Annotated in this window: 83 protein-coding genes, 2 pseudogenes and 1 riboswitch (1 of these 86 only partly in view); of the genes and pseudogenes, 47 read left to right on the top strand and 38 right to left on the bottom strand. The window is 73.3% G+C overall.

What is annotated here, in order from left to right:
- The 6 genes from E4198_RS06460 to E4198_RS06435 all read right to left on the bottom strand — a co-directional run.
- Window positions 1-6703, bottom strand: the 5' portion of a protein-coding gene (locus E4198_RS06460; protein WP_168711383.1) for a type I polyketide synthase. Its footprint begins 1469 nt before the window's first position; the window shows 6703 of its 8172 coding nt (coding positions 1-6703); its start codon is at window positions 6701-6703; its stop codon lies beyond the left edge, outside the window.
- A gap of 91 nt (window positions 6704-6794) precedes the next feature.
- Window positions 6795-7622, bottom strand: coding sequence for a carbohydrate ABC transporter permease (locus tag E4198_RS06455; protein WP_210732906.1), 828 nt, complete (start codon window positions 7620-7622; stop codon window positions 6795-6797).
- A gap of 168 nt (window positions 7623-7790) precedes the next feature.
- Window positions 7791-8600, bottom strand: a complete 810-nt coding sequence (locus E4198_RS06450; RefSeq protein ID WP_136185217.1) for a sugar ABC transporter permease — start codon at window positions 8598-8600, stop codon at window positions 7791-7793.
- Window positions 8601-8722: 122 nt separating this feature from the next.
- A complete protein-coding gene (locus tag E4198_RS06445; RefSeq protein WP_136185216.1) occupies window positions 8723-10081 on the bottom strand; it encodes an extracellular solute-binding protein in 1359 nt (452 codons plus the stop codon).
- Window positions 10082-10181: 100 nt separating this feature from the next.
- A complete protein-coding gene (locus E4198_RS06440) occupies window positions 10182-10925 on the bottom strand; it encodes a response regulator (RefSeq protein WP_247597574.1) in 744 nt (247 codons plus the stop codon).
- Complete coding sequence (locus E4198_RS06435; protein ID WP_136182324.1) at window positions 10922-12841, bottom strand: sensor histidine kinase; 1920 nt, start codon at window positions 12839-12841, stop codon at window positions 10922-10924. Before E4198_RS06435 ends, E4198_RS06440 begins: the two co-directional genes overlap by 4 nt.
- Window positions 12842-13155: 314 nt before the next feature.
- On the opposite strand from E4198_RS06435, the gene E4198_RS06430 reads away from it, so the two are divergent.
- The 3 genes from E4198_RS06430 (at window position 13156) to E4198_RS06420 (ending at window position 15907) form a co-directional block, all read left to right on the top strand.
- The gene (locus E4198_RS06430) at window positions 13156-14490 is read left to right on the top strand and encodes a cation:dicarboxylase symporter family transporter (RefSeq protein ID WP_247597869.1); all 1335 of its coding nucleotides are present in this window, start codon (window positions 13156-13158) and stop codon (window positions 14488-14490) included.
- Window positions 14491-14602: 112 nt separating this feature from the next.
- Window positions 14603-15226 carry a GyrI-like domain-containing protein gene (locus E4198_RS06425; RefSeq protein ID WP_136182322.1) on the top strand — a complete coding sequence of 208 codons (624 nt, stop codon included), beginning with the start codon at window positions 14603-14605 and terminating at the stop codon, window positions 15224-15226.
- A 66-nt stretch (window positions 15227-15292) separates the two neighbouring features.
- A complete protein-coding gene (locus E4198_RS06420) occupies window positions 15293-15907 on the top strand; it encodes a DinB family protein (RefSeq protein ID WP_136182321.1) in 615 nt (204 codons plus the stop codon).
- Window positions 15908-15949: 42 nt separating this feature from the next.
- Here E4198_RS06420 and glgB read toward each other — a convergent pair whose 3' ends face one another.
- The 4 genes from glgB to E4198_RS06400 form a co-directional block, all read right to left on the bottom strand.
- Window positions 15950-18148, bottom strand: a complete 2199-nt coding sequence (gene glgB, locus E4198_RS06415) for a 1,4-alpha-glucan branching enzyme (protein WP_247597868.1) — start codon at window positions 18146-18148, stop codon at window positions 15950-15952.
- 685 nt (window positions 18149-18833) lie between these two features.
- Window positions 18834-20339, bottom strand: coding sequence for a maltokinase (locus E4198_RS25325; RefSeq protein WP_168711382.1), 1506 nt, complete (start codon window positions 20337-20339; stop codon window positions 18834-18836).
- Between the two features lie 168 nt (window positions 20340-20507).
- Window positions 20508-22304, bottom strand: a complete 1797-nt coding sequence (gene treS, locus E4198_RS06405) for a maltose alpha-D-glucosyltransferase (RefSeq protein WP_168711381.1) — start codon at window positions 22302-22304, stop codon at window positions 20508-20510.
- Window positions 22301-24355 carry an alpha-1,4-glucan--maltose-1-phosphate maltosyltransferase gene (locus E4198_RS06400; protein ID WP_136182319.1) on the bottom strand — a complete coding sequence of 685 codons (2055 nt, stop codon included), beginning with the start codon at window positions 24353-24355 and terminating at the stop codon, window positions 22301-22303. The genes treS and E4198_RS06400 overlap by 4 nt, the downstream gene beginning before the upstream one ends.
- Window positions 24356-24906: 551 nt before the next feature.
- Here E4198_RS06400 and E4198_RS06395 point away from each other — a divergent pair.
- Both E4198_RS06395 and glgP read left to right on the top strand, forming a co-directional pair.
- On the top strand, window positions 24907-26430 hold the full coding sequence (locus E4198_RS06395) for an alkaline phosphatase D family protein (protein ID WP_210732785.1): 1524 nt from the start codon (window positions 24907-24909) through the stop codon (window positions 26428-26430).
- A gap of 104 nt (window positions 26431-26534) precedes the next feature.
- On the top strand, window positions 26535-29111 hold the full coding sequence (gene glgP, locus E4198_RS06390; RefSeq protein WP_136182317.1) for an alpha-glucan family phosphorylase: 2577 nt from the start codon (window positions 26535-26537) through the stop codon (window positions 29109-29111).
- 16 nt (window positions 29112-29127) lie between these two features.
- Here glgP and E4198_RS06385 read toward each other — a convergent pair whose 3' ends face one another.
- Window positions 29128-30138, bottom strand: coding sequence for a LysR family transcriptional regulator (locus E4198_RS06385; protein ID WP_168711380.1), 1011 nt, complete (start codon window positions 30136-30138; stop codon window positions 29128-29130).
- Window positions 30139-30369: 231 nt separating this feature from the next.
- On the opposite strand from E4198_RS06385, the gene E4198_RS06380 reads away from it, so the two are divergent.
- From E4198_RS06380 to E4198_RS06365, 4 genes are all read left to right on the top strand, one after another.
- The gene (locus E4198_RS06380; protein WP_168711379.1) at window positions 30370-31386 is read left to right on the top strand and encodes an isocyanide synthase family protein; all 1017 of its coding nucleotides are present in this window, start codon (window positions 30370-30372) and stop codon (window positions 31384-31386) included.
- Between the two features lie 78 nt (window positions 31387-31464).
- Complete coding sequence (locus tag E4198_RS06375) at window positions 31465-32319, top strand: TauD/TfdA family dioxygenase (protein WP_136182314.1); 855 nt, start codon at window positions 31465-31467, stop codon at window positions 32317-32319.
- A 16-nt stretch (window positions 32320-32335) separates the two neighbouring features.
- Entirely contained in the window at window positions 32336-34312 is a 1977-nt protein-coding gene (locus tag E4198_RS06370) for a glycosyltransferase family 39 protein (RefSeq protein ID WP_136182313.1), read from the top strand.
- Entirely contained in the window at window positions 34309-35646 is a 1338-nt protein-coding gene (locus E4198_RS06365; protein ID WP_136182312.1) for a glycosyltransferase 87 family protein, read from the top strand. Before E4198_RS06370 ends, E4198_RS06365 begins: the two co-directional genes overlap by 4 nt.
- On the opposite strand, the gene E4198_RS06360 is transcribed toward E4198_RS06365, so the two are convergent.
- From E4198_RS06360 to glgX, 4 genes are all read right to left on the bottom strand, one after another.
- On the bottom strand, window positions 35643-37541 hold the full coding sequence (locus E4198_RS06360; RefSeq protein ID WP_136185213.1) for a M4 family metallopeptidase: 1899 nt from the start codon (window positions 37539-37541) through the stop codon (window positions 35643-35645). The two genes, E4198_RS06365 and E4198_RS06360, sit on opposite strands and share 4 nt — an antisense overlap.
- A gap of 572 nt (window positions 37542-38113) precedes the next feature.
- Window positions 38114-39961, bottom strand: a complete 1848-nt coding sequence (locus E4198_RS06355; RefSeq protein WP_136185212.1) for an ABC transporter ATP-binding protein — start codon at window positions 39959-39961, stop codon at window positions 38114-38116.
- Between the two features lie 41 nt (window positions 39962-40002).
- A complete protein-coding gene (locus E4198_RS06350; protein ID WP_136182311.1) occupies window positions 40003-41991 on the bottom strand; it encodes an ABC transporter ATP-binding protein in 1989 nt (662 codons plus the stop codon).
- 73 nt (window positions 41992-42064) lie between these two features.
- On the bottom strand, window positions 42065-44275 hold the full coding sequence (gene glgX / locus E4198_RS06345; protein WP_247597573.1) for a glycogen debranching protein GlgX: 2211 nt from the start codon (window positions 44273-44275) through the stop codon (window positions 42065-42067).
- 306 nt (window positions 44276-44581) lie between these two features.
- Between glgX and E4198_RS06340 the strand changes: the two genes are divergently transcribed.
- The 3 genes from E4198_RS06340 (at window position 44582) to E4198_RS06330 (ending at window position 47504) form a co-directional block, all read left to right on the top strand.
- On the top strand, window positions 44582-45853 hold the full coding sequence (locus tag E4198_RS06340) for an Ig-like domain-containing protein (protein WP_136182309.1): 1272 nt from the start codon (window positions 44582-44584) through the stop codon (window positions 45851-45853).
- Between the two features lie 101 nt (window positions 45854-45954).
- Entirely contained in the window at window positions 45955-46722 is a 768-nt protein-coding gene (locus tag E4198_RS06335; RefSeq protein WP_027765952.1) for an enoyl-CoA hydratase-related protein, read from the top strand.
- Between the two features lie 266 nt (window positions 46723-46988).
- Entirely contained in the window at window positions 46989-47504 is a 516-nt protein-coding gene (locus tag E4198_RS06330) for an ATP-binding protein (RefSeq protein WP_247597867.1), read from the top strand.
- Between the two features lie 28 nt (window positions 47505-47532).
- Here E4198_RS06330 and E4198_RS06325 read toward each other — a convergent pair whose 3' ends face one another.
- The 4 genes from E4198_RS06325 to E4198_RS06305 all read right to left on the bottom strand — a co-directional run bounded on the left by E4198_RS06325 (window position 47533) and on the right by E4198_RS06305 (window position 51165).
- Window positions 47533-48285 carry a VWA domain-containing protein gene (locus E4198_RS06325; RefSeq protein WP_136182308.1) on the bottom strand — a complete coding sequence of 251 codons (753 nt, stop codon included), beginning with the start codon at window positions 48283-48285 and terminating at the stop codon, window positions 47533-47535.
- Window positions 48286-48463: 178 nt separating this feature from the next.
- Window positions 48464-49483, bottom strand: coding sequence for a DoxX family protein (locus E4198_RS06320; RefSeq protein WP_136182307.1), 1020 nt, complete (start codon window positions 49481-49483; stop codon window positions 48464-48466).
- Window positions 49484-50170: 687 nt separating this feature from the next.
- Window positions 50171-50359, bottom strand: coding sequence for a DUF397 domain-containing protein (locus E4198_RS06310; RefSeq protein WP_136182305.1), 189 nt, complete (start codon window positions 50357-50359; stop codon window positions 50171-50173).
- The gene (locus E4198_RS06305) at window positions 50356-51165 is read right to left on the bottom strand and encodes a helix-turn-helix transcriptional regulator (protein ID WP_210732784.1); all 810 of its coding nucleotides are present in this window, start codon (window positions 51163-51165) and stop codon (window positions 50356-50358) included. The genes E4198_RS06310 and E4198_RS06305 overlap by 4 nt, the downstream gene beginning before the upstream one ends.
- A 95-nt stretch (window positions 51166-51260) precedes the next feature.
- Between E4198_RS06305 and E4198_RS06300 the strand changes: the two genes are divergently transcribed.
- Window positions 51261-51710, top strand: coding sequence for an ATP-binding protein (locus E4198_RS06300; protein ID WP_247597571.1), 450 nt, complete (start codon window positions 51261-51263; stop codon window positions 51708-51710).
- 110 nt (window positions 51711-51820) lie between these two features.
- Here the strand turns inward: E4198_RS06300 and E4198_RS06295 are convergent, their stop codons facing one another.
- A complete protein-coding gene (locus E4198_RS06295) occupies window positions 51821-52192 on the bottom strand; it encodes a hypothetical protein (protein WP_136182303.1) in 372 nt (123 codons plus the stop codon).
- Window positions 52135-53271 (bottom strand): helix-turn-helix transcriptional regulator, encoded by a 1137-nt coding sequence (locus E4198_RS06290; protein WP_136185210.1) that lies wholly within the window; start codon window positions 53269-53271, stop codon window positions 52135-52137. Before E4198_RS06290 ends, E4198_RS06295 begins: the two co-directional genes overlap by 58 nt.
- A 348-nt stretch (window positions 53272-53619) precedes the next feature.
- Here E4198_RS06290 and E4198_RS06285 point away from each other — a divergent pair, with 348 nt between their 5' ends.
- From E4198_RS06285 to E4198_RS06225, 13 genes are all read left to right on the top strand, one after another.
- The gene (locus E4198_RS06285) at window positions 53620-54474 is read left to right on the top strand and encodes an SAM-dependent methyltransferase (RefSeq protein WP_136182302.1); all 855 of its coding nucleotides are present in this window, start codon (window positions 53620-53622) and stop codon (window positions 54472-54474) included.
- Window positions 54475-54571: 97 nt separating this feature from the next.
- A complete protein-coding gene (locus E4198_RS06280) occupies window positions 54572-55858 on the top strand; it encodes a cation:proton antiporter (protein WP_136182301.1) in 1287 nt (428 codons plus the stop codon).
- A 170-nt stretch (window positions 55859-56028) separates the two neighbouring features.
- Window positions 56029-56463, top strand: coding sequence for a hypothetical protein (locus E4198_RS06275; protein WP_136182300.1), 435 nt, complete (start codon window positions 56029-56031; stop codon window positions 56461-56463).
- A 424-nt stretch (window positions 56464-56887) separates the two neighbouring features.
- Entirely contained in the window at window positions 56888-57709 is an 822-nt protein-coding gene (locus E4198_RS06270; RefSeq protein WP_136182299.1) for a SigB/SigF/SigG family RNA polymerase sigma factor, read from the top strand.
- A 90-nt stretch (window positions 57710-57799) separates the two neighbouring features.
- Window positions 57800-58027 (top strand): DUF5133 domain-containing protein, encoded by a 228-nt coding sequence (locus E4198_RS06265; RefSeq protein ID WP_136182298.1) that lies wholly within the window; start codon window positions 57800-57802, stop codon window positions 58025-58027.
- Window positions 58028-58125: 98 nt separating this feature from the next.
- The gene (locus E4198_RS06260) at window positions 58126-58659 is read left to right on the top strand and encodes an STAS domain-containing protein (RefSeq protein ID WP_136182297.1); all 534 of its coding nucleotides are present in this window, start codon (window positions 58126-58128) and stop codon (window positions 58657-58659) included.
- Entirely contained in the window at window positions 58647-59087 is a 441-nt protein-coding gene (locus E4198_RS06255) for an ATP-binding protein (protein WP_136182296.1), read from the top strand. The genes E4198_RS06260 and E4198_RS06255 overlap by 13 nt, the downstream gene beginning before the upstream one ends.
- Before the next feature lie 65 nt (window positions 59088-59152).
- Window positions 59153-59413 carry a ribbon-helix-helix protein, CopG family gene (locus tag E4198_RS06250; RefSeq protein WP_136182295.1) on the top strand — a complete coding sequence of 87 codons (261 nt, stop codon included), beginning with the start codon at window positions 59153-59155 and terminating at the stop codon, window positions 59411-59413.
- Window positions 59410-59844, top strand: coding sequence for a PIN domain-containing protein (locus E4198_RS06245; protein ID WP_136182294.1), 435 nt, complete (start codon window positions 59410-59412; stop codon window positions 59842-59844). Before E4198_RS06250 ends, E4198_RS06245 begins: the two co-directional genes overlap by 4 nt.
- Before the next feature lie 97 nt (window positions 59845-59941).
- Window positions 59942-60733 carry a GNAT family N-acetyltransferase gene (locus E4198_RS06240; protein WP_136182293.1) on the top strand — a complete coding sequence of 264 codons (792 nt, stop codon included), beginning with the start codon at window positions 59942-59944 and terminating at the stop codon, window positions 60731-60733.
- Window positions 60734-60736: 3 nt separating this feature from the next.
- The gene (locus E4198_RS06235) at window positions 60737-61519 is read left to right on the top strand and encodes a DUF2785 domain-containing protein (RefSeq protein WP_136182292.1); all 783 of its coding nucleotides are present in this window, start codon (window positions 60737-60739) and stop codon (window positions 61517-61519) included.
- Window positions 61520-61586: 67 nt separating this feature from the next.
- Window positions 61587-61778 (top strand): DUF6381 family protein, encoded by a 192-nt coding sequence (locus E4198_RS06230; RefSeq protein WP_027765936.1) that lies wholly within the window; start codon window positions 61587-61589, stop codon window positions 61776-61778.
- Window positions 61779-61816: 38 nt separating this feature from the next.
- Complete coding sequence (locus E4198_RS06225) at window positions 61817-62584, top strand: NAD(P)H-binding protein (RefSeq protein WP_136182291.1); 768 nt, start codon at window positions 61817-61819, stop codon at window positions 62582-62584.
- 64 nt (window positions 62585-62648) lie between these two features.
- On the opposite strand, the gene E4198_RS06220 is transcribed toward E4198_RS06225, so the two are convergent.
- Window positions 62649-63560 carry a S41 family peptidase gene (locus E4198_RS06220; protein ID WP_136182290.1) on the bottom strand — a complete coding sequence of 304 codons (912 nt, stop codon included), beginning with the start codon at window positions 63558-63560 and terminating at the stop codon, window positions 62649-62651.
- Between the two features lie 94 nt (window positions 63561-63654).
- Between E4198_RS06220 and E4198_RS06215 the strand changes: the two genes are divergently transcribed.
- Window positions 63655-64083: a pyridoxamine 5'-phosphate oxidase family protein gene (locus E4198_RS06215; protein ID WP_136182289.1), complete on the top strand. Its 429-nt coding sequence runs from the start codon at window positions 63655-63657 to the stop codon at window positions 64081-64083.
- Window positions 64084-64158: 75 nt separating this feature from the next.
- Here the strand turns inward: E4198_RS06215 and E4198_RS06210 are convergent, their stop codons facing one another.
- Entirely contained in the window at window positions 64159-64986 is an 828-nt protein-coding gene (locus E4198_RS06210) for a MerR family transcriptional regulator (RefSeq protein ID WP_136182288.1), read from the bottom strand.
- 240 nt (window positions 64987-65226) lie between these two features.
- Between E4198_RS06210 and E4198_RS06205 the strand changes: the two genes are divergently transcribed.
- On the top strand, window positions 65227-66843 hold the full coding sequence (locus E4198_RS06205; protein ID WP_136182287.1) for a PHB depolymerase family esterase: 1617 nt from the start codon (window positions 65227-65229) through the stop codon (window positions 66841-66843).
- Between the two features lie 96 nt (window positions 66844-66939).
- Here the strand turns inward: E4198_RS06205 and E4198_RS06200 are convergent.
- Together E4198_RS06200 and E4198_RS25320 are read right to left on the bottom strand one after the other, a co-directional pair.
- Window positions 66940-67128: pseudogene (locus E4198_RS06200) on the bottom strand (helix-turn-helix transcriptional regulator); the annotation flags it as partial.
- Window positions 67126-67561: pseudogene (locus tag E4198_RS25320) on the bottom strand (histidine kinase); the annotation flags it as partial. The pseudogenes E4198_RS25320 and E4198_RS06200, both read right to left, overlap by 3 nt.
- A gap of 54 nt (window positions 67562-67615) precedes the next feature.
- On the opposite strand from E4198_RS25320, the gene E4198_RS06195 reads away from it, so the two are divergent.
- Window positions 67616-67828 (top strand): hypothetical protein, encoded by a 213-nt coding sequence (locus E4198_RS06195; RefSeq protein WP_136182286.1) that lies wholly within the window; start codon window positions 67616-67618, stop codon window positions 67826-67828.
- A 4-nt stretch (window positions 67829-67832) separates the two neighbouring features.
- On the opposite strand, the gene E4198_RS06190 is transcribed toward E4198_RS06195, so the two are convergent.
- Together E4198_RS06190 and E4198_RS06185 are read right to left on the bottom strand one after the other, a co-directional pair.
- The gene (locus E4198_RS06190; RefSeq protein WP_136182285.1) at window positions 67833-69116 is read right to left on the bottom strand and encodes an MFS transporter; all 1284 of its coding nucleotides are present in this window, start codon (window positions 69114-69116) and stop codon (window positions 67833-67835) included.
- Between the two features lie 356 nt (window positions 69117-69472).
- On the bottom strand, window positions 69473-70954 hold the full coding sequence (locus E4198_RS06185; protein WP_136182284.1) for a hypothetical protein: 1482 nt from the start codon (window positions 70952-70954) through the stop codon (window positions 69473-69475).
- A gap of 359 nt (window positions 70955-71313) precedes the next feature.
- Here E4198_RS06185 and E4198_RS06180 point away from each other — a divergent pair, with 359 nt between their 5' ends.
- Window positions 71314-71757 (top strand): SsgA family sporulation/cell division regulator, encoded by a 444-nt coding sequence (locus E4198_RS06180; protein ID WP_136182283.1) that lies wholly within the window; start codon window positions 71314-71316, stop codon window positions 71755-71757.
- 150 nt (window positions 71758-71907) lie between these two features.
- Entirely contained in the window at window positions 71908-72777 is an 870-nt protein-coding gene (locus tag E4198_RS06175; protein ID WP_136182282.1) for a class I SAM-dependent methyltransferase, read from the top strand.
- Here the strand turns inward: E4198_RS06175 and E4198_RS06170 are convergent.
- The gene (locus E4198_RS06170; RefSeq protein WP_136182281.1) at window positions 72768-73415 is read right to left on the bottom strand and encodes a PAS and ANTAR domain-containing protein; all 648 of its coding nucleotides are present in this window, start codon (window positions 73413-73415) and stop codon (window positions 72768-72770) included. The genes E4198_RS06175 and E4198_RS06170 overlap by 10 nt on opposite strands.
- 328 nt (window positions 73416-73743) lie before the next feature.
- Here E4198_RS06170 and E4198_RS06165 point away from each other — a divergent pair, with 328 nt between their 5' ends.
- From E4198_RS06165 to E4198_RS06155, 3 genes are all read left to right on the top strand, one after another.
- Window positions 73744-75336, top strand: coding sequence for a DHA2 family efflux MFS transporter permease subunit (locus E4198_RS06165; RefSeq protein WP_247597570.1), 1593 nt, complete (start codon window positions 73744-73746; stop codon window positions 75334-75336).
- 164 nt (window positions 75337-75500) lie between these two features.
- Window positions 75501-76301, top strand: coding sequence for an SAM-dependent methyltransferase (locus E4198_RS06160; protein ID WP_136182280.1), 801 nt, complete (start codon window positions 75501-75503; stop codon window positions 76299-76301).
- Between the two features lie 254 nt (window positions 76302-76555).
- On the top strand, window positions 76556-77581 hold the full coding sequence (locus E4198_RS06155; protein ID WP_136182279.1) for a LacI family DNA-binding transcriptional regulator: 1026 nt from the start codon (window positions 76556-76558) through the stop codon (window positions 77579-77581).
- Between the two features lie 31 nt (window positions 77582-77612).
- Here E4198_RS06155 and E4198_RS06150 read toward each other — a convergent pair whose 3' ends face one another.
- Together E4198_RS06150 and E4198_RS06145 are read right to left on the bottom strand one after the other, a co-directional pair.
- Window positions 77613-78116 (bottom strand): hypothetical protein, encoded by a 504-nt coding sequence (locus E4198_RS06150; protein ID WP_136182278.1) that lies wholly within the window; start codon window positions 78114-78116, stop codon window positions 77613-77615.
- Window positions 78117-78172: 56 nt separating this feature from the next.
- Window positions 78173-79084, bottom strand: coding sequence for a hypothetical protein (locus E4198_RS06145; protein ID WP_136182277.1), 912 nt, complete (start codon window positions 79082-79084; stop codon window positions 78173-78175).
- 158 nt (window positions 79085-79242) lie between these two features.
- On the opposite strand from E4198_RS06145, the gene E4198_RS06140 reads away from it, so the two are divergent.
- Together E4198_RS06140 and E4198_RS06135 are read left to right on the top strand one after the other, a co-directional pair.
- Complete coding sequence (locus E4198_RS06140) at window positions 79243-80079, top strand: helix-turn-helix domain-containing protein (RefSeq protein ID WP_136182276.1); 837 nt, start codon at window positions 79243-79245, stop codon at window positions 80077-80079.
- Between the two features lie 101 nt (window positions 80080-80180).
- Window positions 80181-81227: a PhlD gene (locus E4198_RS06135; RefSeq protein ID WP_136182275.1), complete on the top strand. Its 1047-nt coding sequence runs from the start codon at window positions 80181-80183 to the stop codon at window positions 81225-81227.
- Window positions 81228-81305: 78 nt separating this feature from the next.
- Here the strand turns inward: E4198_RS06135 and E4198_RS25675 are convergent, their stop codons facing one another.
- The 5 genes from E4198_RS25675 to gcvT all read right to left on the bottom strand — a co-directional run bounded on the left by E4198_RS25675 (window position 81306) and on the right by gcvT (window position 85932).
- Window positions 81306-81437 (bottom strand): hypothetical protein, encoded by a 132-nt coding sequence (locus E4198_RS25675; RefSeq protein ID WP_281727964.1) that lies wholly within the window; start codon window positions 81435-81437, stop codon window positions 81306-81308.
- A gap of 91 nt (window positions 81438-81528) precedes the next feature.
- On the bottom strand, window positions 81529-82911 hold the full coding sequence (locus E4198_RS06130; protein WP_136182274.1) for an L-serine ammonia-lyase: 1383 nt from the start codon (window positions 82909-82911) through the stop codon (window positions 81529-81531).
- 74 nt (window positions 82912-82985) lie between these two features.
- Entirely contained in the window at window positions 82986-84260 is a 1275-nt protein-coding gene (gene glyA / locus E4198_RS06125; protein WP_027765919.1) for a serine hydroxymethyltransferase, read from the bottom strand.
- 61 nt (window positions 84261-84321) lie between these two features.
- Window positions 84322-84702, bottom strand: a complete 381-nt coding sequence (gene gcvH / locus E4198_RS06120; RefSeq protein ID WP_027765918.1) for a glycine cleavage system protein GcvH — start codon at window positions 84700-84702, stop codon at window positions 84322-84324.
- An 87-nt stretch (window positions 84703-84789) separates the two neighbouring features.
- Window positions 84790-85932: a glycine cleavage system aminomethyltransferase GcvT gene (gene gcvT / locus E4198_RS06115; RefSeq protein ID WP_136182273.1), complete on the bottom strand. Its 1143-nt coding sequence runs from the start codon at window positions 85930-85932 to the stop codon at window positions 84790-84792.
- Window positions 85933-86076: 144 nt separating this feature from the next.
- A riboswitch (glycine riboswitch) is annotated at window positions 86077-86188 on the bottom strand.
- A 384-nt stretch (window positions 86189-86572) separates the two neighbouring features.
- Here gcvT and E4198_RS06110 point away from each other — a divergent pair.
- Window positions 86573-87160 carry an AAA family ATPase gene (locus E4198_RS06110; RefSeq protein ID WP_247597866.1) on the top strand — a complete coding sequence of 196 codons (588 nt, stop codon included), beginning with the start codon at window positions 86573-86575 and terminating at the stop codon, window positions 87158-87160.
- Window positions 87161-87293: 133 nt separating this feature from the next.
- Here E4198_RS06110 and E4198_RS06105 read toward each other — a convergent pair whose 3' ends face one another.
- Window positions 87294-87983, bottom strand: coding sequence for a hypothetical protein (locus tag E4198_RS06105; RefSeq protein WP_136182271.1), 690 nt, complete (start codon window positions 87981-87983; stop codon window positions 87294-87296).
- Window positions 87984-88187: 204 nt separating this feature from the next.
- Here E4198_RS06105 and E4198_RS06100 point away from each other — a divergent pair, with 204 nt between their 5' ends.
- The 10 genes from E4198_RS06100 (at window position 88188) to E4198_RS06055 (ending at window position 113291) form a co-directional block, all read left to right on the top strand.
- Complete coding sequence (locus E4198_RS06100; RefSeq protein WP_136182270.1) at window positions 88188-88979, top strand: enhanced serine sensitivity protein SseB; 792 nt, start codon at window positions 88188-88190, stop codon at window positions 88977-88979.
- A gap of 56 nt (window positions 88980-89035) precedes the next feature.
- Window positions 89036-89857, top strand: a complete 822-nt coding sequence (locus E4198_RS06095) for an enhanced serine sensitivity protein SseB C-terminal domain-containing protein (RefSeq protein ID WP_136182269.1) — start codon at window positions 89036-89038, stop codon at window positions 89855-89857.
- Between the two features lie 279 nt (window positions 89858-90136).
- Complete coding sequence (locus E4198_RS06090; protein ID WP_136182268.1) at window positions 90137-91138, top strand: ABC transporter permease; 1002 nt, start codon at window positions 90137-90139, stop codon at window positions 91136-91138.
- A gap of 55 nt (window positions 91139-91193) precedes the next feature.
- Window positions 91194-92963: an ABC transporter substrate-binding protein gene (locus E4198_RS06085; RefSeq protein ID WP_168711378.1), complete on the top strand. Its 1770-nt coding sequence runs from the start codon at window positions 91194-91196 to the stop codon at window positions 92961-92963.
- Between the two features lie 110 nt (window positions 92964-93073).
- Complete coding sequence (locus E4198_RS06080; protein ID WP_136182266.1) at window positions 93074-94072, top strand: ABC transporter permease; 999 nt, start codon at window positions 93074-93076, stop codon at window positions 94070-94072.
- Window positions 94069-95175 (top strand): ABC transporter ATP-binding protein, encoded by a 1107-nt coding sequence (locus tag E4198_RS06075; RefSeq protein ID WP_136182265.1) that lies wholly within the window; start codon window positions 94069-94071, stop codon window positions 95173-95175. Before E4198_RS06080 ends, E4198_RS06075 begins: the two co-directional genes overlap by 4 nt.
- A gap of 14 nt (window positions 95176-95189) precedes the next feature.
- A complete protein-coding gene (locus tag E4198_RS06070; protein ID WP_136182264.1) occupies window positions 95190-96419 on the top strand; it encodes a dipeptide ABC transporter ATP-binding protein in 1230 nt (409 codons plus the stop codon).
- A complete protein-coding gene (locus E4198_RS06065; RefSeq protein WP_136182263.1) occupies window positions 96416-98032 on the top strand; it encodes an MFS transporter in 1617 nt (538 codons plus the stop codon). Before E4198_RS06070 ends, E4198_RS06065 begins: the two co-directional genes overlap by 4 nt.
- On the top strand, window positions 98014-111759 hold the full coding sequence (locus tag E4198_RS06060) for a non-ribosomal peptide synthetase/type I polyketide synthase (RefSeq protein WP_136182262.1): 13746 nt from the start codon (window positions 98014-98016) through the stop codon (window positions 111757-111759). The genes E4198_RS06065 and E4198_RS06060 overlap by 19 nt, the downstream gene beginning before the upstream one ends.
- Complete coding sequence (locus E4198_RS06055; protein WP_136182261.1) at window positions 111756-113291, top strand: condensation domain-containing protein; 1536 nt, start codon at window positions 111756-111758, stop codon at window positions 113289-113291. The genes E4198_RS06060 and E4198_RS06055 overlap by 4 nt, the downstream gene beginning before the upstream one ends.
- 22 nt (window positions 113292-113313) lie before the next feature.
- On the opposite strand, the gene E4198_RS06050 is transcribed toward E4198_RS06055, so the two are convergent.
- Both E4198_RS06050 and mnmA read right to left on the bottom strand, forming a co-directional pair.
- Window positions 113314-114129, bottom strand: coding sequence for a thioesterase family protein (locus E4198_RS06050; protein WP_136182260.1), 816 nt, complete (start codon window positions 114127-114129; stop codon window positions 113314-113316).
- 23 nt (window positions 114130-114152) lie between these two features.
- The gene (gene mnmA / locus E4198_RS06045) at window positions 114153-115340 is read right to left on the bottom strand and encodes a tRNA 2-thiouridine(34) synthase MnmA (RefSeq protein ID WP_281727963.1); all 1188 of its coding nucleotides are present in this window, start codon (window positions 115338-115340) and stop codon (window positions 114153-114155) included.
- Window positions 115341-115343: the final 3 nt, after the last annotated feature.

The following is a 115343-nucleotide window of genomic DNA, read 5'->3' as shown; positions in this document are numbered from 1 at the left end:
CCGGCATGGTCGCGCCGAGCCGTTCGCGTACGGCGGCCACCACCCGGACGGCCTGGAGCGAGTGGCCGCCCAGGGCGAAGAAGTCGTCGTCCGTCCCGGCGTCCTGGCTGCCGGTCACCTCCTGCCAGACGGCGAGCAGGGTGGCCTCGGTGGCGTTCCGCGGGGCCCGGTAGGCGGGTGGCGCGTCCGGCATCGTTTCGGCGGCGGGCACCGGGGGGACGGACTCCACGGCGGGGGATTCCACGACCGGGGGCGTCCTCGTCCCGGTGCCCCGCAGGGGACCGGTGAGGGGCGCGGGCCCGTCGGGTGCGGCGAGGAAGGTCTCCAGCAGGCGCGTGTACGCGTCGGCGTAGCCGCGCACCGTGGCGGCGTCGAAGAGGTCGGTGCGGTACTCGACGGTGACGTGGTACCGCTCGCCCTCCTGCAGCACGTCCATGGCCAGGTCGCACTTGACGTGCCGCCGTCCGGGCGTGCCCAGCGAGACCTCCAGCCCTGCCAGCGCGGGCGGTTCGGGGGCCTGGTCGAGGTTGAACAGCGTGGCGTGCAACTGTCGCCGCGGGCCCTCGGTTCCCTGGGGCAGCCGGGAGGCGATCGCCGCGAACGAGCAGTCGCCGTGCGCGAACGCCTCGGCCAGATGGCGCTGCATCGCGACGGTGACGTCCCGGACCGACGCGTCCGGTGCGGGGCGGCTGCGGAGGGGCAGCACGCTGCTGCAGTTGCCCACCACGCGGTCGGCGCCGGGCTCGTCGCGCTGGGCCACCGGCACGCCGATCACCACATCGTCGGCGCCAGTGAGCCGGTGGAGCAGCCCGGCGTACGCGCTGAGCAGCAGCGTGAACGGAGTGCACCCGAGCCGGGAGCCGGCGGAGGCGATCCGGCGGGAGAGGCCGTCCTCCAGGGTGACGGTCACCGACGCGCCCTCCGACGAGGAGCGGGCGGGCCGGGGCCGGTCGGTCGGCAGCCGGAGCGCGGGCGCGGGGTCGGCGTGCGTGTCCAGCCAGAAGCGTTCGTGGGCCCGCAGGCGCTCACCGCTGCGGCGTTCGTGCTCGCGCTGGACCAGTTCCCGGAACTGGCGGGCCGGCGGCAGCGGTTCGGTGTCCGTGCCGACGGCGGCGGAGTACAGCCGGCCGATCTCCTCCAGCACCACGCGGAAGGCCCAGCCGTCCACCACGGTGTGGTGTGCGGTCAGGTGCAGGCGGTGGTGGGTGTCGTCGAGCCGTTCCACCGCGGCGCGGACCAGTGGTCCGGCTTCCAGGTCGAAGACCTCGTCCGCCCAGGCGGCCGCGTCCGCCCAGCCCGCAGCGTCCGTACCGGACGCGCCGAACCGCACCAGCGGCACGTCGAACGCGTCGACGGACAGGACCCGTTGACGTCCCTCGTCCGGGCTGAACACGGTCCGCAGGCCCTCGTGGCGGGCGACCACTGCCTGCACGGCCTCACGGAGCGCCGAAAGGTCCAGCCTCCCCCGGAGGTCGAGCCGGACGCTTTCGTTGTAGGCCCGCGAGGCGTCCTCGCCCGTCTGGGCCAGCAGCCACAGTTCGTGCTGCGCGTCGCCCGGCGGCAAGCTCGCGGGCGGGTGGATGGTGCGCGCGCCGGGGAAGAAGCCGGCCTCGGTCATCTCGTCGGCGGTCTCCGCGAGTGCCGCGACGAGAGTGGCCACGTCCTCGTCAGTGTGCGCGGTGGAGAGGAAGCAGTTGCGGCCCTCCCAGACGTAGATCCCCTTCTCCGCGAGGGCGGTGTGGAATACCTCCACCGTCTCCGACAGCGCCGTCTCCCGCAGGAAGCGGAACCGGAAGAGAGAGCCGAAGGCGGTCAGCCGGACGGGTACGTCGGCCGCTTCGAAGAGGCCGTTGACCGCGGACGCCAGGGCCGCCACCTTCCCGCTGACGGACTCCTGCAGGGCCGGCCCCCGGCGCTTCAGCTCGCGCAGCACGGCCCGGCCCGCCGCGAGCGCCAGCGGGTGCTTGCAGAAGGTCCCGCTGAAGAAGGTCCGGACGCTCTGCCGGTAGGGCGCGTCGCCGAAGGTCCAGGCGCCGCCGTCGATGGGGTCGAGGTACTTCGCCCGGCCGGCGACGGCACCGATCGGCATGCCGCCGCCCATCACCTTCCCGTAGACGGCGAGGTCCGCCCGCACCCCGAACAGCGCCTGCGCGCCGCCCGGGTGCATGCGGAAGCCGGTGATCACCTCGTCGAAGATCAGCGGCACGTCCGCCTGCCGGGTCAGCTCCCGCAGCTCGCGCAGGAACTCCCCGGGCTGGATGTCCGGCCGCCGGCTCTGCACCGGTTCGACGAGTACGGCGGCGAGCTCGCCCGCGTGGTCGCGCAGCGCCTGTAGGGAGGCCGGGTCGTCGTAGGGGAGAACGAGGGCGTTGGCCGCGACCTCCTCGGGGATGCCCGGCGCGAGCGGCACGGCGTGGGCGGAGGAGCCGTCGGGGTTCTGCACGGCCAGGATCGGGTCTGCCGAACCGTGGTAGGCGCCCGCGAACAGCGCGACCCTGGACCGGCCGGTCACCGCGCGTGCCAGCCGGACCGCGACCATCACGGCCTCCGAACCGGTGTTGCAGAAGACGGTCCGCTCCTGGCTGGTCAGTTCGCAGACGAGTTCCGCCGTCTCGGCGGCGAGGTCGTTGTGCGGGCCGAGATGCATGCCCCGCGCCAGCTGGTCGGTGAGCGCCTGCTCGATGAAGGGTTCGCGGTGCCCGAAGAAGTTGACCCCGAAGCCCATGGTGAGGTCGAGGTACGCGTTGCCGTCGGCGTCCCACACCCGGGAGCCCTCGGAGCGGGTGACGACCAGCGGGTACCGCGCCTCTCTCAGGTTGAGGTGCGGCTGCGGCGCGTGGCGTACGTCGGCGTGGTACACGCGCTCCCGCACGGCCTGCGCCTTGGACTCGGCGGTCCGCGCGCAGTACCGCTCCACCAGGGCGGCGACGTAGGCGCGGCGGCTCCCCTCCTCCCCGTCCCGTCCCTCGGCCCGGACGGAGCCGGACGCGGCGGCCGTGCCGGACGCCGGAGCCTGCCGGAACGGCACGAAGGTGTCCGGCGCCGCGCGGGGGAGGGGGGCGGCCACCGGGGCCTCGTGCGGGTGTTCCGTGCGCAGGCCCGCCTCCGCCGGGGCGGTGGCCGGTGACGCAGCGGCCGCCGGGGGCAGTGGACGCCCGGAGCCCCGCAGCAGTGCGTACGCCTGGTCCATCACGCGGGCGTGCACGGAGAGGAAGTGCTCGACGGCGTCGCCGCCCGGCGCCCCGTGCCCCGCGGTCTCCCCGGCGGGCGTGCCCGGTGCGGCGACACGCGTCGCCGGCTCCGGCGGCTCCGCCCCGGCCGGGTCCGCGGTGGCGGCGGCCAGGGGTGCCTGCGCCTCGACGTATTCCGCGAGCAGCCGCGGGGTGTTCAGCTCGTCGAAGAGCTTGGCGACCGGCAGGCGTACGCCGAAGGTCCGCTGCACCGCCTGCAGGGTGTGCATCAGGGTCAGCGAGTCGGCGCCCAGTTCGAGGAAGGACGCGTCCGGATCGGCCGCCTCCGGGTTCTCCAGCAGCCGCCCGACGGTCTCGGTGAGCAGCGACAGCACCCGGCCCTGCGCCGGAGATTCGTTGGGCCGGTGTGCCACGGGGAGGGGTCCTTCCGTTCGGGGACGAGAGGGAGGGCCGGCAGGCCGGAGGCCGGCGGCCGGGAGCGCCGGGGCTTGCGGCGCTGCAGAGGGGAGCCAGTGCGGGGAGCGCTTGAACGGGTAGGTGGGCAGCCCCGCGACACGCCGCGGCGGCCTTCCCGCGGCGGCCCCCTCCCGGTCGACCGGATGCCCCGCGACGTACAGTCCGGCGACGGCGTCGGCGAGCACCGCCTGGTCGTCGGCGCCCTCCCGCAGCGAGCACAGCCACAGCGCGCCCGGCACCGTGCGACGCCCCGCCGTGCCCAACGTGCGGCCCGGGCCCGCCTCCAGGAAGGTGGTGCAGCCCTCGGCGGCCAGGGCGCGCAGACCGTCGGCGAAGCGCACGGGCTCTTCCAGATGGCGTGCCCAGTGGTCGGCGTCCGGGCGCAGCGACCCGTCGAAGAGGCGACCGTCGGTGTCGCTGACGAAGGGGATACGGGGCGCCGCGAACTCGACGGTGCGCGCGACGTCGAGGAAGGCGGCACGGGCCGGGGCCATCAGCGGGGAGTGGAAGGCGTACTCCGACGGCAGGTCCCGGGTGACCACGTCGCGGGCGGCGAACGCGCGCCGGGCGGCGTCCACTCCCGCCGCCGTGCCGGAGACCACGACGTTGCTCTCGCCGTTGACGCAGGCGATGACGCTCTTCGATGGGTCAGTCCCGTCCAGGTTCAGACCGGCCAGTACTTCCCGCACGGTCGCCTCGGCCGCCAGCACGACCAGCATCCGGCCCTCGTCGCACCGCTCTTCGATGAGCCGGCCGCGTTCGGCGGCCAGCCGCAGGCCGTCCTCGGGGCCGAAGACGCCCGCCACGCACGCCGCGGCGAGTGAGCCGGCGCTGTGACCCAGCACGTACGCCGGTTCCACGCCCCGGGAGCGCCACAGTGCGGCGAGCGCGTACCCGACGGCGAAGAGGACGGGCTGCGTGTAGCGGGTCCGTGCGAGCAGGTCCGCGTCGGCGGAATCCACTGGGAGCAGCGAGGTGACGGTGCGTCCGAGGTGCGCCGCGGCGATCTCGTCGCACTCCTCCAGGGCGCGGCGGAAGGCGGGAGAGGTCTCGAGGAGCCGCCGCCCCATCCCGGGGTACTGGGTGCCCTGGCCGCCGAACAGGAAGGCCACGCCACCCGCCGGGGTGCCGCCCGGGGCAACGGGGGCGATCGGGGCGAGGGTCTGTCCGCTGTGCGTGCCCGTGGCACGGCCCGTGGCCAGCCACTGCTCCGCGCGGGTCGCGGCTTCCTCCGCGTCCCCGGCGGCGACCGCGAAGCGGTGCGCGAAGTGGGTGCGGCCGCTGCCCGCTGTGTGGCAGACGTCGTCCCACGCCGGGCCCGCCGGGTCCCGGAGCACCCGCGCGTACCGGTCGACCAGGGTGTGCAGCGCCTCCGGAGTGCGGGCGCTCAGCGTCAGCACGTCCGTCCGCCGCGTGCCGGTCGCGTCGCCGCCCGCCTCGCCGCCCGGTCCGGCGGCAGGGTCGTCGGCCTCCGGCGCCTCCGTGACGACGACGTGGGCGTTGGTGCCGCCGAAGCCGAACGAACTGACGCCCGCCGCACGCGGCGTGGCTGCTTCCGGCCAGGGCGTCGCGACGGTCGGGATGCGCAGGACGCCGTCGGTGTCGATGCGCGGGTTGGGTGTCTTCAGGTGCAGGTGCGGCGGGATCACGCCGTGCCGCAGCGCCAGCACGGTCTTGATCAGTCCGGCCATTCCGGCGGCGGACTCGGCGTGGCCGATGTTCGTCTTGACCGAGCCCGTCAGCAGCGGGTCGTCCGGTCGGCGGCCTTCTGTGAGCACGGCGCTGAGGGCGCGGGTCTCCACCGGGTCCCCGAGCGGGGTACCGGTCCCGTGCGCCTCCACGTAGCCGATGCGGGCGGGCTGGATTCCCGCGTCCCGCAGCGCGTCCCGGATCACGCGACGCTGCGCCTCGCCGCTGGGCGCCGTCAGGCCGTTGCTGCGGCCGTCCTGGTTCACGGCGGTCCCGCGGATCACCGCCAGCACCGGGTCGCCGTCCCGGAGCGCGTCGGTCAGGCGCTTGAGGACGACGACGCCGCACCCCTCGGCCCGCACGTAGCCGTCGGCGGCGGCGTCGAACGTCTTGCACCGTCCGTCTCCGGCCATCATCCCGGCCCTCGTGAAGATCTCTGTGGTGTCGGGGGTCAGGATCAGGTTGACGCCGCCGGCGACCGCCGTGTCGCACTCGCCGGAACGCAGGCTCCGGCACGCCAGGTGCACGGCCACCAGGGAGGAGGAGCAGGCGGTGTCGACGGCCATGCTCGGTCCGCCGAGGTCGAGGAGGTACGAGAGCCGGTTGGCCGCCATGGTGAGGGACTGGCCGCTGCCGCTGTACGGGCCGAGTGCGGCGCCCGTGCCGCCCTGAAGGCGCCCGTAGTCGCTGGCGCTGATGCCGACGAACACGCCGGTCGTGCTGCCGGCGAGCGAGCGCGGGGGGATGCCGGCGTCCTCCAGCGCCTCCCAGGCGGTCTCCAGCAGCAGACGCTGCTGGGGATCGACGTAGGCGGCCTCGCGGCCGGACAGCGAGAAGAACTCCGCGTCGAATCCCGCCACGTCGTCGAGCAGCCCCAGCGGGCCGTGGTCGCCGAGCAGTTCACGCCGGGTGCCCGGGGCCGACACCAGGTCGTTCCCCGCGATCAGGTGCCGCCACAGGGCGGCCGGCCCGTCGGAGCCGGGGAAGCGGCACCCCATCCCGATCACCGCCACGGCGCCGGCCTCGTGCCGGGACGTGGCCTTCTCCACAGCCGGGAGGTCGGTTCTCAGCCTGGGCGGCGGGTGAGGAGCGGTGGCATCGGACGGCCCGCCCGCAAGGTGGGTGCCGAGCGCCTGCGGGGTGGGGTGTTCCCACATCAGGGCGGGGGAAAGGTCCTGCGAGAGGTGGGTCTGCAGGTCGCCGATCAGGGCGACGGCGTCCCGCGAGGAGAGGCCGCAGTCGGCGAACGGGGTGGTGGGGTCCACCGATTCCTCGGGGAGCCCGGCCCGTTCGGCGACGCTCCGGGCGATCCAGCCCACCAGGGTGGACGGATCCTCTGCCCACGCGCCCGGCACAGTGGTGCTCACCGGCATGCACTCCCCCTCCAGCCGCCCCCCGGCGACGTTGCGGGAAGTAAACCGGCGCCCCGCTAGGGGAACGACCAGACGCTGGCGCGATTCAGCCCTTGACAGCGCCGCCCAGGGTGAATCCGCCGCCCAGGCGGCGGGAGATCAGCACGTACAGCAGGATGACCGGCGTCGAGTACAGCACGGAGAAGGCGGCGAGCTGCCCGAACGCGACCGCGCCGTAGTTGCCGAAGAAGGTGAAGAGTGTGACCGACGCGGGCAGTTTCGCCGGGTCGACGAGCAGCATGAAGGGGACGAAGAAGTTGCCCCACATCATGATGAACGAGTAGACGGTCACGACGCCGAGCCCGGGGCCCATCAGCGGCAGGATGACGCGCAGCAGGGACTGCCGCCAGCTCGCGCCGTCCGTCCACGCCGCCTCCTCCAGCACCACCGGCACGCCGTCCATGAAGTTCTTCATCAGGAAGACGGCGAAGGGCAGTTGGGAGGTGGCGAGGAACATCGCGGTGCCGTAGCGGGTGTCGATCAGGTCGATCTGGACGAAGAGGCCGTAGACCGGGACCATCACCGCCGTGATCGGCAGGCAGGTGCTGAAAAGGATGGTCAGCAGGTACGGCCGGCTGAAGCGGGACCGGAAACGGGACAGCGGGTAGGCGGCCAGCGCCGCGCACACCATGGTGATCAGGGTGGCGCCGCCGCAGATCAGCAGACTGTTGAGCATCGGCTGGAAGGTGATCTCCTCGGTGAGCACCGCGGCGAAGTTGTCCAGCGTGGGGTCCCCGGGCGCCGCGACGCGCAGCGTCGCCTCCGTGTCCAGGGAGGCGAAGGCCAGCCACAGCAGCGGCACCACGAAGGCGGCGGCGACCACGAGCAGGCCGAGGTCGGCGGCGAGCCGCTGCCGGCGGCGCCGGCTGAGCAGCGCCGAGGGCCGCAGGGACAGGCCGGGCCGGAGCCGGGTGCGCAGGTCGCGGTCCAGGTGCGGGCGCGGCAGGTCCAGCGAGTCGGGCGTCGGCTTCGGCGCGGCGTGGGTGGTGGAGGCGGAGTCGGCGCCGGGCGGCACCTCCCGGGGCACGGTGGGCGGCACCGGCTACACCTCCTCGCGCAGCAGGCGCAGGTAGACGACGGAGAACAGGGCGCCCACGAGGAGCAGCAGCAGGGCGACGGCCGTGCCGTAGCCTATGAGCGCCTTGTTGAACGCGGTGTCGTACATGAACACCGGCAGGGTGGTGCTGCGCTGCCCGGGGCCGCCGCGGGTCATCGCCCAGATCAGGCCGAAGACGGACAGCGTCTGGAGGGTGTTGAGCATCAGGTTGGTGCCGATGGAGCGGCGGATCATCGGCAGCGTGATGTGCCACATCCGCTGCCATCCGCTCGCGCCGTCCACCTCCGCCGACTCGGTCACCTCGTTCGGCACGTCGGACAGCGCCGCGGAGTAGACAAGCATGGAGAAGGCGGTGCCCCGCCACACGTTGGCGAACGACACCGCCAGGATCGGCAGCGTGAACAGCCAGTTCTGCTCGGGGAGCTGGAGCCAGGCGAGCACGTCGTTGAGGGTGCCGCGGCTGCTGAAGAAGGTGTAGAGCAGGAAGCCGGCGACGATCTCCGGCAGCACCCAGGCGCAGATGACGACCGCTCCGGTGAGCGACCGTACGGCGCGGCTCGCGCGCCGCATCAGCGCGGCCAGCGCCAGGCCCAGGGTGTTCTGCCCGAGGATCGCGGAGACCACGGTGAACACCAGGGTGAGCACCACGGCGTTCAGGAAGTCGGGGTCGGCGAAGGCGCGGCGGAAGTTCTCCAGGCCGACGAACGACGCGGACGCCTGCCCGGTGAGCTGGGTGTCGGTGAAGGCGATCCAGCAGCAGTAGCCGATCGGCCCGGCGAGGAACAGCAGCAGCATGGCGGTGGCCGGGGCGACCGGCAGCCATCGCAGGCCCCGCGGCCCCCGCCCGGCCAGGTCCCGCCCCGTTGTGTCCTGGCGCCGCGGCGGACGTGCGGGCCCGGCGGCGGTCTTCGCGACGCTCACCGCTGGACGACCGCCCCGTCGGTGAGGGTGCGCAGCTCCTCGTCGTATGTCTTCGCGGCCTCCCGGGGCGAGGCGTCGCCCGTCGTCACCTTCTCCATGGCCTCCGTGAGCGCGCCGGAGACCCGCGGGTACACGGGTAGCGCGGGCCGGTAGTGCGTCACCTCGACCAGGTCGGTGAAGAACTCGATGCCGGGCAGGGACTTCCGGTACTCGGGATGCTGCGCCACGTCCTCCCGCACGGCGATCTGGGCGCCGCGGATGCACCACTCGCGGGCGTTCTCCGGGGTCTGGAGGGTCTCGATCAGCTTCCAGGCGAGGTCGTGGTTACCGGAGTTCTCCGGGATGGACCACGTCCATCCCCCGGACATGCTGACGCTGCCCGGCTCCTGCCCGTCCTGCGTCGGCATCGGCGCCATGCCCATCGTCTCGGACCAGTCCGGCCAGGGGCGGCCCCCGGTGTCGAGCCACTGGTTGCCGAGCCAGGAGCCGTCCAGTGCGATGGCCAGGTCTCCCTCGGGCAGCAGTTCGGTGGGCACCCGGGTCTGGATGTTGGGGGACAGCGCGTCGGACACGTCGGGGCCGAGGTTGTCCGCGTACACGGTGTCGATGAACTCCAGGCTGTCCACGAAGCCCTGGCTGCCGGTCACCCACTTCTCGGACTGCGGGTCGTACAGCGGGTCCGGGCCGGTGCCATACAGCAGCATCTCGAAGCCCTGCATGGCCGCCGCCTCCCCGGCGGCCTTTCCGGTGAAGACGTTGAGCGGAATGACGTCGGGCACCTCGCGGTCGATGGTGCGCGCGGCCTTGAGTACGTCGTCCCAGGCCTGCGGCTTCCAGTCCTCCGGGAGCCCGGCCTTCGCGAAGATCTCCCGGTTGAACCACAGCGCTCGGGTGTCGGTGCCGTCGGGCACGCCGTAGGTCTTGCCGTTGCGGGCCTTGGCGGCGGTCTTCGCCGAGTCCTCGAAGCGGTCCCAGTGCTTCCACTTCTTCAGGTAGGGGTCGAGCGGGAGGAGGTAGCCGCTCTCGATGTCGGAGTTGATGAGGAAGGTGTCCTCGTAGACCAGGTCCGGCGCGGTCTGCGGGGAGCGCATCATCTGCTGGATCTTGGTGTAGTAGTCCTGCTGGGACGCCTGGATCGGCACCAGCTCGACTGTCTTGCCCGGGTGGGCTTTCTCGAACTGCTTCGCGACGTACTCGACGTAGTCGTCCCGCACCGTCACCTTGTTGTTGGTGTCCTTGGGGAACGCGACCTGAAGGGTGTTCGGGTCGTCGCCGGAATCGCCGCCACAGGCGGTGAGCGTGCCCGCGGCGAGGACCGCGGCGACGGTGAGCATCAGCGGAGCGGTGGGGCGCACGAGCATGACCTCCTCGGCCACGGCCGTGGCGGGCCACCGGTGGTCCGCCGTCGGCCTCGTGGTCTGCTGCCCGGGACCGTACGGCCGTCACCGTCCAAGGTCAATATCGCGTGAGCCAGCGGTAACAGAACTCCGGGCGGCCCACCTGCCCGTACTGCGGACGCCGTTCGGCCCGCGCCGCGGTCACCAGGTGCTCCAGGTAGCGGCGCGCGGTGATGCGGTTGATGCCCACCTGCTCGGCGGCAGCCGCTGCCGTCAGGCCCTCCTCCCCGGCGTCCCGGAGCGCCGCGGTGACGGTCTCCAGGGTGGCAGCGGCCAGTCCCTTGGGCAGCGTGGCGGGCTGCGGCGCGCGCAGCGCGGACAGCGCCCGGTCCACCTCGGCCTGGCTGCCCGCCTCTCCGCCGCCCCCGTCGCCGCCGGTGCTCTGCCGGAACTCGGCGTACTGGCGCAGCCGGTCGCGCAGGGTGGGGAAGGTGAACGGCTTCAGCACGTGCTGCACCACGCCGAGGACGACGCCCTCCCGCACGACGGTGAGGTCGCGTGCGGAGGTCACGGCGAACACGTCGACGGAGTGTCCCGCTCCGCGCAGCGCGCGCAGCAGCGCCAGGCCGTGGCCGTCGGGCAGGTACAGGTCGAGCAGGATCAGGTCGACGGGGGTGCGGTCCAGCGCCCGCGCCGCCTCCGCGCGGGTGTGCGCGACGCCCGCGACCTCGAAGCCGGGCACCCGCCCGACGTAGGTCGCGTGCGCGTCGGCGGCGACGGGGTCGTCCTCGACGACGAGCACGCGAATCGCCTGCGGCGGCGTGCCGGTCGCGCCGTCCGGGGTTCTGCCGGGGGGCTTCACCGGCCGCCTCCGGTGCGGGCGGCGTCGCCGGTGCGGGGGCGCGGCGGGGCCGCTGTCCCCGGGGCGGCCGGGCCGAGGGGGAGGACCACGGTGAACTCGGCGCCGCCGCCGCGGGCTTCGGCGAGCGTCACGTCGCCGCCGTGGCGGCGGGCGGTCTGCCGGACGAGGGCCAGGCCGAGGCCGCGGCCCCGGCCGCCGGGGTCGCCCTTGGTGGACCAGCCCCGGTGGAAGACCGCGTCGGTGTCCGCCGGGTCGATGCCGTGGCCGGAGTCGGCGACGCGGACGAGCAGTTCGCGCGCGCGGTCCGTGCCGTCCTCTCGTACCCGCACGGTCACCGTGACCCGTGCCGGGGCGGAGGCCGTGCCCCGGCCCCTCCCCCTGGGCCCTGCGGCCCGGGACGCCCCCGCAGCGTGTTCCGTCGTGTCGGGGAGCGCCCTCGCGCCCCCGGTACGGGTGCTGCCGGCGTCCTCAGCCGCCGCGGGTGCGCCCGCCGTACGCGGGGCGGGGCGGAGGCGGCCCACCGCGTCCGGCCCGTCCGGCCCGTCCGGCGCGGCGCCGTCGGCCACGCGGGCGGAGGCGTCCACCGCGTTGTCGATGAGGTTGCCGACGACGGTCACCAGGTCGCGGGACGGAAGCTCGGGCGGGACGAGACCGTCGTCGATGCGGCTGTCCGGCGTCAGCGTCAGCTCGACACCCCGCTCGTTGGCCTGCGCCGCCTTGCCCAGCAGCAGCGCCGCCAGCACCGGCTCCGCGACGGCGGCCACCACCTGGTCGGTGAGCGCCTGCGCCAGCTCCAGCTCCTCGGTGGCGAACTCCATCGCCTCCTCCGCCCGGTCCAGTTCGATCAGCGACACCACGGTGTGCAGCCGGTTCGCGGCCTCGTGCGCCTGGGAGCGCAGCGCCTCGGCGAGACCCCGCGCGGAGTCCAGTTCGCCGGTGAGCGTCTGGAGTTCGGTGTGGTCCCGCAGCGTGACGACGGTGCCGCGCCGTTCACCACCCGTGACGGGCGAGGTGTTGACGACCACGACCCGGTCGTCCGTCAGGTGCACCTCGTCCACGCGCGGCTCGGAGGCCAGCAGCGCGCCGGTCAGCGACGGCGGCAGGCCCAGGTCGGCGACGTACCGGCCCACCGTCGCGTCGTCGCCCACCGTCGCGTCGCCGCCCGTCGGGGCGTGCAGTCCGAGCAGCGTGCGGGCGCCGTCGTTGATCAGGGCGATGCGGCGCTGTCCGTCGAGCATCACCAGGCCCTCGCGCACCGCGTGCAGCGTCGCCTCGTGGTAGTCGTGCATCCGGCTCAGCTCGGTGGCGTTCATGCCGTGCGTGTGGCGGCGCAGTCGCGCGTTGACCCAGTAGGTCCCGACCCCGCCGAGGGTCAGCGCCAGGCCGGCCACCCCGAGCAGGGCGGTGACCTGCTCGGCGACCTGCGCGCTGATCCGCTCCACCGCTATGCCCGCGCTGACCAGGCCGACGATGCGGCCGTCGTCCCGGACGGGGGTGACCACCCGCACCGAGGGGCCGAGCGTGCCGGTGTAGGTCTCGTGGAAGGTGCGGCCCTCCAGCGCGGGGCCGCGGTGGCCCACGAAGGTGCCGCCGATGCGCTCCGGGTTCGGATGCGTCCACCGGGTGCCCTCGGGGTCCATGATGGTGATGAAGGTCACTCCGGTGTCCTGCCGTACGCGTTCGGCGTACGGCTGGAGGGTCCGCGTGGGATGCTCCGTACGGATCGCCCTCCGCACGGAGGGGGAGTCGGCCACCGCCAGGGCCGTGGCCGTGGCCTGTTGCCGGGCCGACTCCCGCGCCTGCCCGCGGTCCTGGATGTAGGCGTAGACCGCGCACCCCGCGACCAGCAGGGCGACCAGCACGACCTGCATCGCGAAGAGCTGGCCCGCCAGGCTGCGGGGTCGGGGGACGCGCATACCGGCCAGTGTGCACGGCGGCGGCCGGATGGCGCATGCGCCGTGACGCGGGCTGCGGGCGCGCGAGCCGCGGCGACGCGACCGCATGAGGGCCTTCCCCGCCGCCTCTCCGCCGTTCCCGTGCACGTAATGCACGTAACCGTGACCTGCGCCACTCCGGGGGTGCATATTCGCCGGGATTCCGACAGCCGCTCACCCCCCGAGGAGTCGACGTGCCAGGCCAGACGCCGCCGTCCGAGACCCCGTCGCAGGGCTCCGCCGCCCCGGCGACGCAGAAGCCCGCAGCCAAGCGGGACCGTACGCACTACCTCTACATCGCCGTGATCGTCGCGGTGCTGGCCGGCATCCTTCTCGGCTTCGTCGCGCCCGGCGTGGCCGTCGAGCTCAAGCCGCTGGGCTCCGGTTTCGTCGACCTGATCAAGATGATGATCTCCCCGGTCATCTTCTGCACGATCGTTCTCGGCGTCGGGTCCGTCCGGAAGGCCGCCAAGGTCGGGGCCGTCGGCGGTCTCGCGCTGGGCTACTTCCTCGCGATGTCGACCGTCGCGCTGGCCATCGGCCTGGTCGTGGGCAACGTCCTGGACCCGGGCAGCGGCCTGAACCTGACCGAGGAGGCCGCGAAGGCCGGCGCCGCCGAGGCGGAGGGTGGCAGCGGTGGCACCGTCGACTTCCTGCTCGGCGTCATCCCCACCACGCTGATCTCCGCGCTGACCGAGGGCGAGGTCCTCCAGGCTCTGCTGGTCGCCCTGCTGGTCGGCTTCGCCCTCCAGGCGATGGGCTCCTCCGGCGAACCGATCCTGCGCGGCATCGGCCACCTGCAGCGGCTGGTCTTCCGCGTGCTGTGGATGATCATGTGGATCGCCCCGGTGGGCGCCTTCGGCGCGATCGCCGCAGTGGTCGGGGAGACCGGCCTGGACGCGCTGAAGTCCCTCGCGGTCATCATGATCGGCTTCTACGTCACCTGCGCGCTGTTCGTCTTCGTCGTGCTGGGCCTGATCCTGCGGATGGTGGCGGGCGTCAACATCTTCTCCCTCCTGAAGTACCTGGGCCGGGAGTTCCTGCTGATCCTCTCGACATCCTCCTCCGAGTCGGCGCTGCCCCGGCTGATCGCGAAGATGGAGCACCTCGGAGTCAGCCGCCCGGTCGTCGGCATCACCGTCCCCACCGGCTACTCCTTCAACCTGGACGGCACGGCCATCTACCTGACCATGGCCTCCCTCTTCGTCGCCGAGGCCACCGGCAACCCGCTGTCCCTCGGCGAGCAGATCTCGCTGCTCGTGTTCATGATCATCGCCTCCAAGGGGGCGGCGGGCGTCACCGGCGCCGGTCTGGCCACTCTCGCCGGCGGCCTGCAGTCGCACCGCCCCGACTTGGTGGACGGCGTCGGCCTGATCGTCGGCATCGACCGCTTCATGAGCGAGTGCCGCGCGCTGACCAACTTCGCCGGCAACGCGGTGGCCACGGTGCTGGTGGGCACCTGGACCAAGGAGATCGACAGGGAGCAGGTCGCGGCCGTCCTCGCCGGGCACCGGCCCTTCGACGAGGCGCAGATGGAGGCGTCGCACGGCCACGACGTCCCGCCCGACGACTCGGCGGACGCGTCCACCCCGCCGCCCTCCCTCGACAAGGAACCGGCCGGCGCCCGCTGACCCCGGCGTCCCCGCGGATGTTTCGACGGGCCCCTCTCCCACGGAAAGCCGTGGGAGAGGGGCCCGTCTGCGCGACCATGGCCCTACGCACCTTCCGGAAGGGGAGTCAGCCATGGCGCCGTACGACGTCAAGCGGGCGCAGAAGGAGCTCTACGCGCCCAGGAACACCCGATGGGCCCTCGTGGACGTTCCGGAGCAGCAGTTCGTCGCCGTCGACGGAGCCGGGGACCCGAACACCGCGCCCGCCTACGCCGAGGCGGTCGGCGCGCTCTACGCCGTCGCCTACACCCTCAAGTTCGCCGCCAAGGCGACGGAGGGCGGCGACTTCGTCGTCGCTCCGCTGGAAGGGCTGTGGTGGTCGGACCGGCTCGACGCCTTCACCCGCCGGGACAAGGACGCCTGGCAGTGGACCATGCTCATCAGCATGCCCTCCTGGATCACCGCGGACCTCGTCGAAGAGGCCCGCCACAGCGCGCTGGCCAAGAAGAAGATCCCCGCGATCTCCCGGCTCCGGCACCTGACCCTGCACGAGGGGCTGAGCGCCCAGGTGCTGCACATCGGCTCCTACGACGACGAGACCCCCGTGATGGAGGAGCTGCACGGGACCTACCTCGCCGACCACGGACTGCGGGCCACAGCCCGGCATCACGAGGTCTACCTCGGCGATCCCCGCCGGACCGCCCCCGAGAAGCTGCGGACCGTCCTGCGCCAGCCGGTCGAGCGCGTGGACGGTTAGGCCCTGGCCGCGGCGCGCCCGCATCGGTGCGACGGCGTTGTCAGAGGGCGGTGCGAGACTCGGCTCATGACGAGCGACACCGGCGTACCGGCCGACCAGGAGAAGGCGGACCTCCGGCGCTATCTGCAGGCGGCCCGCGAAGCCGTGCTGTGGAAGCTGGAGGGGCTCTCGGAATACGACGTCCGCCGCCCGCTGACGCCCACCGGCACCAACCTGCTGGGCCTCGTCAAGCACCTGGCGGGCGTGGAGCTGGGCTACTTCGGCGAGACCTTCGGGCGTCCGCCCGAGGATTCGCCGCCGTGGCTCTCGGACCTCTCCGACCCCAACCAGGACATGTGGGCCGGCCTCGACGAGACACGTGACTCCGTCATCGCCCTCTACCACCGGGCCTGGGCGCACACCGACGCGACGGTCGCCGCGCTGCCGCTGGACGCGACCGGCCGCGTCCCGTGGTGGCCGGAGGACAGGGCGGAGGTCTCCCTGCACCGCGTCCTCGTCCACGTCATCGCCGACTCCCAGCGCCACGCGGGCCAGGCCGACATCCTGCGCGAACAGCTCGACGGCGCGGTCGGCATGCGCAAGGGCAACGACAACATGCCGCCCGGTGATGCCGACTGGTGGCGGGACTACCGCGCCCGGCTGGAGGCCACCGCACAGCGCGCCGCCGACCGGAAGCACTGACTCCGGTCGGCGGCACGGGGTGGAGCGGGGGAGAGCGGCGGCTCAGCCGGGGCGCAGCCAGAGGGTGGCCAGCGGGGGGAGCGTGAGCGTGAGGGACACGGGGTGGCCGTGCGCCGCGACGGGCTCGGGGGTGAGCAGCCCGGAGTTGTGGAGGCCGGAGCCTCCGTAATCGAAGGCGTCGGTGTTCAGCGTCTCCGTCCAGGTGCCCTCCGGGGTCGGGGGGACCCCGATGCGGAAGTCCTTCCGCACCACCGGCGACATGTGGGACACGACGGCCAGCGGGCGCCCCGCCGCGTCGTACCGGAGGAATGCGAAGACGTTGTCGTCCCGTGCGCCGCCGTCGATCCACGAGAAGCCTCCTGGGTCGGTGTCGCGCTGCCACAGCGCGGGCGTCTCCGCGTAGCGCCCGTTCAGATCGCGCACCAGATCGCGCACTCCCCGGTGGTCGGGCTCCGCCTCGTACGCCGGGTCCAGCAGCCACCAGTCCGGGCCGTCGGCCTCCGACCACTCGCCGCCCTGCGCGAACTCCTGTCCCATGAAAAGCAGTTGCTTGCCGGGGTGCCCCCACATGAAGCCGAGGTAGGCGCGGTGGTTGGCGCGCCGCTGCCACCAGTCGCCGGGCATCTTGGACACCAGCGCCTGCTTGCCGTGCACGACCTCGTCGTGCGAGATGGGCAGCACGTAGTTCTCCGAGTAGGCGTAGACCATGGAGAACGTCATGTCGTCGTGGTGGTAGCGCCGGTGCACCGGGTCCTTGGACATGTAGACCAGCGAGTCGTGCATCCAGCCCATGTTCCACTTGAAGCCGAAGCCGAGCCCGTCGTGGTGGGTGGCGCGGGTGACACCGTCCCAGGCGGTGGACTCCTCGGCCATGGTGAGGACGCCCGGGCAGCGCCGGTACAGCGTCGCATTCATCTCCTGGAGGAACGCCACCGCGTCCAGGTTCTCCCGCCCGCCGTGCGCGTTCGGCGACCACCGGCCGTCCTCGCGCGAGTAGTCGAGGTAAAGCATGGAGGCGACGGCGTCGACCCGGAGCCCGTCGATGTGGAACTCCTCGCACCAGTACAGCGCGTTGGCCACCAGGAAGTTGCGGACCTCCCGGCGCCCGTAGTCGAACTCCAGCGTTCCCCAGTCCGGGTGCTCGGCCCGGGCAGGGTCGGCCGGCTCGTACAGGGGCGTGCCGTCGAAGCGGGCGAGCGCCCAGTCGTCCTTGGGGAAGTGCGCGGCCACCCAGTCCATCAGCACGCCGATACCGGCCGCATGCAGTGCGTCGACCAGATGCCGGAAGTCGTCCGGCGTGCCCAGCCGCGCCGTCGGCGCGTAGAAGCCGGTCACCTGGTATCCCCACGAGCCGCCGAAGGGGTGCTCGGCGGCGGGCATGAACTCCACGTGCGTGAAGCCGAGGTCCTTGACGTAGGCGGGGAGCTGTTCGGCCAGCTCCCGGTAGGTCAGTCCCGGGCGCCAGGACGGCAGGTGCACCTCGTAGACGGACAGCGGCGAGGCGTGCCACTCCCGGCCCGCCCGCCGCTCCATCCATGCCGCGTCCTGCCACTCGTGCTGCGAGGCGGTGACCACGGACGCGGTCGCGGGCGGGCACTCGGTGCGCCGCGCCATCGGGTCGGCGCGCAGCGAACGGTGCCCGTCCGGGCCGGTGATCTCGAACTTGTACAGCGCGCCCTCGCCGAGCCCCGGCACGAACAGCTCCCACACGCCGCTGGAGCCGAGCGAACGCATCGGGTACTGCGCCCCATCCCAGTGGGTGAAGTCCCCCGCGAGCCGCACCCCCTGCGCGTTCGGCGCCCACACGGTGAACCGGGTGCCCGTAACGCCGTCGTGCGCCATGGGGTGGGCGCCGAGGGCGCGCCACAGCTCCTCGTGGCGGCCCTCCGAGAAGAGGTGCAGGTCCAGTGCGCCGAGCGAAGGCAGGAAGCGGTACGGGTCCTCGACCCGCACCTCCCGGTCCGGCCCGCCGGCATCCCCGGAGGCGTAGCGGACGGTGAGTGCGTAGGAGGGGATCTCCGCCACCGGGAGCAGCCCGGCGAACAGGCCGTCGCCCTCGTGGTGCAGCTCCGCGCACAGGCCCTCCGCGACGACGGTGACGCTGCGCGCGCAGGGCCGGAGGGTCCTCAGGACCACGCCGCCGGGGCCGGGGTGGGCGCCGAGGAGGGCGTGCGGGTCGTGATGGCGTCCCTCCAGCAGCCGCCGCCGGTCCTCCTCCCCGAGCGGCTCGGGGACCCGCACGCCGTGCGCGCTCCGCGCGGTGCGGGGTGAGCTGCCCGGCTCCGTGGCCGTGCCCTGCGCCGACGGATCGGCGGCGGGCGGCGGTGTGGCGGGCGGCGCGGTGGCCGCCGACCGAGTCGCGGGCGTCGCGTGCCGCACGACGTCCGGGGCGGTGTGCCCCGACGCCTCCGGGCCGCCGTCGCGGGTGGTGGCCTCGGCGGCAGCCGGAGCCGCGGCGAAGAGCGAGCCCTGCCCGGACACGCCGTGCCGCGCCGCATCGTGCGCGGGCCCGCCGCGCGGCGGTTCGCACTCGGTCGAGGGCAGCAGGAAGGCCTCAGTGGAGGTGCCGGCGGCCGGCCGGCCACCGCTGGCCGTGACGTGGGCGGGCTCGCGGCCCGCCCGACGTCGGGCGTCGGCCTCCGTCGCCGGGTTGCCCGCGTCACCGCCGCGCGGGGGCGGCCCGTGGCGGCCGGGCGTGGTGGCGGCCGGGTCGTCGGGATGGAAGCTCACGGATCGTCCTCCGATACGGGGTGGGTGCTGGTGCGTGCGACGGAAATCGATGCGGTGGGAACGTCGCCCCAGCCCCCCGCCTGCCGTCCCGCCCTGCCGACGTGTGCGGGGTCCGGACGCGTCCGGTCCCCGCGTCGGCGTCCCCGGCGCTGTGCCGCCACGCCACGGCCCGGTCCCGTGCCGCACGGCGGCTCGCTCACCGGCGGTCGGCGGGCGCGGCGGCGAGGCGGCGGACGGCGGACATGGGGACGGGTAGCCAGGCGGGCCGGTGCCGCGCCTCGTACAGCACCTCGTAGACCGCTTTGTCGGTCTCGAAGGCGCGCAGCAGCGCCGCGTCCTCGCGCGGGTCCGTACCGGAGACCGCGGCGTAGCCCTCGCAGTAGGCGGCGCGGTTGGCGGCGGCCCAGTCCTGGGCCCAGCCGTCGTCGTCGCAGGTGGCGCGGGAGCCGCGCGGGTGGCAGGCCGCGTAGTCGAAGGACCGCAGCATCCCGGCGACGTCCCGGACGACGGGCTGCGCGCGCCGCCGCTCAGCGAGGGGGCGGGCGGGCTCGCCCTCGAAGTCGATCAGCGTCCACCGGTCGTCGGCCGGGGTGTGCAGGGCCTGCCCGAGGTGGAGGTCGCCGTGGATGCGCTGGGCGAGCCGGGTCTGGCCGCGGCGGGCCAGGTCGGCGAGGGCACCGTACGCCTCCCGCAGCCCGTCGCGGTACGGGCGCAGCGCCGTCACGGCGCCGACAGCGTGGTTCAGTCGTTCGGTCATCGACTCCGCCAGGCGCAGGAGTTGCGGCCGTCGCAGGACCGTGGTGGGCAGGGCCGAGGCCAGCCCGGCGTGCACCTCGGCGGTCGCCCGGCCGAGGCCGTGGGCGGCGCCGGTGAAGTCGGCGCGAGCGGTGAGGGTGCGGAGCGCGAGTTGCCAGCCGTCGCCGCTGCCGGGCAGGAATGGTTGGAGCACACCCAGGGTCAGACCCGGGCTGCGCCCGGTCTCCGGCTCGGCCTCGAACCAGGCGGTCGGCGCCGGCACCCGGTCGCAGCCGTGGCGGGCGAGCGCGAGCGGCAGCTCCAGGTCGGGGTTCACGCCGTGCCCGACGCGGCGGAACAGCTTGAGGATGTGCGAGGAGCCGTACACGACTGAGGAGTTGGACTGTTCGGCGGTCAGCAGCCGGGCGGGCAGGTCGGCGGGGATCACCGCGCCGGAGGCTCTGTGGGTGAAGCGCAGCGGGCCCAGCCGCCCGGGGCTGCGCAGCCGTTCCAGCAGTACGCCGGCGAGGCGCGGGTCGTGCAGCGCCTCGTAGACGGTACGGCCGCGCAGCGGGCCCGCCGCAGGGGTGCCGATGTGGGCCGGCGCGAGGTCGGGCGGTAGTACCGCCCGTACGCCGAGGAGGAGTTGGTAGCAGTCGACGGTCCGGTCGGCTGCGGAAGGGCCGCTGCGAGTGCGGACCAGCAGGTGCAGCAGGCCGGCGGGTGCGGGATCGATTCCGCCGTCGGCGTTCGCGGCGGTGCCGTCGGTGCCGGGAACGGGCAGGAGTTCCGTGGCCGAGACGAGGGTGAGGTCGCCGGGCGGACGGCCCTTGCCGGCGAACCAGCGCTGCCGGGGCAGCCACTCGGCGAGCAGGGGGGTCAGCGACCGCAGCAGGGCGGTGCCCCGCTCACGCGGCGCGGCCGGGGCGGCCGCGGCGGCGGCGAGAGGCAGGGATCTTTCCGACATGACCGTCCTTTCCCCGGTGCACGAAAGGTACGCCGAGTGTCCCGGATTGCCGTCTGGGCGGTTCGGAGGTGCCGGGCCGTGTCGCGGGTGCGTGTCCGGCAAGCGGGTGACGCCGGTGGCCCTGCCCGCCCGGCGCGCGGTGGCGCCGGGCGGGCAGGGGGAGGGGCGTCACGCCGGGGCGGAAGCCCCGTGCGCCCGTGCCTCGGCCTCCCGGTCGGCGCGTGCCGACTTCTCCGCCTGCGTGGGCTGCTCCGCCCCGGCGGCGGCGGGCGCCTGTTTGTGCAGCCGGAACCAGTAGAAGCCGTGCCCGGCCAGCGTCAGCAGGTACGGCCACTCGCCGATCGGCGGGAACTTCACGCCGCCGACCAGCTCCACCGGCAGCCGCCCGTTGAACGTCTGGAGGTCGAGTTCGGTGGGCTGCGCGAAGCGGGAGAAGTTGTGCACGCACATCACGAGGTCGTCCTCGTACTCCCGGAGGAAGGCGAGCACGGCCGGGTTGGTGGACGGCAGTTCGGTGTAGGTGCCGAGGCCGAAGGCCGGGTTCTGCTTGCGGATCTCCACCATCCGCCGCGTCCAGTGCAGCAGGGAGGACGGTGAGCTCATGGCCGCTTCGACGTTGGTGACCTGGTAGCCGTGCACCGGGTCCATGATCGCGGGCAGGAACAGCCGGCCGGGGTCGCAGGAGGAGAAGCCCGCGTTGCGGTCCGGGGTCCACTGCATGGGGGTGCGGACGGCGTCGCGGTCGCCGAGCCAGATGTTGTCGCCCATGCCGATCTCGTCGCCGTAGTACAGGATCGGCGAGCCCGGCAGCGACAGCAGCAGGGCGGTGAACAGCTCGATCTGGTTGCGGTCGTTGTCCAGCAGCGGGGCGAGGCGGCGCCGGATGCCGATGTTGGCCCGCATCCGCGGGTCCTTGGCGTACTCGGCGTACATGTAGTCGCGTTCCTCGTCCGTGACCATCTCGAGCGTCAGCTCGTCGTGGTTGCGCAGGAAGACGCCCCACTGGCAGCCGGAAGGGATCTGCGGCGTCTTCGCCAGGATCTCGGAGACGGGGTAGCGCGACTCGCGCCGGACCGCCATGAAGATGCGCGGCATGACGGGGAAGTGGAACGCCATGTGGCACTCGTCGCCGCCCTTGGCGTAGTCGCCGAAGTAGTCGACGACGTCCTCCGGCCACTGGTTGGCCTCGGCGAGCAGCACGGTGTCCGGGTAGTGCTCGTCGATCTCGGCGCGCACCCGCTTGAGGAAGGCGTGCGAGGCGGGCAGGTTCTCGCAGTTGGTGCCCTCCTCGGCGTACAGGTAGGGCACGGCGTCGAGCCGGAAGCCATCGATCCCCAGATCCAGCCAGAACCGCAGCGCGGAGATCATCTCCTCCTGCACCTGCGGGTTCTCGTAGTTGAGGTCCGGCTGGTGGGAGAAGAACCGGTGCCAGTAGTACTGCTGGCGCACCGGGTCGAAGGTCCAGTTGGACGCCTCGGTGTCGACGAAGATGATGCGGGCATCCGCGTACTGCTTGTCGTCGTCGGCCCATACGTAGTAGTCGCCGTACGGTCCGTCGGGGTCGGTGCGGGAGTGCTGGAACCACGGGTGCTGGTCGCTGGTGTGGTTCATCACCATGTCGATGATGACGCGGATGCCCCGGGCGTGCGCGTTGTCGACGAACTCCACGAAGTCCGCGAGGTCCCCGAACTCCGGCAGCACGGCCGTGTAGTCGGCGACGTCGTAGCCGCCGTCCCGCAGCGGGGAGGTGAAGAACGGCGGCAGCCAGATGCAGTCGATGCCGAGCCACTGCAGGTAGTCGAGCTTCGAGGTCAGGCCCTTGAGGTCGCCGACGCCGTCGCCGTTGCTGTCCTGGAAGGAGCGGACGAGGACTTCGTAGAAGACCGCGCGCTTGAACCACTCGGGGTCGCGGTCCTTCGCCGGGGTGTCCTCGAAGGTGTCGGGAACGGGCTCGTTGACGATCATGTGGTGGGTGACCCTCCGGTCGATGGGGACGGTCGCAGCGCGAAGACGTGCGCCGGCGCCGGGTCCTGGCCCGGTTCCAGACGCACGTAGTTCTCGCTGCCCCAGTGGTAGGTCTCTCCGGTGAGCTCGTCGCGCACCGGGAAGGTCCCGGATCCGTCGCCGACTTGCGCGGACGGGAGGCCGAGAGTCGCCGTGTCCAACGACACCGTCGCCTCGTGGGTGTGGTGCGGATCAAGATTGACCACGACGAGGACGGTGTCGGCGGGGGCGTTCTCGCGGCCGTGGTGGTGGCCGTGCGGCGAGCCGCCCGCACGCTTCGAGAACGCGATCACGTGCGGGTTGTCCGTCTCGTGGAAGTGCAGCGAACGCAGCTGCTGGAGCGCGGGGTGGCGGCGGCGCAGCCGGTTGAGGGTGGTGATCAGCGGGGAGATGCTGCGGCCCGACCGCTCGGCGGCGTCCCAGTCGCGCGGACGCAGCTGGTACTTCTCCGAGTTCAGGTACTCCTCGCTGCCGTCCGCCGCCGGGGTGTTCTCGCACAGCTCGTAGCCTGCGTAGACGCCCCAGGTGGGGGAGAGGGTGGCGGCCAGCACGGCCCGCACCTCGAAGGCGGCGCGGCCGCCGTCCTGCAGGTAGGCGTGCAGGATGTCCGGCGTGTTCACGAAGAAGTTGGGCCGCATGTAGGCGGCCGTCTCGCCGGAGAGTTCGGTGAGGTAGTCCGTCAGCTCCTGCTTGTCGTTGCGCCAGGTGAAGTAGGTGTACGACTGCTGGAACCCGACCTTCGCCAGCGTCCGCATCATCGCGGGCCGGGTGAACGCCTCGGCCAGGAAGATCACGTCCGGGTCGGTGCGGTTGATGTCGCCGATGACCTTCTCCCAGAACACCACCGGCTTGGTGTGCGGGTTGTCCACCCGGAAGATCCGCACCCCGTGCTCCATCCAGAAGCGGAGCACGCGCAGCGTCTCGCGGACCAGGCCGCGGAAGTCGACGTCGAACGCGAGCGGGTAGATGTCCTGGTACTTCTTCGGCGGGTTCTCGGCGTAGGCGATGGTGCCGTCGCCGCGGTGCCGGAACCACTGCGGGTGCTTGCGCACCCAGGGGTGGTCCGGGGAGCACTGGAGCGCGAAGTCCAGTGCCACCTCCATGCGCAGCTCCCGGGCCCGCTGCAGGAAGTGGTCGAAGTCCGCGAAGGTGCCCAGGTCGGGGTGGAGCGCGTCGTGGCCGCCCTCGGCCGAGCCGATCGCCCACGGGGAGCCGACGTCGTGCGGACCGGCGGTCAGCGCGTTGTCCGGGCCCTTGCGGTGCGACCTGCCGATGGGGTGGACCGGCGGCAGGTAGACGACGTCGAAGCCCATCGCGGCGATGGCGGGCAGCCGGTCGGCGGCGGTGCGGAACGTCCCCGTCACGGGCGGCAGTCCGTCCCGCACGACCGCTCCCTCCGAGCGGGGGAACAGCTCGTACCACGAGCCGTACAGCGCCCGCCGCCGCTCCACCTGGAGGGCATGGGAGAGGGAGGAGGTGACGAGTTCGCGCAGCGGGTGCCGGGCGAGCACGGCCGTCACCTCGGGGGCGAGCGCGGCGGCCAGCCGTGCGGCACCGGACCGTTTCGCGTCCCGCATCGCGTCCACGGCGGCGAGCACCACCGAGCGCCCGTCGTTCTTCGGCACCCCGGCCGCTGCCCGCTCGTGCAGCTCCGCGCCCTCGGACAGGGTCAGTTCGACGTCGAGGACGGCGGGCACCTTCACGCGCGCGTAGCGGCGCCAGGTCTCCACCGGGTCGCTCCACGCCTCGACCATGTACGTCCACCGGCCCTCGGCGTCCGGGGTGACCTCGGCACCCCACCGGTCGCTGCCGGGGGACAGTTCCCGCATCGGCGTCCACGGCACCTGTCTGCCGGCCGGATCGCGGAGCACGACGTTGGCTCCGACGGCGTCGTGCCCCTCGCGGAAGACCGTGGCGGACACGGTGAACGTCTCGCCCACCACCGCCTTCGCGGGCCGCCGCCCGCCGTCGACGAGGGGCTGGACGTCCAGCACGGGGATGCGACCGATCATGGGCTCACCTGGGAGATGTGCGGGAGGCGGGCGGGCATCTGCTCTTTCTATCCGCTTCGCCCGACTCGCGAAGGTTGCGCGCCTTCCCGTGCGCCACCGCTTCACCCGGTCGAGGTATCCCGCCCTGGCCTGGACGGGTGTACGGCCTCCGATGGGTGTCGGCGGCCGGCGGTGTCGCCGTGCGTACGGCGGATCCGGCGCGGAGGTGGGCGCGCCTCCAGCCGGGCGCGGTGCCCGGAGTCCGGACACACGGCGAAACAAACCCCGAAACCCTCTTCTCTTCATCTCGTCCGGAAATCACCTCTTGCGGCACGAAGTGCGTAACGCGGGGCGTAAGGCGAACGCAGCCAGGTCGAGGGCGCCCGTTCACGCGTCCGTGGCGGGGGAGTCAGGTGCGCGTGGCCTGATGGCGCGGGCCCCGCCGCGCACCGGGTGGCGGCCCGCCCGACCCCACAACCGAAGGGCTGCGCATGTCTGTCACCGGCTCGGCATCCTCTCCCCGGTCCACCTCCGGACCGGCCCGGACCTTCCCCGCGGTCACCCGGCGGAACATGCTGACGGCCGGCGCCGTCGGCGCGGGCGTCCTCGCCGCCTCCGCCCTCGGCACCTCCACCGCGTGGGCCGCCGCGCCCGCCGCGGAGCGCCGCATACGCGATCCGTTCACGCTCGGCGTCGCCTCCGGGGAACCGCATCCGGACAGTGTCGTGCTGTGGACGCGCCTCGCTCCGGACCCGCTCGCCGCCGACGGACTCGGCGGCATGCCCGACCGTCCCGCACCGGTCCTCTGGCAGGTGGCCGAGGACGAGCGTTTCCGCCGCATCGTCAGAGTCGGCGTGGAGCTGGCCCGTCCCTCCTCCGGCCACGCGGTGCACGTCGAGGTCGGAGGACTGCGCCCGGGCCGGGAGTACTTCTACCGCTTCCGCGCCGGACTCGAACTCAGCCCGGTCGGACGCACCCGCACCGCTCCCGGGCGCGGACAGCGCGTGAACCGCTTCCGCTTCGCGTTCACCAGCTGCCAGAACTACCCCGACGGCTACTACACCGCCCACGCCCACCTCGCCGAGGAGGACCTGGACCTGGTCGCGTTCCTCGGCGACTACATCTACGAGGGCCCCGCCCAGGGCACCCTCGGCCGTGGCCACGTCCCCGCAGGCGAGACCTGGTCGCTGGCCGAGTACCGGATACGCCACGCCCAGTACAAGACCGACACCGACCTCCAGGCCTCGCACGCCGCCCACCCGTGGATGGCCGTCTTCGACGACCACGAGGTGGAGAACAACTGGGCCGGCGACGATTCCGACCCGGACACCGACCCCGAGGAATTCCTGCGCCGCCGCGCCCGCGCCTTCCAGGCGTACTACGAACACATGCCGCTGCGCCGCGCTCAGCGCCCGCACGGTCCGGACGTGCAGATGTTCCGCCGGATGCAGTTCGGCGACCTGATGGACTTCCACCTGCTGGACACCCGCCAGTACCGCGACGACCAGGTCGAGGACGTCGACCGCACGGACCCCTCCCGCTCCCTCCTCGGGGCACGCCAGCGGGGCTGGCTGCTCGACAACCTGGCCGGCCGCACGGCCCGCTGGAACGTCCTCGCCCAGCAGGTCTTCTTCTCCCAGCGCGACTTCGCCTCCGGCTCCGCCACCGACTTCAGCAACGACGCCTGGGACAACTACTTCGCCGAACGCGAGGCCGTCCGCGACCACTTCACCGCCGCCGGCACCTCAAACCCGGTGATCATCACCGGCGACGTGCACGCCAACTACGTCAACGACGTCAAGGCGGACTTCGACGACCCGGCCTCCGCCACCGTCGCCACCGAGCTCGTCGGCACCTCCATCAGCAGCGGTGGCGACGGCTCCGAGCAGGGGCCGAACGACCCGATCCAGCTCGCCGAGAACCCGCACATCAAGTTCCTCAACCGCAACCGCGGCTATGTCCGGAACACCGTCACCCCCTCCGAGTGGACGGCCGAGAACCGCGTCGTCGACTACGTCTCCCGGCCGGGCGCACCCGTGCGCACCCGCGCCCGCTGGGTCGTCGAGAACGGCCGCCCCGGCGCCCAGCCGGCCTGACCCGCACGGCGGTCCGCCCCGCGGGGCGGACCGCCGCGCAGCATCACTCGAACGGCCCGCTTCGGTCCGGGGAACGCCGCCGCCCGCCCGGTACCGTCGCCTCCGTGAAGGCAATCCGTCGCTTTTCGGTACGTCCCGTCCTCCCCGAGCCGCTCGCTCCGCTGCACGACCTCGCCCGCAACCTGCGCTGGTCCTGGCACGCGGAGACCCGTGCGCTGTTCCGGGCCGCCGCCCCGGACAGCTGGGAGGCCGTGGGAGGCGACCCGGTGCGCCTGCTGGGCGCCGTGCCCACCGCGCGGCTGGAGGAACTGGCCGCCGACCGGGGCTTCCTGCGCCGGCTGGCCGTCGTCGCCGGGGACCTGCACGACTACCTCACCGAACCCCGCTGGTACCAGCGGGCCGGCGACGAACTGCCCCGCGCCGTCGCCTACTTCTCGCCCGAGTTCGGCATCACCAGTGCCCTGCCGCAGTACTCCGGCGGCCTCGGCATCCTCGCCGGCGACCACCTGAAGGCGGCCAGCGACCTCGGCCTGCCGCTGATCGGCGTGGGGCTGCTCTACCGGCACGGCTACTTCCGGCAGTCCCTGTCCCGCGAGGGCTGGCAGCAGGAGCACTACCCGGTGCTCGACCCCGACGAGCTGCCCCTGGAACTGCTGCGCGAGGAGGACGGCACGGCGGTCGGGGTCGCGCTCGCGCTGCCCGGCGGGAGGTCCCTGCACGCGTACGTCCGGCTGGCGCGCGTCGGCCGGGTGCCGCTGCTGCTGCTCGATTCCGACGTGGAGGAGAACGGCGCCGCCGAACGCGAGGTCACCGACCGGCTCTACGGCGGCGGCAGCGAACACCGGCTGCTCCAGGAGATGCTGCTCGGCATCGGCGGGGTGCGCGCCGTGCGCGCGTACTGCCGGCTCACTGGCCACCCGGCGCCCGAGGTGTTCCACACCAACGAGGGCCACGCCGGGTTCCTCGGCCTGGAACGCATCCACGAACTCGCCCACGAGGGCTCAGCCTTCGACGCCGCCCTGGAGACCGTGCGGGCCGGCACCGTCTTCACCACCCACACGCCCGTCCCGGCGGGCATCGACCGCTTCGACCGCGACCTGGTCGCCCGCCACTTCGGCGACGACGGCGAACTCCCCGGCATCGACGCGCAGGCGGTGCTCGCCCTCGGCCGGGAGACCTACGACGGTGGCGACCCCACGCTGTTCAACATGGCCGTGATGGGCCTGCGCCTCGCCCAGCGCGCCAACGGCGTGTCCACCCTGCACGGGCGGGTCAGCCGGGAGATGTTCGCCGGCCTCTGGCCCGGCTTCGACCCGGCGGAGGTGCCCATCACCTCCGTCACCAACGGCGTCCACGCCCCCACCTGGACCGCCCCGGAGGTGCCGCGCGACGCACACCGGCTCACGGACGCCGAACTGTGGGAACTGCGCCGCACCCTGCGCGAGCAGCTCGTGCACGAGGTGCGCACCCGGCTGCACGCCTCCTGCCGCCAGCGCGGCGCCGCCCGGGCCGAACTGGGCTGGATCGACGGCGTGCTCGACCCGGACGTGCTCACCATCGGCTTCGCCCGCCGCGTCCCCTCCTACAAGCGGCTCACCCTCATGCTGCGCGACCCCGACCGGCTCACGGAACTCCTGCTGCACCCCACCCGTCCCGTGCAGATCGTCGTCGCGGGCAAGGCGCACCCGGCGGACGACGGCGGGAAGCGGCTCATCCAGGAGCTGGTCCGCTTCGCCGACGACCCGGCGGTACGGCACCGCGTCGTCTTCCTGCCGGACTACGGCATGGCCATGGCGCGCAAGCTCTACCACGGCTGCGACGTGTGGCTGAACAACCCGCTGCGCCCGCTGGAGGCGTGCGGCACCTCCGGCATGAAGGCCGCGCTGAACGGCTGCCTCAACCTCTCGGTGCTGGACGGCTGGTGGGACGAGTGGTTCGAGCCGGACTTCGGCTGGGCGGTGCCCACCGCCGACGGCTTGGCCGCCGCGGACCAGACCCGGCGGGACGACATTGAGGCCGCCGCACTCTACCGGCTCGTCCAGGACCATGTCGCGCCGTGCTTCTACGACCGGGGCGTCAACGGCGGCGAACTGCCCGAGCGGTGGATCGAGAGGGTGCGGCAGACGCTGCGCCGCCTCGCGCCGAAGGTCCCGGCCGACCGTATGGTCCGCGAGTACGTGGAACGGCTCTACGCCCCGGCCGCGCGCGCCCACCGGAACCTGGACGGCACGGCCGCCGGACGGCTGGCGGCCTGGAAGTCCCGGGTGCGGGAGGAGTGGCCGCGGGTCGCCGTGGACCGGGTCGAGCACGCCGGCGCCGGGGTGGAGGGCGCCTCGCTGGAGCTGGGCAGCTCGCTGACCGTGCGGGTGCGGGTGGCCCTGGGGGCGCTGACCCCGGACGAGGTCGAGGTGCAGGCCGTCGCCGGCCGGGTGGACGAGTCGGACGCCCTTGCCGGTGCGGACGCCGTGCGCGTGGTGCTCAAGCCGGGCACCGGCCCGGACCTGGAGGGCCGGTGGCTGTACGAGGGGCCGCTGGCGCTGGACCGCACCGGGTCGTTCGGCTACACGGTGCGGGTCCTGCCCGCGCACCCGTTGCTGTCCGGACCGGCCGAACTCGGCCTGACCGCCGCCCCGCCGGACGAGGCCGGGACCGGCGGAGCGGGAGGCGTCCTCCTGCGGTGACCCTGCGGCGACGCGGTCAGTGCCGGAAGCGGCCCGTCGCCGACTCCTCGGCCGGTCCCCGGAGGGACAGGGCGGTCCGCAGTCCCTCCGCGCCGCCGAACCCGGGATGGTCGTCGAGCCAGTCCAGATACGCCGGGCTGCGGGCCACCGCGGCGACGTAGGCGTCGTCCACGAAGGACACCATCTGCCGCACCAGGTCGGCCGGCTGACGGCCGGCGAGCCAGATCAGGGTGTGGCGGACGGTCACCGGGCACCCCGCGAGCGGCCGTACGGCGATGCCCGTCGTCGCCCGGAACGTCGCCTGGCCGATGCCCACGCACCCGCCTTCGCCGATGAGGTCGCGCGCGCCGCTGGCGTCGGTTTCGTGCACGACGCGCGGGGTGAAGCCGGCCCGCGCCGACATCGCCGCCAGGCAGGCGCGCAGTCCGTTGTCCGGCAGCGGCGGCATCACCCATGAGGCACCGGCCAGCGCCGACGGCTCCACCTCGGCCGGCTCCGCCAGCGGACCTCGCGCGGGCACCAGCGCGAAGGCCGGCTCCACCGCGACGACGTGCCGACGCAGCTCCGCGCCCAGCCGCAGCGGATGCTCGGGATGGTCCAGGATGCTCGCGAACTCCAGGTGGCCCTGCGCGACCAGGTCCGCCAGCAGGCGGGCGGAGGACTCGGTGCGTAAGGTGACCCGGTCCCCGTGACAGGCGCTCAGATGCTGCAGCGGGCCGGCCATCAGCGGCCCCGGCACCGAGCCGTACCGGAGCATCCGCTCCACGCCCTCGGCGGTGTACCGCGCCGTCTCGTGCTCCAACTCCTCCATCGCAGGAAGCACCTGACGGGCCTTCGACAGCACGAGCTCGCCCAGCGGGGTGGGCACCGCGCCCTGCCGGTCCCGCAGGAAGAGCCGCCCGCCGAGCCTCTTCTCCAGCCGCTGCAACTGGCCGGTCAGGGAGGGCTGGGAGACACCCAACGAGGCGGCGGCCCTGGTGAGACTGCCCGCCTCGGCGATCGCCTGTATCGCCTGGAGATGACGCATCTCGAGGACCATAGGGCGACACTATGAACCTCTCGGATTAGCGGCAAGACCGCCTCCGGCGCGACAGTGAGGACGCGTCGGCCCGGTCGGCGACCGCGCGACCGCCGCCCCCCTGACGGCTGCGTCGGCGGTCCGGCGCGCGGCGCACGCTCAGGGGCCCGCCGGGTGACGCAGCCCCCGCTCGGCGGGCCCTCCCCCCACGAGCCACCAGCCCCGAGGGAGCCCGTTCCGGTGAACCCCGAAGAGATCTCCGCAAGGATTCTGCGCATCGTCTTCCGCCACCGCCGGGGCGCCCCGGAACCCGGCTGCGACGCCGAGACCTGCCCCCGGTGCGTACCCGCCCATCTGCCCGCGGTCCGGGCGAGCGTCCGCGCGGGCGTGCCGGTCGAGTGCGTGCTGCCGGGCTTCCCCTGCAAGTCCCCCAACCCGGCCAAGGTGCTGGGGACCCTCCCGGACCGCGCCGAGGAAGTCGCGTTCGACTTCCTCGCCGGACTGTGCCGTCAGGTGCGGGAGGTGTACCCGCCGGGTATGCGGCTGGTGATCTGTTCGGACGGACGGGTCTTCAGCGACCTGATAGGCGTGCACGACGAGGTGGTGACGGCCTACCAGGACGAGATCCGGCGCATGCTGGCCCGGCGCCGCCCCGCGCCGCTCTCCCTCTTCAGCATCGACGACGTGCCGGGCATGGACAGCTGCTCCTACGACGCGATGCGGCGCGCTCTGGACGAGACCCACGGCGAACGGCCCGAGCGCATCCGGGAGGAGGTCCGCGCAGGCGGTGAGGCGCTGGACCTCTACCGCGCCCTCACCCGGTTCCTCCTGGAGGACTCCTTCACCCCGGGCGTGTCCCGGACGCGCAGCGCCCTGCAGCGCGAGGCCCGGCGCCGGGCGTACGGCGTCATCGCCCGCAGCCGCGCGTGGGGCGGCCTGGTCGCCGAGCACTTCCCCCGCGCCGTGCGGCTCTCCATCCACCCGCAGCGCTGCGGTTCCGCGAAGTTCGGCATCCGCCTCACGCCGGAGGACGACGGCTGGCTCACGCCCTGGCACGCCGTCGCGGTGGAGTCCGGCGACGGGTACGTGCTGCGCCGCCGCGCCGACACCGAACGGGACGGAGCCCGCCTGGTGCACCGCGAAGGACGGCCCAGCCACTTCGTCCGCGCCCTGCCGGACACGCCCCCGTCCGTCACGGGCGGCCCGGAGGCGCTGCACGGCCCGTCGCCGCTGACCCGCGCACCCGGCGCGGCCTGACGTCTCCCGCGAGACTCCGTCCGGAAGCGCCGGTTCCGGAGCCCGACCCGACTCACCCCCGCCCCACAGGAGTTCGCCATGCCCGCAACCCCCGCCCTGGACGGACTGCCCGCCGCTGCGCCCGCCGAGCCGTTCGGCCTACGCATCGACGCACCCTCCGGCGACGACCGCCTCACTGGCCTGCCCGTGCCCACCCTCCGCGAGGCGGTGCGCGCGCACCGGCTGGTGCTGCTGCGCGGCTTTTGCGCCCCGGACGAGCCGGAGGAGCTCGCCCGGTGGTGCCGTACCTGGGGGGAGGTGATGGCCTGGCCGTTCGGCGACGTGCTGGAGCTGCGGGAGGCGGAGGAGCCCACCGACCACATCTTCGACAGCAGCAGCGTTCCGCTGCACTGGGACGGCATGTACAAGCCGCTCATCCCCGAGTTCCAGGTCTTCCACTGCGTCCGCGCACCGGGCGGGGGCGACGGGGGCCGCACCGTCTTCTGCGACACCGTGTCCCTGCTGGAACACTGCCCGCCCGAGGTGCTGGAGCTGTGGCGGAGGGTCACCGTCACCTACCGCATCCGCAGCGTCGTCCACTACGGCGGCCGGGCCTCGTCCCCACTGATCGTGCCGCACCCGCGCAGCGGCGTGCCCACCCTGCGCTTCAACGAGCCGCCGCCGCAGGACGAACCGGACTTCCTCAACCGTCCTGCCCACGCCTTCGACGGCGTCGGCGACAAGGACGTCCCCGCGCTCCTGGCAGGACTGCGCGACGCCCTGCACGACCCGCGCTTCTTCCTCGCGCACACCTGGCACAGCGGCGACGTGCTGATCGCGGACAACTACGCGCTGCTGCACGGCAGGGAGCGCTTCACCAGCCGGGCCCCCCGCCACCTGCGCCGCGTCCACCTGCTGGGCGACCCGGCGTTCGCCAACCCGGCTGTGGCCTGAGGCCGGGGACGAAAACATGCTGCACACTTCGGAACGCACCGGACGGGCGCAGGAGGGCGGCCGCGCGGGGCGGCCGGGCCCGTGGGTGAGCGGGGCGGGGGCCGCGGTCGGCGGTGCCACCCTGCTCACCTTCCTGCTGGCCTTCCTGGCCCACGCCGCGGTCGAACCGCACTACTACTACACGGCGGCCGTCCGCTCGATGAGCACCGACTGGCACGCCTTCTGGTTCGGGGCCCTGGACCCGGCGGGCACCCTGACCGTCGACAAGGCGCCCGGAGCGCTGTGGCTCCAGGCCCTGTCCGTCCGGCTGTTCGGCTTCCACGACGGGGCGCTGCTGCTGCCGCAGGCGCTGGCCGCCGCCGCGACGGTGCCCGTGCTGGCCTCGGCCGTGCGCCGCTGGAAGGGGGACACCGCCGGAGTGGTGGCCGCGTTCGCGTTCGCGCTGACCCCGGTCACCGTCGTCCTGGCCCGGGTGAACATCCCCGACACCCTGCTCGTGCTGTTCCTGGTGTGCGCCGCGCGGGCCGGCCACCTGGCGACGGCGGACGGGCGCCCGCGCCAGCTGCTGGTCGCCGCCGCATGGGTCGGGGCTGCGTTCCACGTCAAGATGGGCCAGGCCTACCTGGTGCTGCCCGCTCTGCTGCTCTCCCACCTCTGCGCCGCACCGGGCGCGCTCGCCTCGCGCGTGCGGCAGGTGGCGGCGGCAGCGGGGGTGACGATCGCGGCGAGTGCCGTGTGGCCGCTGCTCGTCGCGCTCACGCCCGCGGGACGGCGTCCGTACGTGGACGGCTCCACCCACGACGCGGTGGGGGAGATGCTGCTGCACTACAACGGGCTGAGCCGGCTCGGCCACTCCGATCCCGTCGCCGCACAGGTGACCGGCTTCCTCGCCGACTTCGGCGGCCCGCCCGGTCCGGGACGCCTCGTCGGCTCCGCGCTCGGGCCGGAGATCGGCTGGCTGCTGCCCTTCGCCCTGGTCTCCCTCGCCGCCGGACTGCTGGCCTCCCGGGGTGCCGCGCGCACCGATCCGGTACGGGCCGGGTGGCTGTTGTGGGGCGGTTGGCTGCTCATGCATGGTGTGGTGTTCAGCACGGCCGCGGCGGTGCACACCTACTACACCGCCGCGCTGGCCCCGGCGCTCGCGGCGCTCTGCGCGGGCGGCGCGGTCGGTGCGGCCCGCGCCTGCCGCGACGGCGCGTTCACCGCCCGGGGGTGGGCGGCCGCACTCGCGGGGAGCGCCGTGTGGGCGGCGGTGCTCGCCCTGCGCGCCGACGGCCGGTGGTGGCATGCGGTGGCCGCCGTCCTGGCCTGCGGGTGCGCCTGCCTGCTGGTGGCCGCCGCGTGTTCCCCGCAGGCCGGGCGCACCGCCGCACCCGCCCGGACGTCCGCGCGGGTGGCGAGCGGGCTGGCCGCGGCCGCCCTGCTGCTCGGCCCCGGGGCGTGGGCGGTGTCCGCGTCGTCCCTGCCCCTGGAGGGGCTGACCACCGTGAACCCCGACACGGTGCCCGGTGACGGCCTCCCGCCCGGAGCCATGGCCTCGCTGCACGGCTTCCCGCCCGGTGTACGCCTGCCCCCGGAGGCCGGGGACATGAACATGCTCGAACCCGCGCCCGGCGTACGCGCCTTCGTCACCGCGCGGTACGAAGGCGAGACCTACCACCTGGCCGTACCGACTGCGAACACCGCGTCCCCGTACCTGCGCGCCGGCCTGAGCGTGCTGCCGATGGGCGGGTTCACCGGCGCGGCTCCGGTCCCGGACCTCGCGCGCCTCGACGCGCTCACCTCTTCCGGCGAGCTGCGCTACGTGATGACCGGCGGCTTCCACGGCGCGATGGGCGGGCCCGCCGCCGCGGAACGCGCGCGCTGGGTCGCCGACCACTGCACGCCCGTACCGCCACGGCTGTACCGCACCCCCGGCAGACCGTCCGGCCCGCCGGGCCACCCCGAGACGTTGTTCGACTGCGCACCGCGACCCCAGGGAGGAACCGGATGAGCCGACACCCCGACACCGCCGGAGCGGGCGGAGGCCCGGCACTCGACACGGTGCTCTCCCGCCGGCCGGCCCTGGTGGCCGGGCTGTCGGCGGCGCTGTTCGCCGTACTCGCCTGGCTGCACTGGCGGGAGACCGGGTACGTGGTCATGAGCGGCTTCTTCGACCTGTCGGTCTACCGGGCCGGAGCCCAGGCGCTGCTGGACGGCGTGCCGCTGTACCAGGGAGGTCTGGGACCGGACGGGACCTGGTCCTTCACCTACCCGCCCTTCGCCGCGCTGGTCTTCCTGCCACTGGCCGTCGCACCGGTCGCGGTGGCACAGGCACTGGTGCTCCCCGCCGGGGTCGTCCTGCTCGCCGCCTCGGTGCACCTGACGCTGCGCCACGCGGGCGGACCACTCGCAACGGGCGGGCGCCGCACCGCAGGTGGCGCGGGGCTCGTCGTGGCGTTCACCGCGCTGCTGCTGTGGCTGGAACCGGTGTCCTGGACGCTCTACCTCGGCCAGGTCAACCTGCTGCTCATGCTGCTCGTGCTCGCCGACCTGGCGGGCGGCCGGGCCGGTCCGGGGGAGCGCGACGGGCGGTGGCGGCGCAGGCTGCGCGGCGTGGGGGTCGGGGTCGCGACCGGGATCAAGCTGACGCCCGCGCTGTTCATCGTCCACCTGCTGCTCACCCGCCGGTACCGGGAGGCGGCCACCGCAACCGGGACCGCCGCGGCCACCGCGCTGATCGGCCTGGTCGCCGCGCCGGGCGACAGCCTGGACTACTGGGGCGGCACGTTCCTGCGGTCGGAGCGGCTCGGCGAGGTCGCGAGCCCGATGAACCAGTCGATGAACGGTCTGCTAGCCCGGGCCACGGGCATCGCGGACCCGCCCCTCGTGCTGTGGCTGGCGGTCGCGGTGCCGACGGTGATGCTGGGTCTGGGTCTTGCGGCCATGGTGCACCGGCGCGGTCTGCCGCTGCTCGGCGTCCTGCTGTGCGGGCTGACCACGGCGGCGGTGTCGCCGGTGTCGTGGAGTCACCACTGGGTGTGGTTCGCCCCCCTGGCCGTCTACGCGGTGGTGCGGCTGCGGCCCGGTGCCCGCGGCCGCGTCGCGCTCGCCCTTGGCTGCACGTTCCTCCTGGTGTTCGCCTGGCCGCTGCACTTCCTGACCGGGCACCGGATGGACGCTCCGCCGCTGGGGCTGGTGGCACTCCCGCCCCGGTACGGGCTGGAGGTGCTCTACGGCAACCTCTACCTGCTGCTGTTCGCCGCCGTCCTGGCGGCCACCGCAGCAGCTCTGCGTGCGGCGCCGGCCAGGACGGCGGCAGGTTCCCACAGCGGGACGAAGACCTAGAAGGTCAGCTTCCAGCTGTCGATGTAGCCGGTGTCGAAGCTCCAGACGTCCTGGACGCGGAGCTTCCAGGTGCCGTCGGCGGCCTCGGAGGAGGCGTTGACGGTGTACGTCTGGTTGATGTTGTCACCGGAGTCCCAGCCGGAGTCCTTCAGCCGGTAGGCGGTGCCGTCGGGGGCCACCAGGTCGATCACCAGGTCGCCGCGGTAGGTGTGCTTGATGTCGACGGCCACCTTCAGGTCGCTCGGGGCGTTGCCGCCGACCTCGGTGACGTCGATCGGCGAGGTGACGGCGGCGCCGCCGTCCGGGATCGCCACGTCGTCGGTGTTCTCGAACTCACCCTCGCCGCCCGGGTCACCGGGGTCGCCGGGACGGTCGCCGACGTTCACGGCGGCCCAGGCGTGCGCCACGGCCAGCTGCTCGGGGCTGTCGGCGCCGTACAGCTCGCCGGCGGCCTGCAGGGTGTGCGTACGGGCCTGCGCGAAGGTCTCGTTCGGGAGCATCTTCTCGGCCAGGGCCTTGAACCAGATCTGCTCGGCCTTGCCGATGCCGATGCCGGTGACGGCCTCGCCGTCGTACGTCGGGCTGTTGTACGTGACGCCGTTGATGGTCTTCTCGCCGCTGCCCTCGGACAGCAGGTAGAAGAAGTGGTTGGCGATGCCGGAGCTGTAGTGGACGTCCACGTCGCCGGCGCCGGGGGACCAGTAGTCGAGGCTGCTGCCGTCCTTGCTCGGCTGGTCCATGTAGCGCAGCGGCGTGCCGTTGCCGCGGATGTCGATCTTCTCACCGACCAGGTAGTCGGCGACGTCCTCCGAGTTGTTCGCGTGGAACTCCACGGCGGCCGCGAAGATGTCGGAGGTGGCCTCGTTCAGGCCGCCGGACTCGTCGCTGTAGACGAGGCCCGCGGTGTGCGAGGTGACGCCGTGCGACATCTCGTGCGCGGCGACGTCGATGGAGGTGAGCGGCTTCTGGTTGCCCGCGCCGTCGCCGTAGGTCATGCAGAAGCAGGAGTCCTGCCAGAAGGCGTTGGAGTAGGCGTTGCCGTAGTGGACGCGGCTGGTGGCGCCGACGCCGTCACCGCGGATGCCGTCCCTGCCGTGCACCTGCTGGAAGTAGTCCCAGGTCAGTGCCGCGCCGTAGTGGGCGTCGACGGCGGCGGTCTGGGTGTGGGACGGCGAGCCGTTGCCCCAGACGTCGTCGGCGTCGGTGAAGATCTGGTTCCCGTTGTCGGAGTCCAGCGTCTTGTGGCCGCCGCGCTGCGCGTCGTTCAGCTGGTAGTTGCCGCTGGAGCCGGAGGTCCCGATCTCGACCTGGCCGGCGTACATGCTGTTGCCGGTGCCTTGGTGGACGGCCTGCCACTCGTACAGCTTCTCGCCGGTCTTCGCGTCGGTGACGACGTGGAGTTCGCTGGGCGTGCCGTCCTCCTGCACACCGCCGACGACCTTCTCCCAGGCCAGTGTCGGCGTGCCGTCGGCCGCCCAGATCACCTTGCGCGGCGCCTTGCTGCCCTTGGCCTCGGGCTTGGCCGGCTTGTGCTTCGCGGCGGCCTTGGTGGTGGGCACCTGGATGCGCGCGGTGGTGGCCTTGTCGACCCCGTCGACGGAACCGTCGGGGGTGCGGTGCACGATGATCTGACCGCCCAGGACGGGCAGTCCGGCGTACGTGCGCTCGTACCGGGTGTGGGTCGAGCCGTCGCGGTTCTTCACGACGTCCTTGACCCGCAGTTCGGTCTTCGAGCCGAGCCCGAGCGCGTCGGCGGTGGCCGCCTCGCGGTCCTCCGCCGCGGATATCAGACCGGCGCGTTCGGCCGCGCTGATGTTCGCCGGGAGGGCGCCGGGGTCCAGCCGGCCGCCCTCGGGGGCTGCGGTGGCGGTGGCCTGCATGCCGACCGCGACCATGGCGGCCGTGGCCACGAGGGCTGCTGCGGTGCGGGTGCGTCTGCCGACGCGGTGTGGGGATGGGGTTCTCACGCGGTGACTCCTACTCTGCTGGGGCCGCTCGGGTGGTGCGGCCTCGGTGGGGTGCAGAACGTGTGCAGCTGAGTGACGCGTGTGGGGGGAACCGGTGTGGCGGCGCACTGTGGGTGGTGGGTCGTGGGGGAGTGCGGAGCCGACCGGAGTCAGAGTGGCACCGTTGGCGCGCCTTGTCAGGGGCGCGACAACAATATGGCCGGAAATCCGGCCGTTCTCCGTGCAACTCGCTGTTCAGTTGTCGGACGCGGCGCGCCGTGTCCGGTGAACCACGGGAACCCTGCCACGTAGACGCGTCCATGTCACCAAGGCATCGGGCGGGTGACGCGCGTCGATCCGAAAACTTGACCGTTTGCTGACCCGGTCCGTCCGCATTCCGGGCATCCGACGGCCACGTAGGGGCCGCTCCGGGGCAATCCGCGTGAGGGCCCCGGAGCGGCCCCTACGAGGGCGAACCGCCAGACAGCGCCCGCCCTCGTGCAACCTGCGCGGGTACGGGCTCAGGCCAGGCTGTCCCGCCAGGCCCGGTGCAGTCGGGCGTACCGGCCGTCGCGGGCGGTGAGTTCCGACGGCGGGCCGTCCTCGACGATGCGCCCGTCCTCCATCACCAGCACCCGGTCCGCCACGTCCACCGTGGACAGCCGGTGCGCGATCACCACGGCCGTACGGCCCTTGAGCACCGTCGTCATCGCCTCCTGCACCGCGCGCTCGCCCGGGATGTCCAGCGACGAGGTCGCCTCGTCCAGGATCAGCACGCCCGGGTCGGCCAGCAGCGCCCGCGCGAACGAAACCAGTTGCCGCTGACCCGCCGAGATCCGGCCGCCGCGTTTGCGTACGTCCGTGTCGTAGCCCTCGGGGAGCGCGGCGATGAAGTCGTGCGCGCCGATGGCCTTCGCCGCCTCCTCGATCTGGGCGCGGGAGGCGTCCGGGCGGCCGATCGCGATGTTCTCCGCGACCGTTCCGGAGAAGAGGAACGCCTCCTGGGTCACCATCACCACACCGCTGCGCAGCGTCCGGGTGTCCAGATCCCGCAGGTCGGCGCCGTCCAGCAGGACCCGGCCCTCGGTCGGGTCGTAGAACCGGGCCAGCAGCTTCGCCAGCGTCGACTTGCCCGCGCCGGTGGCGCCGACCACGGCGACCGTCTGCCCGGCCGGGACCGTGAGAGCGAACCGCGGCAGCACCTCCCCGCCGGTGCGGTAGGCGAACCGGACGCTGTCGAAGACCACCTCGCGGCCCGGCGTGTCCCCGCTGCGGTCCGGCAGCGGGCGCGGCACGTCCGGCTCGGGCACGGATGGCTGCTGCGCCAGCAGGCCGGCGATCTTCTCCAGCGATGCACTCGCCGACTGGAAGGAGTTGAGGAACATGCCGAGCCGGTCGATCGGGTCGTACAGGCGACGCAGGTAGAGCGCTGCCGCGGCCAGCACGCCGAGCTCCAGCCCGCCGTCCGCCACCCGGTACGCCCCCCACAGCACGAGCGCCGCCACCGCGAAGTTCGCGGTGAGGCGGGAGCCCACGACGTACCGCGCCATCTCCAGGATGGCGTCCCCGTTCACCTTCAGGTGGCGGTCGTTGAGCGTGCGGAAGGCCGCGTCGTTCGGCTTCTCGCGGCGGAAGGACTGCACCGGGCGGATGCCGTTCATCGTCTCCGCGAACTTCACGATCACCGCGGCGATCGCGGTGGAACGCGTCCGGTAGATGCGCCGCGACCGGTTCTGGAACGAGCGCACAAGCAGCGAGAGCGGCACGAACGACGCGAGCGCGCAGGCGCCCAGCCCCCAGTCGAGGTAGAGCAGCATGGCCAGGATGTAGCCCACCGACACCACGACCGTCAGCAGCTCCTGGAGACCTTCGTCCAGCAGCTCGCGCAGCGCCTCCACGTCTGTGGTGGCGCGGGAGATGAGCCGGCCGGAGGTGTAGCGGTCGTGGAAGTCCACGCTGAGGGCCTGGGCGTGCCGGTAGATGCGGCCGCGCAGTTCGAGCAGCACCCGCTGGTTGACGTGGGCGGCGGTGGCGACGAAGGCGTACTGGAGCCCGCCCGCGGCCAGCGCGCACACCAGGTATCCCAGGGCGACGGCGATCAGCGGACCGTAGTCGGCGGCGCCCCGGATCGCCGGGACGGCCGCGTCGATCGCGTACGCCACCAGCAGCGGGCCCGCCTGCACCGCCGCCTGCTGGAGCAGCAGCAGGACGGCCGCCAGTGCGACGCGGGGCCGGTGCGGGAGCAGCAGGGAACGCAGCAGCGTCCGCGGCGCGTTGCGCGGGGCCGGCAGCACGTCCTGCGAGAACGGGTCCTGATCGGGTCCCGGCGGAGAGGTGGGGAGGGCCTCGCCCGCCACCGAACCCGCCACGGGGTCGGTGGCCGGTGTGGCGCCGCCGTCGACGGTCGTCGTCACGCCTGGAGGCTCCCTTCGGTGCCGGATGCGGCGTCTGCGGCCGTGTCCGGATCTGTGCCGTCCCCGTCCGCGTCGCGCCGGTCGTCGCCGGACATCAGCGCCGCGTACTCGGGGTTCGTGTGCAGCAGTTCGTGGTGGGTGCCGACGGCGGTGACGCGTCCGCCGGACAGCAGCGCGACCCGGTCGGCGAGCAGCACGGTGGACGGCCGGTGCGCCACGACCAGGGCGGTGGTCGTGGCCAGCACCTCCCGCAGCGCCGCCTCCACGGCGGCCTCCGTGTGCACGTCGAGGGCCGACAGCGGGTCGTCCAGCACGAGGAAGCGCGGGGAGCCGACCACGGCGCGGGCCAGGGCGAGGCGCTGGCGCTGGCCGCCCGACAGGGACAGCCCCTGTTCGCCCACCTCGGTGTCGACGCCGTGGGGCAGCGCGGCGACGAAGCCGTCGGCCTGCGCGATGCGCAGCGCTCGGTGCAGGGCGGTCTCGTCCGCCTTCGCGGCGTCGGCGGAGCTGGTGCTGGTGCCGCTGCCGTCGGTGCCCATCAGGACGTTCTCCCGCACGGTGGCGGAGAAGAGGGTCGGGTCCTCGAAGGCCACGGCGACGAGGGCGCGGAGGTCTGCGCGGGGGAGGGTGGTGACGTCCACGCCGTCGAGGGTGATGCGGCCCTCGGTCGCCTCGTGCAGACGGGGGACGAGCGCGGTCAGCGTCGTCTTGCCGCTACCGGTCGCGCCGACGAGGGCCATTGTCTCGCCGGGCGGGACGTGGAGGTCGACACCGTCGAGGATCGGCTGCGCACCGGGCGGTGCGTCCGGGTACCGGAAGGTCACGCCCTCGAACCGCATGCCGGAGACGGGGTCGTCGTCCGCCGTCCTGCCGCCGGCCGCGGTCCGGTCGCCGTCCGCGCCCGCGTCCTCGGGGACAGGAGCGTCGAGGACCTCGAAGACGCGGTCCGTCGCCGTCGCCGACTCGTTGCTCATCGCCAGCAGGAACCCGAGCGACTCCACCGGCCACCGCAGCGCCAGCGCCGTGGACAGGAAGGCCACCAGCGTGCCCGCCGACAGGTCGCCTTCGGCGACCTGGATCGTGCCGAGGACCAGCGCCGCACCGAGTGCCAGCTCGGGCAGCGTCATGATGAACGCCCAGATCCCGGCAAGCAGCCGGGCCTTGTGGATCTCGGTGCCGAGCAGCCGCCCGGACAGCGCGCGGAAGGCCCGTGCCTGGCTCTTGTGGCGGCCGAAGCCCTTGATGATGCGGATGCCGAGCACGGCTTCCTCGACGACCGTGGTGAGGTCGCCGATCTGGTCCTGCGCGCGCCGCGCCGCGATGAAGTAGCGCGCCTCGAAGAACGAGCACAGCACCCCGAGCGGCACCAGGGGCGCGAGCACGACCAGACCGAGCGCCCAGTCCTGCACGAACATGATCACGCAGCCGACCAGGATGGTGGTGCCGTTGACCACCAGGAAGGTCAGCGGGAAGGCGAGGAACATGCGCAGCAGCTGCAGGTCAGTGGTCGCCCGCGACAGCAGCTGCCCGCTGGGCCAGCGGTCGTGGAAGGCCACGGGGAGCCGTTGCAGGTGGGCGTACAGGTCGGCGCGCATGGCCGCCTCGACGCTCGCCAGCGGCCGCGCCACCAGCCAGCGCCGCAGCCCGAACAACGCGGCCTCGGCGATGCCGACGCCGAGCAGCAGCGCGCCGCCGAGCCACACGCCCCGCGTGTCGCGGGAGGCCACCGGTCCGTCCACGATCCACTTCAGGACCAGCGGGATGACCAGACCCATGCAGGACGCGACGATCGCGATGAACGCGGCCGTGAAGAACCGGGCCCGCACCGGCTTGAGGTACGGCCACAGCCGCAGCAGCGACCGCACCGCGGATCTGCCGTCGCCGCCGTCGGCCCGCTGCCCCTCCGGGGGCGGCTCGTCGCCACCGCGGGCTGCGGGCGTGTCGTCGGAGCGGTTGTCGGTGGCGGCGAGGTCGGTGGCAGTCATCAGGAGCGAGCGTACGGTTCGCCACTGACACCGCACACTCGGTTTTTCGCCCCTCCCGCCTCCGTCCGCGGACCTACGACCGGACGTCCCGCGCCTGCTGGGGCCGGGCGCGCAGCAACTGCACCGAGCGGGGCGGCAGGGGCAGCTTGTCACCCGGACGGAGCAGTGTGCCCGGCGGCTCGGCCTGGTCCTCGCGCGCGGTGTCCACCAGGAGTTCGTACGCCGTGCCCCAGGGCGGGCCGGGCAGCCGGAACGCTCCGGTCGCGGTGCCGGCGTGCAGCAGCCACAGGAACGAGTCGTCGGTCACCGGGCGGCCCTTGGCGTCGCGCTGCGGCAGGTCCTGCCCGTGCAGGTACATCCCCAGGGTGGCGCCCGGTGCGAACCAGTCGGCCTCGGTCATCTCCTCGCCGTACCCGGTGAACCAGGTCAGGTCCCGCACCCCCTCCGGGCCGTGCGGGCGGCCGGAGAAGAACGCCTTGCGCCGCAGCACGGGGTGGTCGCGGCGCAGCCGCAGCAGCCGTGCGGTCAGCTCGTACAGCCCCCGCCACCCCGGATCGTCGAGCAGGCTCCAGTCGGTCCAGGAGGTCTCGTCGTCCTGGCAGTAGGCGTTGTTGTTGCCGCCCTGCGTACGGCCCGCCTCGTCGCCGGCCGTCAGCATCGGCACGCCCGTGGAGAGCAGCAGCGTGGTGAGCAGGTTGCGGAGCTGCCGTCGCCGCAGCGCCAGGATCTCCGGGTCGTCGGTGTCGCCCTCGGCGCCGTGGTTGCAGGACCGGTTGTCGTCGGTGCCGTCCCGGTCGTCCTCGCCGTTGGCCGCGTTGTGCTTCCGGTTGTAGCTGACCAGGTCGCGCAGGGTGAAGCCGTCGTGGGAGGTGACGTAGTTGACCGAGGCGTAGGGCCGCCGCCCGCCCCACGCGTACAGGTCGCTGGACCCGGACAGGCGGTAGCCGAGGTCACGCACGTCGGGCAGCGCGCCCCGCCAGAAGTCGCGCACGGTGTCGCGGTAGCGGTCGTTCCACTCCGTCCACAGCTGCGGGAAGGCGCCCACCTGGTAGCCGCCCGTGCCCACGTCCCACGGTTCGGCGATCAGCTTCACCCGCCGGAGCACCGGATCCTGGGCGATGACGGCCAGGAACGGCGAAAGCATGTCGACGTCGTGCAGGGAGCGGGCCAGTGCCGCCGCCAGGTCGAAACGGAAGCCGTCCACACCCATCTCCTGCACCCAGTAGCGCAGACTGTCGGTGATCAGCCGCAGCGTGTGCGGCCGTACCACGTGCAGGGTGTTGCCGCAGCCGGTGTAGTCGGTGTAGCGGCGGGCGTCGCCGGCGAGGCGGTAGTAGGCGCGGTTGTCGATGCCGCGCAGCGACAGCGTGGGCCCGTGTTCGTCCGCTTCGGCGGTGTGGTTGTAGACGACGTCGAGGATCACCTCGATCCCGGCGCCGTGCAGCGCCTGCACCATCCGCTTGAACTCGCCGACCTGCTGGCCGCGGGTGCCGGAGGCGGAGTAGGCGGCGTGCGGGGCGAACCAGCCGACGGAGTTGTAGCCCCAGTAGTTGCGCAGACCGCGTCGCAGCAGGTGGTCCTCGTGCGCGAACTGGTGCACCGGCAGCAGTTCGACGGCCGTCACCCCGAGTCCGGTGAGGTGGTCGAGCGCCGCCGGGTGGGCGAGTCCGGCGTAGGTGCCGCGCAGTTCCTCGGGCACACCGGGGTGGCGCTTGGTGAAGCCCCGCACGTGCAGTTCGTAGAGGACCGTGTCGGCCCACGGGGTCTTGGGGCGGCGGTCGTCGGTCCAGCTGTCGCGGTCGTCGACGACGACGCCCTTCGGCACGTGCGCGGCGGAGTCGCGTTCGTCCCGCACGGTGTCGGCGAGGTCCTGCTGCGGCCAGTCGCGGACGTGGCCGTACACCTCGGGCGTCGGCGCGAACTCGCCGTCCACCGCGCGGGCGTACGGGTCGAGCAGCAGCTTCGCCGGGTTCCAGCGTGCGCCGGTCCACGGGTCCCAGCGGCCGTGCACCCGGTAGCCGTAGCGCTGACCGGGCCGGATTCCTGGGACGAAACCGTGCCAGATCTCGTGGGTCGGCTCGGCGAGCCGGTGCCGGGTCTCACGTCCGTCGTCGTCGAAGAGGCACAGGTCGACGGCCTCGGCCCCGCCCGCCCACAGTGCGAAGTTGGTGCCCGGGGTCCGGTCAGGCCCCAGGTGGTGGCGTGCGCCGAGTGGTTGCGGACTGCCCGGCCACACGGCCGGCGAGACCGTGGGGTCGTTCGTCCGCGCGGGTGCCTGCGTCACCAGTGAGCCTCCGTTCCACGGTGCACACGGCGATCCTCACCCGCCGGGCCCTCCGGGGAGGGCCGGAACCGCTCCCGGTGACGCCGAACGGGTGACAGCCCGGCGCGTAGCGCTCACCCTGTGCCGCAGCCACGCGCGTTTTCTCCCGGCATGCCCCTCACCGGCGGAAACCGCGACCGAACGGTGACACCGCAGGTGCACAACCCCCGCATGCGTGTGGTTGTCTGACCGGTCACACGCGCGTGGTGCGCTCCCGACGGCGCCACCCGGGGAGCGCGTTCGTGCGCGAGGGGAGATCAGGCCACAGTGGAACTCAAGGCCATACTTGCCGGGGCGGAGGCACGGGCGGGCGGCCGGGCCCGCCTCATAGGGGGAGGGGCGGCGGGACTCGTCGTCCTCCTCGTCGTACTGCTGCTGGTGGTGTCGTCCTGCGGGGGTGGCAACAGCGCCGCCGACGAACGGACTCCGGAGAAGGCGAAGCCGACCGGGCCGTCCGAGGCGGTCGTCACCATCGCTCCGGAGGACGGCGCCGACGGCGTCGCGACCACGGGCGAACTGGCGGTGAGCGCCGAGAAGGGGAAGCTCACCGAGGTCGTGGTGCGCACCGCGGACGGCGAGAAGGTGCCCGGCGAGATCACCGCCGACGGCGGCGCGTGGAAGCCCGAGGGGCACCTGCGGACCAAGACGACCTACACCGTGAACGCGGTCGCCACCGACTCCGAGGGGCGGAAGGCCGCCGAGAACGCGAAGTTCTCCACCCTCGTTCCCGGCGACTCCTTCGTCGGCTTCTTCCAGCCGGAGGACGGCGACAAGGTCGGTGTCGGCATGCCGGTCTCGATCAGCTTCAACCGGGCCATCGAGGACCTGGAGGCCGTGGAGAAGGCCATCTCCGTGACCGCGGAGCCCGAGGTGGACATCGAGGGCCACTGGTTCGGCAACCAGCGCCTCGACTTCCGTCCCGAGGAGTACTGGGCGGCCGGCACCGAGGTTGCGCTCGACCTCGACCTCGACGGCGTGGAGGGCGCGGACGGCGTCTACGGGTCGCAGAAGAAGTCGGTCACCTTCGAGATCGGCCGCTCGCAGGTCAGCGTGGTCGATGCGAAGAAGAAGACGATGACGGTCACCCGTGACGGGAAGAAGCTGCGGACGGTGCCGATCAGCGCCGGCGCCCCGGCCACGCCCACGTACAACGGCATCATGGTGATCAGCGAGAAGCACGTGGTCACCCGGATGAACGGCGCGACGGTCGGCTTCACGGACGACGACGGCGAGGGCGAGTACGACATCGAGGACGTGCCGCACGCGATGCGGCTGTCCACGTCCGGCACCTTCATCCACGGCAACTACTGGGCCTCGTCGGCCACATTCGGCTCCGCGAACACCAGCCACGGCTGCATCGGCCTGGACGACGTGCGCGGCGGCTGGGACGAGAAGGCGGCGGCCGCCTGGTTCTTCGAGAACTCCCTCATCGGCGACGTCGTGCAGGTGAAGAACTCCGCCGACCCGGAGACCATCGCCCCGGACAACGGCCTCAACGCCTGGAACATGTCCTGGGAGGAATGGACCGCCGAGCAGTAGCCCTGCGGGCGGCCCTGCCGACACGCCTCGGTCCACGCACCCGGCGCCCTTCGCGCCGGGTGCGTGGACCGAGGCGTGTGAACGAACGCTAACCTGCCCGTATGACTGTGACTCTCGAAGTGGCCGACGGCGTCGGCACCCTCCGCCTGGACCGCCCGCCGATGAACGCCCTGGATGTCGCCACCCAGGACCGGCTCCTCGAACTCGCCCACGAGGCGACCGCCCGTGAGGACGTCCGCGCGGTCGTGATCTACGGCGGCGAGAAGGTGTTCGCGGCCGGCGCGGACATCAAGGAGATGCAGCGCATGGACCACGCGGCGATGGTCGCCCGGTCCAAGGGGCTCCAGGACGCCTTCACGGCGGTGGCCCGCATCCCCAAGCCGGTCGTCGCCGCCGTCACCGGCTACGCACTCGGCGGTGGCTGCGAGCTGGCGCTGTGCGCGGACATCCGCATCGCGGGCGAGAAGGCCAAGCTCGGCCAGCCGGAGATCCTGCTCGGCCTGATTCCTGGAGCCGGGGGCACGCAGCGCCTGTCCCGCCTGGTCGGTCCGGCCAAGGCGAAGGACCTCATCTTCACCGGACGCCAGGTCAAGGCGGATGAGGCGCTCACCCTCGGCCTGGTCGACCGGGTCGTGCCGGACGCCGAGGTGTACGAGGCGGCGCACGCGTGGGCCGCGAAGCTCGCCGCGGGCCCGGCCATGGCGCTGCGCGCGGCCAAGGAGTCGGTCGACGCGGGGCTGGAGACGGACATCGACACCGGCCTGACCATCGAACGCAACTGGTTCGCGGGCCTGTTCGCCACCGAGGACCGGGAGACCGGCATGCGCAGCTTCGTGGAGGACGGCCCGGGCAAGGCCAGGTTCCGCTGACCCGTCCGCGAGGCTCTCGAACGGCCGGGGGTGGCGTGGGGTGGCGCATGCCGCCCGCGCGTCACCCCTTCGCCGTTCTCGGGAGGAGGTGTCACGCACTCCCGGACGGGTAGTGATCATGCCTGCGCGGAACGTAGTCGCTGGTCATCGACGTGATCAGGGTGGCCGAGGGGGTCACGGCATATGCCAGATCCGGAGATCTCCGACCTGACTCCCAGGTCGGCAATATTCCGGAACAGCCACGAAGTGTGCTTGCACGCGCCATGATGGTCCGCATGGCCGGAGAGGGTGACGTGGCGAGCATGACCGGAGCAGCGACGGAGACGGGAGTCGTCCTGGGTGGCCTTGGCAGTCCGCCGACCCTCGGCGCCGTCGTGGAACTCGTGGGCGACCCGACGCGCGACGAGGTGCGGCTGCCCAACCGCCCGGAGTCCGCGGCCACCGCGCGGCGCCTCGCCGAAGCCGTGCTGCGTCAGGGCTGGGCCGCCCCCGCCACCACCGCCGAGCACGCCGTGCTGCTGGTCTCCGAGCTCGTCGGCAACGCCGTACGCCACACGGGCGCGAGCACCTTCGGCCTGCGTATGCACCGCCGGCGCGGCCGGCTGCGCGTCGAGGTCCGCGACCCCTCGCGCGGCCTGCCCTGCCTGCTGCCCGTCACGGAGATGGACACCAGCGGACGGGGCCTCTGGCTCGTGGACCGCCTCGCCGACCGCTGGGGTGTGGACCTGCTGCCGCGCGGCAAGTCCACCTGGTTCGAGATGAGGCTGCCCGACCCCCGGTAGCGGGGTCCGCGCGGGTGCCGGGCCGGGCTCAGCGCAGTACGCCCGCGGCGCGGGCCGCGGCGAGCCACTGCGGGAACTCGTCGGTCAGTCCCTCGTACAGAGCGGCGTCCGACCAGCCGAGCGGATCGGCGCCCAGCGACAGGAATCCCGCGTTGTCCACCACCCGCTTCGCCGGCACCGGAAGGGCGTCCAGCTTCCGCAGGAACCGGAACTCGTCCGCGCCGAACCCGACGAACTGCCAGAAGAGCGGCAACGCCGCACTCTCGCACAGCACCCGCTCCGCCGCCGACTTCGACGTCGGGCCGCCGTCCGTCTGGAACACCACGAACGCCGGGTCGCTCGCCCCGCTCGCCCGGTAGTGGTCCACCACAGCCTGCATCGCCAGGTGGTAGTTCGTCCGGCCCATGTGCCCCAACGCCTCGTGCTGCGCCCCGATGCGGCCCGCGTAGTCCGTCAGCGACACCTCGGCCACACCGTCCACCCCGGTGGAGAAGAACACCACCGGCACGCGGCCGTCGTCGTCGAAGTGCGCCGCGAGTCCGAGAGTCTGCTCGGCCAGCCGCTGCGCCGAACCGTCCCGGTAGTAGGGGCGCATGGACCCCGACCGGTCCAGCACCAGGTACACCGCCGCCCGTACGCCGCTCAGCCGCCGCTTCTCCAGGCTGACGGCGGCCTGCTTGTACAGACTCACGAGGCCCGGCGCGGCCTGCTGCATCTTCTCCAGGCTGAGCGCGGCTCCTCCGCCGCCGCCCTCCGGCCGCTTCACGTAGTCGATCGCCATGGCAATGCCCCCTCGTCCTCCGGGGCCGTACTCCCGGAGCTGTGCCGTCGGTACCGCCGAGCCTAGACGCACACGACGGCGGGGGCGGACGGTTCGCTGTGAACCGTCCGCCCCCGCCGCATCCGGCTTGCGGGAACGCGCGCGCCCGGGGAGCGCCCGGCGTCAGTGGAACGGGGCGTCAGTGGGACAGGGCGCCGCGGGCGTAGCCGCGGGCCTGCTCGGCCCGGGCCTGCGTCACGTGCTGTGCGGCACGTACGCGGTGCTCGGCGCGCTTGCCCAGGTCCGACGTGCGTGCCTGCCGGGCACTGTGCCGGGCCGTCTTCGCCAGATCCGCCTTCCGTGCCTGCTTGACGCCGTCCCGGGCCTTCTTGGCAAGGTCGGACTTCTTCGCCTGCCTGGCGCCCTGCCGCGCCTTCTTGGCGAGGTCGTCCCGCTGCTTCTGGGCTTGCGCCAGGCTGTGCTGGGCCTTCTTGAGCCCGTGCTTCCTGGACTTCCCCCAGGCTTTCCGACCCTTGCGCATGCCGTCGTGCTGAGCCTCCAGCACGGCGTGCTGAGCGTCCAGAACCGCGTGCTGCACCTTCTGGAGACCACTCTTCTTCGACCGGCCGAAGACCTTGCCCCTGGTGCCGCCCTTGCCCATGCTCTTCGCCAGCTTGGCGCCGCGCTTGGCGTTCTTCTTGTGGTGCTTCAGGGCGTGCACGGCGTACAGCTCGGCCGCGTGCCCGGCGGTGCCGATGCGCTTGCCGGCCGTGTGCGCGCCGTGCCGCGCCAGCCATGCCGCGGACGGCTTGCCGTGCGTGTCGGCCGCGGCGAGCAGCAGCCCACCCGCCAGCCCGCAGTTCTTCAGGAAGTGCACGAGCTGCTGCTCCCGGGCCTCCGGGTCCGACTCCTCCCAGAAGCGGTGGGTGGCCGCGGTGGTCGGGATCAGACTGCCCAGGAGGAAGAGCGCCGCCGCGCGCGGCGCCTTGCCGAAGGCCAGCGCCGACCCTGCCGCGATCTTCACGGCGGCGTCGATCTTGACCAGCGTCTCGGCATCCGTGGGCACGTTGTCCGGGATCTGGTCCTCGTACCTGCCGACGGTCTGGTCCAGTACCGGTTTGGCGGCCTGTGCGTGGGCCTCCACCGCACGCAGGGCACTGATCCCGCCGTACACGAAGGTCGCAGCCAACAAGGGACGGGCAACTCGACGAAGGATCATCTGATGAACACCTCTCTCGCTACGTCCTCACTCTGCCCGCGTACCCAGTGAGCCGCACCTTGCACAACGCTGCGTACACGCGACCGGGTGAGCAGCGGTGACCGCCTGCGTCCGGGGGTCCGTCAGCCAGTGCCTGCGGCGGCGTGGAGGGCGAGGCGGGGTTCGGTGCGGCGGAGGGTGTGGAGGAGGGTGTGGTTCTTCTGTGTCCTGTCCCCTTCGGGGGGTCATCGCCGGGTGGGCCGTGGGGCGGGTTGCCCGGTCGCCGGTTGGGGGATCCAGGCGAGGGCGTTGACCAGGCGTGCTCCCAGACGGCGGGAGGTTCTGGCGTTTGCGGGCGTGCCAGTGGCCGTGTGCGCGCAGGCATTTGCGGGCGGCGTTGAGTTTGTCCTTGCCCATGCGCAGGGAGGTGGCGACGGCGTCGCTGTTGCGCCGGTTGCGGGGCGGGAGTTTGACCAGGGCTTGCAGCAGCCGGAGGGCGGCGTCGCTGAGCGCGGGGTCGTCGATGAGGTCTTCGGGGGTCTGGAGGAACGGGGCGCGCGCGAGCGCGCTAACCTGGCTGGGCATCGTCAGTGGGCCTTATCCACTCGTCGGTGTAGGCCCTTAGCTGGTGTTCGCGCACCGTGCTAGGGGCCGCTTCCGTCGCTACGGAGACGGAACGTGACGTGACGTGACGCACGGTACACCCGATTAGCCCTGCTTCGCGGCGAACTTCACGAAAGAAGCCCAGGCCAGAGCTTTGACGGCGACCTGCGGCCCCCGCTCGCCCACCTTCGAGTCCCGGACCCGGATGGCATCCGGTGCGTCGGCGACCTCTACGCAGTTTCCGCCGCCGCTGCCGCTGTAGCTGCTCCTGTACCAGGCCAACTCGGTCTTCATAGCTCCTCGACTACACGCTCGATCAGCCGTGCGGACTCCTCCATACTGAGGGCCAGCGACCGAAGCTTCCCATAGCGCAGCGCGAACGCGCTGACCTTATGCAGCTCAGAGATCAGGCATCCCACCTCCTGCGACTCGACGTACCCGACCTGCCGGTGAGCGTTCGTCTCCAGCAGCACCATCGGTCCGTTCAGCCCAGGGTGCATCCCGTAGTCCCCAGGGAGCACCTGAAGTTCAACGTTGGGCTGTTCCTTGAGCCCTGCCAGTCGCCGGAGTTGAGCCCCCAGGGCGCCTTTGCCGCCGACCGGATTGCGCAGCACGGGTTCCCAGAGAATGAACGAGAACTGCACCAGTGGCGTGCGCGTGAGAAGGCGTTGCCTGCCAAGTCGCGCTTCGAGGTGCTGTTCGCGGGTTTCCTCGTCCAGCGGCGGGCAGTGGCCCGCGAGGACGCTTCGGGCGTACGCCTCAGTCTGGAGCAGTCCGGGAACGATCTGGGGCTCGTATTCGAACCGGCTCACTGCTTCTGCTTCGAGCTTCGCGAAGTCCTGGAAGAAGTCGGGCAGCTTCGCCAGCTCCACCTCGTCCTGGAGGGCGAGCAGGGTGCCGTTGGCCGGGAGGACGCGTTCCGCCGCTTCCGTGAAGTCCAGCTTGGCTGGGCGGCGGCCCTCAACGGACGCTGTGTGCTCGTAGGAGTACCCCACGGCCTCGGCCAACTCCGTCTGCGTCAGACGCTTCTGCTCCCGGAAGAGCTTCAACAGGCGCCCATAGCAACGCCACGCCTCGACCTTCGTCTGTGCCCGCGCCACCGTCGCCCACTTCCCGTCACCGACCCGTACAGCACCCGTACCGGCGCACGGACGGCCGGACGGTACACATGGCTAACCTTCCTCACGCTAGGTGGGTGACGGCACGCTCACGTTGTGAAAGCAGAGAATCCACCCCACACGGCGACACACACCTTCCGCATGCGTTTCAGCTCCAGCCGACGGGGCGCGCGCGCCTGGCCCGTCGGCTGGCCGCCGAACGGCTGGACGCGTGGGGGCATCCGTACGACAGCCGCGTCACCCGTGACGCCGAACTGATCGTGGGGGAGCTCTGCGCCAACGCCGTGCGCCACGGGCACGTCGCCGGGCGCGACTTCGCCCTCGCCCTCGCCGTCACCGCCACGACCGTCCGCATCGAGGTGTCCGACGCGCGCGACGAGCGGTACCCGCCGCTCACCGCCCGAGCGCCGCTGAGGCCGGCCGAGTCGGGCTACGGCCTGCTTCTCGTCGCGGCTCTCGCCGACGACTGGGGCGCCGAGCCCCGCACGCCGGTCGGCAAGACCGTGTGGGCGGAGCTCGCCCGCTGAGCAGCCCGTCCACCGGGGTATCTCCCACCGCCGCCGGGCGGGCCTCCCGCAGAGGAGACCCGCCCGGCACGGCACGTCACCGTGCGTGTCGCCGTCGCCGCCGGACGGCGTTACGGCTGGAGCGTGATGGAGTTGATCGGCGTCAGGTCCTTGTCGATGTAGGTGTAGGCCTGCAGGTATCCCTGGCAGCCGGTGCCGTTGAATCCGGTGCAGGTACGGGCCGTCGCGCCGCCGGACTGGTTGTTGAAGAGGCGGTGCACGCCGTACTCGTCCGTGAGGTTGTGCGCGCCGTAGCTCCAGTAGACGTGCTCCGGGTTGCCGTTGTTCCAGGACGCGTTCGGGTAGATACACACCGCGCCGTACGGGCAGCCCTGGTAGGTGCTCCCGGTCGGCGCCGCTTGGGCGGCGGTCGCGCCGACCGTGGTCAGCGCGCCGAGCGTGAACGCCAGTGCTGCTGCGCGCTGCAGGATGCGTCGTCGCATGGTTCGTTTCCCCCCAGTAGGTGGTGGCAGCCCCCTCGTCGGGGCTGATGGAACGAGCTTCGCGGAGCGCCCCAACGGCGTCGAGGAATCCCGCCCGTCCCGGGACGGGAAGAGACGGGACGCCTCCGAACAGCGGGTTTCCCGCGCCGGGTGAGACCTGACGGGACGTGGGAAGCCGTGTCCCGGGATCGCGTCCGCTCAGGATCCGGTCTCGTGCGGCGACGCGGCGGGGGGCGGGGGACGCCCCGCCGCGAGGCGTGCACACCGTCCGCCCCTCCGCCAGGGTCACGCAGGCGCGCGCGGAGGCGGGGAAGGGTGCGTCGACCATCGGCGAGTAGACGTCGTGGCCGTAGGCGATCGTGCGACGGGCGCTGTGGTCCTCCGGTCCCTCGACCACGGCCGCGTCCCCGACGTCGGCGTAGCTGACGCGCGCCCAGGCGGCCTGGCACGCCGGGCTGTACCGCAGCTCGACGTACCGTGCGCCGACCTTCCGCACGGCGGCCGTCCAGACCTCCAGGTGGCAGCCGAAGCGTTCCGCGTCCCTGCCGTTGCACCCGAAGCCCACACATCCGGGTGCCTGGTTCGTCGGGTGCTCCGCCGCGAGGGAGGACGCCCCCGGCCCCGCCGCCGTGCGGCCGTCGCCCGGGAGCAGTGCGACGCCGATTCCCGTCGCCACGCCCATGAGCAGACCGAAGAGTATGCACAGGGCCGGCACGGCGAGCCTGCGGCGCGTCCGGCCGGTCGCGTCCTGCCGTGGTCCGGCGGGCACCGGTGGCCCGTCCGCCACCGGGGGGCCCTGACGCCTCCGGCTCGGGCTCCGCCGGGGCCCCGGTGCGTTCCTCGTTCGTCTCGGCCAGGCCGTGCAGCACCAGCAACCGCCCCGGAGGCACGCCCACCGCCGACGCGAACGCCCTGACCGCCGCCTCCGGTGGCACCGATTTGCCGTTGAGATACCGCTCCCACGACGACTTGCTGTAGCAGGTGCGCTCGGCGAGCGCGGCCAGCGTCAGCCCGCTCCGCCCCCGCAACGCTCGCAGCTCACGCGCCAGATCCTTGCAGCGCCCGTTTCCGGACAGCATCTTCCCCGTCGCCTGCATGGCGATTTCCCCCCGAATGCTGTGAACTTGGTCGAACGTCAGACTAGCGGGCGAGAGTGACATCGACGACGGTTCCGGGCTGCCATCATCCGGACAGGCATCGGCGAACCGTTTCGGCGGGACGCACGGGCGTGTGGCGGGCGGTGCACCGGAACGCGTCGCGCACGTCCAGCCCGGCCTCCAGGCGCCCACGAAACGGTCTCGCCGGCGAAAAGGCCGTACCCACGCGGTGGTTGATGTGCAAAAACGATCACGGGCGTCGGTCGTCGTCCTACGATGCAGGTGTCCGTCCACCGACCGATCCACGGGCGAGTCCCGCGCGGAGGCACCATGACAGTGAGCCGTTCCGACAACACCCCACCACGGGATCTGGGCCTCGACCGGCCTCACTCCGCCCGCATGTACGACTACTACCTCAACGGGAAGACCAACTACGAGGTCGACCGCATAGGTGCGGAGGAAGCCCTGCAGGCGTGGCCGGCCGCCCGCAGCGCCGCCCGCGCCAACCGGTCCTTCATGCACCGGGCCGTGCACGTGCTCACCGGCGCCGGGTTCACCCAGTTCCTCGACATCGGCACCGGTATTCCCACCAGTCCGAACCTCCACGAGGTCGCCCAGGGCGTGCACTCGGAGGCCCGCGTCGTCTACGCCGACAACGATCCCATCGTCCTCACCCACGCGCGTGCCCTGCTGGCGAGCTCCGCCGACGGGCGCACCGCCTACGTGGAGGGGGACATCACGCAGCCGGACGGCATCCTCGGAGCGCCCGAACTGGCCCGCACGCTCGACCTCACCCGGCCCGTGGCGCTGTCCATGAACGCGGTGCTCCACTTCGTCCCCGACGACCGCGATCCGTATGGGATCGTCGCGCGCCTGCTGGCCGCGCTGCCCTCGGGGTCGGCGCTGTTCCTGTCGCATGTGACGGCCGACATCGACCCGGGGGGAGTGGGGCGCCTGGTGGACGTCTACAACGCGAGGGGAGTGCCCACCCAGGCGCGCGGCCGTGAGGAGGTGGCCCGCTTCTTCGACGGACTGGACCTGCTGGAACCCGGGATCACCCTCGCGCACAAGTGGCGGCCCGACGTGTCCGTGCCCCTGCCCGCCCACGCCCTGCTCCCGAAACCCCGCAAGGCGCCGGGCGACGACGAGGTGAGCCTCTGGGCGGGGGTGGCACTCAAGCCCTGACCCCGGAGACCATCCGGGCGCCCGGGGCGTGTGCGGCGACGTCGGATAAGGTCGCCCCTGCTTGACGTCTTCTTTACTCGTCCCCGGGGGGCCCTGAGTGGTACTCGTCGCGGTCTTCGGTGCCGCTCTTCTGATCGCCGTGCTGCTTTCCGGGCTCGCCGCCCGGTCCGTGCTGTCGACCTCGCTGCTGTTCCTGGTTGGTGGCGCGCTGGTCAGCGACGGCTTCCTGGGACTCGTCCACATCTCGCCGGAGAGCGAGATCGTCGCCGTCACGGCCGACCTCGCCCTGTTCGCGGTGCTCTTCACCGACGGCATGCAGGTCCGGTTCTCCGAGCTGCGCGCCCGCTGGAAGAACCCCGCCCGCGCTCTCGGGCTGGGCATGCCGCTGTGTTTCCTCGGCATCTCGCTGCTCACCCACTACCTCGTCGGCCTGGACTGGACGACCTCGTTCCTGGTCGGTGCCGTGCTGTCGCCCACGGACCCGGTGTTCGCCAGCGCCATCGTGGGGCGCAAGGAGGTGCCGGGACGGCTGCGGCAGCTGCTGAACGTCGAGAGTGGTGTCAACGACGGTCTCGCCCTGCCCTTCGTGCTCATCTTCATCGCCGCCGCCGGGCCGACGATGGACGCCGCCGACGCATCGTTCGGCACCATCTCCCTGGAACTCGCCCTCGGTCTGCTCTTCGGCGTCGCCGCACCGCTGCTCGTCGCCGGCCTGATCCGGCTGCCCGTGCTCGGCGCCGAACCCAAGCTGCAGCCGCTGCTGCCCCTGGCCATCGGCACCGGCCTCTACGCCCTGTGCCACCTCACCCACGCCAACCCCTACCTCGCCGCGTTCAGCGCGGGCGCCGTCCTCGCCGCCGTCTCCCCGGAGGCCAAGCACGCCTTCGAGCCGCTGGGCGAAGCCCTCGCCGAACTGGCGAAGTTCGCCGCCCTCCTGGTCTTCGGCGCACTCCTCACCCCGCAGCTCTTCGCCGACCTCTCCTTCGGCGGCTACGTGGTGGCCGTGCTGGCCATCGTGCTGGTACGCCCGGCGACGCTGCTGCTCTCGCTGGCCGGCACGGAGTTCGACCGCCGGGAGCGCCTGACCGCGGCCTGGTTCGGACCGAAGGGCTTCGCGTCCGTCGTCTACGGGCTGCTGGTGCTCCAGGCGGGCATCCCGCGGGGCGAGGAGGCGTTCACGCTCATCGCCGTCACCATCGCCTTCTCGATCATCGCCCACAGCAGCTCCGACGTCCCGATCGCCCGCGTCTTCGACGTCGAGGAGCTCGTCGGCATCCCGGACGACGACCGCGGCCCGCGCTGGCCGGTCGGCAAGGGCCGGCGCAAGCGCCGGGAGACCGCGGACGCGGCCTCCGGCTCTTCCGAGAGATCTCCCGAGGACTGACACTGGCCCGCCACAACCCGGCAACGGGAGCGCGCTCCCGTTGCCGGGAATGCGTACTGTCCACGCTTGCGAAAACGTTCACACTTCACTGGGTCCGCCGCCGTGGCCCAGTGCGTCACCACTGCGAACCGGGCTGCCGCGCGTTCCCTCTCCCACCCGCGAGTACGACGATGCCCAAGAACGGAAAAGCCGCCCCGCCGACGGACACCGCGCTGGCCGAACTGGTCGACGCCTGGAACCGCCTCCGCCCCGCCGACGAACTGGAACGGCGCGTCGCCGAGGACGCTGATCACGGCCCGGAGAACCTCATCCGCCTCGTCCGCGCCCTCGACCAGTCGGCCCGCCGGACCGGCGGCACCCTGGCCCACGCCACCGACCAGCTGCCGAGCGCCGAGACCGGCGCCGGAGCCCTCCACCACCTGCTGGAACTCCTGCACCACGGCGGAGCGTCCGCCGCCGTGTCCGCCGCCCGCACCCTCGACACCCCGACCCGGGGGCGCATCCTCGCCGTGCTCCGTGCGTTCTGGCAGACGCCGATGAAGAGCCTCGGCCGCCCCCTGAACGACGCCTCGTCCGCCTTCCGCCGCGCACCCTGGCGTTCCTGACCGGCCCCCGCCCCGCTCCGCCGCGCCTCCCGCGTCACCGCTCGCGCTGCGCGGCGACCAGCGTGTCCCCGGCAGGCATACGGAAAGAGCCCCGCCCCGGTGCGCCACGCGACCCAGCCGTGATGGCCGTCACGGTGGCCCCCACCCCGGGGCTCCGCGCACGGTCCACGCCGCCCGCGGTCGGCGCGGTGGCCCGGCGTCCGTCCCCCGCCGGCTCGTGCGGCGACTAGCAGAAGGAAGGGCGGGCGAAAAGAGTTCGGTGCATCTCCGTTTGGCATCGGCGCAGCCGGACAGAAGAGATCCCAGTGCTTCGGAACAGCAGGCACATCACGCGGGAGTCCTCCCAATCCTCTTGGGCCCCGAGGTGTTGTGCAGGCCTCCCGCGACCGTCAGAGCACACGGACCGGGAGGAGCAGGAGCGCTCATGAGCGCCGTACGGGACACCACGAAGCACGTTCGCAGGCACGACGACACTCCCGACACCGACGCCGACTTCCGTCGGCTGGCCGGTCTGCCCGAAGGGCCGGAGCGGGAACTGCTGATCGAGGGCCTGGTGGAAGCCTGGCTGCCGATGGCCCACCGGCTGGCCCGCCGGTTCCGCGCCCGCGGAGAGCAGCTGGAGGACCTCGAACAGGTCGCCGCACTCGGCCTGGTGAAGGCCGTCGACCGCTACGACCCCTCGCAGGGGCCGTTCCAGTCATACGCGGTGCCCTCCATCGTCGGCGAGGTCAAGCGGCACTTCCGCGACCACAGCTGGCACGTGCACGTGCCGCGACGCGTGCAGGAACTGCGCAACAAGGTGCGGGTCGCGGTCCGTGAACTGACCGTGACCGCCGACGACCGGTCGCCGACCATCGCCCGGATCGCCGCACACGCAGGGCTCACCGAGGAGGAGGTGCTGACCGGCATGGAGGCCATCGAGAGCTTCCGTGCCCTGTCCCTGGACGCCCAGCTCCAGGCCGGCCAGGACGACTTCTCGCTGGCGGACACTCTCGGGCAGACGGAGGGCAGCTACGACACCGTCCTCGACCGCGAGACCGTCAAGCCGCATCTCGCGGACCTGCCCGAACGGGAACGCCGCATCCTGCACCTCCGCTTCTTCCACGACATGACGCAGGCACGGATCGGCGAGGAACTCGGCATCTCCCAGATGCACGTGTCCCGGCTGATCAAGCACGCCTGCACGCAGGTGCGCGAACAGGTCCACGACGACGCGGCCCGACGGCCGCTCGGTGTCGCCGCCTGAGGCCCACGCCGCCGATCCGCCCGACGCACGCCCCCGTCGGTGCAAGCCCGACCCCGCCCCGTACACGCCCGCACACCGGAGGAATCCGTCATGCTCATGGCCCACCCCGCCGTCCTGATCGACCTCGTCGCCCAGTACGAGACGCTGCGGGCCCTGCACGCCGAGGACGGCAGCGCCGAAGCCCGTCAGCGGCTGGACGACATCGCGTACACCCTGTGCGTGGCCACCGGCACCCGCGACGTCGACGCGGCACTGATAGCCGCCCGCCATCAGCTGCCCGGCGCGCGTACCCGGGACGACTCCGCCCTCCCGGCCTGACCGCCGGTCACCGCTCCTGGGCCCCGGCTCCCCGTTCCCCCCTGGCGCGCCGGGGTCCAGGTCTCCGTCACGAGCACGAGAAAGAGCGAACGCCCACCATGTCACCGCCGCACCACAGAACCCGTGACAAGGCCCCCGGCACGGCCGAGCACGCCACCCCCGCCGAGCACACCACCGCGTCCGGGCAGGAGTGCGCCTCCCGCGAGGCGCACCTCGCCGTCGACCGGGACGTGACCGGCGACGTGCTCACGATCCGCGTCGGGGGCGCCATAGACGCCGACACCAGCCCCGACCTGGAGGCGGCGCTCACCTCGGCCGCCGATCCGGTGGTGCGCCGCACCGTGCTGGACCTCTCGCGCGTCGACTTCGCGGACTCGTCGGCCCTGCACACCCTGCTCACCGCACAGCGCGAACACCGCGCGGCGGGGCGGCAGATGGTGCTGGCCGGCCCGTTCAGCGCGTCCCTGCACCGGCTGTTCACCATCACCGGCACCGACGCCTTCTTCACCCTCATGGATGCTCCGTCCTTCCCCCGCTCCGACACCCCCGACGGCTCCGGCCGCCACGGGGGCGAGTGGTCGGACGGCGCGCACACGGCACGTGAGGAGGAGGCACGGACATGGAAGACCTGAGAAGCGACGACCCGGTCCGGCAGACACCCGGGCGCCCGGCGGCCCCGCTGCCCGCCAGCGCGGCGCATGCTCGTGAACGCGTCCTGGAGGTGCTCAAGGACTACTTCGGCCCCCGGTACGCGGAGGCGCTGTGCGACGACGTCGTGATCGCCGACGCGCTGCTGGTCACCTCCGAACTGGCCAGCAACGCCATCCGGCACGGCGGGGGGATCACCGGCTTCGACGCCCGGTGCGTCGACGACCGGCTCACCCTCACCGTCAGCGACCCCAGCGACCGGATGCCCCCGGAGACGGGCGACCTGTCCGTCGGCCCCACGGGAACGGGCGGCTACGGCTGGGCCCTCGCCTGCGGCCTGGCCCGGGACGTCACGATCACCCCGCGCGCCACCGGCGGCAAGACCGTCACCGCGCGCCTCCGCCTCCGCTGAGCACCGGCCGGGACGAGGCATCCTCGGGCGCGCCGTGCGGGTTATGGTGCTGCTAGCATAACCATATGGCGATGAAGAGGACGACCGTGATGGTCGACGAGGAAGACCTGCGCCTGGTGAAACTGGCCGCGGAACGGGAGGGCCGGCCGGAGGCGGAACTGATCCGGCGCGCCTTCCATCTGGTGGCCATGTCGACACGCACCTGGGACGAGCCCTTCTTCGAGGAGACGCTGGACCTCGGTGGTCCGGTGCGCGAGAACGAGATCCGGCAGGGTGTCGACGACGCGGTGAACCGCCGGCGCGGGAGCGGCGAGGACGCTGCGTGATCGCGGTGGGGGACACGTCGGGGCTGATCGCGGCGTTCAACCGCAGCGACCCCGAGCACGACGCATGCCGCGCGGTCCTCGGTTCGGTCGGCCTCCTGGTGGTCTCGCCGCTCACCGTCACGGAGATCCACCAGGTCACCGGCAGCCGGGCCGGTCGCTCGGCCGCCGACACGGCGGTACGGATGCTCGTGCAACGGTTCCGGCAGACCCGTGCCGTGCTCGCCGAGGTCGGTCCGGACATGCTCGCCGACGCGCTGAGCCTGCGCGCCCGGTACGCCGACCTCGACCTGGACCTGGTGGACGCCGCGAACGCGGTGGTCGCCGCCGCCTACGAGACGGACTGCGTGCTCACGCTCGACCGGCGCGACTTCCGGGTGATCCGGCCGCTGACGCGGCACCGTGCGTTCCGCCTGCTGCCGGACGAGGCCTGAACGCGACGCGCACCGGCCCCGGGCCCCGGAGGCGGGGCAAAGGGGGCAACCGGGAAAGCAGCTGACCGCGGGTGGGGGGACACGTAGGGTCGGGCGGGTGAATGTCATATCGCTGGGGTTCCGCACGGACCTGATGATGCTGGAGATGAGCGGGTCCGTCGTCGTGGACCGGTCCACGCACCAGGTGGTGCGCACCCCGACGAACCCCGGGTTCTGGTGGGGCAACTACGTGCTGGTCGCCTCCCCGCTCCGCGACGGCGACGCGGACCACTGGACGCACGAGTTCGGCGAGTACTTCCCGGAGGCCACCCACTTCTCGCTGGGCGTCGACGGAGTCGACGGCGAGGCCGGCGACGCGGCGGAACTGGCCCGGCTCGGCGTGACCGTCGAGGTCAACGCGGTGCTCACCGCCGAGGAGATGCCCGCGCCGGACCGCACCCCGCCCGGCGTCGACATCCGCCCGCTGCACGGGGACGACGACTGGGCGCAGGCCGCCCGCGTCCACGCGGCGTGCGACGACGGCGACCTGTCCGACCCGGCCCACCGCGCGTTCACCGAGAACCGGCAGGCGGACCTCCGCCGCCTCTGCGAGGGCGGGTACGGCGCCTGGTTCGGCGCCTTCGTCGACGGCCGGATGGCCGCCGGCGCCGGCATCTTCACCGACGGCTCCGGACTCGCCCGCTACCAGAACGTCGAAACGCACCCGGACCACCGCCGAGGCGGCCTCGCCACCGCGGTCGTTCAGCACGCCGGCCACTGGGCGCTCGCCGAACTCCGCGCCAACACCCTCGTCATCGTCGCCGACCCCGACTACCACGCCGTCGACCTCTACCGGCGGCTCGGCTTCACCGAGACCGAACGCCAGGTCCAGCTCCAGCGCGGCACCTGACCGATGCCGCCCCCACCACCCACCGCGCACGACCTGCGCGTCCTCACCGGCCCCCGGCGAGCCGCCGCGCTGGAGACGCTGCTCTCCGACCTGCGCTCGCCGGACCCCGTCGTACGCGACGAACGCGCCTACCGGCGGGCGAAGGAGTGGGTGCCCCATCTGGACGCGGGGGAGCTGCGGATGCTGGGCGACCGGACGGCGGAGCACCTCGCGCACCCGGAGGTGCAGGCCCGCACGTTCGCGCCGCTCGTCCTCGCCCGGATCGCCGAGGCGGGCGACTGGCGTCCCGAGTGGTGGGACGCGTTCGCCCGCTGGTACCCGGCGGAGCAGGACCTGCGGGGCCACGACGCCGCGCTCGGCTGGCTGCACGCCGCCGCCCACGGCGCCGACCTCCTCGCCGCGCTCGCCCGCGGGCGCCGCGAGCCGCCCGGCACGCTCGCCCCGACGGCCGTCGCCCGGCTGCTCGCCCCCACCACACACCTCTTCGACGCGCAGGAGGACGACCGCATTGCCCACGCCCTGGCGCAGATCCTCGCGGGGCCCGACATCACCGCGGCCGACTCCGAGCGGTGGGCGGAACCGGTCGTCGCGGCGTTCCGCACCGGGGAACCCGGCCCGGTGCCGGCCTGGGCGTCCAACACCATGCGCACCCTCCGCGCGCTGTACGTCCTCGCCGACCGTGGATTCCGCGACGACGAGGGGGTGGTGCGCACAGCCACGCACCGGCCGGCCGTGCTGCGTGCCGTGGCCGGGGCGCTGGGGATCGTGGCGCCCTACGCGGCGTGAGCGCACGAGGTGCCGAGGGGGCGGGGTGGTGGTTGGCTGGAGGGAACGGACGGCGTGAGGAGCGGTCATGAGTGCCGAGGACGAGCTGCGCGGCCGGGTGCGGCAGATGCAGGAGAAGGCGCAGCAGCTGAGCGAGGCGGCCGAACGCGCCGCCGACCCGCACGAACGCGAGCGGCTGCAGGACAAGGCACGCAGGCTGCGTGAGCAGAGCGAGCAGGACAGCGACCCGGGCGGCGGCGAGGTCTTCCCCAGCAACTGACGCGCCGGGCCAGCTATGCGGGGCGGGAGGAGACGGGTGTGGACGGACCGATTCTGGTGACCGGCGGAACCGGCCGGCTGGGCAGGCCCCTCGTGACGCGCCTGCTCGCCGACGAGGCACCCGTGCGGGTGATGAGCCGGCGGCCGCGTCCGGCCGGGGACGACCGGCCGTACGAGTGGGCGCAGGCCGACCTCGGAAGGGACGCGGGCGTCGATGCGGCGGTCCGGGGCGCCGGCACGATCGTGCACTGCGCGACCGGGGCGCGCGACGTCGAGCTGACCCGGCGGCTGATGCGGGCCGTGCGCGCCGCGGGGGCGGAGGGCGAGGCCCCGCACGTGGTGCTGATCTCCATCGTCGGCATCGACGACGTGCCGTTCCCCTACTACCGGTCGAAGCTCGCCTCGGAAGGACTCGTGGTGTCCTCCGGGCTGCCCTGGACCCTGCTGCGCGCCACGCAGTTCCACGACCTGATCGCCACGCTCGTGACGGCGCAGCGACGCCTCCCGGCGGTGCTGGCGCCGCGCGGGTTCCGCTTCCAGCCGGTCGCGGCGAGCGACGTCGCCGTGCGGCTGGCCGAGCTGGCACAGGCGAAGCCGGCGGGGCGGGTGCCGGACATGGGCGGACCGCAGGCGCGACCGCTGCGCGAGCTGGCCGAAACGGTGATGCTCGCCGGTGGCTGGGAGCGCCGCGTCGTCGAGCCCGCGCTACCGGGCCGCGCCGCACGGGCGGTGGCTGCAGGGGCGCTGCTCACCCCGGCGGACCGCGCGGTGGGCACGCTCACCTTCGAACAGCACCTGGGCGTCTAGCTTCCGCTACCGGCACCCCTGCGGGGCGCGCCGCGACGGACACCGCTCGGGCCCCGCCACCGCGTTATCGGCGCTGCGCGGGTGTGTCGGCGGGTTCCCGGATCGTGGCGAGCGCGGCGTCGAGGGCTTCGGCGGCGGGGGCGGGTGTGTCGGGAGTGACACCGGTGCCCTCCCAGTTGGTGCCGGTGACCGGGCTGACGGTGCGGGCCGTGGGGACGGTCACCGTGACGTGGGCGGTGAGGGCGTGCCAGGCCGTGGGGTGGGCGCCGCCCCGAGTCCGTTCGCCCACGATGACGGCGCGCTCGTGGGCCTGGAGCGTGTAGGCGATGTCCTCGCCGCCGGAGAACGTGTCGGCGCTGGTCAGCACGTACACGGGACGGTCGAGGTAGCGCGGCGCGGGCAGGTGCGCGCTCGTCCAGAACTGCCGGGTGGAGTCGGTGCCGCGGTCGTAGATGTCGTTGAGGTGCGTCGCGTCGTCGGGGAAGAAGTGGCTGCACCACAGGGCCGCGCCGCTGGGAGCCCCGCCGCTGCACGCGCGCAGGTCCAGGACCAGCGCGTCGGTCCCGGCGACGAGCTGCATTGCGGCACCGATGGCGAACCCGCCCGCATCCGCCTCGGTGACCCGGCGCAGGTCGATGTACCCGGTGTTCCCGTCGAGCCGCTCCACCCGGCGCACCCCGTGGTTCTCGCGGCGCAGCGTCTCCAGCATGGCGGCCCGGTCCTCGTCGGCGTCCGCCGGCTCCGTGGAATGAGGCTCGTCGGACCACAGCAGGCGGAGGTGCCGGTCCGGGCAGACCTCCTGGAGGTCGGCCGTGACCTTCTCGCACAGTTCCCGGCCGGACAGCCCGTCGTACGCGCCGTCGGTGACGCGTGACCGCAGCGCGGAGGCGATCTCCGTCGCGCGCTCGGGGAAGACGTATCCCGTCTCGATGCGGTCGGCGGCCCGGGCGAGCAGGTGCGCGTGCGAGGTCGGCATGAGCGGTGAGCCTAGCCCGGTTGTCAGTGGCGTGCTGTCCAATGGGAGAGGACGTGATGTGACGTGGACGACTGCTGAGGAGAGATGCTGCGGGATGGCGCTGATTCGTGAGGAGCGGGAGCGGTTCCTGGCGGAGCCGCACATCGGGGCGCTTGCCGTGGAGTCGGGCGAAGCCGGCCGCGCGCCGCTGACGTTGCCCATCTGGTATCACTACGAGCCGGGCGGCGAGCTGTGGGTGCTGACCGGGCGGGATTCGCGCAAGCACGTGGCGATCGCGAAGGCCGGACGGTTCTCGCTGATGGCCGAGCGCGTGGACCCGACGGTGCGGTACGTGTCGGTCGAGGGCCCGGTGACGGCGACGGAGCCGGGGACGGTCGCCCACCTGCGGGAGATGTCGGCGCGGTACCTGCCCGCCGAGGTCCTGGAGCCGTACGTGGAGATGGCCTCCCGGGAGCACGGCGAGCAGGTGGTGATCCGGATGCGGCCGGAGCGGTGGCTGTCCGCCGACATGGGCGCGGTGTAGGGGCCCGGGCGGGGCAGAGGGCCCGGGCCCGCCCGTCCCGGCGGGCGCGCGCCCGCCGGGAGGCGTTGATGCCCGTCAGACGCGGGTGACCGGTTCCTGGAGCTCCGTCACCCAGTCGGCCCGGTCGGCCGGGCACTCCAGATAGAGCTCGCGGTTGTAGCCGCCGGACGTGTAGCCGTTGTCGTCGATCCAGTGCGCCAGCGTCTGGAGGGTGCCGAGCACGCCGTCCATGGGACCGCGATGCACGATGGTGGCGGCGGACTCGACGGCCGGCAGGACGACGAGGTCGACGCCGTGGCCGACCGCCGCATCGGAGGCGACCGGCATCGCGGCGTGGACGACGATCGAGCCGTCCGCGCCCTCGGGGGCGTCCTCGTAGTAGGCGAGGCCGGGGCCGGTGGGGCGTACACCCGCCTCGTCGAGCCTGCAGCACAGGTTCTCGAAGAGCGGGCCGACGACAGGCCCGATGTGCTCCGGCTCGAAGCCGCCCGCGACGGCTGACAGTTCGGCGACGCGGACGGCGGGTACGGATTTCACGACGACGTCGTGGGTGGACATGGTGCCCTCGCTCTCGATGGTCCGGAGCCTCGCCTCGACCTGCGCGAGCTGCGCGTCCGCCGTCCGCCGCGCCGCAGCCAGCTCCGCCCGGCGCAGCCGCAGCATGCCGCGCAGTTCCTCGGTGGTCACCTTCTCGTCCAGGATCTTCTGGACCTGGTCGAGGGTGAAGCCGAGTTCCTTGAGCGCGATGACGCGGTTGAGGCGGGCGAGCTGCACCGCCTCGTAGGAGCGGTAGCCGCTGGACGGGTCGACGTGGGCGGGCCGCAGGAGTCCGACGGCGTCGTAGTGACGCAACATGCGGACGGACACGCGGCCGTGCCGGGCGAAGTCTCCGATGCTGAACATGGCACCTCCTACGGCACAGCCTCACACGGTGTGAGGGTCAAGTGCCCGCCGTTCGCGGGGCACCCCGACGCCCTGACGGCGCGTATGTGACATGTACGCGACCGCCATTCGGTGGGGTGGAAAGTGTGGACGGCGGCCGTGGCCGGCCGGCCACGGCCGCCGTACGGTCCAACGCAACAGTGAGACCCGCATCACATCCGCACACCCACACGTCCGCACGCCCCCACCGCTGGAGCCGCGATGCGTCCCGACCACCCCACACCTCCGCCTCCCACCCACCGCCGCCGCGCCGGCCGCGACCGCCCGCACCGCTTGTGGGCGGCGGCCCTGGTCGCCGCCCTGGCCGCGGTCGCCACCGTCGCCGTCTCCCTCGCCGCACCCGCACCCGCCCGCGCCGCCGGGCTGGAGGAGGTCACCGGCTTCGGTTCCAACCCCGGCAACCTCCGCATGTTCCGCTACGTCCCCGACGGACTTCCGCAGGACCGCCCGCTGGTCGTGGCCCTGCACGGCTGCACCCAGAGCGCCGCCGAGTACGACGACGAGACCGGCTGGACCGAACTCGCCGACCGCCACGGCTTCGCCGTGCTGCTCCCGGAACAGCGCAGCCTCAACAACGGCAACATGTGCTTCAACTGGTTCCAGAACACCGACACCTCGCGCGGGAGCGGCGAGGCGCTGTCCGTGGTGCAGATGATGGACCGCATGCGCGCGGACACGGGCGTCGACCCCGGCCGTTCGTACGTCACCGGCCTGTCCGCCGGGGGCGCGATGACCGCCGTCATGATGGCCGCCTACCCCGACCGGTTCGACGGAGGCGCGGTCGTCGCAGGCATCCCCTACCGCTGCGCGAGCAGCGTGGTGGACGCGTTCGGCTGCATGAACCCCGGCTCCGACCGCAGCGCCGCCCAGTGGGGCGACGCGGTGCGCGGCGCCTCCTCGCACACCGGCCCGTGGCCCACGCTGTCCGTCTGGCACGGCACCTCCGACACCACCGTCGCCCCCGTCAACCAGCGGGAACTCGTGGAGCAGTGGACGCACGTGCACGGCACCGACGCCACCGCCGACGCCTCCGACACCGTCGCCGGCTACCCGCACCGCGTCTACCAGGACGCCGGCGGCGAACCCGTCGTCGAGGAGTACGAGATCACCGGCATGGGGCACGGGCAGCCCGTCGACCCGGGCAGCGGCGCCGGGCAGTGCGGCCGCGCCGCGCCGTACGTGCTGGACGTCGGCATCTGCGCCGCGCACCACATCGCGCAGTTCTGGGGCCTCGGCGGGGGTGACCCGGGCCCCGACCCCGACCCGGAACCCGGCGACGGCACGGCGGTGCTCGGCAGCGACGACGCGCGCGACGGCTACGTCAAGGCCGCCGCGGACGGCTCCTCCGCCGCCGTCGGCACCCTGGAGGGCAGCCTCGGGCTGGCCGTCGGCCGCGGCGTGGACGGGCGCCACAGCCGGACCGTGCTGTCCTTCGACACCTCCGCCCTGCCCGACGGCGCGACCGTCACCGGGGCGCACCTGACCGTCGCCCGCACCTCCGGCAGCGGCGACCCGTGGGCCGACCCGGCGGGGAACACGCTGGTGGCGGACGTGCACGGCGGATGCCTGGGTGGCGGCTGCACGGTGGCGGCCGACGACTGGTCGGCGCCCGCCGACGCGCCCGCCGCCGCACAGCTACCGCGCCCCGCCTCCGGAACGGCGGAATCCGGCATGTTCGACGCCGCGGGGCTCGCCGCGATCGACCCGGCCGGGACGACGCAGGTGCGGCTGCGGTTCGCCCAGGCCCCGGCCGGTACGGCGTACGTCTTCCTGGGCGCGGCCGACAGGGCGACCCTGACCGTGACCTACCAGACCTGACCCGCGGGCATGCCGTGTGCGGGCTGCCACCGGCCGGTCGGTAGCCCGCACCGCCCGCCGTCTTGTGCGAGACGGCCCGCCGGACGCTCGTGCGCACTACTCCGCGTCGTGCACGAGCAGCACGATCTGCACCCGGTTGTCCAGCGCCAGCTTGGTGAGGATGCGCGAGACGTGCGTCTTCACCGTCGGCACGCTCATGTACAGCCGCGCCGCGATCTCCGCGTTGGACCGGCCCTCGCCCACCGCCCGGGCGACCTCGCGCTCCCGGTCGCCCAGCGAGGCGAGCCCCATCAGCCCGTTGCCGCCGCCCGGGATCGCCGCCTCCCCGGCACCCGGCACGCGGTTGCGCACCCCCACCGCCAGGCCGTCGCCCGGCCCGCCCGTCACCCGCACCGTGACGCGCCGGCCGGCGGCGCACTTCCGGGCGTTGGTCAGGCACTCCTGCACCACCCGGTAGGCCGGCTGCGGCCGCAGCGCCCCGCCCGGCTCCCGCAGCACGCCGACGACCTCGGGCAGATCCTCCAGGGCCTGGTGCGCGCTGTCCCGCACGACGCCCGCCGCGCGCCGGATCTCCTCCCGCGGCGCATCCGGATGGAACTCCAGCGCGCCCGCGCGCCCGCGCGCCCGCGTGCACGCTCAGCAGCGACAGCCGGTGGGCGAGGACGTCGTACATCTCGCGGGCGATGTCCACCCGGGCCTCCCGCCGTGCCTCCTCGGCAGCCCGTTCCGCGGTCGATACCGCCCGCCCGCGCCGCCCGGCAGCATCGACGGCATGAAGGGCTTCCTCGGATTCGTGTGCTTCGTTCTCCTCAGCCAGGGCGTCGGCGGCCTCCTGCACACTTGGACGGACGGCTGGTTCACCCTGTGGGCGCTGACCCACCGCATCGGCTCCCTGGACGGCTACCACGTGTACGTCGACATGCTGCTGATCGTTCTCGGCCTCGCCGTCGGCACGGCGAGCGGGAAGGTCAAGTCCCCGGCCTGATGCGTCACTTCAGGGCGAGGCCCTTCGCGTCCCGACGCGGCTGCCGGGTGTCCGGGAGCCGCAGCACGCACAGCAGGCTGGCCGCGCACACCACGGCCAGGTAACCGCCCACCGCCCACTCCGCCGTCCCGGCCCCCGCCGAGGCGGCGATCCGCGTGGCGGCCAGCGGGGCGACCGCCCCGCCGAGGACGGCGCCCAGGTTGTACGACACGGCCGTGCCCGTGCAGCGCACCCGGGCGGCGAACAGCTCGGGCAGATACGCGCCCTGCACGCCCAGCATCACCACCAGCGCCAGCAGCGTCACCGCCGCGCCCGCCGCGATCCACACCGGCTCACCGGTGCGGAGCAGCAGCAGGTACGGCACGATGCACACCACCATCGCCGCGTACCCGGCCAGGCTCATCCGGCGGCGGCCGAAGCGGTCGCCCAGCGCGGCCGCCACCGGCGTCGCGAGGCCCATCACCGCGACCGCGGCCATGAGACAGGCGAGCATCGTCGACGGGTCCATCCCCAGCGGGCCGGTGGCGTGCGCCAGCGACCACGCGACAACGCCGTAGTACAGGGCGTACGCCCCGGCCGTCGCACCCGCAACCAGCAGCACCCGGCGGCCGTGCCCGCGCACCACCTCGGCGAACGGCGCCGCCGCCCGCCCCTCGGCCGCCACCCGCCGGAACTCCGGCGTCTCGCCCAGCCCGTGGCGCAGCGCGTACCCGGCGACCATCAGCACGCCCGCCGCCCAGAACGGCACCCGCCAGCCCCAGGCGAGGAACGCCTCCTCGCTCAGCCCCGCGGACATCGCCAGCATCAGCCCGTTCGCCAGCAGGTAGCCGACCGCCGGGCCGACCTGCGGGAAACCCGCCCACAGCCCGCGCCGGTGCGGCGGGGCGTGCTCCGACGCGAGCAGGACGGCGCCGGTCCACTCGCCGCCGACGCCCAGACCCTGAACGAAGCGCAGCAGCACCAGCAGGGCGGGCGCGGCGACGCCGAGGGTGTCGTAGCCGGGCAGCAGCCCCACACCGACCGTCGCCAGGCCGGTCGTCAGCAGCGAACCGAGCAGCACCGTGCGACGCCCGAACCGGTCGCCGACGTGACCGAACACCACCGAACCCAGCGGGCGGGCGAGAAACCCGGCGGCGAACGCGCCGAAGGCGGCCAGCAGCCCGGCCGTGGGAGAGAAGGTCGGGAAGAACAGCGGACCGAACACGAGCGCGGCGGCGACGCCGTAGACGCTGAAGTCGTAGTACTCGATGGCGGTTCCGGCGAAGCACGCGGCGGCGATCCGCCCCATCCGCGGGCGCCTCGCCGTCGGGCCGGCCGGCACGCCGAGGCGCGACCCCGCGGTGCCCGGTGCCTGGTTCGCACCTTCCCCGTCCGGGCCGTGGGACTGCGCCGCCCGCACCGGCGCGGCGGAAGATACCGACGCCCCCGTCGGGCGACACCGCTCGGCCGCGCCCTCCCGCCGCTCGGGCCCGCCTCCCGCTCCGGTGGTTCCGCCCCGGAGCAGCGCTGCGGGCGACGCGCCGGAGCCCGTGCCGGCGGCTCCCGCCGGAGTCGGGTCGTCTCCCGGGGGGCGTGCGGGCGGCACCGCCGGACCTACGGCCGCGGGGGGCCGCGGCGGCTCCGCCGCCTCCGGGCGGTGGTCCGTCATCCCGGGGCGCTCCTTCCGTCGGTGGTGACGTCGGCGAGCCAGTCGCGTGCGCGGGCGTCGAAGTCGAGGGCGGCGCGCGCGCCCCGCAGCCGCAGCGGGGCGAGGTCGGTCCGCATCCGCGCCACCGCGCCGACGAGCCGCGCCGACCGCACGCCCTCCGTCAGATCCAGGGCATGCCCCCACGTGGTGCAGGCGCGCTCGAGCTTGCCCTGACGGCACTGCATGGCACCGGTGTGCGCGAGGCTGAGCGCGGCGATGCGGCGCTGCGCCCCGCCGCCGCTGGGGCTCCACTCCGCGCGCGCGAAGTGAGCCTCTGCGAGGGCGGGTTCGCCCAGCGCGGCGGCCGCCTTCCCCAGGTGGTTGCGCACGCAGGCCGCCGACGATCCCCAGAGCGCGGCCCAGTAGGGCAGGGTGCGTTCGTCGGCGCCCTCTCCGAGCCGCAGGGCGCGGGAGGACTCCGCGATCGCCTCCCGGCGCCGCCCCTGCACGGCGAACGCCCGCGCCCGGGTGGCGGCGTAGAGCGACGCCGACGCCGGGTCGGCCCGTGTGCCCAGGCGTTCCAGCGCCGCGTCCATCAGCTGCACCGTGTGCTCGGGACGACCGCACTCCATCCCGTGGTGCGCCATGACGCGCAGCACGAAAGCCTCGTGCGCCGGTTCGCCCGCCGCACGGGCGAACGCCAGGGCACGCAGGTAGTAGCGCTGTGCCAGCCCGGGGCGGTTCCCGTCGTACGCCTTCCAGCCCGCCAGGTACGCCAGGCACCCGGCGGTGGTGAGCATCTGCCGCCGCTGCGTCTCGGAGCGGAACCGTGCGCGGCAGAACGCGGCCACGTCAGAGTGCAGGTACTGCACGACCGCGGACGCGCCGTGCCGGCCCCCGTGGCGTTCGTCGGCCAGCGTGAACAGCTCCAGCATGGCGCGTGCCGCGGTGACGTCTCCCGCCCCGGCGCGGGCGCCGCCGGCAGCGGTACCCACGACTCCGGCGCGGGCCGCGACCTCCTCCACCCGGTGCGGCGGCACCGCCGCCAGGGCGACCGCGTAGGGGGCCCGCACCGTCTCCGTACGGCCCGCCAGGTCGTCGCGGGTGAGCCGCGTCAGCGCGGCCACCGGGTCCTCACCGAGTCCTGCGCCGCCCGTGGCGAAGGACCCGTCGCCGGGGGATCCCGGCCCCGCTGCCGTCCCGGCGCCGCCCGCTTCCGCGCCACCGTCCGACGTCTCGTACCCCGGTGTGTGCAAGCCGAGTTGCTCCGGCACCAGGGCCCGGCCCAGACGCCGGGCGAGCGCCTCCGTCAGCGCGCGGGCGGTCGCCGCGGAAGGCCGGGTGCCGGCCACCCAGTGCGCGACCGCGGAGGAGTTGGTGCGCGGCCGGCCGCCGCTCTCGGCAGCCACCGACCTGACGTCCCTGGCGATCTCGGCGTAGGTGCAGCCCGCCTCGTGAATCGCCCGCCGGAGGCGGTCGTTCGGCGTCCTGGTGCCCAAGTTTCGCTCCGTTCGGTGCGGTTAAGCGGATTAAGCGAGTGGGCGGGGAGCAGAGCCTACACACACTCAGCACGGGCTCGTTGACTTTCTGTAAGGAAGAGCCCGCGCGGGGGTGATCCGCCCCATGGTGGACGGACGTAAGGACGTCGGGACGACGAGAAGGGGCTCGGCCACGCATGCGGTGGTACGGGAGAGACGGCGGTTTCCCGTGGTGCCGGTTTACGCGCTCCCGGCGAGGGACACTCCGCGAGCCGAGGAGAACGGCTCCGGGGGCGGCGCGGAGCCGGAAGGCGACCCGGCCGCGAGAGCGGGATCGGGGTGCGGCGGGCCGCCGCACCGACGGGGAAGGCGGGAAGAACATGTATGTCGCGGTCGAACGCGAGTTGGAGTTCTGGCTGGCGATGTCGCCCAAGCGCGGCATCTCGGTGCCGGCGCGGCTGAGTTACCGGGAGGACGATCCGCTCGCAGTGCACTTCACCTTCCACGTCGGCACCGAGGCGCCGGTCGAGTGGAGTTTCGCGCGCGACCTGCTGGCCGAGGGGCTGCGCAGACCCTGCGGGCGCGGAGACGTCCGACTGTGGCCGACGACCGTCGCCGGCCGCGCCGTGCTGTACGTGGCGCTCGCCTCGCTCGACGGCGACGCGCTGCTGACCGTGCCCGCCGAGGAGGTGCGCTCCTGGCTGCACCTCACCCACCGGCTGGTCGCCCCCGGCACCGAGTCCATCGCCCAGGCGCTGGACGCGGAACTGGACGCCGTACTGGCCGCCGCGCCGACGAGCGAGGCGCCGACCGACGACCTGTAGCCCGAGGCGGACGGGCGGGCCTGCGGGAGCCCGGGCCGGACGGGCACGAGCGGCCCGCGCACGGAGCGTGAACCTGCCCGGGGGTCCACTCGGCCCAGGGCGAACGCGCGCCCTGTGGACGGCTCCCTCGCACTGCGGCAGCCTGGGATCATGACGGTGGGCTTCAGCGGCGATGTCGCCGAGTACTACGCGAAGTACCGGCGCGGCTACCCGGAGCAGGCGCTGGACGCCCTCCAGGAGACGTTCGCGCTGACCCGCGACGACCTCGTGCTCGACCTCGGGTGCGGCACCGGACAACTCGCGGTGCCCCTCGCCGCTCGCGTCCGCGCCGTCCTGGGCCTCGACCCCGAGCCCGACATGCTGCGCCTCGCGCGCGCCACGGCTGCCGAGCAGGACGTGCACAACGTCTCCTGGCTACTCGGCGCCGACACCGACGTCCCGGCGCTGGGTACGGCCCTCGGCCCTCGCGTCCTGGGGGCGGCCGTCATCGGCCAGGCCGTGCACTGGATGCGCCACGAGGAGCTGTTCCGCGCCCTCTCTCCGCTGATCCGCCCCGGTGGAGGCGTCGCGGTGCTGGCCAACGGCACCCCGTTGTGGCTCCAGGACACCGACTGGTCGAGATCCCTCCGCGACTGCCTGGAGGCGTACTTCCGCCAGCCGCTGCGCGCCACCTGCGGCACCGGAGACCAGGACCGTCTGGACTACGCCCGGGGACTGCGCGACGCCGGATTCACCGGCGTGCGGGAGCTGGCCGTGGAGTACGAGGACCGGCTCGGCGTGGAGCAGCTCGTCGGCACCGTCTTCTCGGCCATCCCCGCGGAGGACCTGCCCGCGCCGCCCGACCGCCCGGCACTCGCCGCGCGCATCCGCGCCGCGCTGCCGGACGTGCACCATGTCACCGAGACGGTACGGGTGTCTCTGGTGCTCGGTCGGGCGCCCCACCCCGTGTCGCCCGACAACGCCGCGGGCGCGCCGCCCGGAGAACGTCCCGCACGAACCTTTCCGGCCGCTCAGGCGTAGAAGGCCCGCTCCAGGCGGCGGCGCAGTTCCGTACGCAGACTGCCCGGCGGAGCCGGAGCCGCCGCCACGAGCGAGGCGGCGATGTCGCGCAGCCGGGTGTTGGTGTGCTGTGAGTGCCGCCGCAGGATGGCCAGCGCCGCCTCGGCGTCCACGCCGTACACGCCCATCACGATGCCCCGCGCCAGGTCGATGTCCTCCTGGCTGTCGCGGGCCGCGGCGATCGCCTCGTCCGCGATCTCGCGGACCTGGCGGTTGACGGCATCGGTGACGTCGACGAAGAAACCGCGCAGGCCGATCAGGCGACCGTCGGCGTCCGACTGGCCGTCGCCGACGACGACCACCCGGCGCACCCGGCCGTCGGCGGCGACGATCCGGTGGTAGCAGCTGTACGGTTCGCCGTCCGCGAGGCACCCCTCCAGCAGCGCGCGGGCGTGCTCGCGGTCGTCCGGGTGCTGGTGCTCCCGCAGCAGCTTGGTGGTCGGGGTCACCTGACCGGGGGTGAGGCCGTGCAGCGTGAAGACCTCGTCCGACCACCACCACGAGTCGGCGACGACGTCGTAGCGGTAGACCCCCGTCAGTTCGCCCGTCGGCTCACCCGTCGGCTCTGTGACCTCGGCGACCTCGGCATCCTCGGCCATCGGACCTCCCGCACCCACCCCGGCCTTCCACGGACCCCCGTCATGCTGCCCAAGGTACCTCGCGCGAACCAAGCGCACAGGCTCGGGTCCGTGCCCGGAACAAGCGAATCGAGGCCCGCTGCGGGAATACGAGGCCGACGGACGGTTACACGACAGGGAGCCCGTTCGGTCAGAAAGCGGCCCTGCGGGACAGCGTGGGTCGGTGTCGTCCGCGGCGGCACCCCCACGCGACCCTGAAGGGGGCCGGCCGGGCGTGGGGCGACGGTGCCCCCGGCCCGACGCCCAGCGCACCCGTTTCGCCGCCGGGCGACCGGCCACCCGTACGCGCGTGACCGCCTCCTCCGCTCCCGGCACCGTCGCCCACGGCTCCGCCGCGGGCCGCTGGGTGCTGGCCGCCACCGTGCTGGGCTCGGCGATGGGCTTCCTCGACGCGACGGTCGTCAACGTCGCGCTCCCCTCGATCGGGAACGACCTCGACGCCGACGTGTCCGAACTCCAGTGGGTGCTGGACGGCTACCTGCTCACCCTCGCCGCACTGATCCTGCTCGGCGGCTCGCTCGCCGACCGCTACGGCCGCCGCCGCGTCTTCTCCGCGGGCGTGGTCTGCTTCACGCTGCCCTCGGTGCTGTGCGCCCTCGCCCCCGACCCGCTGACGCTGATCATCGCCCGTGCGCTCCAGGGCGTGGGCGCGGCGCTGCTGACGCCCGGCAGCCTGGCCATCATCCAGGCCGCCTACCGGCCGGAGGACCGGTCCCGCGCCATCGGGGCCTGGTCGGCGCTCTCCGGCGTCGCCTCCGCACTCGGACCCCTCGTCGGCGGCTACCTGATCGAAGCGCTGTCCTGGCGCTGGATCTTCCTGATCAACGTGCCCATCGGCCTCCTCGTGCTGGCCGCCGCCGCACGGCACGTGCCGGAGAGCCGCGACCCCACCGTCACCGGCCGCCTGGACCTGCGCGGCGGGCTGCTGGCCACGCTCGCCCTGGGCTGCCTCACCTACGCCCTGATCGAGGGTCCGCGCGGCCACCTCTCCGCCTGGGTGATCGGCGCGGCCCTCCTCGTCGGCCTCGTCGCCTCGGCTGCCTTCGTCGTCACCGAACGGCGCGCACCGGCGCCGATGCTGCCCTTCGCGGTCTTCTCCTCGCGGCAGTTCCTCGCCGCCAACGCGGTCACCGTCGTCGTGTACGCGGCACTCGGCGGCGTCTTCTTCCTGCTCGTGGTCTTCCTGCAGACCTCGCTCGGCTACTCGCCGCTCGAAGCGGGGATCGCCTCGCTGCCGGTGACCCTGCTGATGCTGTTGCTCTCCTCCCGCGCCGGAGGGCTGGCGCAGCGCATCGGCCCGCGCCTGCCGCTCACCGTCGGGCCGCTGCTGCTGGCCTGCGGCATGCTGCTGATGCTGCGCATCGAGGCGGGCAGCGGCTACGCGACCGCCGTGCTCCCGGCCGTCGTCGTCTTCGGCCTGGGCCTGTCCGTCACCGTCGCCCCGGTCACCGCCACCGTGCTCGCCGCCGCCCCCGCGGAACACTCCGGAGTGGCCTCCGGCATCAACAACGCCGTCTCCCGCGTCGCCCAGCTCGCCGCTGTCGCCGCGCTCCCGCCCCTCGCCGGGATCGCGGGCCGCGACTTCACCGACCCCGGCGCCCTGACCGACGGCTTCCACACGGCCATGCTGATCACCGCGGCTCTCGCCGCTGCCGGTGGCCTTCTCGCCCTGTTCACCATCCGCGGCGACGTCCTCGCGGAGCCCGCTGCGCCCCCGGAGTCCCCGGGACCCGTGCCCCGGGGCACACCCCCGGCGGGCGAGTCGGAACGGGAGCAGGAGGCCGCGCCGCGCACCGCGAGGCGTGCGGCGGCCGAACCCTGCCCGTACGAGTGCCCGATGGCCGGCGCGCCGCTCCGCCCGCCCCCGCCCGCTGAGCGCTGAGCGCGTCCCGCCCGGGGCGGTCCGGGCCGCCCTGGGCGGGACCGCACCGGTGCCGGGAGGTTCCCGCCGGAGGCTCGGGTGACGAATGCGACCGGGCGTTCCCGCGAAGCGCCCCGGTCGGCGAGACTGCTGGCAACAGACCGTCACCACCGAGGAGCAGCCCGATGACCGACGATCCGTCCCCCGCCTTCGACGCCTCCGTGCCGCACTCCGCGCGCATCTGGAACTACCTCCTGGGGGGCAAGGACAACTACCCCGTCGACCGGGCGGCCGGGGACAAGATCTGCGAACTCTTTCCCGGCATGGTCGACGTGACCCGGCACTCGCGGGCGTTCATCGGACGCACCGTCCGCCACCTGGCGGGGGAGGAGGGCATACGGCAGTTCCTGGACATCGGCACCGGTCTCCCCACGGTCGACAACACCCACGAGATCGCCCAGCGGGTGGCTCCCGAGTCGCGCATCGTCTACGTCGACAACGACCCTCTCGTCCTGGTGCACGCCGAAGCCCTGCTGACCAGCCGCCCGGAGGGCGTGACGGCGTACATCGAGGCCGACGCGCGCGACCCGGAGAGCATCCTCGAACAGGCCGCGAAGACCCTCGACTTCTCGCGGCCCGTCGGCCTGATGCTGATGGGCATCCTCGGCCTGGTACCGGACTACGACCAGGCCCGGTCGGTCGTCTCCCGGCTGATGGAAGCCCTCCCGCCGGGCAGCTACCTCGGGCTGAACGACGGCACCAGCACCGACCCCGCGTACGTCGAAGCCATCCGCCGCCACAACGCGTCCAAGCCGGCCGCGCCGTACACGCCCCGCACCCCGGAGCAACTCGCCGGCTATTTCGAGGGGCTGGAGATGCTGGAGCCCGGCGTGGTGACCTGCTCGCGCTGGCGCCCGGAGGCCATGCCGTGGGGCGAACCGCCCGAGGTCGCCTGCTATGGGGGAGTCGGCCGCAAGAACGGCTGAACGTCCCACTCGCTCCCCGGACCCGGCGTGGAGGAGGGCCCCGCCGCGCCTGTCCGCAACGGCGCGGCGGGGCGGACCCAGCCGTTTCCGGAACGGCCTGCGGCATGGCGGGAGCGCTCCCACAGTCCCCGGGCGTACTCTTCCTCCTGTACGACGAGCCCGTCGCCCAACAGGACTCTCGGCGATCAGAGTGCTGGGAGCGCTCTCATGCAGGGGTGCTCGCGGACCCGGAAGAAGTCGGCAGGGAGGCCGTCATGGTGCAGCGGAGGCCGGCAGCGCGGCCGACTCTGGAGGAGGTCGCGGCCCGCGCCGGAGTCGGGCGCGGGACCGTCTCCCGCGTGGTCAACAAGTCGCCGCGGGTCCGGGAGTCGACGCGCCTCGTCGTCGAGCAGGCGATCGCCGAGCTCGGCTACGTTCCCAACCGCGCCGCCCGCGCCCTGGCCGGCAACCGCACCGACGCCATCGCCCTGGTGATCCCCGAGCACCAGAAACGCCTGTTCGCCGAACCGTACTTCTCCGACCTCATCCACGGTGTGGGGGACGAACTCGCCGACAGCGAGATGCAGCTGCTGCTGACCTTCGTCCGCTCGGAGAAGGAACGCCGGCGCTTCGTGCAGTACGCCCGCGCCGGGCGGATCGACGGCGTCCTGCTCGCCTCCATGCACGTCGACGACCCGCTGCCCGACACCCTCGCGGCACTCGGCGTGCCCACCGTGATGAGCGGACGCCGTTCCGCCGAGGAGCCCTGCTCCTACGTCGACAGCGACAACGTCGGCGGCGCGAGGGCCGCGGTCGGGCACCTCCTCGACTCCGGGCGCACCACCGTCGCCACCGTCGCCGGACCCGCCGACATGTACGTCGCCCAGTGCCGCCTGACCGGCTACCGGCAGGCGCTCGACGCCGCGGGACGGCCGTACGACCCCGCGCTGGTGGCCGCGGCCGACTTCACCGAAACCGGCGGACGGGCCGCCACCGAACGGCTGCTGCGCGACGCACCCGCACTGGACGCCGTGTTCGCCGCCTCCGACCCGATGGCGCTCGGCGCGCTCGGCGCCCTGCGGGCGGCCGGCCGAAGGGTGCCGGAGGACGTGGCCGTCGTCGGGTTCGAGGACTCCGACCTCGCCCGCCACTGCGACCCGCCGCTGACCACCGTCCGCCAGCCCATCGAGGAGATGGGCCGCACCATGATCCGCGTCCTCCTGGAGGAGATCGCGACGCCCGGCACCGCGTGGCGCCACGTCATCCTGCGCACCGAGCTGGTCCACCGCGCCTCGGCGTGACCGAAGCAGTCCCGCCCGGTGACGGCTCCGGTCACGCCACCGGCGCGGAACCACCCCCGGGCCGCAGGCTCTCCGCGACGCGTGCCAGCGCACGCGGCGCGGGAATCCACGCCCCCGGAGCCGCGCCCGGGCGGCGGGACGCCCGCCACGCCTGGTGGGCCGCGTGCAGACCGGTCTCCAGGTCCACGATCTCCCGGCTGCCGACCATGCAGAACGCCTCCACCAGCGGCACGAGTCCGCCATCGGCGTGGTCGGCGCGCTCCATCCGCGCCAGCAGCTCGACCCGGCGTCGCAGCGCGTGGTCCAGATCCGGGCGCAGCAGCGCCGGCAGTGTCCCGTCCTCCCGCTCGCCGGCGCGGCGCCGGCCGGCGGTGCCGGGGCCCGCGTCGGTGTCGGTGCGGTACCACCACCGGCCGTCGCGGCCGCGGGCGAGCTGGCCGCGTGGCGCCGCGGGTCGCGGCGAGCGGAGCGGGCGGTAGACGGTGAGCGCGTCGGCGTCGGGCGGACGGCGGACGCTGCGGGGGAGCAAGGGCATGGGGCGGCCTTCCTCACGGGTGGGCGGGTGACGGTCGGTGGGCGGGCGGCTGCTTCTCAGCCCGCCGGAGCGCTGGTCGGCTGACGAGGGATGAAAGGGGGGCCGGGCGCAGGCGCGGTCTCCGGCGTCCGCGCGGCGCGACGCGTCAGCAGCGCCGTCTGCGTGGTCGCGAGCACCAGCACCTCGCGCAGGTGGTCCGGCCAGGGCCCGGCCTCACGGCCCCGGACGCCCGCCAACACTGCGAACGGCCCCCGGTCGCCGACCGCGGCGAGCAGCACGTGATCCCCGCCCGCCGTACGCACGGCGGCACCGGACGGGCCGGTGCCGTGCGCACGGGCCTTCAGCAGCGCCTCCTCGCACCCGTCGTCGGCCAGCAGCCGCCAGCCCGTGCTCGACGGTTCGGCGAGGTAGACACCGGCGTCCGTGGACTCGCCGAGGTGCGCCAGCAGGCCCTCCGGCCCGTCTCCCGCGCGGTACAGGCCGTCCACGCAGCGCATCAGGGCGGCCAGCCGCAGGGCGTGGGCGGCGGCCGCTTGGTGACGGGCCGCCCGTACCGCCGCGACGACCTGCCAGGCCGGCGACGGCCGTACCGGGACGAGCAGCGGCAGCCCGGCCGCAGACGTGGCCTCGCCGAGCGCCGACACCGTGCCCGGGTCCGGCGGCTCGTGCCCCGGCCCGGCCAGCACGACCGCTCCGGCCCGCTGACGGGCCAGGGCCCGCGCCACGTCGCCCACCCGGGCGCCGGCACGGCACGCGTCGGGGGGAAGCACGGCGAGAGCCCCGGGCCGCAGGTCACAGGGGGAGGAGCCGTCGGCCCCGCACACCTCCGCCTGCTCCACGGTGTACCGGCCGTGCTCCTCGGCCCGCGCCGGCACCGGGTAGAGGTACGCCAACAGCGGGTTCCCGCCGTCCGTCAGGTCGCGAAGGGTCAGCACGTCCGGCCTCCCGGGCAGGTCGAGGACGGGCATCGCGCTCCCGGCCGACGTTCACGATGCGGCCGTGCCCACGATGCGGCGCCGGGCCGGACGGCCCGACTGTCACGAGCGTGTCAAGCCCACCTGCGGCTTTCCCAGAGCGACTTTTTCCCCGTGAATAATGTCAGGGAAAACCGAGAGGGGAACGGAACATGAAACGTGCAGGTCAGCCAGAGAAACTGCAGAACCTTCTCCGCGCCGCGCGCGCCCGCGTGTCACCCGAACAGGTGGGACTCACCGCCCCCGCGGACCCCCGCGGACGGCACGCCGAGGGCCTCACCCAGAACGACATGGACACCCTGCTCGCCGCCCGCCCCGACACGTACGCCCGGCTGGAACGCGGAAAGATCCAGCGCCCCTCCCGCGAACTCCTCGAAGGCGTCGGCCGCGCCCTGGAACTCACCGCGATCGAGTGGCGGGAACTGTGGGCCTACGCGCTCGGCCAGGAGCCGCCGGATGTCCTCGACCCGCACGCGGACACCCACATCCCCCAGGTGTGGCACCGTATCTGCGGCGAACTGGCGAGCATGGCCTACATCATCAGTGGCGACTGGACCCTGCTGGGCCACAACCCCGCGTTCACCGAACTGTTCCCCGATGCACGGCCGCCGAGCAACGTCCTCCGCTGGATGCTGCTCGACGACGAGGCACGCGGACGCACCCTGGTCGACTGGGAGACAGCGTGGGCCCCGGCCGTCATGGCGCAGCTCCGCATCGCGCACGCCGCCCGCCCCTACCAGCACACCCTCACCCGCATCGTGCACGAGGTGATGGACGACCCGGTCGCGGGCCCGCTCTACCGGCGCGACCCCCGCGCCGAGATGCACCCCGACGGCGACGTGCGTCCCCTCCACCACCCCCGCCTCGGCCCCGGCCACGCCCACATCGGCGCCGCCAACCTGATTGCCGCTGCCGGCGCGCGCTTCATGGTCGTCCACTTCACCCCCGGCCCCGCCGCCCCCGCTCTCCCCGCTCCGGCCCCTTCCTGAGCCCAGAGCGGTGTTCCCCTCGGCCCCGGTTCTCCCTACGCTCGAACCGGAATGCCGGTACATTCGCTTCGCCCGCCACGGGCTCCGAAGCTGGGGGGAACATGACGGTCGCGTACTCGGCCCGGCCCGAGATCGCCGTACCCGCGCACGAGGTGACCACGGACCAGATCCTCGCCGACATCACGGCGAGACACCCTGGACACCCCAAGCTCGCGGCCATCCGGCGCGTGATAGCCCGCCTCGGCGTCGAACGCCGCCGATTCATGCGCCCGCTGCCCGAGGTCACCGGCACGACCGAGATCGCCGCACGCAACCGGCAGGCCTACGAGGACGCCCGGGACCACGCCGTCCTGGCCGTCTCCCGCCTGCTGGACGGCACCGGCACCGACCCCTCCCGCGTGGACGCCGTCGTCACCAGCCACACCACCTCCTGGACCTCCCCCGGCCTCGACGTGGCGCTCTGCAACGCGTTCGGACTCCGCCCCGACGCGGCCCGCGTCCCCATGGGCAGCCTGGGCTGCGTCGGCGGCGCGCACGCCCTCGCCCGCGCCGCGGACCTCCTGCGCACCGGGCGCGCCGAAACGGTCCTGGTGGTCGTCGCCGAGACGCTGAGCACCGTCTACCAGCACGCCGACACCACGCTCGAAGCCATGATCTACAAGGCGCTCTTCGGCGACTCCGCCGCCGCCACTCTCGTCACCCGCGCACCGGCCGGCCCGGGCTTCGCCGTCACCGACCACACCGAGATCCTGCTGCCCCACAGCACCGACCGCTACCGCGGCCGACTCGACGCCGGCGGCCTCCACTTCGACTCCACCGGCGCCGCGCTCACCGCCACCGGCGACGTCCTGCCACACCTGCGGCCCTGGCTCGACACCCACCCCGCCCCCGAGTGGGCCGTCGTCCACCCCGGCGGGCCGCGCATCCTCACCGACACGGCCGCAGCCCTCGGCCTCGACGCCGAACGCGACCTCCGCCGCTCCTGGCACAGCCTCCGTGAACGCGGCAACCTCGGCGGCGCCGCCGTCCTCGACGTCCTCGCCCGCCACCACGACGACCCGCCCCCACCCGGCGCCCCCGGCCTCCTCCTCGCCTACGGCCCCGGCTTCACCGCCACCGCCCTCACCGGCCACTGGCACACGCCCTGACGCCGCCTCAGCGCTCGAACCGGCTCGGAAAGGGGGAGTAAGCCCCCAGAAGCCCCCGATCCTCGCAGCAACGGCTTCCTACCGCTCCGGAGGCGTGTGCATGTCGTTCAGGCAGCGCGGTGTCTGTCCGTCCGTCGTGATGTAGACGTTGCGCACGAAGGGCGGGTACTTCTCCCGCTTGGCGCGGAGCTCCGGACCGGCTCCGTCCACGGAAGGCGGAGAATGCCGTGGACGGTCGGACTGCGGCCCTGGAGGAACCGCAGCCCGGCGAGAGCGTCTGCGGGCCCCACGACCCAATCGGTCAGCACTCGATGACGTTCACCGCGAGGCCGCCGCGGGCGGTCTCCTTGTACTTGACCTTCATGTCTGCGCCGGTGTCCTTCATCGTCTTGATGGCCTTGTCCAGCGAGACGTGGTGGCGGCCGTCGCCCCGCAGGGACATGCGCGCGGCGGTGACGGCCTTGACCGACGCCATGCCGTTGCGCTCGATGCAGGGGATCTGGACGAGGCCGCCGACAGGGTCGCAGGTGAGGCCGAGGTTGTGTTCGATGCCGATCTCGGCGGCGTTCTCGACCTGTTCGGGGGAGCCGCCGAGGATTTCGGCGAGGCCGCCGGCGGCCATGGAGCAGGCCGAGCCCACCTCGCCCTGGCAGCCAACCTCGGCGCCGGAGATGGAGGCGTTCTCCTTGAAGAGCATGCCGATGGCGCCGGCCGCCAGCAGGAAGCGCACAACCGTTTCGTCATCGGTGCCCGGGACGAATTTCATCGCGTAGTGCAGGACGGCCGGGATGATGCCGGCCGCGCCGTTCGTCGGGGCGGTGACGACGCGGCCGCCCGCGGCGTTCTCCTCGTTGACAGCCATGGCGTAGAGGGTGACCCATTCCATGGCGTGCGCCTCGGCGTTGCGCTCGGCGCGCAGCTGGCGCGCGGAGGTGGCGGCACGGCGGCGGACCTTGAGTCCGCCGGGGAGGATGCCCTCCTGCGCGAGCCCGCGCGCGACACACGCCTGCATCACGCGCCAGATCTCCAGCAGCCCTTCGCGGATCTCGGCCTCGGTGCGCCAGGCCTTCTCGTTCTCCAGCATCAGAGCGGAGATGGACAGCCCGGTCTCCTGCGTCAGGCGGAGCAGTTCGTCGCCGGTGCGAAACGGGTACCGCAGCTCGGTGTCGTCCAGCTTGATGCGGTCCTCGCCGACGGCGTCCTCGTCGACGACGAAGCCGCCGCCGACCGAGTAGTAGGTCTTCTCCAGCAGCGGGGCGCCGTCCTCGTCGTAGGCGCACAGCGTCATGCCGTTGGCGTGGTACGGGAGGGAGCGGCGGCGGTGGAGGATCAGTTCCTTCGACTCGTCGAACGCGATCTCGTGCGCGTCGCCTATCTCGGCGGCGAGGAGGCGGAGCCGGCCGTCGTGGCGGATGCGCTGCACCCAGGCGTCGGCCTGCTCGACGTCCACGGTGGCGGGGGAGTGGCCCTCCAGGCCGAGGAGTACGGCCTTGGGGGTGCCGTGGCCGTGGCCGGTCGCGCCGAGCGAGCCGAAGAGTTCCGCTCGCACGGAGGTGGTCTGTGCGAGGGCGCCCTCGTTCTTGAGGCGGCGGACGAACATGCGGGCCGCGCGCATCGGTCCGACCGTGTGCGAGCTGGAGGGGCCGATGCCGATGGAGAAGAGGTCGAAGACGGAGATGGCCATGGTGGGCGGACTCCCTTGTCCGTTGGGGGCGGACGGGCCCGCGCCGGGGTCGCCGGCGCGGGCCCGTCGTGGTGCTACTTGTTCAGACCCGGGTAGAGCGGGTGCTTTGCGGCCAGCGCGCTGACGCGGGCCTTCAGCGCCTGGGCCTTGCCGTCGTCGAAGCCGGGCTTGAGCGCCTCGGCGATGACGTCGGCGACCTCGCGGAAGTCGTCCGCCTGGAAGCCGCGGGTGGCCAGCGCCGGGGTGCCGATGCGCAGGCCGGAGGTGACCATCGGCGGGCGCGGGTCGTTCGGCACCGCGTTGCGGTTGACGGTGATGCCGACCTCGTGGAGGCGGTCCTCGGCCTGCTGGCCGTCCAGGTCGCTGTGCCGCAGGTCGACGAGGACCAGGTGCACGTCGGTGCCGCCGGAGAGCACGGACACGCCGGCGTCGACGGCGTCCTGCTGGAGCAGGCGCTCGGCGAGGATGCGGGCGCCGTCCAGGGTGCGCTGCTGGCGCTCCTTGAACTCCTCGCTCGCCGCGATCTTGAACGACACGGCCTTGGCCGCGATCACGTGCTCCAGCGGGCCGCCCTGCTGACCGGGGAACACTGCCGAGTTGATCTTCTTGGCGAAGTCCTTCTTGGAGAGGATCACGCCGCCGCGCGGGCCGCCGAGCGTCTTGTGCGTGGTGGTGGTGACCACGTCGGCGTACGGCACGGGCGACGGGTGGAGCCCGGCGGCGACCAGGCCGGCGAAGTGCGCCATGTCGACCATCAGCAGCGCGCCGACCTCGTCGGCGATGCGGCGGAACGCGGCGAAGTCGAGCTGCCTCGGGTAAGCGGACCAGCCGGCGACGATCATCTGCGGCCGGTGCTCCTTGGCGAGCTGCTCGACCTCGTCCATGTCGACCTGGCTGGTCTTCTCGTCGACGTGGTAGGCGACCACGTTGTAGAGCTTGCCGGAAAAGTTGATCTTCATGCCGTGGGTCAGGTGACCGCCGTGGGCCAGGTCCAGACCCATGATGGTGTCGCCCGGCTTGAGCAGCGCGAACATCGCCGCGGCGTTCGCGGAGGCGCCGGAGTGCGGCTGCACGTTGGCGGCCTCGGCGCCGAAGAGTTCCTTGATCCGGTCGCGGGCGAGCCGCTCGACGACGTCGACGTGCTCGCAGCCGCCGTAGTAGCGGCGGCCCGGGTAGCCCTCGGCGTACTTGTTGGTCAGCACGGAGCCCTGCGCCTCGAGCGCGGCGACCGGAGCGAAGTTCTCCGACGCGATCATCTCGAGGGTGGACTGCTGGCGGTGGAGCTCGGCGTCGACGGCGGCGGCGACGTCCGGGTCCACCTCGTGCAGGGAGCTGTTCAGAAGAGACATCTGGAGTCCTGGGTCCTTCCGGGGAAAGGGCGGTGCTCGGCGGGCGAGCCCGGTGCGGGCCTCAGCTGCCCGAGGTGAAGGAGGCGTACTCGTCGGCGGAGAGCAGGTCCTCCGGCTCGCCGTCGAGCTTCACCTTGAACAGCCAGCCGCCCTCGAAGGGAGCGGAGTTCACCAGCGACGGGTCGTCCACGACGTCCTGGTTGATCTCGGTGATCTCGCCGGTCACGGGGGCGTACAGGTCGCTGACCGACTTCGTCGACTCCAGCTCGCCGCAGGTCTCGCCCGCGGACACCGTGTCGCCGACCTCGGGGAGCTGCACGTACACGACGTCGCCGAGCGCGTCGGCGGCGTGCGAGGTGATGCCGACCGTCGAGACGCCGTCCTCGGCGTCCGACAGCCACTCGTGCTCCTTGCTGTAACGCAGCTGCTGGGGGTTGCTCATGGTGCGATTCTCCTGGAAGGACGCTGTGTGCGGGGGGAGGGTGCGGATGCTGAGACGGGGGCGGGGCCGCGCGCTGCGGCCCGGCGCTCACTTCTCGCGCTTGTAGAACGGCAGCGCGACGACGTCGTACGGCTCGTGGCTGCCGCGGATGTCCACCGCGACGCCCTCGGTGCCGGGCTCGGCGTGCGCCGCGTCCACGTAGGCGATCGCGACGGGCTTGCCCAGCGTGGGGGAGGGCGCCCCGGAGGTGACCTCGCCGATCACCGTACCGTCGGCGGCGGAGACCACCGCGTACCCGGCGCGCGGCACCCGGCGGCCGGTCGCGACCAGGCCGACGAGCTTGCGCGGCGGCGCGGTCTCGGCCTGCTTCGCGGCGGCCTCCAGCGGCTCGCGGCCCACGAAGCGGCCCTCGTTGGTCGTCTTCTCGAACTTCACGATCCGGCCCATGCCGGCGTCGAACGGGGTGGTGGAGGTCGTTAGCTCGTTGCCGTAGAGCGGCATGCCGGCCTCCAGGCGGAGGGTGTCGCGGCAGCTCAGCCCGCACGGCACCAGCCCGGCGTCCTGGCCCGCGGCCGTCAGCGCCTGCCACACGGTCACGGCGTCGGAGGTGGAGACGAACAGCTCGAAGCCGTCCTCGCCGGTGTAGCCGGTGCGTGCGATAAGCGCCTGCACCCCGGCCACGGTGCCGGGCAGCCCGGCGTAGTACTTCAGGCCGTCCAGGTCGGCGTCGGTGACCCGGCCGAGGATGCCCGCGGACTCGGGGCCCTGCACGGCGATCAGCGCGTACGCGTCCCGGTCGTCGCGCACGGCCGCGTCGAAACCGGCCTGGCGGGCGACGAGCGCGTCCAGCACGGTCTGCGCGTTCGAGGCGTTGGCGACGACCATGAACTCCGCCTCGCCGGTGCGGTAGACGATCAGGTCGTCGAGGATGCCGCCGTTCTCGTCGCAGATGTGGGTGTAGCGGGCCCGGCCGGCCTTGAGCTTCGACAGGTACCCGACCAGCGCGTAGTCCAGCAGCTCACCGGCCTGCGGTCCGGTGACGGTGATCTCGCCCATGTGGGAGAGGTCGAACAGGCCGGCGCGGGTGCGCACCGCCTGGTGCTCGTCACGCTCGCTGCCGTAGCGCAGCGGCATGTCCCAGCCTGCGAAGTCGGTCATGGTCGCACCGAGCTCGCGGTGCACGGCGTCGAGCGCGGTCGTGCGCGGCGGGGTACCGGATGTCGTGCTCATGTGGGGCTCCCAAGGCTGGTGACACGGATGTCCTCCCCATCTGTCATCGGAACCTGAGAGGTTCGCCACGAGCCCGGCAGGGCGGCGGCTTGCACCTTGGGTGGGGCTGCGGCGGCACGCCGCGGCCCGCTTTTCAGATCTGCCTCGTCCTGCGCGGTATCGGGGCCTGAGAGATTCAAGGGAGGATCTTGCTCCTTCGGCGTCCCGACCCGTGTGCCCAGCGGACCACGGGCGGGAACTCTCCCGCGCGGATTCAAGCGGCCGGTATGGAGTTCGGGGGCCATCATTGCACGCCCCCGCCCACGGTGACCCCTGCGGGCGCGGACCGATCCCTCCGCGCCCGCCCGGCGCCTCGCCGCGACCGCGAGCGGTGGCCGCGCCGCCATGCCCCGCCACGGGACGGCGGGCCGTGGGGGCGTGCGCGGGGGCCCCTGCGGAAGCGATCCGCGAGCCGGTCCGCGTCCCGCACCTCGGGCATGCCCGGGCATCTCCTTGCCGCTCATTACCTATTCTTGACACTCTCTGGGGGTATGCCGCCTAGGAGCGCCGCGCGTCAGCGGCACGGGGAAGGGGAGGGCCGCGGGTGGAGAGTCTGCGCAGCGCATCTGCGTCGGCGGTGGGGGCGGGGGTCCCGGAGCCGGTGGTGTCCGCGGTCGCCGGCCGCGACCTCCGCGGGACGGCCGCGGCCGGCACGCTCCGCTTCCCGGCGGGCGACCTGGTCGTCGTCTCCGGGCTGCCCGGCAGCGGGAAGTCCACGCTGATCGCCCGCACCGTCGTCGGCACCGGGGCGGTGGCGCGCATCGACTCGCAGGACACCCGGGAGCGCTGGCAGCGGCGGCTGCCGCGGCGGCTGCCGTACGGGCTCTACCGACCCTTCGCCCGCGCCGCGCACTACGCCGGGTTGCGGCGTTCGCTGGCCTCCGGCGGCAGTGTGGTGGTGCACGACTGCGGCACGCAGAGCTGGGTGCGGCGCTGGCTGGCGGCCGACGCCCGGCGCCGTGGTCGCGGCCTGCACCTCGTGGTGCTCGACGTGCCGCCGCCCGTCGCGCTCGCCGGGCAGGCCGAGCGCGGCCGCACGGTCTCGCGCTACGCCTTCGCCCGCCACCGGCGGGCCCTGGGCCGCCTGCTCGCCGACGTGGAGGCCGGGCGCCTCCCGGAGGGCTGCGCCTCCGTGGTCCTCCTGGACCGCGACGCCGCGGCGGCCCTCCTCTCGGTCGCCTTCGAATAGCCCGGCCCCTGCCCGGAGCCCTGGGCGCCCGGCAGGGCCGGCGCCCGCGCAGCACGTGGCCCGCCGTCCCTTGAAGGGGCGGCGGGCCACGTACGAGGACACTGTGCGGCGCGTCCCGGCGGAGGAGTCGGGCTTACTCCTGGGGAAGCAGCTCCTGCTCCGCGTCGCCGGGGAGCATCTCCAGTTCGGCGTCGCCCGGGGCGAGGCGGTTCTCCGCGAGCTGCGGGCCCTCCTCCTGGGCGTCCTGCTCGTCGCGCTGGGCGTTCGGCGCGGCGTCCTGCGGCTGCGACAGACCGTTCATGTCCGGGGCGGGCAGCTCGCCGTCCGCGACGACGGCGGCCATTACGTTGACGGTGGCCTGGACGGTGGCCTCCGCCTCCTTGGCGATGCGGCGCTGGTTGCCGGACTCGGCGGCCTGCAGCAGCTCGTCGACCTGGGCCTCCAGCGCGACCGCGGCGCGCGCGGTCAGGTTCGCGCGGGGGGCGCGGTCAGACGAGTTCTGCGTCTGCTGAGCCTGCAGCGGGGCCAGGGCCTCCTGGACGGCCTTCGCGTGCCGGTCGGCCTCGCGCTGGGACAGCCGGCCCTCGGGGGCGTTGAGCACCGAGTCGATCAGCTCGGCCACGGGGTGCAGGACATCGCCGGTCTCGCCGAGCACGCGGGTCTGCTGCTGGAGCTTCTGGGCCTTGGGCAGCGGGGCCTGCTGGGCGGCCTGCGGGCGAGGCTCGTCCGCGGCGAAAGCCGTGGCGGCGGTGACGCCGCCGAGCGCGACCGCGCCGGCGATGGTGGTGGCGAACACGGCGGATACCGTCTTGTTGACACGCATGGGGACGATTCCTCTCGAATATGCGCGAAGGGGCGGGATCCAGATTTCGCCGGATGTGTGCGGCGCGCAACCGGACGGTCGCGATCCGTGACCGTTCGGGTGAGTGCCGCAGGTGGCAGCCGGGCCGCCGGCGCCGCCGCGCGAGCCCGACGGGAGCGGTACCGGAGGGGCGTCGGGGCCGGAAGCCGACGCTAGGGTGACCGTATGACCATTCCGCAGCAGCCTCAGCAGCCGCAGCAGTACGGGCCCGGTCACGGCGGAGGCTGGCCCGGCAACGAGCTGGAGGAGACCCTCGCCGCCGCGCTCGGCACTCCCGGTGCGGGTGCCCGGCTGCTGGAGGTCCTCGCGCGGAGCAGTGTCTGGGTGCCGCTGCCGGAGGGCGGCGGACCGCAGAGCAGCGACCTGAACGTGCCCACGGTCGAACTCGACGGCGCCCCCTACGTCCCGGTCTTCAGCTCGGAGCAGCAGTACCTGCAGGTCGTCGGCGCCCACGTGTCCTTCGCCATCGCCCCCGTGCGGGAGTTCGCCCGCGGTCTGCCCCCGCAGGTGGGCATCGCGGTCAACCCGGAGGGGACCGTCGGCGCCCCGGTGCCGCCGGAGGCCGTCGCCCAGCTCTGCCGGAACACCCCCGCGGAACGGCTCACCGGCGTCTCCGGCGGCGCGCGGATGCGGCTGTTCGAGCCGGACTGGCAGGACGAGCCGGTCGACTTCCTCGCCGCCGCTGCGGGGGAGTTCGCCGTCGTCGCCCCGGTGCGCACCGCGCGCCGGGCACTCGCCAGCGCCGAGGGCGATCCGCCCGCGCTGTACGTCGGCGTCGAACTCGACCTCCTGGAGCCGGAGTCGAGGCAGGCCGCGCACGACGCGCTGGCCCGCGCGCTGGAGCAGGTGCCGGTGAAGTGGCCGGTCCAGCTGGTGCTGCTGGACGCCGCCGAGGACCCGGTGGTCGAGTGGATGCGCCAGTGTGTGCGCCCCTTCTACGTCAGGGCCGACTCGTAAGCTGATTGGATGGGTACGGGCCGGCGGCGCCCGGCCGGGAAGACCACCGGCGAGAGATGACCACAAGACAAGGGGGCGGCCTCGTGAGCGCGAGTTCCGGTTCGGGTGAACGTGTCGAACAGCTGCTGCGCCAGGTGTCGCCCGACCGGTTCGACACCTACGAGGCTCTGCTGCACGCACTCGCCGACGGTCAGCTGTGGATGCTGCTCTGGCAGGGCACCTCCGGCTCGCACGATGCGCAGTACGGGAACATGGACGTCGACGGGTACGGCTACGCCCCCTGCGTCACCTCCCCCCAGGAGCTCGCCGCCTCCGGCTGGACCCGGGCGCACGAGGTGGTCACCGGCCGCCGTGTCGCGGCCACTCTCTTCCGGCAGCGCTGGGGCGTCTGGCTGAATCCGCACGCTCCCGGCGGCGGTGTCGGCATCCCCTGGCTCGACCTGCGCCGCATCGCCACCGGTATCGACCAGGTTCCCGCCGGACCCCTTCGGATCAGCGAACCGACCCTCGAACTTCCGCAGTTCTACGCACTCCTCGCGCAGAACGCGCACCGCACGCCCAACATCCGCGCGCTGCGCCGCGCCTGGGTGCAGCCCGCGCTGGGGCCGCCGTATCTGGCCATCGGCCACGACCTGTACGAGGACGGCGACCGCGCCGCCGAGGACGTGCGGCTGATGGTGCGCCAGTCCGTCGGCGCGGTGCCGGACGGGCTCGCGGTGTCCAGCGTCGCGATGGCCGACGACTACGACCCCGTGGCGATGTGGCTGCGCGCCAACTCCCGCCCGTTCTTCGACCGTGACGCGCACGCCGGCGCGGCCCCCGGGGGCGTCACCGGCGGCGGCGCGGCGTCCGCACAGGGGTACCCCCGCGTGTACTGACGCGCGATTCGCGCAAACGCCCGTGCAAACGCACGCGGAAGCGGACAGAACGCCATCCTTCGTACCGCTGACGGAGTTCATGCGTCCGGATACCGGCGCCGGGTGCGGCACATCACAGTTGCGCATCCTTTCCCGGTGAACCCTGGCGGGTGATCGCAGCCCCGATGAAGACTCCCGAGCCATGAGGCCCGACGGCCTCCGAAGCGAACAGCAGTACAAGAGCCGCTACCGCGGCGGGCGTGGGCCGGTCACCACCGGTCGAGAGGGGTCCTCACCACGATGACGGCACCACTGCACGACACGGTCACGGCCGAGGGAGCCGACGAGACCGCGGTTGCCGCTGACACGCCGAAGAAGGACGTGGAAGGGCGTTCGCTGGGCAGAATCGCCTGGAACCGTCTGAAGCGGGACAGGCTCGCCCTCGCCGGCGGCTTCACGGTGCTGTTCCTCGTGCTGGTGGCGATCTTCGCGCCCCTGATCGCGACCCTGGTCGGCCAGGACCCGTACAAGTACCACCAGGACCTGATCGACCCGCTGTTCGGCACCCCGACCGGCTCGCTGGGCGGCATCAGCTCAGAGCACCTGCTGGGCGTCGAGCCGGTCAACGGCCGCGACGTCTTCGTGCGCATCGTCTACGGCGCTCGCGTCTCCCTGCTGGTCGGCTTCCTGTCCGCCATGGTCGCCGTCATCGTCGGCACCGTGATGGGCATCCTCGCCGGTTACTTCGGCGGCTGGATCGATGCCCTGATCAGCCGCGTCATGGACATCCTGCTGGCCTTCCCGCAGCTCCTCTTCATCATCTCGCTCATCGCCGTCATGCCCGACCAGCTCCTCGGCCTGGAGGGCACCGGCGTCCGGCTGTTCGTCATGGTGCTGGTGATCGGCTTCTTCGGCTGGCCCTACATCGGCCGCATCGTCCGCGGCCAGACCCTCTCGCTGCGCGAGCGCGAGTACGTCGAGGCCGCGCAGAGCCTCGGTGCCGGCCGGCGCTACATCCTCTTCAAGGAACTGCTGCCGAACCTGATCGCGCCGATCACCGTCTACACCACGCTGATCATCCCGACCAACATCCTCACCGAGGCGGCCCTCAGCTTCCTGGGTGCCGGTGTGAAACCGCCGACGGCGTCGTGGGGGCAGATGCTCTCCTCCGCCATCGACTACTACGAGCAGGACCCGATGTTCATGGTGGTGCCCGGCGTGGCCATCTTCATCACCGTGCTCGCCTTCAACCTCTTCGGCGACGGCGTCCGCGACGCCCTCGACCCGAAGGGATCCCGCTGACCCCCATGTATCACCCACGGCCCCTCACCCGTACGGGCCGCCATCACCACGGAGGATGCGCATCGTGAGATTCCTACGCACATCGAGCCGGCGGCGGGCAGCCGCCTCGGCCGCCGTCGTCGCGGCGCTGCTCTCCACGGCCGCCTGCGGCGGCGGTGGCGGGGACGAGGGCGGCGGCAGCGAGGGCGCGGGCCGCAACGCCGGTGTCGGCAAGGTCGCCAACGCGTCCGACGCCAAGGGCGGCACGCTGAAGTTCATCGGTACCCAGGACGCCGACTCCTGGGACACCACACGCGGCTACTACGGCTTCGCGTGGAACTTCATGCGGTACTACACCCGCCAACTCGTCACCCCGGCCGCCGCACCCGGCGAGAAGGGGCTGGAGCTGAAGCCGGACCTGGCGAAGGGCCTGGCCGAGGTCTCCGACGACGGCAAGACCTACACGTACACGCTCAAGGACGACGTCAAGTGGCAGGACGGCAAGCCCGTCACCTCGATGGACGTCAAGTACGGCATCGAGCGCCAGTGGGCGCAGGGCGTGCTGCCCGGCGGTCCGGTCTACATCAAGCAGACCATGGACCCCGACGGTGAGTTCGAGGGTCCGTACAAGGACAAGGACGGCTTCGCGGGCATCGAGACGCCGGACGACAAGACCATCGTCTTCAACCTCCCGAAGGCCAACAGCGACTTCGAGGAGATGCTGGCGATGCCGTCGGCGTCCCCGGTCCGCGAGGACAAGGACACCCGGTCCAAGTACGGCCAGAACCCGTTCTCCAACGGCCCGTACAAGTTCGAGAGCTACGAGCCGAACAAGAGCATCGTCCTGGTGCGCAACACGGAGTGGGAGCGCGCCAGCGACACCGTTCGCAAGGCGCTGCCGGACAAGATCACGGTCGACCTGATCACCAACGCCAACGAGATGGACAAGCGCCTGATCGCCGGCAACTACGACCTGGACCTCAACGGCACCGGTCTCAGCCCGGCCGGCCGCGCCAACGCGCTGCAGGACCACGAGGCGAACGTGGACAACCCGACCATGGGCTACATCCGCTACGCCGTCTTCCCGCAGCACGTGAAGCCGTTCGACAACATCCACTGCCGGAAGGCGGCCATCTACGGCGCCGACCACAAGTCGATCCAGACCGCCCGCGGCGGCCCGATCGCCGGCGGCGACATCGGCACCAACATGCTCCCCCCGATGGTGCCGGGCTCCGACAAGGACTTCGACATGTACGGCCTGGCCAAGAACGACGGCGCGGCGAACGTGAAGATGGCCAAGGAAGAGCTGAAGAAGTGCGGTAAGCCGAACGGCTTCAAGACCAAGATCGCGGTCCGCAACAACAAGCCGGTTGAGGTCGACTCCGCCGAGGCGCTGCAGGCATCCCTCGCCGAGGTCGGCATCGAGGCCAGCATCTCGCAGTACGACGGTGCCCAGACCTCCGGCATCATCGGCAACCCCGACGTGGTGAAGAACAAGGGCTACGGCATCATCATCATGGGCTGGGGTCCGGACTTCAACACCGTCCAGGGCTACGGCATGCCGCTGTGGCACAGCGACTACATCCTGGACAACGGCAACAACAACTTCGCCATGATCGACGACCCGGAGATCGACCAGGCCTTCCAGGACTTCATCGACTCCCAGGACGACGCGGAGAAGACGAAGATCGCCGAGTCCATCAACACCAAGGTGATGGAGGGCGCGTACTACCTGCCCTTCACCTTCGAGAAGATCCTGACCTGGCGTTCGGACCGCGCGACGAACGTCTACTCCACCTACGCCTACAGCGGGCAGTACGACTTCTCCTCTGTTGGCGTCAAGTAACCGACCGGCACACCCGCCGCTAGGCACGAAGGGCAGGTGAGGGCCGTGCTGGCGGCCCGGCGAGCCCCGGATCAACTCCGGGGCCGCCGGGCCGCCCCGGGCCGAGAGCAGTGCTCACTTATCTCATCAGGCGGTTGTTCGCCGCCGTAGTGTTGCTGGTCGTCGTCGTACTGGCGGTCTTCAGCATCTTCTTCCTCATCCCGAAGTGGACGGGAATCGACCCGGCCACGATGTACGTCGGCAAGGTGACCGACCAGGCGGCACTTGAGGGGGTTCGGGAGAAGCTCCAGCTCGGCGAACCGATCCTGGTGCAGGTCTTCGAGTTCTTCAAAGGCATCCTCGTCGGCCGCGACTACGTCGGCGGCGGCTCGGTGACCCATTGCCCCGCCCCGTGCTTCGGCTACTCCTTCAACACCGAGCAGGCGATCTGGCCCCAGCTCACCGACCGGTTCCCGGTCACGTTCGCCCTGGCCATCGGCGCGGCCGTGCTGTGGATGATCATCGGGCTGGGCGCCGGCGTGCTCTCGGCCCTCAAGCGCGGCACCCTCTGGGACCGCGGCGCCATGGTCTTCGCCCTCGGCGGCGTCTCGCTCCCCATCTACTTCACCGGTCTGATCTCGCTCGCGATCTTCGCCGGCAGCCTCGGCTGGGTACGTCGCGACTACACCCCGCTCGAGGACAGCTTCACCGCCTGGTTCAGCGGCATGGTCCTCCCCTGGGTGACGCTGGCCTTCCTCTTCGGCGCCATGTACGCCCGCCTCACCCGCGCCACCATGCTCGAGGTGATGGGCGAGGACTACATCCGCACCGCCCGCGCCAAGGGCGTCCGCGAACCCGTCGTCATCCGCAAGCACGCCATGCGGTCGACGATGACGCCCATCCTCACCCTGCTGGGCGTCGATCTCGGCATGCTGATGGGCAACGCGATCCTGACGGAGACCACGTTCAGCCTGCCCGGCCTCGGCCAGGCGGTGCTGCGGGCCATCGACCAGCGCGACCTGCCGCTCATCCTGGGCGTCACGCTGATCACCGCCCTCGCCGTCGTCATCGCGAACCTCGTCGTGGACCTGATGTACGGCGTGATCGACCCGCGAGTGAGGCTGGGATGACCGACCTGAACAAGACCGGCGCGGCAGTCGGCGAGCCCCTCTCCGGCTCCGTCGCGTCCGCCCCCTCGACGTCCTTCCTCGAGGTCCGCGACCTGCACGTGCACTTCCCCACCGAGGACGGGCTGGTCAAGTCCGTCGACGGGCTCAGCTTCACGCTGGAGAAGGGCAAGACGCTCGGCATCGTCGGCGAGTCCGGCTCCGGCAAGTCCGTGACCTCGCTGGGCATCATGGGCCTGCACACCGTCGGCCAGTACGGCCGGCAGAAGGCCCGCATCTCCGGCGAGATCCTGCTTGAGGGAACCGACCTGCTCTCGGCCCCGCCGGACGAGGTGCGCAAGCTGCGCGGCCGCGAGATGGCCATGATCTTCCAGGACCCGCTGTCGGCCCTGCACCCGTACTTCACCATCGGGCATCAGATCGTCGAGGCGTACCGCATCCACCACGACGTGGACAAGAAGACCGCACGCAAGCGGGCCGTGGAGATGCTCGACCGCGTCGGCATCCCGCAGCCCGACCAGCGCGTGGACAGCTACCCGCACGAGTTCTCCGGCGGCATGCGCCAGCGCGCCATGATCGCCATGTCGCTGGTCAACAACCCCGAACTCCTCATCGCCGACGAGCCGACGACCGCCCTGGACGTCACCGTCCAGGCGCAGATCCTCGACCTCATCCGGGACCTTCAGAAGGAGTTCGGCTCCGCCGTCATCGTCATCACCCACGACCTGGGCGTCGTCGCCGAACTCGCCGACGACATCCTGGTGATGTACGGCGGACGCTGCGTGGAGCGCGGCACCGCCGAGAAGGTCTTCTACGAGCCGCAGCACCCCTACACCTGGGGCCTCCTCGGCTCGATGCCGCGCATCGACCGCGACCAGACCGAACGCCTCATCCCGGTCAAGGGCTCGCCGCCCAGCCTGATCAACATCCCCGACGGTTGCGCCTTCCACCCGCGCTGCCCGTACGCGGACGTCCCCAAGGGCAACGTCACCCGCACCGAGCGGCCCGAACTCCGCGAGGTGGACGGCGGCCACTGGTCCGCCTGCCACATGTCGCAGGAGGACCGGACACGCATCTGGAACGAAGAGATAGCGCCGAAGCTGTGAGCGAGGACGAGCAGATGACGACTTCCGAGCAGCCGGACACACTCGGGTCGGCGACGCAGGCCGCCACCCTGACCGAGGACCCGGCCCCCGGCGAGACCCTGCTCCGCGTCCAGGGCCTGAAGAAGCACTTCCCCATCACCAAGGGGCTTCTCAAGCGGCAGGTCGGCGCCGTCCGGGCGGTCGACGGCATCGACTTCGACGTGCGCGCCGGGGAGACCCTCGGCGTGGTGGGCGAGTCCGGCTGCGGCAAGTCCACCATGGGCCGGCTCATCACCCGCCTCCTCGAACCCACCGGCGGCACCGTCGAGTTCGAGGGCCGCGACATCACGCACCTCGGCACGGCCGGCATGCGGCCGCTGCGCCGCGACGTGCAGATGATCTTCCAGGACCCGTACTCGTCGCTCAACCCCCGGCACACCGTCGGTGCGATCGTCAGCGCACCGTTCAAGCTTCAGGGCGTCAAGCCGCAGGGCGGCCTCAAGGCCGAGGTGCAGCGGCTGCTCGGTGTCGTCGGCCTCAACCCGGAGCACTACAACCGCTACCCCCACGAGTTCTCCGGCGGCCAGCGGCAGCGCATCGGCATCGCCCGCGCGCTCGCTCTCAACCCCAAGCTGGTCGTGGCCGACGAGCCGGTCTCCGCGCTCGACGTCTCCATCCAGGCCCAGGTCGTCAACCTGCTGGACGACCTCCAGGACGAGCTCGGGCTCACGTACGTGATCATCGCCCACGACCTGTCGGTCATCCGGCACGTCTCGGACCGCATCGCGGTGATGTACCTGGGCAAGATCGTCGAGCTGACGGACCGCCAGTCCCTCTACAGTGCGCCGATGCACCCCTACACCCGGGCGCTGCTGTCCGCGGTGCCTGTGCCCGACCCGCGGGGCCGCGCCCGGCGCGGCGCAGAACGCATCCTGCTCCAGGGCGACGTCCCCTCGCCGATCAAGCCGCCGACCGGCTGCCGGTTCCACACCCGGTGCTGGAAGGCCACCCGGGTGTGCAAGATCGAGGAGCCGCCGCTGGTCGCGCTGCGCACCGGCCACCAGGTCGCCTGTCACCACCCGGAGGACTTCGAGGACCAGCGGCCGGAGGACACCGTGCTGCTGAGCGCCGCGGAGAAGGCCGCCGACCAGGCCGTGTCCGAGGCCGCCGACCAGAGCGCAGTCAGTGCGGCGACCAAGGAGGCCCTCGAGGAGGCTCACGAGCAGGCGCAGGTCGAGTCGCAGCAGGTCGACAAGAACAGATGACGGGAGCTCCGGGACGGGAAGGTGGTGGCGCCCCGAAGGCCGGACGCGGTCGGGGCGGGGGTTTACTCGCCCGGAGGCGGCCGTCTCCTTCGCCGGGCCGGCCCTTCCACGCCCTCGTCGTCAGCAACGCGGTGTCGTCCTACGGCACCTACCTCAACCTGGTCGCGCTCAACCTCTACGTGCTGGAGACGTCGAGCAGCGCGCTGTCGCTCGGTCTGTTCCTCCTGCTGCGCATAGCCTCCTCGGTCCTCTCCGGGTACGTGGCGGGGCGGATCGTGGTCCGGTTCGACCGCGTGCGCCTGATGATCGGCGCGGACCTCTGCCAGGCGTCGGCGCTGCTGGTCTTCCTGATGGCGCCCGGGACGGCGCAGACCGTGCTGCTCTACGTGCTCGCCGCCGTCATGGGCGGCGGTTCGACGCTCACCGGGGTCGCCCGGCGCCACACCGTTCCGGACCTCGTCGGGCAGGAGCTGCGGGTCCGTGCCAACGGGCTGCTGGTCACGGGGCGTTCACTCGCCATGGTCCTCGGCTTCGCCTCGGCCGGGCTCGTGGTGGCCCAAGCGGGTTACACCGCCGCGTTCCTGGTGGACGCCGCGTCGTTCCTGGCCTCCGCTCTCGCCCTCACGGCACTCGCGCTCTCCGGAGCCGTCCCGGGCGCCCGCACACGCGACCCGGCCGACGGCGGCCCCAGCGAGTCCGGCGGCGACCGGGGCGGAGCGGACCGGGGCCGGGCCGCGCGGGAACGCCCCGGCGCCCGCAACCCGGCCTCGCCGTCCGCCCTGTGGCGGTTCGCTCCGGCCGTGCTCTGCCTGATCCTGGTCCGTGCGGTGGACAACATGGGCTCCGCCGCACACCAGGTGGGCCTCCCCGTGTACGCGGAGCAGATCGCGCCCGGGGACGCCGCCGCCTTCGTCGGCCGCTTCTACGCCGTCTGGGCCGTGGGCTGCCTGCTCGCACACCAGCTGGTCTCCCGGCTGCGCGCGGTCTCGCGGTGGGCGGGAGGCTCCGACGCGTCCGGCAGGCCGGGCGGGGAACGCGCCTTCGCCGTCGGCACCTGCCTGATGTCCGGCTTCTTCATCCTGGCGTTCGCCGACCTGCCCGCCGTCGCGCTGATGGGTGTGGCGATCGCGGCGGGCGTCGCCGACGGCTTCACCGAGATCGTGTACCACTCGCGGCTCCAGGCCCTCCCCGAGGTGCAGCGCGGGCGTCTGCTCGGGCTGGCCGCGATGGCCGAGACCGGCGCCCTCGGCGCGGGCACCGTGCTGTGGGCCTCCCTGCTGGACCACCACACGCCGCTCTCCGTCGTGGCGACGGCGCACGGCCTCGCCATCGCGCTGGCGCTGCTCTTCCTCCTGGCGCTGCGCCGCCTGCCGCCGCCCGCCGTCCCCACCGAGGGCCCGGAGGGCGCCGGCGGCACGCACGGCACCGACGGCACCGACGGCACGGATGCCGGGGACGCCGTGGACCCCGCGGAGGCCGAAGACGGCGGCACCGCCGGGGTGCCGGCGGAGCGGCCCCGCCCGGCTGTGAAGAAGGCTCCGACCTCCGGGCCGGCCGACTGGCCGGCCGACCCACCACCTCGGAAACGGGAACGATGGACACCGACGACATGACCCGGCTCGAGGCACGCCTGCGCGGCATACGGCACGTCCTCGACTGCGCGCTCGTTCCGCACCGGACGGCGGCCCTCGCCTACGTCGTTCCCGACGGCCGGGCGGACTTCGCGCGGTTGCGGCGCCAGGTCACGGCCGCCGCGCTGCAGCACGGCGTCACCGCGCACGCCGTACTGGTCGACGACGTGCCCCGGCTCCCCGACGGACGGGTCGACCACCCCGCGCTGGAAGAGGTACCGGTCCTGGACGAGGCGCTGCTCGCCCGGTACCGCGACACGTGCCGGACCGCGGGCCGGGCCGTCGAGGTCTCCCTCGCCCCACTGCGCCGGGAACGGCCCCGCGTCGATCCCGCGGAGCCGCACGCCGCGCACGTGGCGGAAGCCGCCCCGCCGCCGGCCTCCGGGGGAGCCGGCGGCGGCCCCGGCGGCCCCGACGGGGGCCCGAGGCCCGCCGCGCTCAGCCACGGCCCGGAACTCCATCTTGCGGCCGACCTCCCGCGCACGCTTCCGGAAGCCCTGGTGCGGACCGCGGCGGAACGCCCGCACGCCGGTCTCCACCTCGCTCTGGAACCGCACCGCACCGTCTTCGTCGGCTACCCCGACCTCCTCGACCGCGCCCGGCGCATGCTCGGCGGGCTGCGCGCCGCCGGGCTGCGCCCGGGCGACCGCGCCATTCTTCAACTGCCCACGCTCGACGCCTACTTCCCCGCCCTGTGGGCGTGCCTGCTGGGCGGCATCGTGCCCGTCACGGTGGCCCGGCCGCCCGGGTACGAGACGCGCGGCGCCGTGCTGGACAAGCTCTGCCACGCCTGGGAGACGCTGCGGGAACCCGTGGTGCTCTGCTCCGGGCCGGCCGTCGAAGGGGTGCGGGCGCTCCCCGCGCTCTACCCCGTGCACGGTGTGCGGGTGCTGGACGCCGACGAGCTGATGCGGGCCGAACCGGTCACCGAGGTGCACCGGCCGGATCCGGAGGAGACCGCCCTGCTGCAGCTCTCCTCGGGCAGCACCGGACGCTCCAAGGCCATCCGCATCACCCACCGCGGTGTGATGGAGTACGTGGCCGGCGCCCGTGCGCAGGACGTCGCGCCGCAGCACACGACCGTCAACTGGCTCCCGCTCGACCACGTCGCCGGGCTGCTCATGTTCCACCTGCGCGACACCGTGCTCGGCTGCGTCGCCGTGCACACCCCCACCGAACTGGTGCTGGCCGACCCGCTGCTCTGGCTCGACCTGCTGGAGCGGTACGCGGCGGCACACAGCTGGTCTCCGAACTTCGGCTTCAAACTGGTCGTCGAGGCCCTGCGGCGGCACCCGGACCGGCGCTGGGACCTGACCTCGGTCCGGTCGCTGATCAACGCCGGAGAGCAGTGCACCCTTCCCGTCGTCCGCGACTTCGTGGACGCCACGGCGCCGTTCGGCCTTCGCGCGGACGGCGTGCTGCTGGCCTGGGGGATGGCCGAGACCTGCACCGCCATCTGCTACAAGCGCTTCGGCACGCCCGGGGCCGTCACCCGGGTGCGCAAGTCCTCCCTCTCCACGGATCTGGAGTGGGTGGGCGAGGACGTGCCCGGGCACGAGCGGACGACGTTCCTGAGCATGGGGCCGCCGACGCTCGGGGCGAGCTTCCGCATCTGCGACGACCAGGACCGGGTCCTGCCCGAAGGCCGCATCGGCAGGCTCCAGGTCCGCTCCCACCGCGTCACCCCCGGCTACGTCGACAACCCCGAGGCCGACGCCGAAGCCTTCCGCGGCGACGGCTGGTTCGACACCGGCGACCTCGGCTTCCTCCGGAACGGCGAACTCACCCTCACCGGCCGCCGCAAGGAAGTCATCATCGTCAACGGCAGCCACTATTTTTGTCATGAACTGGAGGATGTGGTCGGCGCGGTCGACGGCGTCCGGGCCGGCTCCGTGGCCGCCTGCGGAGTGCCGGACCCGGAGTCCGGCAGCGAACGGCTCGTCGTCTTCTTCGTCCCCGAAGGGGACGCCACTCCCACCGACCACGCCACCGCCGCCCGCACCCGCCGGGTCACCGCGGAACTCGCGCGGCGCTTCCAGCTGGCCGGCACGCAGGCGGTGCCCGTCCCCGCCGACGAGTTCCCCAAGACCACCAGCGGGAAGATCCAGCGGACCGGCATCCGCCGCCGGTACCTGGACGGCGACTTCGACGACGTGCTGCGCGCTCTGAGCCTCGGCGCGGACGACGCCCTCGACGTACCCGACGCGGTGCACCGCGCCGTGTGGGAGGAGATGCCGGGCGGCCCCGGGCACGCGCCGCCCCCCGACCCCGGCGCCACGCTCGTCGTCGCCGACCGGGACGGCCTGGCGGCACGACTGACCGCGCACGGCGCGGCGTTCGAGACGGCCGCCGTCGCCGCACACGGCAGCGGCTACGCGCGCACCGCCCCCGGCCGCTTCACCCTCGACTTCGCGGACCCCGGCCACTGGAGAGCGCTCTGGCGCGACCTGCGCGCCGAGGACCGGACGCCCACCACCCTGCTCCACCTCGCCGGCTACGCGACCCTCGACCTCGCCGCCCCGGACGACGCGGATCTGCCCGACGCCCTCACCGCGGCGGGCCCCGCGCTGGTGCTCGCCGGGCAGGCCCTCCTGGAGCACACCGCGGCGGATGCCGCGCGCGTGGTCACGGTCAGCCGCGGACTGCACCGGATCACCGGCGACGAACCGGTCGGCACCCCCGGCGCGCTCACCGCGGGCGTCGCGGTGAGCCTCGCCCTGGAGACGCCGGAAGCCGACGTACGCCACCTGGACCTCGCCGGCGCCACCCCGGAACAGGACGCGACGGACCTGTGCCGCGCGCTCGCCGCACTGCCCCACGGCCCGGGAGGACGGTCCGGGCCGGTGGAGACCGCGATCCGCAACGGCCGCAGCCACCGCCGGCGCCTGGTGAAGGTCCGCATCGACACGCCGCCCGACGGCGAGCCGGACCAGCCCTTGTACGCCGACGGCGCCTGCATCGTGGTCACCGGAGGACTGGGCGGCGTGGGCACCGAGGTGCTCACCGACCTGCTCGGCCGAGTCCGGCTCCGGCTGCTGGTGCTCGGCCGCACCCCGGTGCCCGAGGACGCCGCCTCCGGTGCCGCCGCCCGCGCCCTGGACCGGCTGCGAGCGCTGGGCGGCGACGTCCGCTACCGCGCCGTCGACGTCACCGACCGCGCCGCCGTGACCGAGGCGGTGGCCGAGGCCGAGGCGACGTGGGGCCGGCCGCTGGACGGCGTGCTGCACCTGGCGGGCGCCTTCGACTCGGTGCTGCTCCGCGACGAGGACCCGCACCACTGGAAGGCCGCGACCGCGGCGAAGACGGTCGGCGCCGTGCACCTCGCCCGGCTCGTCCGCGAGCGGCCCGGCGCCCGGTTCGTGCCCTTCTCCTCCCTCCTGACGGCCGCCCCCTCCGCGGCGTCCGGCTCCTACATCGCCGCGAACCGCTTCCTGGAGTCCCTCGGCGACCAGCTGACGTCCGTGGGAGCCCCCGGGCACTGCCTGGTGTGGGGACTGTGGCGAGGCGTCGGCATGAACCGCGACAGCGCGTGGGAGGAGGCCGCCGCCCGGCGCGGGCTGCTCGCGCTCAGCGCCGCCGAAGGGCGCCGCCTGGCCCGTACGGTGCTCGCACGCCGGCCGGACCGCTACTTCGTCGGCCTCGACGAGACCGCCCCCGCGCTGCGCGGCCTGGTCCGGCCGGAACGGCCCGCCGCCCTCGAGGCACCCCAGGCATCCCGGACCGCGGGCGACGCGGGCGAGCTGCCGCCCCTGCGCGACCTGCGCGACCGCGAGGTGCCCGTGCCGGTACGAGCGGCGGGCCCCGCCGACGAGGAGGCCGCGACCGCCGCCGCACCAGGCGTGCGGGACGCGCCGCCCGCCGCCGCACCGCCCCCGGCGGCCCCCGGCGACGGCCGCTCCCGGGACGCGGAGCGGACCCGTGTACGTGAGCTGGTGCTGCGCGCCCTGACGGAGGCGGCGGGCCACGGCATCGACGAACGGCGGCCGTTCTACGACGCCGGACTCGGCTCCATCCAGCTGATGCGCGCCCACGGAGCCCTGGAACGCGCCCTCGGCCGCGAACTCCCGCGCACCCTCCTCTTCCAGCACCCGACGGCCGTCGAACTCGCCGAGCATCTCGCCGCACAGGGACAGCCCGTTCCCGGCCTCGCGGAACCCGCCCCGGGCACGGCGGAAGACCGCCGCATCGCCGTGATCGGCATGGCCGGCCGATTCCCGGGCGCCCCCGACCTCGACGCCTACTGGCGGCTCGTCACCTCCGGGACGTCGGCACTGCGCCGCTTCACCCCCGCGGAACTGTCCGCCGCCGGGGTGACCGAGGAACAACGCTCCCACCCGGACCACGTGCCCGCCGGCGGACCGCTGGAGGGCACCGACCTGTTCGACGCCGCGTTCTTCGGCATCAGCGCCCGCGAGGCCGCGCTGATGGAGCCGCAGCAGCGCCTCCTGCTCGAGGTGTGCCACGAGGCACTGGAGGGCGGCGGCTACGCCGGCGTGCCCGAGACCACGCGGGTCGGCGTCTTCGCCACCACCGGCATGACCCTGCACGCCCTCCAGACCTATCTGCTCAACAACCTGGCGCCCACCCAGGACACCGGCGATCCGGTGACCGCGCTCCAGGTCGCCATCGGCAACCAGCCCGACTTCGCGGCCGCCCGGGTGGCGCATCGCCTCGGGCTGCACGGGCCGGCGGTGGGCGTGCAGACCGCCTGCTCCAGCTCCCTGGTGGCGGTGCACCTGGCCGTCCAGTCGCTGCTGTCCGGCGACGCCGAACTGGCCCTCGCCGGCGCCGGCGCCGTACACGTGCCCCAGCACGCCGGCTACCCGTACGTACCGGGTTCGATCCTCTCCCGCAGCGGCTCCTGCCGCGCCTTCGACGCCGCCGCGGACGGCACCGTCGGAGGCAACGGCGTGGCCGCCGTCCTCCTCAAACGCCTCGACCGGGCACTCGCCGACGGCGACACGGTGCACGCGGTGATCCTCGGTTCCGCCGTCAACAACGACGGCGCCGGCAAGGTCGGCTTCACCGCCCCCGGCATGGCCGGACAGCGGCGGGTGATCTCCGGCGCCCTGCGGACGGCCGGCGTCGGCGCGGACACCGTCGGCTACGTGGAGGCCCACGGCACCGGCACCGCACTCGGCGACCCGATCGAGTTCCAGGCGCTCACCGAAGCCTTCCGGGAGACCACCGACCGGGCCGGTTTCTGCGCCCTCGGCTCGGCCAAGCCGACCATCGGCCACCTCGACACCGCGGCTGGCATGGCCGGGCTGATCAAGGCCGTCCTGGCATTGCGGCACGGCTGGATCCCGCCGCTCGCAGGGTTCACCCGCCCCCACCCCGCCCTCGGTCTCGACGGCAGCCCGTTCTTCCTGCCCGCCACCGGCCGGCCCTGGGAGCGCGGCGCCACCCCCCGCCGGGCAGGCGTGAGCGCCCTCGGCGTGGGCGGCACCAACGCGCACGTGATTCTGGAGGAGCCCGCCGAGGCGGCGCGTCCCGCCCCCGCACCGGACGGCACGAGCGAGGGCCCGGGTCTGCTGCCGCTCTCCGCCCGTACCGCGCCGGCGCTGCGCGAACTCGCCGCCGCCTACCGCGACCGCCTGCGGGAGGACCCGCCGCCGCGCCCCACGGACGTCTTCGCCACCGCCGCGCTCCGCCGCCCCCACCACGCACACCGGATGACGGCCCTGGGCGGCGGCACCGAAGAGATCGCGCGGGCACTCGACGACTTCCTCGGCACCCCCGCAGGAGGCACCGGAGCCGCCCGCCCCTCCTGGACGGACGGCTGCGCCCCGGACGGCGGCGCAGGGCCCGTCGCCCTCGTCTTCTCCGGACAGGGAACCCAGCGCCGCGGCATGGCCCGTGCGCTCCACCACCGCTTCCCGGTCTTCCGGGAGGTCGTCGAGGAATGCGAACAGCTCTACCGCGAGGCATGGGACGGCAGCCTCGCCGAAGCCCTGCTCGCCGCCGACCCCCAGGGGACCGACGACGTCTGGACCACGGACGTGACGCAGCCGGCGCTGTTCGCGTTCGAGGTCGCGCTGTGGCGGTTGTGGGAGTCGCTGGGCGTCCGCCCACACCTGCTGGCCGGGCACAGCGTGGGCGAGTACGCCGCCCTGTACGCCGCCGGCGGGCTCGGCCTCGCCGACGGCCTGTACCTGACCGCGGCGCGCGGCCGGCTGATGCGACGGCACTGCCCGCCGGGCGCGATGGCGGCGGTGCAGGCCGACCGCAGCGCCGTCGACGCGGCGACGGCCGGCCTTCCCGACGTGGAGGTCGCCGTGGTCAACGCGGTGACGCACCACGTGCTCGCCGGTCCCGAGACCGCCGTGGCCGAGGCCGCGCACCGGCTGGAGACCGCCGGACACGCGGTCCGCCCGCTGCGCGGCGACCGCGCCTTCCATTGCTCCCTGGTGGAACCGATGCTGGAGGAGTTCCGCTTCCACCTGGGCCAGATCGAACTGCGCCCCCTGCGAACCCCGGTGGTCAGCAACGTCGGCGGTGAACTGCTGCCCGCCGGGCAGCTGCCGGACGCCGCGCACCTGCTGCGGCACACCCGGGAGACCGCGGACTACGCGGCGGTGCTCGCCCGCCTCGACGCCGAGGGCACCGCCCTCTGCCTGGAGGCCGGGCCGGACGCGACCCTCACCGCCATCGCGCGACGCGCCGGGACGGTGGCGCACTGGACGGCGTCCCAGCCCCGCCGCGAGCCGGGCACCGGCGGCCTGCTGCGGGCCGCCGCCGAACTCCACTGCCGTGGAGTCGCCCTGGACTTCAGGGGGCTGGTCCGGGCCGAGGACCCCGGCCGCCACGTGCCCCTCCCCACGCACCCCTTCGCCCGTACGTCCCACTGGATCAGCGCCGGAGCGGGCACGCCTCCGGCCGGAGGCACCCCGATGACGAACGACACCGATCCGACGCCCCCGGCCGAGGCCGCCGCCCCGGCGGACCGGCTCGGGGCCTCGCTCACCCGGCGCGTCCGGGAGCTGGCCGCCGACCAGCTGTCCCTCGCCGTGGACGACGTGCCGCCGGACGTCGCGTTCTTCGACCTGGGCGCGGACTCGTTGCTGCTCATCAACATGATCCGCCGCCTGGAGAAGACCTTCGACGTGCGGATCGCGATGCGCGAGCTCTTCGAGGAGGCCGACACCCCGGAACGGCTCAGCGCCGTCCTCGCCGAGCGGATCAGCCCGGAACGGGCGAGCGAACTCCTCGGCGCGGACACCGCCGTGCCGGCCTCCGCGGCGCCGGAACCCCCGCCGGGTTCGGCACCGGGTTCGGCACCGGTACCGGTTTCGGAGACCGCTCCCGCCCCGACCCCCGCCTCTGCCTCTGCTCCCGTCCCCGCCCCCGTCCCGGGACCCGCGGCCGCCCCAACGTCCCCCGCCGTGTCCACCCCCGCCGTGTCCACCCCGGCCGTGTCCACCCCGGCCGCCCCTGTGCCGGTCCCACCCGTCGCCGCCGGTACCGAGGTCGGCAGGCTGGTGGAACGCCAGCTGGAGCTGGTGTCGGGCTTCTCGAAGCTGATGAGTGACCAACTCGCCCTGCTCGGCGGCGCGGGCACGGTGCAGAGCCCCGCGGCGGAGGCAACGGAAACCCTGCCGCAGTCCTCCGTCCGGCACGCCGGCGGAACCCCGTCCGCGCCGCCGCAGACCCCGGCCGTACCGGAACCGGCGTCCGCACACCGTTCGCCGCAGCCGGACGCGGATCCGTCGCCGCCGCAGACCACGCCCGCCTCCACGGCCCTCGGCCCCCGGGTCAGCGTCCCGCGCACCGCGGGCATGGCCGCCGGAAGGCTCACGGACGCACAGCGGGCCCACGTCGAGGATCTGACCGCCCGGCTGACCCGGCGCACCGCCACCTCCAAGGAACTCACGCAGAAGCACCGGCGGGTGCTCGCCGACAGCCGCGCCGTGGTCGGCTTCCGCAGCGCCACCAAGGAGATGCAGTACCCGCTGGCGGCCCGGTCCGCACGCGGCGCGCGGCTGGTGGACGTCGACGGCAACCCGTACGTGGACATCACCATGGGCTTCGGCGTGCTGCTGTTCGGCCACGAACCGGACTTCGTGGACGAGGCCGTACGCCGCCACCTGTCCGGAGGGCTGCGCCTCGGGCCGCGCAGCGAGGAGACCGGCCGAACCGCCGAACTCCTGGCCCGCGTCACCGGCTTCGACCGGGTGGCGTTCGCCAACTCCGGAACGGAGGCGAACTCCGCGGCGATCCGTCTCGCCCGCTCGGCCGTCGGCCGCGACACCGTCGTCACGTTCCGCGGCTCCTACCACGGCCACGCGGACAACGTGCTCGGGCAGCCGGTGGTCGAGGACGGGCGGCGGACGACCGTCCCCGCCTCCTCCGGCATCCCGGCCGGCGCCGTCGGCGACCTGGTCGTCCTCGACTACGGCGCCCCCGAGTCGCTGGACGCGCTCGAGGCGCTCGCCGACCGGGTGGCCGCCGTGCTGGTCGAGCCGGTGCAGAGCCGCCACCCCGGGCTGCAGCCGGGAGAGTTCCTGCACGCGCTGCGCCGGATCACCCGGCAGCACGGGAGCGTGCTGCTCTTCGACGAGATGCTCACCGGCTTCCGGCCCCACCTCCAGGGCGCCCAGGGCGTGTTCGGGGTCACCCCCGACCTCGCCACCTACGGCAAGGTGCTCGGTGGCGGCTACCCGATCGGTGCCATCGCCGGCCGTGCCGACCTGATGGACGGCATCGACGGCGGCCACTGGTCCTACGGCGACGACAGCTATCCGCCGCGCGACACCACCTTCTTCGGCGGCACCTACATCCAGCACCCCGTCGCCATGGCCGCGGCCGAAGCCGTACTCAGCCGGCTCGAACAGGCCGGCCCCGGCCTGCAGGAGGACCTCAACACCCGCACCGAACGGCTGACCGGCAGCCTGAACCGGTTCTTCGAGGACGAGGAGTTCCCGGTCCGCATCGCCCGCTTCGGGTCGATGTTCCGCTTCGAGTACCGCGGCAACCTGGAGCTGTTCTTCCACCACCTGCTGCTGCGCGGGGTCTACGTGTGGGAGTGGCGGAACTTCTTCCTGTCCACCGCGCACACCGACGACGACCTCGCGTTCCTCGAACACGCCGTGCGCCACGCCCTGTGGGACATGCGCCGCGGAGGATTCCTCGCCCCGCCGGGCGCCGCGCGGCCCGTCCCCGCCTACGCGGCGCCGCCGCCCGTGCCGCACGTGCCCGAACCGCCGCAGCACACCCCCGCAACGGTCGACGGGCCGCCCGCAGCCCCCCAGCCGCGGCAGGAGGCCGCCGGCGGCCGTCCGCTCCCGGCACCGCGCGGCGGCGAACCCCGGCCCAAGGCCCCCGGTGCGCCGGACTTCAGCCTGTACTTCTTCGGCGACTACCCGCGCGAGAGCGAAACCGACGACAAGTACGCCATCGTCGTGGACGCCGCCCGGTTCGCCGACCGGCACGGCTTCCACGCGGTGTGGCTGCCCGAGCGGCACTTCCACTCCTTCGGCGGCGTCTTCCCCAACCCCGCCGTCCTGGGCGCCGCGCTGGCCCGCGAGACCGGTCGCATCCGCATCAACGCGGGCAGCGTCGTGCTCCCGCTGCACCATCCGGTACGCGTCGCCGAGGAGTGGTCGGTCATCGACAACCTCTCCGGCGGCCGGGTCGGCATCGGCTGCGCGAGCGGATGGCACGCCAACGACTTCGTGCTCCAGCCGCAGAACTACGGGCGGCACAAGGAAGTCATGTACGACCACCTGGACACGGTCCGGCGGCTGTGGCGAGGCGAGGAGATCACCGCGCCGAACGGCCACGGCGACGACGTGGCGGTGCGCCTCTACCCCCGCCCGGTTCAGGACATGCCGCCCTTCTACACCGCGATCGTCGGCAATCCGGACAGCTACCGGCAGGCCGCCCGGAACGACCTCGGCGTCATCACCAACCTCATGACCCAGTCCGTGGAAGACCTCGCGGAGAACGTCGCCCTGTACCGGAGCGAGCGTGCGGCGGCCGGCCTGGACCCGGCGGCGGGACGCGTCGTCGTGCTGCTGCACAGCTACCTCGGTGCGGACGAGGCACGGGCGCGGGACGAGGCGCTCCCCGCCTTCAGCCGCTACATGCGCTCCTCCCTGTCCCTGTTCGGCCAGGTCGGCAACAGCCTCGGGATGGAGATCGACTACGAGAACACCCCGGAAGACGACCTGGAGTTCCTCCTCGAACGCGCCTACCGGCGCTACTGCGACTCCCGCGCCCTCATCGGCACGCCCGACGGCGCCGCGAGGGTCGTGGACTCCGTCCTCCAGGCCGGGGTCGACGAGATCGCCTACTTCGTCGACTTCGGCGTCACCCCGCAGCAGGCCCGGGACAGCCTGCCGTACCTCGACCGGCTCCGCCGCAGGTACCAGGAGCCGGAGACCGGCCCCGCCCGCGCACCGGACCCGGCGTCCGAGGAGCAGCAGGCGCCCGAGGAGCAGGGCGGCGAGCCGCTGACGTTCGCCCAGCAGCGCCTGTGGTTCCTGGACCGCATGCACCCCGGCCTCACCGCGTACAACGAGTGCTCCGCCGTCCGCCTGGAAGGACCGCTGGACGTCGAGGCGCTGCGTGCCGCCGTGCACCGCTCCGTCGAGCGCCACCCCGCGCTGCGCTCCGTGTTCCGCGAGGTCGAGGGGGAACCCCGCCTCGTGGTCACCCGGGAGCCGCACGACGGCCTTCCGCTGCTGGACCTCGCCGCCGACGACGCACGGGGCGCGGCACCGGGGGCGGACGAGGACGAGGCGCTGGAGCGGATCGTGGAGGAGGAGTGCGCCCACTCCTTCGACCTCGGCCGCGGCCCCCTGCTGCGCACCCGGCTCCTGCGGTTCTCCCCGGACCGGCACGTCCTCGTGCTCACCGCCCACCACCTGGTCTTCGACAGCGTGTCGGCGGAGGTGCTCACCCGGGACCTCGGTGAGCTGTACACGGCGGCTGTCGAGGGCCGGCCCGACCGGCTGCCCGCGCCCCCCGGAGACGGCCGCCACGCGGAGCGGGAGCGAGAGGCACTGGCCTCCCCCGAGGGGCAGCGGAGCCTGGCCCACTGGCGCGACCGGCTGACGGGCGCCCCGCCGTACCTGGAGCTGCCCGCCGACCTGCCCCGGCCCGCGACGCCCACCGGACGCGGCGACTCGGTCCACTTGCGCCTGGACACCGGGCTCACCCACGCCGTACGCGCCCTGGGCCGCGAACGCCGGGCCACCGCCTTCATGGTGCTGCTGACCGCGTTCTACGCCACCCTGCAGCGCTTCACCGGGCGGGACGACCTGGTCGTGGGCACACCGGTGGCCCACCGGCCGCCCGGCACCGAGGAACGCGTCGGATTCTTCGTCAACACCCTTGCCCTGCGCACCGACCTCGGTGGGGACCCGACGTTCCTGGAGGCACTGGGGCGGGTGCGGGACACCGCCTTCGACGCGTTCGAGCACCAGGAGTGCCCGTTCGAGGAGGTGGTGCGGGAGCTCGAACCGGAACGCGACCCGGCACGGGCCCCGGTCGCCCAGGTCTTCCTCGAGTACGAGACGAAGCCGCTGCTGGAGATGGACCTGCCCGGCGTCCGGGCCACCGCCGTGGACCTCCGCCTGCGCAAGGCGCCGTTCGACCTCACGCTGTTCCTGACCGACCTGGACGACGGGCTGCGCTGCCGCGCGGAGTACAGCACCGACCTGTTCGAGGAGGCCACCGTACGGCGCTTCCTGGACTGCTTCCGGCAGACCCTCGCCGCAGCCGCCGACGATCCGGGACGCCCGCTGTCCGCGCTGAACGGGCCCACGCCCGAGGACCGCGAGCTGCTGGCCCGGACCGAGGCCGCCCCCGCCTACACCGGCACACACGACGGGGCGGAGCCCGGCGAGCCGGTGCACCGCCGGGTGCTGCGGCGCGCCGCCGCGCAGCCCGACGCACTCGCCGTGCGGTGCGGCGACACCCGGCTCACCTACGGCGAACTCGCCGAACGCTCCGCCCGGTCGGCCCGCACCCTGCTCGGCCGGGGCTGCGCACCGGGCGACGTGGTGGGCGTGCTGCTGCCGCGCGGACCCGCACTGGCGGCGGCGCTCCTCGCCGTGGCGCGCACGGGCGCCGCCGCCCTCCCCCTCGACGTGGGCCACCCCCGGCAACGGCAGGCCGACATGCTGGCCGAGAGCGGCGCCGTCGCGCTGCTCACGGAAGAGCCGTACGCGGACCGCTTCCCCGACGCCGCGTTCCCCGTCCTCACCGTGACCCCAGGCGCCGACGAGGACGACGGCCCGGACCGGGCCGTCGCCGGCGACCCGGTGCCGGACGAGCCGGCCGCCGGACCGGACGCCCTGCTGTGCGTCCTCTACACCTCCGGCTCCACCGGTCGACCCAAGGGCGTGGCCGTCCGCCACGCCGGCATGGCCAACGTGGCCGACTGGCACCACCGCGAGTTCGGCACGACCGCCACGGACCGGGCCGCGTGGATCTCCAGCCCCGCCTTCGACGCCTGCGGTCTCGAGCTGTGGGCGCACCTCGCGGCGGGCGCGAGCCTGCACGTCGTACCCGAAGAGGTCCGGGCGGCCCCCGAGGCGCTGCGCGACTGGCTGGTCGCGGAACGGATCACCAGCACCTTCTTCACCACGCCGCTGGCCGAACAGCTGCTGGCGGCGAAGTGGCCGGAGGACGCCGCGTTGCGGCTGCTCATCACCGGCGGCGACCGGCTCCACGGCTGGCGTCCGGACGGCGCGCCCTTCCGGCTGGTCAACATCTACGGGCCCACCGAGAACACGGTCGTGTCGACCTGGACCGAGGTGCCCGAGCGCGGCGCCCGCTCCGGCGTACCGGCCATCGGGCTGCCGGTTCCGGGGACTCGGGCGCTCGTCCTGAACGAGGAGCTGGGCACCGTCCCCGTGGGCGTCGCCGGTGAACTGTACGTCGCCGGCGCCCACGTGGCCGCCGGCTACGTCGGTCAGCCCGGGCTCACCGCGGAGCGGTTCCTCAAGGACCCGCACGGGCGCGTGGCCGGACCCCTGTACCGCACCGGTGACCTGGTCCGGCGGCGCAACGACGGCATGCTGGAGTTCCTGGGCCGCGCCGACCGGCAGGTCAAGATCCGCGGCCACCGGGTCGAACCCGGTGAGGCGGAGCACGTCCTGACGGAGCTTCCGGACGTGCGGGAGGCGGCCGTCGTCGCCCGCACCGACCGGGACGGAGCGCCGTACCTGGTCGCCCACGCCGTCCTCGACTCGGGACCCCCGGACCCGGCAGGGGAGGAACGGGCACGCACCCGGCTCGTGCGCGCGCTCGGCGACCGGCTCCCCGACCACCTGGTGCCGCGTGCCTGGGTGTTCCCGCCATCGCTGCCGAAGGGATCCAGCGGCAAGATCGACCGGCTGAACCTGCCGCTGCCGGACCTGTCCTCCGACGCGGACGAGGCACCGCCCCGCACCGACCTCGAACGGCGCCTGCACGACCTGTGGGCCGCCGAACTCGGACTGGCGCGCCTCTCGGTGGAGCGCTCGTTCTTCGACCTCGGCGGGCACTCGCTCAACGTGGTGCGGCTGCTGAACCGGATGCGGGCCGAGATGGGCGCGGAGATGTCGGTGCTGGAGTTCTTCCGCGCGCCGACCGTCCGGGCGGCGGCCGTCCGGCTGACCCGGGAGGACCCGGCTGCGGCGGAGGCCGACGCCCCCGCGGGGCCACCGGAGCCGAACGCGGCCGCGAACGGCGGCGCGAGGGTGAGGGGCACGATATGACCGCCGACGCGCTCACCGACCTGCTCGGCACGCTGCGCGCCCGCGACGTCCGGCTCCGTCCGGACGGCGACAGCCTGCACTTCGACGCGCCCGAGCACGCGATGACCGACGACCTGCTGGAACGGCTACGCACGCACAAGGCCGGGCTGCTGCGCCGGCTCGCCGCACACGCCGACACGCCGCCCGTCGAGTCCAGCGGGCCCGCCACGTACTTCCAGCGCCGCATGCACGCGCAGCACCACACCGCCAGGCTGCCCGCCGGGCTGAACGTCGCCCAGCGCATCGAACTGACCGGCCCTCTCGACGTGGACGCCCTCGGCCGCGCCCTCACGGCCCTCACCGCCCGGCAGGGCACGCTGCGCTGCCGCCTGGTCCGGTACGGCGAGGAACTGGTGCAGGAGGTGCTGCCGGTCTCACCGGTCCCGCTGCCCGTCACCGACCTGTCCACCCTGCCGCCCGGAGCACGCGGCGCGGCGGGCGACGACTGGGTGCGTCGCACCGCGGGCGAACCGTTCGACCTGGCCGTCGCGCCGCTCCTGCGCACCGCCCTGCTCCGCCGCGGTCCTCGGGAGTGGACGTTCATGCTGGTGGTCCACCACATCGTGATCGACGGTTGGGGCCTGGACGTCCTGCTGCGCGACCTGACCGCCCTCTACACCGCTGCTCTCCGCCACCCCGGCGAGGCCCCGCCCACCGACGAGCAGGCGACCCTGCCCCCGCTCGCCGTCGCCTACCCGGACGTGGGCCGCTGGCAGCGGGACCACCTCTCCGGCCCCCGGATCCGGGAACTGCGCGCCTACTGGGACGAGGAACTCGCGGACGCGCCGTTCGATCTCCGCCTTCCCCTCGACGTCCCCCGCCCCGAGCGGCACACCAACCGGGGCGCCGCGGTGGAGTTCACCGTCTCTCCGGACCTGTCGGCCGAGGTGGAGGCGCTCGCCCGCAGACGGGACACCACGGTCTTCACCGTGATGCTCAGCGTGTACGGCACCCTGCTCTGCCGGCTGAGCGGCCGGCCCGAGGTCGTCGTCGCCTGCAACATCGCCAACCGCATCCGGCTGGAACACGAGCCGCTCGTCGCGCCGTTCACCAACAACGTGCCGCTGCGGCTGCGATCCGGCGGGGGCGGGGAGCCGGTGGTGTCCGTCGACGCGGCGGCCCGCGCGTTCTTCGGCGCCGCCGCACACCAGGACTACCCGCTCGCCCTGCTCCTCGAGGACAGGGCGGCCCGTGGCCGGCCGGCCGACGACCGCTTCCCCCAGGCCGTCGTGGTGATGCAGAACCAGGCGGCGCCCGCCCTCGACCTGCCGGACGTGACCGGCGAGGTCCACGACCTCACCGTCGACGGCATGCGGTCCGAGGTGTGCCTGGTGCTCGTGCCGGAGACGGACCGGATCCGCTGCCATCTGCGGTACGCCCGGGACCTGTTCGACGCGGAAACCGTCGAGGGCTGGGCCACGGCCTACGTCGCCTTGCTGCGGGAGGCCGTCGCCTCGTCTCCGGCACCCCGCACAGCGCCGTCGGCCGCCTGACACGCGCGGGGCCGCGCGCGTGTCAGCCCCGTACGGCGCGGGCCAGCTGGCGCGACTGGGCGACCAGGCGGTCCGCGCTGTCCCAGACCTCGGCGTCCTCCTCCAGGAAGCCGCCGGCCAGGTTCCGCGTGCTCAGCGCCACGCGCAGCGGACCCGGAGCGGGCAGCGCCCGCACGTGCGCGGTGAGTTCGACCGTCGGCACCCAGCCGCCGATGCCCAGCTCGAACGCCGTGGGCGGCAGCGCGTCGACCGTCATCAGCAACGACAGCGGATCCGGGTCCCGGCCGTCCGCCAGGCAGAACCAGGCCCGCATCTCGCCCTTTCCGGACGGCGCGCCGACCGCCCAGCCGACCGTGGCCGGGTCCAGCCGCATGTCCAGCCGGTCCGCCATCACCGGCGACGATCCGCTCGGCGCGTGCTCCGACCCGAGGCAGTGCTCGTACGGCGGCATCTCCGGCGGCTTCGCGGCCGTCCGGACGTCCTCGGACAACGTCGCCAGGTCGCCGTACGTCGCCAGCACCCGGATGCGTTCGACCTCCCGGCCGTCGGGGCCGGTCTGGAACAGCGAGGCCGCGCCGGTGGACAGGGTGCGCCCGGCGCGCACGGTCTCCGCCCGCACGGTGGCCGGTCCGGCCGCCGTGGCCGTCAGGTAGTGCGTGCTGACCGTGAACGGATGCGGGTGCGGCATCGTGTCGCCGAGCGCACGGGCCATCGTCGCCAGCAGGTAACCGCCGTTGAGGGCGCTCCCGATGGCCCACCCGCCGGACAGGTCGGCGTCGTACACGCCCGGCTCCCGCGGGGTGACGGCGGTGTCCCGGTCGAACTCGCTGAGGCTCATGCGGGCACCGTACACCGCAGTTGTTACCGGCGGGTAGGAACCGGGCGCTCGGTGGTGGCGATGGTCGCCGAACCGACGACCCGCGTGCCGTCGTACAGCACGATCGCCTGCCCCGGGGCGACGCCGCGCACCGGCGTGTCGAACCGCACCCGCAGCTCGTCCCCGGCGCACTCCGCCGCCACCGCCGTCTCCCCGCCGTGCGCCCGCAGCTGTGCGGTGTACCGGCCGGGACCGCGCGGCGGCGTCCCGCACCACCGGGGTCGGACCGCGGTCAGACCCGCCACGTCCAGCGCCGCGGCCGGCCCCACCGTGACCGTGTTGTCCACCGGCGAGATGTCCAGCACGTACCGCGGCTTGCCGTCCGCCGCCGGGTGGCCGATCTTGAGGCCCTTGCGCTGGCCGATCGTGAAGCCGTACGCACCCTCGTGCGAGCCGACCTTCGTCCCCGCCTCGTCCACGATGTCGCCCTCCGCGCGGCCCAGCCGGTCCGCGAGGAACCCGCGGGTGTCGCCGTCGGCGATGAAGCAGATGTCGTGGCTGTCCGGCTTCTTGGCCACCGCCAGGCCGCGCCGTTCCGCCTCCGCCCGGATCTCGTCCTTCGTCGTCAGCGTCTCGCCCAGCGGGAACATCGCATGCGCCAGTTGCCGCTCGTCCAGCACCCCCAGCACGTAGCTCTGGTCCTTCGCCTCGTCGCTCGCCCGGTGCAGTTCACGCGAGCCGTCCTCCCGCACCACGACCGTCGCGTAGTGACCGGTGCACACCGCGTCGAAGCCCAGCGCCAGCGCCTTGTCCAGCAGCGCCGCGAACTTGATCTTCTCGTTGCAGCGCAGGCACGGGTTCGGCGTACGGCCCGCCTCGTATTCGGCGACGAAGTCCTCGACCACGTCCTCCCGGAAGCGCTCGGCCAGATCCCACACGTAGAACGGGATGCCGATCACGTCCGCCGCGCGGCGCGCGTCCCGCGAATCCTCCAGCGTGCAGCAGCCGCGCGCACCCGTACGGAACGACTGCGGGTTCGCCGACAGTGCGAGGTGCACGCCGGTGACGTCGTGCCCGGCCTCGGCGGCGCGGGCGGCGGCGACCGCCGAATCGACACCGCCCGACATGGCGGCCAGCACCTTCAGCCGCCTCGGCGGCGCGGTCCGGCTCGACGGCGCGGACCGCCTCGACGGCGCGGTGGTCTCGGTGGGGACAGCGGGGGAGTCAGCCATAAC

It is taken from the genome of Streptomyces sp. RKND-216, assembly GCF_004795255.1.
GTDB lineage: Bacteria > Actinomycetota > Actinomycetes > Streptomycetales > Streptomycetaceae > Streptomyces > Streptomyces hazeniae.
Note: the sequence above shows the minus strand (reverse complement) of the source record. Positions and strands in the feature narration are given on the sequence as shown.

Excerpts from the sequence above, each read along its gene's own strand:
- E4198_RS06170 (WP_136182281.1), bottom strand. The coding sequence starts at position 73,415 with ATGGCCGAGGATGCCGAGGTCGCCGAGGTCACAGAGCCGACGGGTGAG.
- E4198_RS06360 (WP_136185213.1), bottom strand. The coding sequence starts at position 37,541 with ATGGTCGCGGTCGGCATGCAGGCCACCGCCACCGCAGCCCCCGAGGGC.
- E4198_RS06090 (WP_136182268.1), top strand. The coding sequence starts at position 90,137 with ATGACGGCACCACTGCACGACACGGTCACGGCCGAGGGAGCCGACGAG.
- E4198_RS06270 (WP_136182299.1), top strand. The coding sequence starts at position 56,888 with ATGAGCGCCGTACGGGACACCACGAAGCACGTTCGCAGGCACGACGAC.
- E4198_RS06255 (WP_136182296.1), top strand. The coding sequence starts at position 58,647 with ATGGAAGACCTGAGAAGCGACGACCCGGTCCGGCAGACACCCGGGCGC.
- E4198_RS06450 (WP_136185217.1), bottom strand. The coding sequence starts at position 8,600 with ATGCTGCTGCTGTTCCTCGCCGGGCCGATCGGCTACTGCTGCTGGATC.
- E4198_RS06060 (WP_136182262.1), top strand. The coding sequence starts at position 98,014 with ATGGACACCGACGACATGACCCGGCTCGAGGCACGCCTGCGCGGCATA.
- E4198_RS06220 (WP_136182290.1), bottom strand. The coding sequence starts at position 63,560 with ATGCCGACCTCGCACGCGCACCTGCTCGCCCGGGCCGCCGACCGCATC.
- E4198_RS06175 (WP_136182282.1), top strand. The coding sequence starts at position 71,908 with ATGACGGTGGGCTTCAGCGGCGATGTCGCCGAGTACTACGCGAAGTAC.
- E4198_RS06285 (WP_136182302.1), top strand. The coding sequence starts at position 53,620 with ATGACAGTGAGCCGTTCCGACAACACCCCACCACGGGATCTGGGCCTC.
- E4198_RS06230 (WP_027765936.1), top strand. The coding sequence starts at position 61,587 with ATGAGTGCCGAGGACGAGCTGCGCGGCCGGGTGCGGCAGATGCAGGAG.
- E4198_RS06100 (WP_136182270.1), top strand. The coding sequence starts at position 88,188 with ATGACCATTCCGCAGCAGCCTCAGCAGCCGCAGCAGTACGGGCCCGGT.
- E4198_RS06265 (WP_136182298.1), top strand. The coding sequence starts at position 57,800 with ATGCTCATGGCCCACCCCGCCGTCCTGATCGACCTCGTCGCCCAGTAC.
- E4198_RS06140 (WP_136182276.1), top strand. The coding sequence starts at position 79,243 with ATGAAACGTGCAGGTCAGCCAGAGAAACTGCAGAACCTTCTCCGCGCC.
- E4198_RS06385 (WP_168711380.1), bottom strand. The coding sequence starts at position 30,138 with ATGCGTCATCTCCAGGCGATACAGGCGATCGCCGAGGCGGGCAGTCTC.
- E4198_RS06395 (WP_210732785.1), top strand. The coding sequence starts at position 24,907 with ATGCTGACGGCCGGCGCCGTCGGCGCGGGCGTCCTCGCCGCCTCCGCC.
- E4198_RS06295 (WP_136182303.1), bottom strand. The coding sequence starts at position 52,192 with ATGCGACGACGCATCCTGCAGCGCGCAGCAGCACTGGCGTTCACGCTC.
- E4198_RS06180 (WP_136182283.1), top strand. The coding sequence starts at position 71,314 with ATGTATGTCGCGGTCGAACGCGAGTTGGAGTTCTGGCTGGCGATGTCG.
- E4198_RS06190 (WP_136182285.1), bottom strand. The coding sequence starts at position 69,116 with ATGGGGCGGATCGCCGCCGCGTGCTTCGCCGGAACCGCCATCGAGTAC.
- E4198_RS06145 (WP_136182277.1), bottom strand. The coding sequence starts at position 79,084 with ATGCCCGTCCTCGACCTGCCCGGGAGGCCGGACGTGCTGACCCTTCGC.
- E4198_RS06350 (WP_136182311.1), bottom strand. The coding sequence starts at position 41,991 with ATGACTGCCACCGACCTCGCCGCCACCGACAACCGCTCCGACGACACG.
- E4198_RS06130 (WP_136182274.1), bottom strand. The coding sequence starts at position 82,911 with ATGGCCATCTCCGTCTTCGACCTCTTCTCCATCGGCATCGGCCCCTCC.
- E4198_RS06095 (WP_136182269.1), top strand. The coding sequence starts at position 89,036 with ATGACCACAAGACAAGGGGGCGGCCTCGTGAGCGCGAGTTCCGGTTCG.
- E4198_RS06155 (WP_136182279.1), top strand. The coding sequence starts at position 76,556 with ATGGTGCAGCGGAGGCCGGCAGCGCGGCCGACTCTGGAGGAGGTCGCG.
- E4198_RS06275 (WP_136182300.1), top strand. The coding sequence starts at position 56,029 with ATGCCCAAGAACGGAAAAGCCGCCCCGCCGACGGACACCGCGCTGGCC.
- glyA (WP_027765919.1), bottom strand. The coding sequence starts at position 84,260 with ATGTCTCTTCTGAACAGCTCCCTGCACGAGGTGGACCCGGACGTCGCC.
- gcvH (WP_027765918.1), bottom strand. The coding sequence starts at position 84,702 with ATGAGCAACCCCCAGCAGCTGCGTTACAGCAAGGAGCACGAGTGGCTG.
- E4198_RS06085 (WP_168711378.1), top strand. The coding sequence starts at position 91,194 with ATGCGCATCGTGAGATTCCTACGCACATCGAGCCGGCGGCGGGCAGCC.
- E4198_RS06335 (WP_027765952.1), top strand. The coding sequence starts at position 45,955 with ATGACTGTGACTCTCGAAGTGGCCGACGGCGTCGGCACCCTCCGCCTG.
- E4198_RS06205 (WP_136182287.1), top strand. The coding sequence starts at position 65,227 with ATGCGTCCCGACCACCCCACACCTCCGCCTCCCACCCACCGCCGCCGC.
- E4198_RS06050 (WP_136182260.1), bottom strand. The coding sequence starts at position 114,129 with ATGAGCCTCAGCGAGTTCGACCGGGACACCGCCGTCACCCCGCGGGAG.
- E4198_RS06135 (WP_136182275.1), top strand. The coding sequence starts at position 80,181 with ATGACGGTCGCGTACTCGGCCCGGCCCGAGATCGCCGTACCCGCGCAC.
- E4198_RS06105 (WP_136182271.1), bottom strand. The coding sequence starts at position 87,983 with ATGCGTGTCAACAAGACGGTATCCGCCGTGTTCGCCACCACCATCGCC.
- E4198_RS06250 (WP_136182295.1), top strand. The coding sequence starts at position 59,153 with ATGGCGATGAAGAGGACGACCGTGATGGTCGACGAGGAAGACCTGCGC.
- E4198_RS06070 (WP_136182264.1), top strand. The coding sequence starts at position 95,190 with ATGACGACTTCCGAGCAGCCGGACACACTCGGGTCGGCGACGCAGGCC.
- E4198_RS25325 (WP_168711382.1), bottom strand. The coding sequence starts at position 20,339 with ATGTCGGAAAGATCCCTGCCTCTCGCCGCCGCCGCGGCCGCCCCGGCC.
- E4198_RS06325 (WP_136182308.1), bottom strand. The coding sequence starts at position 48,285 with ATGGCGATCGACTACGTGAAGCGGCCGGAGGGCGGCGGCGGAGGAGCC.
- treS (WP_168711381.1), bottom strand. The coding sequence starts at position 22,304 with ATGATCGTCAACGAGCCCGTTCCCGACACCTTCGAGGACACCCCGGCG.
- E4198_RS06400 (WP_136182319.1), bottom strand. The coding sequence starts at position 24,355 with ATGATCGGTCGCATCCCCGTGCTGGACGTCCAGCCCCTCGTCGACGGC.
- E4198_RS06290 (WP_136185210.1), bottom strand. The coding sequence starts at position 53,271 with ATGCTGTCCGGAAACGGGCGCTGCAAGGATCTGGCGCGTGAGCTGCGA.
- E4198_RS06235 (WP_136182292.1), top strand. The coding sequence starts at position 60,737 with ATGCCGCCCCCACCACCCACCGCGCACGACCTGCGCGTCCTCACCGGC.
- E4198_RS06370 (WP_136182313.1), top strand. The coding sequence starts at position 32,336 with ATGCTGCACACTTCGGAACGCACCGGACGGGCGCAGGAGGGCGGCCGC.
- E4198_RS06310 (WP_136182305.1), bottom strand. The coding sequence starts at position 50,359 with ATGAAGACCGAGTTGGCCTGGTACAGGAGCAGCTACAGCGGCAGCGGC.
- E4198_RS06375 (WP_136182314.1), top strand. The coding sequence starts at position 31,465 with ATGCCCGCAACCCCCGCCCTGGACGGACTGCCCGCCGCTGCGCCCGCC.
- mnmA (WP_281727963.1), bottom strand. The coding sequence starts at position 115,340 with ATGGCTGACTCCCCCGCTGTCCCCACCGAGACCACCGCGCCGTCGAGG.
- E4198_RS06435 (WP_136182324.1), bottom strand. The coding sequence starts at position 12,841 with ATGCGCGTCCCCCGACCCCGCAGCCTGGCGGGCCAGCTCTTCGCGATG.
- E4198_RS06065 (WP_136182263.1), top strand. The coding sequence starts at position 96,416 with ATGACGGGAGCTCCGGGACGGGAAGGTGGTGGCGCCCCGAAGGCCGGA.
- E4198_RS06330 (WP_247597867.1), top strand. The coding sequence starts at position 46,989 with ATGGTCCGCATGGCCGGAGAGGGTGACGTGGCGAGCATGACCGGAGCA.
- E4198_RS06365 (WP_136182312.1), top strand. The coding sequence starts at position 34,309 with ATGAGCCGACACCCCGACACCGCCGGAGCGGGCGGAGGCCCGGCACTC.
- E4198_RS06320 (WP_136182307.1), bottom strand. The coding sequence starts at position 49,483 with ATGATCCTTCGTCGAGTTGCCCGTCCCTTGTTGGCTGCGACCTTCGTG.
- E4198_RS06420 (WP_136182321.1), top strand. The coding sequence starts at position 15,293 with ATGACGAGCGACACCGGCGTACCGGCCGACCAGGAGAAGGCGGACCTC.
- E4198_RS06055 (WP_136182261.1), top strand. The coding sequence starts at position 111,756 with ATGACCGCCGACGCGCTCACCGACCTGCTCGGCACGCTGCGCGCCCGC.
- E4198_RS06160 (WP_136182280.1), top strand. The coding sequence starts at position 75,501 with ATGACCGACGATCCGTCCCCCGCCTTCGACGCCTCCGTGCCGCACTCC.
- E4198_RS06210 (WP_136182288.1), bottom strand. The coding sequence starts at position 64,986 with ATGTTCAGCATCGGAGACTTCGCCCGGCACGGCCGCGTGTCCGTCCGC.
- E4198_RS06215 (WP_136182289.1), top strand. The coding sequence starts at position 63,655 with ATGGCGCTGATTCGTGAGGAGCGGGAGCGGTTCCTGGCGGAGCCGCAC.
- E4198_RS06260 (WP_136182297.1), top strand. The coding sequence starts at position 58,126 with ATGTCACCGCCGCACCACAGAACCCGTGACAAGGCCCCCGGCACGGCC.
- E4198_RS06425 (WP_136182322.1), top strand. The coding sequence starts at position 14,603 with ATGGCGCCGTACGACGTCAAGCGGGCGCAGAAGGAGCTCTACGCGCCC.
- E4198_RS06075 (WP_136182265.1), top strand. The coding sequence starts at position 94,069 with ATGACCGACCTGAACAAGACCGGCGCGGCAGTCGGCGAGCCCCTCTCC.
- gcvT (WP_136182273.1), bottom strand. The coding sequence starts at position 85,932 with ATGAGCACGACATCCGGTACCCCGCCGCGCACGACCGCGCTCGACGCC.
- E4198_RS06150 (WP_136182278.1), bottom strand. The coding sequence starts at position 78,116 with ATGCCCTTGCTCCCCCGCAGCGTCCGCCGTCCGCCCGACGCCGACGCG.
- E4198_RS06195 (WP_136182286.1), top strand. The coding sequence starts at position 67,616 with ATGAAGGGCTTCCTCGGATTCGTGTGCTTCGTTCTCCTCAGCCAGGGC.